The organism is Devosia sp. FJ2-5-3 (assembly GCF_029201545.1).
Taxonomy (GTDB): domain Bacteria; phylum Pseudomonadota; class Alphaproteobacteria; order Rhizobiales; family Devosiaceae; genus Devosia.
Genome location: NZ_CP104007.1, coordinates 3,547,528 through 3,662,870, shown reverse-complemented (window position 1 = coordinate 3,662,870; position 115,343 = coordinate 3,547,528). Strand labels below are relative to the sequence as shown.

The following is a 115,343-nucleotide window of genomic DNA, read 5'->3' as shown; positions in this document are numbered from 1 at the left end:
GCGCGGCAATGATGGCTGGTTGCGGGTCTGCCCGCCCCTGGTCGAGCTGAGCGCGGCTGAGGCCGAGACCGTCTGGGCCCGAATGGCCGAACTGGAGGCCCAGGAAAATGTCTGAAGCCATTCTCTCCATGGCGCGCCCGATCACCCTCGTGCAGCCGCAGCGGCTCGAAATCGGTGGCGGCGCCATTGGCCGGCTCGGCGAATGGGCCGGCGCCTATGAGCGGATCTTCGTTCTCGCCATGGTCCCGACCATGGGCTTTGTCGAGCGCATCGGCCTCAAGGGCGTGGTCGAAACCTTCATCGACATCCCCCCCGAGCCGGATCTGCCGGCGGTCGAGGCCGCGCTGGCCGCCGCGCGCGCCTTCAAGCCGGATCTGGTGATCGGGCTCGGTGGCGGCTCGGTGATGGATGTCGCCAAGCTCGTGGCCGCGCTGTGGGACAGCGACCAGTCCATTCTCGATGTGGTCGGCGTCGACAAGATCCTTGGCCGCCGCAGCGCCCTGGCGCAGGTGCCCACCACCTCGGGCACCGGCTCGGAAGCGGGCACGCGCGCCCTCGTCGCCAATCCTGAAACCCTCGCCAAGATGGCGATCGAAAGCCGGCACATGCTGGCCGACATCGCCGTGCTCGATCCCGAACTGACCTATAGCGTGCCCGCTGCGGTCACCGCCGCGACCGGCATCGATGCGCTCGCCCATTGCGTCGAGGCCTTCACCAATCTCAAGGCCCATCCCCTGATCGATGGCTATGCCCGCATGGGCATCGACCTCGTCGGGCGCTATCTCGCGCGCGCCGTCGAAAACGGACAGGACATCGAGGCCCGCACCGGCATGATGCTGGCCTCCTACTACGGCGGCATCTGCCTCGGGCCCGTCAATACGGCTGGCGGGCATGCGCTGGCCTATCCGCTGGGCACGCGGCTCAAGCTGCCGCACGGTCTGGCCAATGCCATCATCTTTCCGCATGTCCTGGCTTTCAATGCCCCGGTCGTGCCAGAAAAGACCCGCGCGATCTGCGATTTCCTCCAGTTTCGCGGCAGCGACGCCGACGCGCTGCGCTCCGAAAGCCTCGCATTCTGTCGTCGCCTCGGGGTGGAGACCAGCCTTGCCGCCCATGGTGCGCCCGCCGACGAATTGCCGATCTGGGCCAGCGAAGCCCATGCCATCCGCCGGCTGATGGACAACAATCCCCGCCCGATGTCGGTCGAGGATGTCCTTGCGATCTATCGGGCAGCCATGGCCTGAGCTCTTCCCACGCGCCAGCCTCAGTCGAGCCGGCCCCTGGCGCCCAGATTGGTGCTCAGCAGCAGGCCGACATAGGCGGCGATGGCGGCCTTGATCAAATCGCCCGGCACGAAGATCAGATTGCCGATGACCGCGTCGAACAGCGAGAGGCCGGCGGCGAAGGCGAGCCAGGCAATGCCGAAGGCATGGTCGATGACGACGCCGATTGCCGCCGCGAGGAAGAACCCGGCAAAGAGCTTGCCGCCGCCCGCCATTGCCTTGGCGGCCTTGCTCGACAGCCAGCCCGTGACGAATGCCGCCGGCAGAAAGCCCACCAGATAGCCCGCCGTTGGGCTCATGAACACCGCAAGCCCGCCCCGTCCGCCGGACAGCACGGGCAGGCCGATGGCTACCAGCACCAGCAGCAGCAGCACCGAAAAGGCGCCGCCGCGTGCCCCCAGAACCACGCCGGCGAGCATCACCCCAAGGTTCTGCGCCTGGATGGGGACCGGGAAAAAGCCCACCATGATCGGCGGGATGAGCCCGAGCACGACGATGATTGCCGTGAACAGGGCGATCAGGACCAGGGACCGTGTAGACATTGGTTTTGAACCTTTAATTGGGCTTTTCGGGTCTGCCGCGAATAGTGCGGGCGTCGATGGCGTTGGCGATCTCGTCGGCGCTGAGCATGGTGCCGATGATGGTCGGGACGATGATGGTCGCGGGCCGCAGCTTCAGCCCCCGCGCGCGATGCGCCTCGACCACGCTGCGATAGCGCGCCTGCACCTCGGGCACGAAGCGGATGACCAGCCCGATGGCGAGGCCGATATCCCGTGCATTGGCGATGCCCAGCTTTTCCAGCGGCGTCACGAGGCGGGTGATGATGTCGATAAATTGCCCGATTGTTGTCGTGGCGGTGATGATCGCAGCGAAAAGGCTCAGCGTCCCCAGCCTGAGTATGGTGATGAGCGCCGCCTCCGGCCCGCGGATAAAACCGGCCCATGCTCCCACCACGGCAATGGTCAACAGCAGCGGCCACGCCTTGAGCCACTGCAACAGCGCCGGGCGGCACCACACCAGCGTCACCACACCGATCGCAATGGCCCACAAGGCGAGGGCGGTGGCGGAATTGAGCACGAACAACGTCACGCTCAGCCCAAACAGGGCGAACAGCTTTGCTTCGGTTGGAATCCGATGAATGGGGCCGGTGCCCTCTGCGGCCGGAATGATCACGCCACAAGCTTGCGATAATGCGCGATGGTTTCCGCGGCGGGCCCGTCCTGCACCAGCACGCCCTCGTGAAAGAGCAGCACACGCGAAAAATCCGCAATCAGCCCCAGATCATGGGTCACGACGATGACATTTTCATCGAGCGTGCCGATCGTCCGCTCCACGAGATTGCGGTTGCGCAAATCGAGCTGGTTGGTCGGCTCGTCCATGATCACGATATCGGGCCGGGTTGCGAGCACGGCCGCAAGCGCTGCCAATTGCACCTCCCCGCCCGAAAGCTCATGCGCTCGCCGGTCCAGCAGATGAGCGATGCCGACCCGCTCCAATGCTTTCATCACCGCATGATCGACTTCCGCCTTGGCAAGGCCCCGCACCTGCAGGCCCAAGGCGATGTCTTCCCGGACGAGGGGCAGCACGATCTGGTTGGCGGGGTTCTGGAAGATGAAGCCGACAGCGGCGCGGGCCCGCGCGCCATCCTTTGCGGTGTCATGGCCATTGGTCACGACCCGGCCGGCGCTTGGCAGCAAGAGCCCGTTGATCAGCCGCGCAAAGCTGCTCTTACCCGAGCCGTTGAGCCCGATGACGCCGATCCGCCGCTCGGTCAGCCGCAGGGACAGGGGTTTGAGGGCCACGTGCTGCCCGAAACTGGCCTGGGCCCGGTCAAAGAGAATGTCCAAAATCGCCTTCCAGCTATTGCGCGCCCGATGTGCTTTGCCCGCGCGCAAACGTCAAGGCTTGGCCGGCCCTTCGTAAAATCCCCGCTCGGCATGCTCTGCTATTGCGCATTTGTTCATCACGCACCGAAATAGTCGGGGGCCCGGGTGAACCATGCCGGCCCGTCTGGAGTTCAGCCCTGATCCCCAATGGAGCGTCCGCCATGAGAACAGCCGATCTGCCGGTCAAGATATTCGCCACGCTGACCTATCTCGTCATGGTCGTCACCAATTATCTGGCAAATGCGCTGCCGCTGAACGGCCGCCAGACGGGGGAAATATCCGACGCCTACGAAAACCTCTTCGCCCCCGCGGGAATAACCTTTTCCATCTGGGGGCTGATCTATTTGCTCCTCGCCATCCACCTCCTTTATCAATGGGGGCTCTTCCACAAGGACGGCGTCGCCAACGGAAAGCTGCTGCGCAAGGTGGCGGTCCTGTTTTCGGTCTCGTCTCTGGCGAACACCGCCTGGGTCTTCGCCTGGCATTATGACCAGATCCTGCTCTCGACCCTGCTCATCGCCACCATCCTGGTTCTGCTCGCAACCATCGTCGTAACCTTGCGCGATTCCCAGCTGACGAGCCGCGAGCAATGGCTCGTGCGCGTGCCCTTCAGCGTCTATTTCGGGTGGATCACCGTCGCCACGGTCGCCAATATCACCGTCTGGCTGGTCAGCATCGGCTGGGATGGCTTCGGCATTCCCATCCAGATCTGGGCGGTCATCATCATCGCCGTCGCCGCGCTTATCGGCACGCTGGTGATGCTGGCCAATCGCGACTTTGCCTATGGTGTCGTGCTCCTCTGGGCCTTCACCGGCATTCTGATCAAGCACACCGCGGCCGATGGCTTTGCTGGCCGCTACCCGGAGGTCATCGGCACGGTGATCGCGTGCCTTGTGGCGTTCCTGGTTGCCGAGTTCGTCCTCTGGCGCAGGCGCGGTGAGGCGGCCTGGATCACCAGGCCAGCCGGGGAGTGAGGCGCCGCCCGCGCATTGCGGTCAAGACTCAGCTACATCAGGCTGGAGTGCATCCGGACTGAACGAGAGCAATGGCGGAGACCGACCTCTATCTTCCCCTTAAGGCCTTCATGGAGGGCGCGGGCTATGCCGTCAAAGGCGAGATCAATGATTGTGATCTCGTCGGTGTGAAGGATGGCGATCCACCAATTGTCATCGTCTGCGAGATGAAGCTCTCCTTCAATCTCGAACTGGTCATGCAAGGGGTCAAGCGCGCGGCATTCTCAGACGAAGTCTGGCTGGCCGCTCGCGCCGCGAAAACGGGCAGGGGCCGCGAGCATGATGCGCGTTTCCGCAATCTCTGTCGCCGTCTTGGCTTTGGCTTGCTTACCGTGTCCGCCACCGGCCAGGTGGAAATGATCCTTGCGCCCTTTGCCCCAACGCCGCGAAAGGATGGCAAGCGCCGCTCGCGCCTCCTCGACGAACACAAGCGCCGAAAAGGCGATCCCCAGATTGGCGGCGGACGCGGCAAGCCGATCATGACCGCCTACCGCCAGGATTGCATCCTCTGCGCCACGGCCCTGCTGGCGGGCCCGCAAAGCCCCAAGCAACTCAAATCAATCGTCGAGCGTGCTCCCACGATCTTGCGCAGCAATGTCTATGGCTGGTTCCTCCGCGAAAGCCGCGGCATCTATGCCCTCACCGACCTCGGCCGCGCCGCGGTTTCGGCGCCGGACCGCCCCGAGCCGCTCGAGGCCGAAGCGATCTCCGCCGGGGACTGAAACGGCTACCGGCAGGGCGCGAGGTCAGGAAACTTTTCGCGGACGGCAAAAGACTCATTGACGCTTCCCCCGCCGAGGGAGTATCTGCGGCCTCAGGACACCTCTCCCTAACGAGAGGCGCATAGACCTGGGAGGGTCGCTGAATATGGCTGATACGCCTTTTGCCGCGCCGACGGTTAAACCGGCAAACCCCAATTTTTCGTCGGGCCCATGTGCCAAGCGTCCAGGCTGGACGGTTGAAGCGCTCGCTAATGCCCTCACCGGTCGCTCGCACCGCGCCAAGCCCGCCAAGGCCCGCATCCAGCAGGCCATCGACCTGACCCGCGAACTCCTCGAAGTTCCCGCCGATTACCGCATCGGCATCGTCCCCGCTTCCGATACCGGCGCTGTGGAGATGTTCCTCTGGAGCGCTCTGGGCGCTCGGGGCGTCGACATGCTGGCCTGGGAATCCTTCGGTGCCGGCTGGGTCACCGACGTTCAGAAGCAATTGAAGCTCGACGACGTCCGCGTCATCCAAGCCGCCTATGGCGATCTGCCCGATCTCGCCCAGGTCGATTTCAACCGCGACGTGGTCTTCACCTGGAACGGCACCACTTCGGGCGTCCGCGTTCCCAATGCCGACTGGATTCCGGCCGACCGCGCAGGTCTGACCATCTGCGACGCCACCTCGGCTGCCTTCGCCCAGAAGCTCGATTTTGCAAAACTCGACGTTGTCACCTTCTCCTGGCAGAAGGCTCTCGGCGGTGAAGCTGCCCACGGCATTCTCATTCTCTCGCCGCGCGCTGTCGAACGCCTCGAGACCTTCAAGCCCGACCGTCCACTGCCCAAGATTTTCCGCATGACCAAGGGCGGCAAGCTCATCGAAGGCATCTTCAAGGCCGAGACGATCAACACCGTCTCGATGCTCTGCATCGAAGACGCCATTGACGCCATGAACTGGGGCAAGGAAGTCGGCGGTCTCGCGGCCATGCAGGCTCGCGCCGACGCCAATTTCAAGGTTCTGGCCGACTGGGTCGCCAAGACCGACTGGGTCGATTTCCTCGCCAAGGATCCGGCAACCCGCTCGAACACCTCGGTCTGCCTTTCCATCGTCGACCCCGCCATCACCGCGCTCGACGCCGATGGCCAGGCCGCCTTTGCCAAGGCCATCGTGGCCCGTCTCGACAAGCTCGGCGTCGGCTATGATTTCGGCTCCTATAAGGATGCCCCCGCGGGCCTGCGCATCTGGGCCGGCTCGACCATCGAGGCCTCTGACCTCGCCGCGCTGACCCCATGGCTCGACTGGGCCTTCGCCGAAGAAAAGGCCGCCCTCAAGCTTGCTGCCTGAGGCCTGAAATACCCCCACCCATCCTCCCCCTGATAGGGGGAGGGGCTGATCGAGCAAGTGGCCAGATGTTGCCACCAACTCGGAGCCATCCCTCCCCCTTCTTAGGGGGAGGTCAGGTGGGGGTCTTCCCCTCCTACAGGGGGAGGCCAGGTGGGGGTCTTTCTGACCACCGAATTCTCATCTCGGCGCCGTCAACGCTAACGTTCTGCTAACCAATTCCCTTCTGCGGTCACGCCTGGCGTGACACCCAAAAAGGCTTTCACCCATGCCAAAAGTTCTCGTTTCGGACAAACTGAGCCCAACTGCCGTCCAGATATTCAAGGATAACGGCGTCGAGGTCGACTATCTTCCCGATCTGGGCAAAGACAAAGAGAAGCTTCTCGAAGTCATTGGTCAGTATGATGGTCTCGCCATTCGCTCGGCGACAAAGGTCACCGAGAAGATCATTGCAGCTGCGACTAATCTGAAGGTCGTCGGGCGCGCCGGTATTGGTGTCGACAATGTCGATATTCCGGCTGCGACCAAGAAGGGCATCATTGTGATGAATACACCCTTCGGTAACTCGATCACGACTGCCGAGCATGCCATTGCCATGATGATGGCCCTGGCGCGCCAGCTCCCCGAAGCAGACGCCTCCACTCGCGCCAGCAAGTGGGAGAAGAACCGCTTCATGGGCGTCGAGGTTACCAATAAAACGCTTGGTTTGATCGGTGCCGGCAATATTGGCTCGATTGTCGCGGATCGCGCTATTGGTCTGCGTATGAAAGTTATTGCATTCGACCCGTTCCTCACTCCAGAACGTGCCCAGACGCTTGGCATCGAGAAGGTCGAGCTCGACGATCTTCTTGCGCGCGCCGACTTTATTACTCTCCACACTCCGCTGATCGACGCCACCCGCAACATCCTCAACGCCGAAACCCTCGCCAAGACCAAAAAAGGCGTCCGGATCATCAACTGCGCCCGCGGTGGCCTGATCGACGAAGACGCGCTTTATCAAGCACTTAAGTCCGGTCATGTGGCCGGCGCCGCCCTCGACGTCTTCCTCGTCGAGCCGGCCGAGAACAACCCGCTGTTCGAACTCCCCAACGTCATCTGCACCCCCCACCTCGGCGCTTCGACCACCGAAGCCCAGGAGAATGTGGCGCTCCAGGTCGCCGAGCAGATCTCGGCCTATCTGATGACCGGCGAGATCACTAACGCGTTGAACTTCCCGTCGATTTCGGCCGAAGAAGCGCCGATCATCACCCCCTGGGTCAAGCTTGCCGAAGCCATCGGCTCCTTTGCCGGCCAGCTGACCGAGACCTCGATCTCGGGCATCAAGATCGAGTTCGAAGGCACCCCGGCAGGCCTCAATATCCGCCCCATGGTCGCCGCCGCCATCAATGGCGTCCTCAAGCCCTCGATGGGCGAGGTGAACATGGTCTCCGCCCCCCAGATCGCCAAGGATCGTGGCATTGTGGTGGAGACCACCACCCGCGACCAGCAGGGCGCCTATGAGGGCTATATCCGCCTGACCGTGACCACCGAGCGGCAGACCCGGGCGCTGGCCGGGACGCTCTTCGTCAATGGCAAGCCGCGGATCATCCAGGTCAAGGACATCAACATGGAAGCCGAGCTCACGCCGTCCATGCTCTATGTCACCAATGCCGACAAGCCCGGTCATATCGGTCGCCTCGGCACGCTGCTCGGCACGCTGGGCATCAACATCGCCAACTTCAACCTGGGCCGTGCCGAGGTCGGTGGCGATGCTATCGCGCTCGTTTCCATCGATGGCACCCTGACCGAAGAACAGCTCGGCCAGATCGCCGCCCTCGATGGCGTCAAACAGGCCAAGGCCCTGAAGTTTTAAGACAAAAGCAAAAAAAGGGCGGGTTTATCCCGCCCTCTTCATTCCCCCGCGCGGCTCTGCATCCGTGGCGTGGCGCGAATAGACGCGGGCGCTGTAACTCGCCAATTGCGCGACATAGATGATGATGGCGCAGCCAATGGGCGTGCCGATTTCGTTGGCAACGAGGCCCAGCAATTGCGCGGTGGTCGGGGCCTTGCCGACCAATTCCATCGAGCGATAGGTCAGCCACACCAGCACCACACCAAAGCTCAGGCCAATGGCCAGCCCGGTGGCGATATAGCGCCTTGGCCGCAACACCCTTCGCTCGGTCAACCGTGCCAGCAGATAGGCCAGCAATCCATATTCGATGGCGCGCACCACCCCGGCTGTCGCGAGCGGAACGGTTGCAGGCTGTTCGATTGCCTCGATGATCGCAAGCACGGCGCGTTGCGCGGCCTTGGCCGCGGCCAGCGCCACCGGCGCGAAAAGCAGCCCGACCAGACCGGCGAGCGCCTTTCTGCCCTTGCCGACCGCAACGCCGATCGTAACACCGGTGCAGACCAGCCAGGACCAAGTGACGGTCTGCACAATATCGGCGAGAAGTGTCGCGCCGGGGAAAACGCCGCCTCCCAAAATACGGGCGATGATGACCACCGCCTGCATGATGAAACCCAGACAAACCCCCAGCAGGGCGACAAGCGCCAATTGCTGGATCAGCGATTGAGCGCGCTGCGCACGAGGGTGCGGTGTCACCGCGACTGTGTCATTGCCCTCCGGCATTGGCGTGCCTCAGCGGGAACGAAGGGAACCCCTTCGCAGCCTTGCTTGCACATCAGTTTGACTTTTGTGAGGAGGTTTTACGCCTTCCGCCGCGCCGCCCATTCGGCCAGCACGATCCCGGCAACGATGATTGTGGCCGCCAGGAAGTGATAGCCTTCGAGGCTCTCGCCCAGGATGATCACCGAGCCGAGCGTGCCAAAGACGGGAATGAGATTGTGGCTCGGCGCCGCGCGATTGGCCCCGACAAGTTCGACCCCTCGCGCATAGGCGACCTGGCTGAACATGGATGGAAAGACTGCAACATAGGCGATGACGGCCCACACAGTCGCCGAGGCGCTACCCAGACTGGCAATCTCGGTGACCCCATCGCGGAACGAAAAGAGCATCGCCAGAGCGGTGATGGCTGCGCCGGAGAACGACACGGCCATAAAACTCATAATGTTCATTTTCGGCCTGAACCGCAGCGCCAGCGTATAGCCGGTATAGGCGAAACACGCGAGGATCACGAACATGTCGCCGGAATTGAAGTCCAGCGTCAAGATGCGCGCGGCATCGCCATGGGTGGCCGTAAGCAGCACGCCGAAAATGGCGAGCAGCACCCCGACGATCTGCAGCCAGCGTGCCCGCACGCGGAAGACGATGAAATTGCAGCCCAGAATCAGCATGGGCAGCGAGGCTTGCACGATGGCCGAGTTTACCCCGCTCGTACCCTGCAGCCCCACATAGAGCAAGCCGTTGAAAAGGGCATAACCGATCGCGCCATAGGCCATGAGGATCGGCCAGTGCCTCCTCACCACCGCCCAGTCGCCCTGCAGATGCTTCCATGCGAACGGGAAAATGAACAGCGTGGCCAGAACGCAGCGGCTGGCGAGCAGCAGGAACGGATCGATTTCCCCAACGACGAGTTTTGCCGCCACCACGTTTCCACCCCAGAAAAGCGGGGCCAGGAAGAGCAATAAATAGGGCTGGTCGAGCAAAGGCGCGGAAATGACGCGTTTTTCGTCTAGATGCGGCTTTGTCATCGGGGCGCCAGTGATGTAAGGACAATCGGACTTAGCAGTTATTCGGCCACAATCAAACCCGACAAAGGTGGCCGGGGGAACAGCCGTCCAAATTCATAGGAAGGGTAGGGCGCCAAGCCAAACCCGACTTTTTCGCGTTCTCTTGGGAAAGACTTGATTATGGCGAATGTGGTTGTCGTCGGCTCGCAATGGGGCGACGAGGGCAAAGGCAAGATTGTTGACTGGCTCAGCGAGCGTGCCGATGTGGTTGTGCGTTTTCACGGAGGCCACAATGCAGGGCATACGTTGGTCATTGATGGGGTAAGCTACAAGCTGGCCCTGCTGCCTTCAGGTCTGGTCCAGGGCAAGCTCTCTGTCATCGGCAATGGCGTCGTGGTCGATCCGCATCATTTTGTTGCGGAAATGGCCAAGTTGCGCGGGCAGGGCGTCACCATCACGCCCGAGATTTTGCGCATCGCCGACAATGCGCCACTCATTCTCTCTCTTCACCGCGAGCTCGACGCCATTCGCGAGGATGCCAATTCCGGCCTCAAGATCGGCACCACCCGCCGCGGTATCGGTCCTGCCTATGAAGACAAGGTTGGTCGTCGCGCCATTCGTCTGATCGATTTGAGCGAACCCGAAACGCTCATGCCCAAGATCGAGCGCCTCTTGACCCACCACAATGCCCTGCGTCGCGGCATGGGGCTGGTCGAGATATCGGCCGACGCGATCTACGAGGAACTCACCTCCATTTCCGGCGAAATCCTGCCCTTCATGGACCAGGTCTGGCGCGTGCTCGAAGACAAGCGCCGCGAAGGCGCCCGCATCCTGTTCGAAGGGGCGCAGGGCGCTCTGCTCGACAATGACCATGGCACCTATCCCTTCGTCACCTCGTCGAACACGGTTGCCGGCCAGGCAGCTGCCGGCTCGGGCCTCGGCCCCACGGCTATCGGCTATGTGCTGGGCATCACTAAGGCCTATACGACCCGCGTGGGCGAAGGCCCGTTCCCCTGCGAACTCGATGACGAGATCGGCCAACACCTCGCCACCGTCGGCAAGGAAGTCGGCGTCAATACCGGTCGTCCGCGTCGTTGCGGCTGGTTCGATGCCGTGCTGGTCCGCCAGACCGTCAAGACCAGCGGCATCACCGGCATTGCGCTGACCAAGCTCGACGTCCTCGATGGCCTCAAAGAGATCAAGGTCTGCGTCGGCTACGAGCTGGATGGATCACGCATCGATTATTTGCCTGCCTCAATGGGGGCACAAGCCCGCGTTAAGCCGATCTACGAAACGCTGGAAGGGTGGTCGGAAACCACTGCCGGCGCGCGCAGCTGGGCGGAACTGCCGGCTCAGGCGGTCAAATATGTTCGCTATATCGAGGAACTGATCGGAGCCCCGGTTGCGCTGCTCTCCACCAGTCCGGAACGGGCAGACACCATCCTTGTGGTTGACCCATTCCAAGACTGATAAATTTTGATACAACACCTTGCTGCAATTGTGAGTACCAACTAGCCAATGGCGGATTATAAGGAGCTGTTGCGCCGCGCTATTTCGGCGCTGCCGGAAAACAATGGGGCCGCGCGGCGCGCGGTCTACGAGAAGGCGCGTTCGGCTCTTGTCGGGCAGTTGCGGGCCATCCAGCCCCCTTTGCCGGCCCGCGAAATCACGCAACATCGACTGCAGCTCGAAGATTGTATCCGTCAGGTCGAGCAGGAGGCCAGCGAGGCCGTCATTTCTCTTGGTCGCGAAGCCATGCTCGCGGCCAAGCCCATTGCTCCAGCGCCCCATGTCGCCCAGGCACCGGCCGCGCCCGTGCCTGCGGCCGCCGAACCCAAGCCGGTAGAACCGACACCGGTTGCGCCGCCCCCGGTTGCGGCACCGCCCGTTGAAAAGCCGCGCCCAGCGCCCGCGCCGGAGCCCACTGCCAAAGTGGCCAAGCCCGAACCGAGCGTGGCTCCCGCGCCCAAGGAGGCGCCTCCGGCCGATCCGCCGGACAACGATATCCTCTCCATCGAAGCCATTATCGACGAGGCCGCCAGCTTCGCCGGCGCCAAGGTGGAAGCAGTCGAGCCTGTGGCTGAACCGGCAGTCGAGCCCGCCCTCCGCGAGGCAGCCGACGACCGGCCGCGACAAGAGCCGACCGAAGCTGAAAAGCCGGAGGCCCCGAAAGCCGCTCCGGTCGTCTTCCCGTCCTCTCAGCCCATCCCTCTCAAACCCGTTGGTCCCGTGTCGTCCCGCGACGGTGGGTTCAAGGGCCCGGCCAGCTCCGTCAGTGTGTCACCCGGACTGGCGCGGGTTGAGCCTGTCATCTCGGGCCGTTCGTCGCTTGCCCGGCAGGCGATTGTCGAGCCGGTCCTTGCCGATGAAGCACCGGTCGAGACCGCCCTCTCGGCGGTGCGCGAAGTCGAAGTGGAAGCCGATGAGGCCCGCGAGGCCGAGGGCGCCATCGAGCGCGCCATCGAGACGCTCGATCGGGAAGCCCGTGGCGAAGCGAGCGCAGGCACCGAAACCAAAGACCTCGAACTCGATCCGCCCGGCGACGATACGCTGGCGGTTGACGATAGCGGCTTTGCCCCCGCCGAGGCCGAAACCGAGCGCCGGTCCTCCGCTGGCCTGACCATTTTCCTCGTCGTTTTTGCCTTCCTCCTGGCCGGGGTCGGCGGCGCCGGCTTCTGGGCATGGCGCGAGGGTTATGTCGATCTAGACCAGATGTTCGGCACGGCCCAGACCAGTGTCACCCAGACGGCTGAAATCCCCACTGCAACGCCGACGCCAACCCTCGATGGTCCCCAGCCCGCACCCGAGGCGGGGCCCAATAGCGAGGCCGGTACCGGGCCGGGCAACACGGCGACCAATACGCCCGGCGAACCCACCAGCGCGCTCGAAGGCCTCGAGGCCGATGATCGCCTCGAGCCCACGCCCGAGCCTGTCATCCCGAGTGGCACGGAAACCGCGCTGCCCTCGCTCAATGGCGCAGAAAAAACCGAGGAACGCCTCTCGGGCAATGACACGACCATCGCTGCCACCGACGCGGCCGCTTCGGTCGATCCGGCCGTGCTCGCCGGCAGCCAGTCCTTGCTGCTGGAAGCCTCGGCGGATGGCCGCACCGGCGCGGTGCCGTTCTCGGGAACGGTTGATTGGGAAGAGGGCGTGGATGAAGTGGGCCTGCCCACGCTTGTCGCCGAAGCCAGCATCCCGGCGCGCAATCTCAGCGTCGACGTCACCATTCGCAAGAATGCCGACCCCAGCCTTCCCGCCTCGCACCTGATGGAAGTCTCGTTCAACATCCCCGATACGTTCATCGGCGGTTCGATTTCGAGCCTGCCGGGGGTGCTCCTCAAGGATGAAGAACTGGTCCCGGGTACGCCGCTTGTCGGCGCATCGGCCCGCATTGTCGGCAATTCGTTCCTTTTTGCGCTCAGCGCCTCGCCCGAAGATGCCGCCAACAATGTTGGCCTCCTGGAAAGCCGTCGCTGGCTCGACCTCGCCGTCATCTACGGCACCGGCCGCAACGCCATCCTGACCCTTGAAAAGGATGAGGAGGCCCAGGCCCTGTTCGAAGACGTCTTTGCGCGCTGGGCCGAATAAGCTCTCCGCCGCCCCCTGATCTCATCACGGGGCGGCCGATATCCGATCAGGGTTTTGCGGGCGTTTCTTCGAGGCGCAGTGATCCATCCACGAGCCGATAGTGCCGCGCCGCCAGCGCCGCCACATCGTCGGCATGATGGCTGACGAGGATCGTGTGCCAGCCCTGCGCACGCGTCAGCGCGCCGACGAGGTCCCTGATCGTCAGGCGCGTCTCGTCATCGAGAGCGGAAAAGGGTTCGTCCAGCAACAGGATCGGTCGATCCCGCAGCAGCGTCCGGGCCAGCGCCACGCGCTGCTTCTGCCCCCCGGACAGCGTCGATGCCGATTGGTCGACCAGGGCGGAAAGACCCACATCTTTCAGCGCCGTTTCGACCAGTGCGCGCCTGCTGGCCGCCGCAATCTCACGCGGCAGTCCAAGCTCCACATTCTGCCGGGCGCTCAAGTGGTCGAAGAGATTGTCCGATTGCAGCAGCAGCGACACCGGGCGGTTCTCCGGAGGCAGTGGCGAAAGGTTCGCCTCATCCAGAACGAGCCTGCCGCCCTGCGGCTGCAAAAATCCTGCGATCAGGTCGAGCAGCGTCGACTTGCCCGATCCGCTTGTTCCCGAGATCGCGGTTACCTCACCCGGAAGCGCCTCGAAGCTGAACTGATAGGGCAGGGCTTGTCCGGGATAAGCGAATGACAAATTATCAGCGCGCAGCATGGGCTAGTCTCTCAAACAGGCGTGGTAGGCCGACAAAGGCGATGATCGTGGCGACCAGCAAGAGGGCCGCGATAGCCGCAGCATCATTGCTGCGATAGGCGCCCAGCGCCCGGAACATCATCAGCGGGAGCGTCTGGAAATCCTGCGTCCCAAAGAGGGCAATGACACCGAGATCGCCGAGCGAAAAGCAGAAGGCCAGCGCCAGCATTAGCCCGATATCCTTGCCCAGCAGGGGGAACTCGACGCGCCAGAACTGCTGGGAGCCCGAAAGGCCCAGCGAGCGGATGAGTTTGCCGCGCGTGCGCGCCACCGCGTCGAGCGGCGGGCCCAGCGTGGCGACCGCAAAGGGCAGGGCGAGGAGCGCATTGGCAATAATGACGACGATCGGCGCCGCCTGTCCCGGCGCGAATCCCAATAGGCGTACGAGAAGGAAAAACCCGAGCGACAGCACCACTGCCGGCACGGCGAGATAGGCGAAAGTCGGCGCACCCAGCACCGTTCGCCCTAACCGGCCGGCCAAGGCGGCCCGTCCGAGGGACAGGGCAAGGGCAAGGATCAGCGTCAAGAGCGCCGAGCTCGCCCCGATGCCGAGGCTGGTCAGTGCGGCCCACCAGAAGGCGGCTTGCCCGAGCACACGCAGAAGACCCGTGCCCAGACCATCGATCAGGACGGACACCAGCGGGAGCGCAAACCCGATAGAGGCGATGACGAGGACCAGCCATTGCAGACCACGTGCCCCCGGCCCATCCTGCCAGCGCGGCTGCGCGGATCGCCCGAGCGCCGTCGGCACCGGCGGCATGGCCGACGCCAGAAGGATAACCAGCGAACAGACCGCGATCTGCGTCGCCGCCAGTCGGACGGCTCCGACGAGGTCGAAATCCTGTCGAACGGCCGAATAGATCGCCACTTCCAGCGTCTGGTTGGCGGGCCCGCCGCCGAGCAGCAGCACAATGGGAAAACTGGTGAAGGCGAGGAGGAAAATGATCGCGCCGAGCCCAGGCAGGCTGCCGCGCATGGCGGGCCAGTCGATGAGCTGGATGCGTTTCCATGCCGAAAGCCCCAGCGATTGGCCCACCTTCAGCCGGGACGAGGGAACAGCGTCCAGCCGTGCAAGCAGGATGCGCGCGGCGAAGGCGCCATCGAGAATGACATGGGCCAGCAAGATCCCGGACAGGCCAAAGGCCGGATTGCCGAGCGAAAAGCCGAACAGCGCCCGGCTCGCCTCATTGATCCAGCCGTTTCGGCCCCATATCGAGAGCAGCCCGAACGCGACCACCATGCCCGGCGTCACGATCGCGGCGGCAAAGAGCCCGACGATCAGGTCCCGACCGGGAAAGCGCAGCCGGTTCAGCGCCCAGGCCAGCGCCATGCCTACGCCCAGCGACAGCCCGGTGGTCAGCCCGGCCTGGATCGTTGTCATCCGCACGAGATGGGCGATATCGACCCGTGAATTGCCGGCGCCATCGCCGGCTGCCGCGAGGATTGCCCACAGCACGGCCAGGATGAGCCCGGCGATCGCCATGGCGAGCGTCCATGCTGCTGCAATGCGCAGCGGGCGTTGGGGGAGCGTCGACATTCTTGGTCCCTTTGCCTTCCAGTCATCAGAGCGCTGCCTGGCTCCACCCCCACCCAACCTCCCCCTGAAAAAGGGGGAGGAGTGCTTCGGTGGCTCACAGATCATGCAAAAAACTCGATAAGTCCCTCCCCCTACTTGAGGGGGAGGCTAGGAGGGGGTGTTGTTGGTTGGAACCCCTACTGCACCGCAGCCAGCATTTCGTCGATCCAGGCTGCGCTATTGGCGAGGATGTCCTCATCGCTCAGCGTCAGGGTTTTCTCCGGCTGGGGCAGGGTGGCGAATGCGGGGTCGAGGTCGCCGTCCAGATCCACCACCGGGAACATCCAATTGGTCGTCGGAATGATCTTCTGCCCTTCGGCCGAAGCGAACCAGGCGAGGAATTTCTGCGCCAGTTCCTGCTGATCGGACGATCTCAGAATGCCGGCCACCTCGATCTGGGCATAGTGCCCTTCCTCGAAGAGGGCCGCATGAATGCTGTCGTCACCCTCGTCGATCCGGTGATAGGCCGGGGATGTCGTGTAGGAGAGCGCCATGTCGGCTTCGCCATCGAGGAACAGCGAATAGGAATCGCTCCAGTCGCGCGTCACGGTCAGGATATGCGGCTTGAGACCGGCCCAGATTTCGGCGGCGCGGTCGCCATAGGCGGCCTTGATCCAGAGCACGAGCCCGAGCCCCGGTGTTGCCGAGCGCGGATCCTGCACCACGATCTTGAAGTCTTCGGGCAGCGCGATCAGCTCCTCGAACGAGCGGGGCGGATTGGCGACTGTGTCCGCATCATAGACGAAGGCAAAGTGCGAATAGTCGAACGGCACGAATTGCGCGTCGGTCCACTCACCCGGCAGGTCGAGGCCCGAAAGGTCCAGCCCATGGTCGGCAAAAAGCCCCGTCGCCCGCGCTTCACCGGCAATGGCGGTGTCGAGCCCGACGATCAGATCGGCCTCGGTCGTATCGCCCTCGAGTTGCACGCGCCGCAGCGTGCCGATCGAGCTGTCGGCCGCGATCCAGTTGACCTTACAGCCGCCGCAGACGGCCTCAAAGCCCTCAGAGAGCTTGGCCCCGGGGCCCCATTCCGAGGCAAAACCGTCATAGGTGTAAATGGTAAGCGTGGGCACATCCTGGGCGAGGATGGGCGCGGCAGACAATCCAAAAAGGACCGCAAGCGCCATGGAGGTGGATTTGATCATGCGATCATCCCTTCAAAGGTTGCGGTCATGTGAGAAGGGTTGTGTCAATGGTGAGGACGCGAAACGGCGCCCTTGCCATCTCGAACTTCCTCCGCCAGCATGACCTGGTTCAGGTTCAATGGGTAACTCTCAGCTCCGGCAGCAACCGGAACACCCCAGCGAGACGATGCGGACCTTAGTGAGAGATCATTGACAGTGCAAGACCCTAGCCCGGGCGCAGCGGCCGACGTGCCACTCGCCTTCGATCGCCCCCTCGCCATTGTTGGCGGCGGCGCCGTGGATCCCGCCCTTTTGCGCGAACTTGCGGCGCGACATGTCGCCCTCGTCGGTGCCGATGGCGGCGCCGATATCATCGGCGATGCCGGCCTCGTCCCCGAGGCGATCATCGGCGATCTTGATTCGGTGCGCGATCGCGCCGGCTGGGAAGCGCGCACCCGCGTGCTCCACATTCCCGAGCAGATCACCACCGATTTCCAGAAGGCGCTCTATTCCACCAGCGCTCCCATCACCCTGGCGCTGGGCATGACGGGCAAGCGCCTCGACCATACGCTAGCGGCCCTGAGCGCCGTCCTGCAATATGCGCCGATGCGTCGGCTGATGCTGATCGACGAAGTGGATGTGGCCCTGGCGGCCACCGGGCCAGTCCGGTTCTCGGCGGCGGAACGGGAGCGTGTTTCCATACACCCGCTGGTGCCGATCCGCTTCCGGTCCTCAAGCGGACTTTTTTATCCGATGGACGATCTTCTGCTCGAGCCGGGTGGCCTGCTCGGCACCTCCAATGAAGGAACCGGCGGTATGGTCGAGATCGTCCCCGCCGATGCCACGCCCTGGCTCTTGATCCTAGGGCGCGAGCGCCTCTGGGATCTTATGGCGGTGTAATTTCTCGCCGCCGCATAAAAAAGCCCCCGCGCCATTCTGGACACGGGGGCCTCGATCTCATTTGCCGCCTGGAACGCGACCTAACAAGGACTAGGTGTGCGCAGCCTCGCGCACAGCCTCTTGCACCTTTTCGAAGGCGCGGACCTCGATCTGCCGGATACGCTCGCGGCTAACGTCATATTGCTGCGCCAGCTCTTCGAGTGTCGACGGGTTCTCCTGCAGTCGCCGTGCCTGGAAAATGGCGCGCTCGCGCTCATTGAGCACATCCATGGCCTGGGTAAGAAGGCCCATGCGCTCGTCGAATTCCTGGCTCTCGCCCAGAGTGGTTTCGGCGTCAGGCGTGTCGTCTACCAGCCAATCCTGCCATTCCGACGATCCCTCGTCCGCCCGCATGGGCGAGTTGAGCGAAGCGTCTCCGGAAAGGCGCGCATTCATCTGCACCACATCCTGCTCGGTAACCTTGAGCGTGGTGGCGATCTGCTTGACCTGGTCCGGGTGCAGGCTCCCCTCTTCGAGGGCGGCGATCTGCCCCTTCACCTTGCGCAGGTTGAAGAACAGACGCTTTTGCGCCGCGGTAGTCCCGATTTTCACGAGGCTCCACGAGCGCAGCACATATTCCTGGATGGCGGCACGGATCCACCACATCGCATAGGTCGCGAGACGGAAACCCTTTTCCGGCTCGAAGCGCTTGACCGCATGCATGAGGCCGACATTGCCTTCCGAGATCACCTCGGAAATCGGCAGGCCATAGCCGCGATAGCCCATGGCGATCTTGGCCACGAGACGCAGATGGCTGGTAATGAGTTTTTGGGCGGCGCCTGGATCTTCATGTTCCTTGTAGCGCTTTGCCAGCATGTACTCTTCGTCCGCTTCCAGCATGGGAAACTTCCGGATTTCCTGCAGATAACGCGACAAGCCGCCTTCGGCGGAGAGAACGGGCAGATTTGTTTGGGCCATGGACGCACCCCCTTTCAGCATCCCCCGCATTGCACGGGCGGAACTCCGAACCTGTCCAATCTGGCACAGTGTTCGAATGTACCGCCATATATAGGGGTCACTTTGTCGAATTTAAGAGGCTAAGCTCTATCCAACGTTACAAATTGGAGAGAGTTCCCTTCGCCATAATGTTCCGACGTTCAGTTACATAAACATTACGCAGCCCGACCCTGTTTGGTTCGTTCACCCTTGGGTGAGTCCGGTGCTAGAGCGTTTCCAGGAAAAGTGGACACCACTTTTCCGGTTCGGAAACGCGACAGGGACATAGAGTGATTTCATCGCGTCAACGACGCGGTGCAATGCTCTAGTGCCGGGCAATGGCGCGGTTATAGGGCTCGAGCGCGTCTTCAAGCGCTGCCAGATCGTCCGGGAGTTCGGCTTCGAACATCATCTCTTCGCCGGTGGTCGGGTGCTCAAATCCCAGTTCCGCCGCATGAAGGGCCTGCCTGCCAAGGCCCCGAACGATCCCCGCCAGATCTTCGGGCAGTTTGTTGATCTTGGTTGCGTAGCCCGAAGCATAGACCGGGTCGGCGACGAGGGGATGGCCGATATAGACCATGTGCACGCGGATCTGGTGCGTACGACCGGTTTCGAGCTGGCACTGGATGCGGGTTATGTCCCAGCCCACATCACCAAAGCGCGCTTCCACCGCATAGTGCGTGATCGCCTCGCGGCCATCCTTGCGCACCGCCTGTTTGAGGCGATTGGCCGGGTCGCGGCCCAGCGGCACTTCCACCGTGCCGACGCCGCTATTGGTCATGCCCCAGGCAAAGGCGGTATAGGCGCGATGCAGCGGGCCGGTCCGCCCGTGGTCGGCGAACTGTGCGGACAGATGCTTGTGGGCAGCCTCGGTCTTGGCGGCCACCATCACGCCGGAGGTGTCGCGGTCCAGACGGTGCACGATGCCCGGGCGCTTGACCCCGCCAATGCCCTTCAGGCTATCCCCGCAGTGAAAGATCAGCGCATTGACCAGCGTGCCGTCAGGCGAGCCCGGCGCGGGATGAACAACCATGCCCACCGGCTTGTTGATGACGATAAGGTCATCGTCCTCATAGAGGATATCGAGCGGAATATCCTGGGCCTGCGGCTCGGGATCTTCAGGGGGTGGGGCAAGAAGGACGATTGTCTCGCCCGTCTTCAGACGATAATTGGGTTCGCTGACGGTCTTGCCGTCGATGGAAACGGCGCCGCCGAGGATGAGATCCTTGATCCGGCTACGGCTGAGCACATCGTGCTCCTTGGCGAGGACGGCATCGAGCCGGCCCCCGGCATTGATTTCATCGACGACTACCTCGACCGGCTCGCCCTCGAATTCGAAATCGGTGTCTTCTGCCATGAGTGATCCTGAAAAGTCCGGCAACAACGTCAACCCGGGAGATGCAAAAATCTCGCCCGAGGCCGCTGCCGCTTTTGGAAAGGCGCGCCGATCCTTCGGATTTTCGATCGGCATCATGTTGCTCGGCTTTATGGCCGTTGGCTTCGCGCTTGTCTATCGGCTCAACCGCGATAGTCCGCCCCCGCCACAAACTGCCGCGGTTCTGGTTCCCGATGGGGCCGAAGTGGTTTCCGCGCTATCGAGCGATGGCACTATCCAGGTGACCTATAGCGTGGGTGGCAGCGTCAGCCTGGTCATCTTCGATGCGGGCACGGGCGAACTGGTTCGGACCATCGAGATTGGCCGCCGCTAGAGCGTTTCCAGGAAAAGTGGACACCGCTTTTCCGATTCGGGAGCGCGATAAACAAGGACTTAGAGCGTTTCCAGCGCGTCAACGACGCGGTGAATTGCTCTAGAGCCGGCCCTCAGCGGCCCTGGATTTCGCGAACTGCGGCCAGCCGGTCGGCGAGGGTGCCGCCGCGGGGCTGTGCCGGCTGGTGCTCGATCACATCCTCGCTTTCGCCGTCATCGGCGAAGCGCTGCACGCGGGCAAAAAGGCTTTCCTCTTCGCGCGGGGTGGATGCGGTCTGCGGCTCAGGGGCGTAGACCAGCCGGCTGACGCTTGTGGCGATATCATTCAGCCGGGACCGCAGGGCGCTGCGATCGAGCCGGTCGCTGTCCCAGTCGGACAGAATGGCCGATTGCACGTCCATGACGCTGACGCGCAGCTTTTCCACCTCGTCCTCGAGGCCTAGCCGGTCGGCCAGCAATTGTTCGCCGGTCTCTCCATTGCCGTCCCTGGCCGGGCCTGCCGTCTCCGCGAGGAGGGCATTGAGCTGGTCTTCAGCGCTGGCCATCCGCGCTTCGGCGTCCTCGAGCTGTTCGGGTTCTGTCGGAAAGTTCGGTTCGCCGGTTCTGCCGGCGCGCAATTGCTCGATCTCGGCCTGGCGCGTCTCGGCCTCCCGCTCGCGCATCCGCAGGCGTTGGGCGAGGTCGGTGGTCTCTTTTTCCAGTTCGACGATCCGGGCGCGCAGGTCGACTTCGCGTTTTTCGAACTCCTGGACGATGCCGAGGTGCTTTTCCCGCTCGATCTGCAAGGCGCCGAGGTCGGTGCTTTTCTGGCTGGCTTCGCTCACCTGCTCGGCGAGGCGCTGGCGCAGGGCTTCGACATTCATCTCCAGCCGACGCGTGGTCAGGGCGAATTCGGCGCGGAGCTGGTCCTTGTCGGCGCGGAATTCGGCGAGGGTGATCGGTGTTGCCGCCTCGATCCGGCGCTTGGTCAGCCGCACCGCCCGCTTCCAGACCGCCGGCATGATGATGAGCGAAACCAGGCCTGCCGCAAGCACGCCCAGGGCAAAATACATCAGGTTCTCGATCAGCATCACGCAATACTCCAACCGCAGCCGCAGGGTTCGCCCGCAAGGCTAGATCCTGTTTTCGGCGACGCTGGGCCCGTCTGGCGGGTCCCGCCAGTCCCGGACCCTAACCCACTTTATGGGGGCCCGTCACGACAAAGCCGGAGCGATTGCCCGGCCGTGCAGGACTTCAGGGCAATGAGCCCGATCAGAAGGGGTTCCATGTAGGCTCGTTGGTGAAGTTCAGATACCCCACATTGATGCCCAGCCGCGCGCCGACGCCGGAGCGGATCGGCACGACGACCACATTGCCGCGCTTGACCACGGTCATCCCCAGTCCGCCCATGACATAGGCGGAGCCATCGACGCCCGGATAGCGTCCCAGAATTTCCTGGATGGTGTTGAGGTTGTAGACCAGCATCATCACCTTCGAGCCGTCGCCGCCGACGTCGAAGCCGATGCTCGGACCCTGCCAGAAGAGGGAGTATTGGCCGGCATTGCGGGTGTAGAGGGTGCCCTCGCCATATTTGGCGCCGATGATCAGCGCCCCGCCGGCCTCTTCGCCCAAGACATATCCGTTGGGCAGGCCAAACTGGCTGACGGCGCGCTCGACCAGCGAGGCAAGCCCCTGTGCGGCAGAGCCAAAAAACTCGCGGCCGCTTTCGACCAGTTCCTCGCCCGAATAGGTATCGCTGAGCGATCCTTGCGCCAGCGCCGGGGCAGCCGGCAGGGCAAAGGCGATTATCAGGGTAGCTATCCGAGCCAGACGCTTCAGCATTGATTTCTCCCAACGGCGACGATCGCGGCGGTTACGAAGACCTTAAGGTCTTTGCGGCAAATTCACCCCATGCTGACCTGCCGATCCTGAGCGCGATAATGAAGCATATCTCTAAACAAATCTTAACCATGCTGGCCCTCTTGCTGCCGCTATTGGGCCTCTTTGCCGCCATGGTTCAGACGGCGCATGCCCAGTCCGTGGTGAGCTATATCGTCGCTGACCCACTCACCGGCGTGGCGCTCGGGGGCATGGACACCGTGTCCTATTTTACCGATCCGGCCCCTCTTAAGGGGCTGCCGGAATTCGAAACCGAGTGGATGGGCGCGCCCTGGCATTTTGCCAATGAAGCCAATCTCGAGATCTTCAAGCGCTCTCCGGAAACCTATGCGCCCCAATATGGTGGGCATGGCGCGATGAGCATGGCGCGTGGTTTCGTCTCGGATTCGGATCCGTCGATCTACGCCGTCTTCAAGCAGCGGCTCTTCCTGTTCTATTCCGCTTCGAACCGCGAAGCCTTCCTGCTTTCGCCCGACGCGGCAGCCCGTCAGGGGCAGGCCAATTGGCCGGCATTGTCCAAAACGCTTTCGACCCGGTAGTGCGGCGAGGCCTCGCCCACTATTGTTCCACTGATTGATTCTCGCCCCACGGGCGCTACGGAGACCCCACCATGGCCGATATTATTGAGCTCAAGGCAACCGATCTCGCGGCGATGTTGTGCTCCAGAGTCTGCCACGACCTGATCAACCCCATTGGCGCGATCGGCAACGGGCTGGAGGTTCTGGCCGACCCCAACCAGGGTGACATGGCCGACGGGGCCCGCGACCTCATCGCCAGCGCTGCCAAGCAGAGCCGGGCCAAGCTCGAGTTCGCCCGACTTGCCTATGGCGCATCCTCAACCTCGGGCACGGATATCGACACGCGCGAATGCGAGCGCGTGGCGCGCATCCAGTTCGACATCGAAAAGGCCGAGCTCGACTGGCAGGTGCCGCTGATTCTCCTGCCCAAGCACAAGGCCAAGCTGTTCATGAACATGCTGCTCATCGCGGCCGGCTCGGTTCCGCGTGGTGGCTTGGTCACCGCAAAGATCTCCGGCGCGGCCGGCGAGGAGCGGTTTGAGTTCACCTCGAGGAGCGACCCGGAAAAGCGCCAGAAGACGCTGGTTCCCGCCGGCACGGCCGGTCTGCTCTCAGGCATGCCGGACGAAGGTTCGGTGGACGCCCGGGGCATTCAGCCCTTCTACACCGGCCTTCTCGCCCGCATGACCGATATGGAGATCAATATCGGCATCGAAAACGCCGAGTTCTTCTTCACCGCCATCCCCAAGTCCAAGGACGCCGCGGTGGAAACGCCTGCCACCGAGGCGATTGCGCCTGAAGCCCCCGCTGCGGTCACCACCAGCCCGAGTGAATGATTGGCATTGCGCTAACCATTCCCCAATTGTTTGTGGCCTATGATCCGGGCGGATAATTCTGCCCGGAGAGCCCCTGATGCGCAGCTGCCTGATCGTTGACGATTCCAGCGTCGTGCGCAAAGTGGCCCGTCGCATCCTCGAAGACCTCGACTATATCGTCGACGAGGCCGAGGACGGGCAGGAGGCTTTCGAGAAATGCCGGCAGGAAATGCCGGACGCGATCCTGCTCGACTGGAACATGCCCATCATGAGCGGTCTGGAGTTCTTAAAACTCCTGCGCGCCTTTGTCGGGGGCGAGAAGCCCCGCGTTGTCTACTGCACGGTCGAGAACGATATCGGCGCCATCGCCATGGCGCTCAAGGCCGGCGCCGACGACTACGTGATGAAGCCCTTCGACCGGCATCTGCTCGAATCCAAGTTCGAACTGGTCGAGGCGGCCTGAGTCTCTTTCTCAGCCCGTTTCCTGCCCGATCTTCTCTTCGGCACGGCCCTTCAGATAGGCTCTCTCCCGCTCGTTGCGGGTCAGTTCCGCTGCCCGCAGAAAATCGAGATTGGCCTCGGTGTGCCGGCCCAGCTTGCGCAGCAGGTCCCCCCTTACGCCATAGAACAGATGATAATTGTCCAGCATGCCGCTGGCCGCGATCAGCTCAATGATTCGCATCCCTTCGGCGGGCCCTTCCGCCATTGAAACGGCGACGGCCCGGTTGAGCTCGACGACAGGGGAGGGCATCACCCCCGCCAGCACCCGGTAGAGCGCGGCAATGCGTGCCCAATCCGTCTCCTCGGCCTTGCGGGCCCGCGCGTGGCAGGCCGCAATTGCTGCCTGCAGCGCATAGGGGCCTGTCGCGCCGCCCAGTTCATTGACTTTTTCGAGCCCCGCCAGCCCCCGCCGGATCATCAGCTGGTCCCACGATGCCCGGTTCTGGTCGAGCAGCAGCACCGGCTCGCCCTTGGCATTGGTGCGCGCGGCAACCCGTGAATGCTGGATTTCCATCAGCGCCAACAGGCCGTGCACTTCCGGTTCGTCCGGCATCAGCCCCGCCAGGATACGCCCCAGCCGCATGGCCTCCTCGCACATTTGCGGCCGCATCCAGTCTTCGCCTGCGGTCGCCGAATAGCCTTCGTTGAAAATGAGATAGAGGACGCCCAGAACGGCCGAAAGCCGCTCGGTGCGCTCGGCCCCCCGCGGCACCTCGAAGGGCAGTCCCGCCTCGGCAATGGTGCGCTTGGCCCGCACGATACGCTGCCCGATCGTCGGTTCGTTGGCGAGAAATGCGCGCGCGATCTCTTCGGTGGTCAGGCCGCCGATCAGCCTCAGCGTCAGGGCCACCCGGCTTTCGGCCGGCAGGATAGGATGACAGGAGGTGAAGATCAGGCGCAGCAGGTCGTCGCCCACATCGTCATCGATCTGATTGTGAAGAGCCGTCTCGCTATCGGGCACGCCCTCCTCCAGGGTGCGTCCCATTTCCTCCAGCTTGCCCGCCGCCATCTTGCGGTGGCGGAAATAGTCTATGGCCTTGCGCTTGCCCGCCTGCATCAGCCAGGCGCCGGGATTGGTGGGCACGCCCCGCTCCGGCCAGGTGCGCAGCGCCGCCATCAGCGCCTCCTGGGCCAGTTCCTCGGCCAGAGAAATGTCGCGAACGAGCCGCGTCAGCCCGGCAATCAGGCGTGCCTGTTCGACACGCCAGACCGCGCTTATGGCGCGGTCGGTTTCGCTGCGGTCGTTCATCTCGCCCCTCCTGCCGATGCGCGGAACAGGGTTCGAAGACCATAATGCCGATCCCTCGACGTCAAGAGGCTATTGTTCAAACATGCCCTTGGGCGTTTCGCCGTTGAGGAATGGTTCGATCAACAGGTGCAGCAGCGCCACCTGGTCGATGACGGCCGTATGCGACGTCGCCGGCAGGATGGCGAGGCGCGAAGTGGCAAGCGGCTTGCCCATGTCACCGGCGACACCGCCGCCCACAAGACGGAACATGCTGACGATATGCTCGAGGGTCACCATGTCGGAATCGCCGGCAATGATCAGCATGGGCGTCTTGAGCTTGGCGACATCGTCCTCCCACGCCAGGGGCTCATGCTCGAGCGCGATCATCCGCTCGACAAAGGGACGAAACCCGTCCGGATTGGGCGCATATTGCTTCCAGGCGTCCTCCATCGGCGGGCCGACGAACATTTCGGGCGTCATGGTCGGGATCATCTCGAGAAATTCGGGCTGCGAGCCGGACATGTCATAGGATACCGATGCCAGGACCAGCTGGTCCACTTTCTCGGGATGCCTGATGGCCAGTTGCAGGGCCGCCGCCGCGCCCATCGAATAGCCGAACACATCGGCCTTCTCGAGCGCGACCGCATCCATGAAGGCGGCGACGTCATCGGCCAGGTTCGGATAGGTCACCGGCCGCTCGATATCGTTGGTGCGGCCATGGCCCTGGAACTCTATCGCATAGACCTGATGGGTCTCGGCCAGCTTGGGGATGATCTCGCCCATGGTCGGGATGTTCATATAGGCGCCGTGCAGGACGACCAGCGGATCGCCCGTCCCGGACACTTCGTAATACATGTTCATCCCGTTCACCTCGGCATAGTCGCCTTTGGGCTCGGGCTGGGCCTGCGCCTGGGTGCTGAGCAGCAGGGCGGTGGCGATAGCCATAAGATTGCGGATCATGTCGATCTCCCTCTTGTCCGGAAAATCCGGATGCTTTGCCCTTTTGACGAGCGGGCAGGGCGGGGTTCGACAGGAGGCGGCGGGTTTTCCTGCCGACACCGAGACCCGAAAAAGCAAAAACCCCGCGCTGTTGGCGCGGGGTTTTCAAATTGGGGATCGTCGAAAGCTGATCAGGCGACGTTTTCGCTGTAGCCTTCGTCCGCGTCGGGCTCGCGCAGCACATAGCCGCGGCCCCAGACGGTCTCGATGTAGTTCTTGCCGCCGGTCGCAACGGAAAGCTTCTTGCGCAGCTTGCAGATGAACACGTCGATGATCTTGAGTTCAGGCTCGTCCATGCCACCATAAAGATGGTTGAGGAACATTTCCTTGGTGAGCGTCGTACCCTTGCGGAGCGAAAGCAGCTCCAACATCTGGTATTCCTTGCCCGTCAGGTGCACCCGTGCGCCCTGCACTTCGACAGTCTTGGTGTCGAGATTGACCATCAGATCGCCCGTCGAGATCACCGACTGGGCATGGCCCTTCGAGCGACGGACGATGGCGTGGATGCGGGCCACGAGTTCGTCCTTGTGGAACGGCTTGGTCATGTAGTCGTCGGCACCGAAGCCGAGACCGCGAACCTTGTCCTCGATACCTGCCAGGCCGGACAGGATCAGGATCGGTGTCTGGACCTTTGCCACGCGCAGCGTGCGCAGCACCTCGTACCCGCTCATGTCGGGAAGATTGAGATCCAGCAAAATGATGTCGTAGTCATACAGTTTGCCGAGGTCGACGCCTTCCTCACCGAGATCGGTGGTATAGACGTTAAAACTTTCGGACTTGAGCATCAGTTCGATGCTCTGCGCAGTTGCGCTATCGTCCTCAATAAGGAGTACCCGCATTATATTCCCCTTGTCATTCGTTCCTGCTGGAACCCGCGCTACGGAGGACAAGCACGCCCATCGCGCTCCAACCCTACTGGATATGACTGAAGCCTAAGCCCAAATAGTTAACAAAGTTTAATTCGGTTCGGCAATACGCAAAGACGGGTAAGGTGAATTAAGTCTAAAACGTTGAAAATTCAATGAAAATTAGCTGAAAATTTCTTAATCCAACACATTAAGAAGGTGTTGCAAACGACTCCCGGGACTCAAGCAATCCGGCGGTTTGCCACCAAATCAGGCCCTGTGGACACATTTGCCGCTCGAAGCCCAACCGCTCAGCTGATAGCGAAAAATGGTAAAGGTTCGGTTATCTTTTCGATTCGAAGGCCCGGCGATTCGAGCTGCCTCGGAAACCATACGCGTTAACCCCTAGGATTGCTGCCGCCCATGAAGGCGCTGATTTCGGCCATTGATGCCATAGACGACGTCGAAGTTTTCGGCCGCGTCAAATCCGTTCAGGGACTGCTCATTGAAGTGGTCGGCCCGGTTCGCGAATTGCGTGTGGGCGGGCGCGTGATGATCGAGGGGAGCGAAGGGGGGACCCTGGCCGCCGAAATCATCGGCTTTCGCGATGGTCACGCCCTCTGCCTGCCCTTCGGCGAGTTGAGCGGTGTGCGGCTGGGCTGCAAGGCCGTCTTCAAGCGCCATGACGGCTCGGTCAATCCCGCCATGAGCTGGCTGGGGCGTACCATCAATGCCAATGGCGAACCCATTGATGGCCTGGGCCCGCTCGCGCGTGGCGCACGTGCCTATCCCCTGCGCCAGTCGCCTCTGGCCGCCCACGACCGCGTGCGCGTCGGCGATCCGCTTGATCTGGGTGTTCGCACGCTAAACACCTTCACCACGCTCTGCGAAGGCCAGCGCATGGGCATCTTCGCCGGCTCGGGCGTGGGCAAGTCCGTGCTCATGTCGATGCTCGCGCGCAATACCAATGTCGACGTCTCGGTCATTGGCCTCATCGGCGAGCGCGGCCGCGAGGTGCATGAGTTCATCCAGGAATATCTGGGCGAGGAGGGCCTCAAGCGCGCCGTTGTGGTGGTTGCCACTTCCGACGAAGCCGCGCTGATGCGTCGGCAGGCGGCCTATATCTCGCTGTCCCTTTCGGAGTTTTTCCGCGACGAGGGCAAGCGCGTCCTCTGCATGATGGACAGTCTTACCCGCTTTGCCATGGCGCAGCGCGAAATCGGCCTTTCCATCGGCGAACCGCCCACGGCCAAGGGCTATCCGCCCACCGTTTTCACCGAATTGCCCCGTCTTCTCGAGCGGGCAGGGCCTGGAACGCCTTCTACCGGTTCTATTACCGGACTTTTTACCGTTTTGGTGGAAGGTGATGATCACAATGAGCCCATTGCGGACGCCGTGCGCGGTATTCTTGATGGGCACATCGTGATGGAGCGCGGTATTGCCGAGCGGGGGCGCTACCCGGCGGTGAACGTGCTCCGGTCCATCTCGCGTACCATGCCAGGGTGTGTACCGCCCGATTTTCGGCCGGTATTGGCGCGTGCGCGAGAGCTCATGTCCATCTATTCGGACATGGAGGAACTGATCCGGCTGGGGGCTTACCGCAAAGGGTCAGATCCGAAGGTGGACCGTGCCATCGCCATAAATCCCACGCTTGAGGCTTTTTTGAGCCAACAGCGTGAGGAAACGACGACGATTTCGGAGGGCTATGAGCGCCTTCGCGAAATCATCGCCGAGGCCGATGCGCAGGTCTGACGACGGATCCGGAACAGCCGGTCCGGAACTGACTTGATGTGTAAGGAGTACAGGTCTTGAAATCGCGCAGCGAGAGTCTCATCAGGCTCAAGAAGTTCACGGTGGACGAGAAGCGCCGCCAGGTCATGCAGATCGAAATGATGGTCGCTGACTTTGAGCGCATGGCTGCCGAACTCGACCAGCAGATCGAGATCGAACACAATAAGACCGGCATTTCCGATGTCGCGCACTTTGCGTATTCGACATTCGCCAAGGCCGCTCTGCAGCGCCGGGACAATCTCCTCGCCTCCGCCAATGATATGCGGGGCAAGCTGGAAACGGCGCAGGACGAACTGGCCGAGGCGCTCGAGGATCTCAAAAAGGTCGAATTGCTCGACCAGCGCGAACATCAGCGCGAACGCGAAGAGCAGAACAAGATCGAACAGGCCGGATACGACGAAGTTGCGCGCCTGCGCCATCGGCGTTGAGCCTGCCTCGAAAGAATACAAAAAAAGCCGACCCGAGGGTCGGCTTTCTCTTTTGGGTTCTGACGAACCGCCAGATTACATTGCGGTGTCGTTGACGCGCATTGCAGGGTCGGTCGCATAGGTTTCTTCGTTATACTCGGGAGCGGCTTCGAGCTGCTCGCGGGTAAAGTCGGTATAGACAACGATGTCGCCGTTTTCATTCGAGGCGAAGTCGATGTTGTCGAGGCCAACGGCCACGCGCTTCTGGCCCATACCGAGGAAGCCACCGAAGTCGATCAGCATGGCTTCGATCTGGCCGGACTGATCGAAGAGAATGTCGCCGACTTCAGCGATATCTTCGTCGTTCGGACCGATCACGGTTGCACCGGTCAGATTGTCTGCGGTCAGCGCATCACGTTCGATCGTGGCATAGCCTTCACGCGGCATCGCTGCGCCAGGGGCCATTGCATTGTTGTCGGTCGTCACGGCAGGAGCGACCGGTGCCATGGCGTCACCTGCAGGGGCAGGGGTCACAGCAGCGCCGGGAGCCGGGGCCATTGCGTCGCCGGTTGCAGCACCGTCAACCGGCTCATCCTCGGCCCAGACGAAGTCAGGGGCGTTGGTCAGCGCATCGGCGGTTGTGGGGAGGACCCAGCGCTCGGTGTTGTCTGCTGCGAGCGTGAACTCGAGCGAGCCGAAATCGACAGCGACGGACTTTTCTCCGATACCGAGGAAGCCACCGACGCCGATCACCACAGCGGTGATCTCGCCTTCAGCCGAGAACACGATATCGCTGATCGTGCCGATTTCTTCAGCGTCATCACCGGTGCTCGAATAGACCGGCTGACCGATAAGGCGCGAGCCGAGATTGTCGGTGTCAGCGGCGACATAACCTGCCGACATGTCCCATGGTTCGTTGATGTCGGTAGTCTGGGCAGCGCCGGTATCGACGTCGGTGCCGGTTACAGCAGGAGCTTCGACGGCCTGGCCAGCTGCCGGAGCAGGAGTTGTCGTGGCCTGGGCGAAGGCGGACGTCCCCATGAGCACTGCGATAGCGGTAGTGGTCAAAAGCGTGCGGATCATAGTAGGCTCCAAAGGTTCATCGTTGACATGAACAGGGCCGTGCGGTGCTCAAACTTGCCGGTTAAAAGCGCCGTGCGGCCCGTTATGGTTTCACAACGTCGCGACACCAATAGATGTTCCGAAGCAATTTTCCGGCGATTGTGGGAACCATTGAAAAGGCCGGCTTCCGCGCTTGGCGGTGCCGGCCTTGTCCGCCTCCCTGGCGGTTAGTCGCGTCCCTGCGATAGGCAAGAATTCGCGTTCTTGCCTGCACACCACACACTGATGCCGCCCGGCAAGGGACGCGCTCTTCGAGCGACAAGACCACCATAGCGCACCTTTGATGGTAGTTGAGTCGAACTCGGGTTAATGCGTTAAGCCATCGTTAATCGACGAGAACCGCGCTGTCCTTGTCATAGTCGCGCATGGCCCGGTGCGGCATGCCGCCATCCATGAATTCCGGGCCGAAGGCGACAAACCCCAGCTTTTCGTAAAGACCCAGCTTGTCCGATTGTGCGGTGAGATAGAACCGGTCCCGGCCCTGCGCCCGGCAATGCTCCTGCGCCGCGGCAATCATCTTGCGGGCAATACCCTTGCCACGCCATTGCCCGTCGACGGCCACCCGGCCGATCTTGACGTGCTCGTCCATGGCGATCAGGCGCAGCGTGCCGACCACCTCGCCCTCGGCCACCGCCACGAAATGGGTGGCGGTGAGGTCGTAGCTGTCGTTCTCTTCTTCCTCGGGGACCTTTTGCTCCCAGACAAAGACGGCACGGCGCAGCCGGAAGGCGGCGTTGCAGAGGGTGGAAAATACGGGCGCGCGAAGAATGGTGATCTGGTCCATATCTGCTCTTAGCGCGCCGCCGCGTCTGGCTCAATCACCTCCCGGCGGCTGTGCTAGACGCTGCCCACCGTGCGCAGTCGAACGCGCGGATGTACCTCGTTCTGGCTCATCACTACCGTCTGCGGACGGAAGCGCTCGATGATTGAGCGCACATGCGGGCGGATCGAGGGCGAGGTGATCAACACCGGTAGCTCGCCCTGCTGGGCGGCCTTTTCGAACGCGGCGCCGATCGAGGCAATGAATTGCTGCAGCCGGCTCGGGGCCATGGCCAGGTGCCGGTTCTCGCCTTCGCCCACCATGGCCTCGGCGAAATCGCGTTCCCATTGCGGCGAGAGGGTGAGCAGCGGCAGATTGCCGTCCGGCCCCAGATTGGTGGCGCAGATCTGGCGGGCGAGGCGGCTGCGCACATGCTCGGTAATGCCCTGGATCGAGCGGCCCGGGCCGGCAACTTCGGCAATACCTTCCAGGATGGTGGAGAGGTCGCGGATCGAGATGCGCTCGGCCAGCAGGGCCTGCAGCACGCGCTGCACACCCGAGACGGTGATCTGGCTGGGCACGATGTCTTCGACGAGCTTCTGCTGTTCCTTAGGCAGGCCTGAGAGGAGGCTCTGCACATTGGCGTAGCTCAGGAGTTCGGCCACATTGGCCTTGAGCACTTCGGTCAGGTGGGTCGAAATCACGGTCGAAGGGTCGATGATCGAAAGGCCGCGCAATTCGGCCTCGTCGCGCAGCGCCGGATCGATCCAGGTTGCCGGCAGGCCGAAGGTCGGCTCGGTCGTCTGGTGGCCCGGCAGGTCGATCTGGTTGCCATAGGGATCCATGACCATCAGCAGGTTCGCGTGGATCTGGCCGTTACCCGCTTCCACTTCCTTGATGCGCACCTTGTAGTCATTGGGCTCGAGCTGCATGTTGTCGAGGATGCGCACCGGCGGCATGACGAAGCCCAGCTCCAGCGCCAGCTGGCGACGCAGCGCCTTGATCTGCTCGGTGAGGCGATCTGTACCGGTTTCGTCTTCCTTGACGAGACCCAGCAGGCCATAGCCCAGTTCGAGCTTGAGGTCGTCGATCTTGAGGCTGTCGGAAATCGGCGGCTCGGCGGCGCGGCCCTGTGCATTGGCCGGGCCCGGTGCGCCGGGCGCTCCGGCCGGCGCTGCGTCGGCGATGGCCTTGGCTTTTTCCACCAGGGTGCGAGCGGTCTTGGACTTGCCGGCGCGGAATGCGGCATAACCCACGCCACCCGACAGCGCCAGGAACGGAATGATGGGCATGCCCGGCAGGAAAGCGAGGGCCGCCATGACGGCCGAGGCCATGCCCAGGGCGCGCGGATAGCCGGCGAACTGGGTGGAGAGGGCCTTGTCGGCCGCGCCGGTAACACCGGACTTGGACACCAGGATACCGGCAGCAGTCGAGACGATCAGCGCCGGGATCTGGCTGACGAGACCGTCGCCGATGGTCAGCAGCGTATAGACATTGCCCGCTTCCTGAAACGACAGCCCCTCCTGCATCATGCCGATCAGCATGCCTGCGGAGACGTTGATGAAGGTAATGATCAGGCCGGCAATGGCGTCGCCACGCACGAATTTGGACGCACCGTCCATATTACCGAAGAAGGCGCTTTCGCCCTCGAGTTCGGCGCGGCGCTTCTTGGCGGTGTCTTCGTCGATCAGGCCGGCCGACAAATCGGCGTCAATGGCCATCTGCTTGCCCGGCATGGCGTCGAGGCTGAAGCGCGCCGCAACTTCGGCGATACGGCCCGAGCCCTTGGTGATGACGATGAAGTTCACGATCACGAGGATGATGAAGATCACGATACCGATGACGAAATTGCCGCGCGTCACGAAATTGCCGAAGGCCTCGATGACGTGGCCGGCCGCAGCCGTGCCATTGTGGCCTTCCGAAAGGATAAGCCGTGTCGTCGCAAGGTTGAGACCGAGGCGCAACATGGTGGCGATCAGCAGCACCGTGGGAAAGGACGAGAACTCCAGCGGCTTCTGGATGAACAGCGACGTCATCAGGATCATCACCGAGAAGACGATCGAGATGGCGAGCAGCAAGTCCACCAGCAGGGGGGGCAGCGGAACGATGAGGATGACGATCAGGCCCATCACGCCGGTCGCGAGCGCAATGTCGCCCGAGCGCAGCATGTCCATGATGCTTTTCACCGAAGGAAGTGAAAAGCCCGGGCGCGAGGCAGTGGGTAGATCGGTCATGATAAGGGTCCGGTGGGCCTGGTCTTGAAGTCAAAGCCCCCCTTCTTTCGGAAGGGAGGCTTGCAGGGTCGTTCAGGCGACGTTGCGCCGCTCGCCGGGGTCGGGAACGGTCATCCCCTCGTCGGAATACTGGTTGAGCTTGTTCCGCAGCGTACGGATCGAGATGCCCAATATATTTGCCGCGTGGGTGCGATTGCCCCAGGTATGGTCCAGCGTGTCGAGGATCAGCTCGCGCTCCACCTCGGCCACGGTGCGGCCAACCAGCGCCCGCGACATCGCTTCCGCCGTCTGGGCGAGTTGCTGGGCCGGCGAATTGTTCCGGGCGGCCTCGGCAAGACCCATGCCATCGGGCAGGACGATGGCGTCGGTGCCGATCATCGAGCCGGTCGCCAGCAGCACCGCGCGGTGCAGCGTGTTTTCGAGCTCGCGCACATTGCCCGGCCAGGGGGCCCGCAACAGCGCCTGGCGCGCCTCATCGGACAATTCGCGATGCGGCAGGCCATTGGCCTTGGAATATTTGCCGACGAAGTGATCGGCGAGCGCGACAATGTCACCCGGCCGCTCCCGCAGGGCAGGGAGCTTGAGGTTCACCACGTTGAGGCGGAACATCAGATCCTCGCGGAAGCTGCCCTCGCGCACAGCGTCGTTGAGATTGCGGTTGGAGGTCGCAAGGATCCGGATATCGACCGGAACGGGCTTGGTGCCGCCTACGCGATCGATCACGCGCTCCTGGATGGCGCGCAGCAGCTTGGCCTGCAGGCGCACATCCATTTCCGAAATTTCGTCGAGCAGCAGCGTGCCGCCCGAGGCTTCCTCGAACTTGCCGACGCGCCGGGCGATGGCGCCGGTAAAGGCGCCCTTTTCGTGCCCGAACAGCTCCGATTCCAGCAATGCCTCTGGGATGGCAGCGCAATTGACCGAGATGAACGGCTTGCTGCCGCGCTTTGAACGGGCGTGGACGAAGCGGGCGATGACTTCCTTGCCGGTGCCGCTCTCACCCGTGATCAGGATGGACGCATCCGATCCGGCGATCTGTTCGGCCATCTTGACGACGCGGCTCATCGCCGGGTCGCGATAGAGGAAATCCTCGGTCTCGCGCGACACAGCCTGGATCACCGCGGCGATCAGCGTGGCATCGGGGGGCAGGGGGATATATTCCTTGGCCCCGGCGCGGATGGCGTTGACGGCCGCAGCGGCATTGGTCTCGACGCCGCAGGCGACGACGGGGATGGCGATGCGTTCGGCTTCCAGCGCCGCGATGAGACCGGAAATGTCCATCATCACATCGACGAGAAGCAGATCGGCACCGCGCCCGGTGCGCAGGGACGCCATGGCGATATCGATACTGGGCGCATGAGCGACGCGGGCGCCGCCATCCATGGCCATTTTGGTGGCCTGGCTGAGCTGGCCTTCCAGTGCTCCGACGATGAGGAGGCGCATTGTCAGGCTCCTTATTGTGCCTTGATGATCTCGGTCATGGTGACGCCGAGCCGGTTTTCCACCAGCACGATTTCACCGCGGGCGACGAGACGGTCGTTGACGAAGATTTCCACTGCTTCACCGACCTGACGGTCGAGCTCGATTACGGTGCCGGTGTCGATCTTGAGCAGCGATGCCACCGGCATCTTGGTGCGGCCCAGTACCACCGAGACGCGGACCGGCACGTCGAAGACGGCCTCGAGATCGGCGGCGGTTCGCTCGACAAACACCGGCTGGCGGTCTTCGCGCTCGGGCGCAGCCATCTCGCCAATACCCAGCTCTTCGTTCATTGCCATCTCGCTCTCGGCATCGGTCGGGTTCATTGGTCGCCCTTCTCAATTGTGTTGGGGCCACCCAGGGCGGCCAGATAGTCGCTGATCTGCTTGTCGATTTCGGTCGCCAGCGCATCGCTGTCGCGCACGAGGCCGCCATCCACCCATTCCAGGCGCCCGTCACCGAGCCGGATATCGGGATCGCCCATCACCACCAGCCGTCCGGCAAACCCCGAAGAGGTGATCTGTTCGGCCGCGATGTCGCGCAGGCTGTCGGCGAGGTCGGGGTGGCAGCGGATGACCAGGTGCGGCACGCCGCTGATGCTGGGCATGCACTCGGCGATCAACGCCCGCAATTCGGCCGTCGGCTGGGCCTCGATCAGATGGGTCGCCAGCTTCCGGCCGACGCTGGCGGCGAGCGAGATTGCTTCCCGCCGGTGCATGGCGATGGCCTCGTCGAGAGACGTCGTCATGCGGGCCGTATGTGCGGCCAGCGTGCCGGCAGCTGCGGCAATGGTCTGGGATGCCATCGAGGCAGCGTTGCGTTCGCCGGCCTTCAGCCCTTCACTGTGGCCCTCTTCGCGGGCCTGCGCCACGAGCTGGGCCACCACTTCCTCGGGCACGCCGATCGGCTCGGGCACGAAGATGGGCTCGGGCTCGGCAGCAGCCTGCGCGGACTGGCGCGGGCGCTCCGCCAGGTCGAGGTCGAATGTGAAGCGGGCAAGGGCGGCCATGGCGTCAGGCCACCATCTGGTCGTCGGACTTGGACTTTACGATGAGGATTTCGCCCTTGGCGGCCAGATCCTTGGCAGTGGCCACCATGCGGCTCTGCGCTTCGTCGACGTCCTTCAGGCGCACCGGGCCCATGCCGGCCATGTCGTCCTGCAGCATCTTGGCGGCGCGGGCGGACATGTTCTTGTAGAAATATTCCTTGATCTGGTCGCTGGCCCCCTTGAGGCACAGCGCCAGTTCCCGCTTGTCCGAGCGCGACAGCAAGGTCTGGATGGCCGACATATCGAGCCGGGCCAGGTCCTCGAAGGTGAACATGAGCGATTTGATGCGCTCGGCGTCTTCCCGGCTCTGCACTTCCAGATTGGTGAGGAAACGCGCTTCGGTCTGGCGGTCGAATGAGTTGAAGATCTCCGCCATCTGCTCGTGGCTGTCCTGGCGCTTGGAATGGTTGAGCGTCGAGATGAACTCGGTGCGCAGCGTCATTTCGATCTTTTCGAGAATGTCCTTCTGCACGGGGTCGAGACCCAGCATGCGCTGGACGACGTCCATGGCCAGTTCCTCGGGCAGCGATGCCAGCACTTCCGACGCGTGGTCGGGCGAGATCTTGGAGAGGATCACCGCCACGGTCTGGGGATATTCGTTCTTGAGATAGGCGGCGAGCACGTCGGCCTGCACGTTGGAGAGCTTTTCCCACATGTTGCGGCCGGCGGGGCCGCGGATCTCTTCCATGATGGCGTCGACGCGATCCTGCGACAGGAAGCTGAGCAGCAGGCGCTCGGTCGAGTCCGTATTGCCCGACAGCGCGCCGTTCGAGGCGATGGAGGAAACGAATTCGCTCATCAGCTCATCGAGCATGCGCGGGGTGATCGGGCCGAGCTTGACCATGGCGCGCGACAGCGCCTTGATCTCGTGCTCGTCCATCTCGCTGAAGATGGGCCGGCCGTGATCGGGGCCGAGCGCCAGCATCAGAGCCGCGGCCTTTTCGTCGCCCTGAAGGGTGCGTTGTTCGGCATTGCCACCGATTTTGAGCTGGGGTGCCGCGCCGCCGGCGTCGGGGGCAGATTGAGATACCAGTGCCATGATCGATTACGCCGCGCTGTTGAGCCAGTTGCGCACGACGAGCGCAGCCTGCTTTGGATTTTCGTCGATGAGTTCGCCGACGGATTTGAGGGCCTGCATCTGCTGCTCGCCCACGGCCTTGGCGTCGGACACCCAGTCGATGGTCGAGGGGGCGCCGCCATGCTCGATCTGCTCGGCGACCGGGATCACCTGGCCATCGGCGTCGAGCGTGCCGTTCTGGCCCAGCTCTACGGCTGCCGGCAGGGCCAGCGGCTCGGGTTCCGGGCTCATCACCTTGCGCAGCAGGGGACGCAGCACGAAGAACAGGAGGGCCAGGGCGATGAGGAGGGTCACGGCCATTTCGGCGCCGTTCATCAGATCGTCGCGCGTGAAATCCAGCAGGCCGCCATTGGAATCGGTGCCCGGCGTCGCCAGCTCTGGGCGCTCGGCGAACTGCATGTTGACCACTTCGACGCTGTCGCCGCGGTCGACCGAATAGCCCACCGCCGAACGCACCAGGGTCAGGATCTGCGCCAGTTCGTCCGCGCTGCGGGGGGTATAGGTGACATTGCCGGCGCCGTCGTCGGTATAGGCGCCGTCGACGACCACCGCCACCGACAGGCGCTTGAGCGAGCCGGCCTCGGTAACCGCGGTTTCGGTCTTCTTGGAAATCTCGTAATTGACGACTTCCTCGGTGGAATTGCCGCGTTCGCCCTGTCCTTCGCCAGCCGCGTCGGAGGCGCCGGGCAGTTCATTGGCGACCGAAACCTGGCCCGAAGCGGTGCCCGATTGATTGGCGGCTTCCCGCACCTGGGTCGAGCGGACGACCTGACCCTCTGGATCGAAGGTTTCGGCTGTCACGGTCGAACGGTTGAAGTCCAGCTCGGCGCTGACTTCGACGCGGGCCCGGCCGGCGCCGACCACATTGGCCAGCATGTCTTCGACGCGGGTGCGAATGCGGTTCTCAAAGCCCAGCGTGCGCTCTTCGGCCTGGCCGGAGAGGGCGCCAAGCGCATTGTCCTCGGCGCCGGAGGCCAGGAGATTGCCGGCATCGTCGACGATGGACACGCGCTGCGGATTGAGGCCTTGGATCGCCGTGGCCACCATATGCTGGATGGCGCGGATTTCACCGGTTGAGAGGGAGCCGCGGACCGACAGGACGATGGAGGCGGAGGGGTCCTTGCGCTCACGGCGGAAGAGTTCGCGCTCGGGCAGCACAAGGTGCACACGAGCGCTCTTGATGCGGGCCAGCGAGGAGATGGTGCGGGCCAGTTCGCCTTCGAGGGCACGAACATTGTTGATGTTCTGGACGAAGCTGGTCGCGCCCAGCGTCGACTGCTGGTCGAAAATTTCATAGCCGACCTGGCCACGACTGGGCAGGCCTTCGCCGGCCAGATTCATGCGCAGCGTGGTGATCTGGTCGCGGGGCACGAGAATTGTGTCGCCCTCGCCCCGCAATTCGAACGGGATGTTGAGCGTCTGCAATTCTGTGACGATTGCCGAAGAGTCCTCAAGGCTCAGCCCGCTATAGAGCGGCGCCAGGTTCGGCGTCTGGGCGCGCAGCACCAGGAAGCCGAAAAAGCCCAGGATCAACACAGCGACCGTGCCCATGGCTGCCAATCGCGGCAGGCCGATGCGATTAATTAGATTGGTAAGACTTTCCACGCTGCCACTCAAGTTCGGACCAGCGCGACCGTCGGAGCCCCCGTCGACCGCTGGGCAAAAATTACCCACCAGATGGTAAACAATGTCTTAACCTCTGGTGCCAAAGCGGGATATCCGGCAATTTTTGCCGAGTTGTTCATTGGGAGAATTCGCCATGATCCAGGTTCTGGGCCGGCTGACATCGATAAACGTGAGAAAACTGGTCTGGGCACTCGACGAGCTGGGCGAACCCTATGAGCGACAGGATTGGGGCCTGCCGCTGCGCGATCCCAATGTCCCGGAGTTCCTGGCGCTCAATCCCAACGCCCAGGTGCCGGTGTTGATCGATGCCGATGGCACGACGATCTGGGAGAGCAACGCCATCCTCGTCTACCTGGCCCAGACGCGGGGCGCTCTCCTGCCAGCCTCTCGGGGGGAACTGGCCCTGGCTCTGCAATGGCTGGGCTGGCAGGCGTCCGAGCTCAATCCCGCATGGGGCTATGCGATCCAGGCGCTGATGCGCAAGACGCCGGGCTACGACGATCCCGACAAGATTGCGGGATCGATCTCCCGCTGGTCGTCAAAGATGGGGATTCTGGAGGACGAACTGGCCCATGGCCGCCCCTACATTGCCGGATCGGAACTGACGATCGCCGACATCGCGCTGGGCCTGTCCATCCATCGCTGGTTCGGCACGCCATTCGACAAGCCCGACTTGCCGGCGACGAAGGCTTATTACGATCGCCTGCGCGAGCGTCCGGCGAGCCGGAATTCCCTCGGCGCCGAAACGCCCTGATCCCCAAGGAAACGCAAAACCCCCGCAGGACTTGCGTCCGCGGGGGCCTGCCAGAAATATGGCTACACTATCAGCCTTCGCGATAGTGCTGGATCCAGGTGGTCCGCAGACCAGCCAGTCCATGTTTGTCGATTGCCGCCTGCCAGTTCAGAAACTCATCGACGCTTAAAGCATAGCGTGCACAAGCTTCTTCCAGGCTCAGCAATCCACCACGCACGGCGGCCACGACTTCGGCCTTGCGGCGGATCACCCAGCGGCGCGTATTGGGAGGAGGCAGGTCCGCAATAGTGAGCGGGCTGCCGTCCGGTCCGATAACGTACTTTACGCGAGGACGCATTTGTACGGTCATTTTACTCTCTACTCAACCTGACCATATGGTGAGGAGAATAGGGTATTGGCCTTAAGAGACCCCTAAGGGGAAACTTACAACAGGTTAAGAATGCTATGAAATATCAGTCAATTGACCGGGATACGGCCCCGTTCTGGGGCTGGTCGCTGTTTTCGCCTGCGCCGGCCCGCAGCGCGGGCTGGGGAGAGCTGATGCCGCTAATGGCCTCTCGCCTCCCGAAAAAGAGGCCCGGACCGCACCACGAGGGGCGGCAGTCCGGGCCGGATGGTTTTTAAGCCGCGTCGGCTTCCTCGTCCTTGGCCGGCTTGGCAGCCTCGGTGCCACGGACTTCCGAGATGTCGCTCAGCGGCACCTTGCTGGCGCCCACGGTAACCATTGGCTCGCGACCCGAGAAGTCGACGGCGGTGACGGTCCCCACCGAGGAGGTGGACACCTTGACGGTCTTGCCCGACAGATTGGTACCCTCGATCTTGATCGTATACATCCCGTCCGGATGCGGCGTGCCATCCGAGCCGATACCGTCCCAGGCAAACGTGCCTTCGCCGATCCCCAGCGATCCGGTCTGGGTGTAGACCACGTCGCCCATGGCGTTCTTGATGGTGATGTTGGCGTTGGCCACATTGGCCTCGGCATTGTAGGCCCACAGGGCATGGCTGCCCTTGAGCTGGGTGGTCGATCCGGAGACCGTCACCTGCTTGCCGATATAGGACACCGCGTCCGAGCGCTGCGAGTTCTGCGTGCTCGAGAGCAGGCTCTCGAGGAACTCATTGGTCTTGAGCTGCTGCTCGACGCCGGTGAACTGCACCAGCTGGGCGGTGAACTGGTTTGTATCCAGCGGGTCGAGCGGGTTCTGGTTCTTCAGCTGCGTCGTCAGGATCTGCAGGAACGTGTCGAAATTCTGGGCAATCGTGGTGCGCGAACCTGAAAGGGCTCCACTGCCCGCGCCGGTCGTGCCGGAAACGCCATCAACCATGATTGTTCTTCCTTATGCGATGATATTGAGGCCGCTGGCTTGCAGCGCGCCGCGATAAAGGGTGACGGCGGGAGCCGCGTCGGTCTCGTCGGTAGCGGTTTCGCCGGACTCGGCGAGGCCACCGCCGCGGTCGTCGCGCTCGTTGTGGTCGCCGGCAAACGGGTTCTGCTTGAGCGAGAATTCGAGATTGGTCTTGTTGGCGTCGAGCCCGGCCTGCTGCAGCGCCCGTTCCAGCGCCCGCTGGTCGCGTTGCATCAGGTCAAGCGTTTCCGCCTTTTCGACCGTCAGCCGCGCATTGACCTGGCCATTGCTGTCGATGTCGAGCTTGACGTCGATCCGGCCCAGCTCGGGCGGATCGAGGCGGATCTGGAAGCGCGTATTGCCGCCATCCACCTGCCGCGCCATTTCAAAGGCGATCTGGGGCAGATTGATCTGCTGCTGGCTGGTCTGGTAGCCGGCCTGCACCACGCGCGGCGCTGCGGCCGAACTCTCGGTCGGCAATCTGGCCACATCGGTCTGGCCCTGCTGGACCAGGTTGAGCTCGACCCCGTCGGCGCCGTTTGCCGCCGGATTGGGGGCAGGGCGGCCCTCTTCGGTGCCGGCCGGCCGCTCTGGGCGAAGGGCAGCTTGGGGCCCTGCGGCCTTGATCGGATCTTTCTCGGAAACGGCGTCCTTGCCCTTGCCGTCGGCCGCGTCTGGGCTCGCTTCCGCCTTGCCGGTCAAGACCGGCTCGGACACTTTCAGCATCGGTTCGGCCAAGTCAGGCTCGCTCGGCAGCGGCTGGGCGAATGTCTTGGCCGCATCGACGAGGCGGGTCAGATTGGCCTGGATTTCGGGATCGAGATTTTCGATCTCCGTGCCGAGCGTCTTGGCAAGGAAATCCGTCAGCTTGGCGAGCAGGTCGCCATCGGTGCCGCCTTCCGCGCCCCCCGCAAGCCCGGCCGCTTCGGCCAGTTTCTGGATCTGCTGGATAAGGCTGGACATGTCGATACCCAGGGCATCGGCCAATTGCCCGAGCGCATCCTCGATATCCCCAAGGGGGCTGCCCTCGGCCGGCTTTTCGACCATCGATACCACGGCGGCAAGAGCTTCGAGCAGCGCCTCGGAGAGCGGGACTTCCGCTCCGGACGCATCCTCTTTCTCGACCTCGATTGGTGCTGCCGCGGCGACATCATCTGCTGCGGGCGTTTCGCCCGCCATTTCGGTCTGCCTGTCGCTGCGGGCCGCTTCGGGTGCGCCCTGGTCCGCGCCGGCCTTCGGTGCCGGCGCAGTCTCGGCCGCCTTGGGACCCGGGGTCTTGGGCTCGACCATCCTGGCAAAGAGGTCGTCGCGGGCGCTCGCCTTGTTTGCCGCGGGTGGAGCGGACTTTGCGGGGGCGGCACCGAATGCGGGGAGGAGTTTGAGATGTGATGCCAAAGCCGAGCGCCTCTCGCGATAGTCCAATTCCCCTGCTGCAATGCAAGCGCCTTGCCAATCTCAAGAAGTCCGAGATTTCATTGCAACATCAGAGACTTGCCGGAGTGGGCTTTTCTGCCCACCCTCGCAGCACAGGCAATTTGCGCGCCCCGACCGGCAAATCCTGCCGGGTCCGCCGTTGCAGCATCCCACCAAAACGCGTATGAGCACTCCCCATCAATCCGCTGGCCCTTGAACCCAACCGGATAGAGGACAAACATGATGAATTCGCTTGATATCGCCAAGCGTCCCGAGGACACGCGCGTTGTTGTCGCCATGTCCGGGGGCGTTGACTCTTCCGTCGTTGCCGGCCTGCTTGCCCGCCAGGGTTATGAGGTCGTGGGCATCACCCTCCAGCTTTACGATCATGGTGAGGCCACCCATCGCAAGGGTGCCTGCTGCGCTGGCCAGGACATCCATGATGCCCGCCGCGTCGCCGCCAAGCTGGGCATTCCCCACTACGTGCTCGACTATGAAGAGCGCTTCAAGGCCTCGGTCATCGAGCCCTTCGCCAATGCCTATCAGCAGGGCGAGACCCCGGTCCCCTGCATCGCCTGCAACCAGTCGGTAAAATTCGTCGACCTGATGACGGTTGCCCGCGACCTCGGCGCGGACGTCCTGGCCACGGGCCACTATGTCCAGTCGCGCCTCGGCGAAGATGGCCGCCGCCAGCTCTTCCGTCCGGTCGATAGCGAGAGGGACCAGACCTATTTCCTCTTCGCCACCACTCAGGACCAGCTCGATTTCCTGCGCTTCCCCCTGGGCGGCATGGGCAAGGCCGAAGTGCGCGAGCTCGCCCGCGACATGGGTCTCGAGATCGCCGAAAAGCACGACAGCCAGGACATCTGCTTCGTGCCGCAGGGCAAATATGCCGACATCATCCGCAAGATGCACCCCGAGGCCATGGCCACCGGCGAAATCGTCCATCTCGACGGGCGCGTCCTCGGCACCCATGAGGGCATCGTCAATTACACGATCGGCCAGCGCAAGGGTCTGGGCGTCGCCGCCGGCGAACCGCTCTATGTCGTCAAACTCGATCACCGCACCGGCCGCGTCATCGTCGGCCCGCGCGAGGCATTGAAGACCCACACTGTGCGCCTCCGCGACGTCAACTGGCTGGGCAGCCTTCCCATCGCCGAAGCCACCGCCGGCAACGGCGCCCCCGTGGAAGTCAAAGTCCGCTCCACCCGCGGCCCCCAGCCGGCGGTCATCCAGATGCAGGATGGCGAAGTCTACGTCACCCTCGTCTCGGGCGAATACGGCATCTCCCCCGGCCAGGCCTGCGTCTTCTACGCCGACGACAGCCAGACCTCCGAAGTCCTGGGCGGCGGTTTCATCGCCGAAGCCGTGCCCCAGGCCCTCGTCGCCTGAACCACGATCCAACTCCCTCCCCCTCGCGGGAGGGTTGGGGTGGGGGGAGTTAACCCCCGTGCCTCAATAACGCACCAGCTTCCCTCGGGCTCGACCCGAGGGCCACCCCGTGGGGGCGAAACCGCTAGCAAGCCACCGGCAGATTCCTCCCCCTATCAGGGGGAGGAACGCATCGAGTTTGCCGCAGCGCTTGCGAGCCACCGCCCGATCCCTCCCCCTATCAGGGGGAGGCTAGGAGGGGGTAAGGGCGCATCCCCGAATGGACAAGAGCGATAGGGTCCCCAAGGTCATCCCCGCGAAAGCGGGGACCTCTGTTAATAGCGCGCATGGACCCGCAACCCTACTGCGCCCCCTCCACCTGCTCGGCGGTCGGGGTCTTGGCCGCATTTGCCGCTTCCTTGAGCGCATTATACGTCCCCAGCCCGCCCGAAAACATCGAGATGCTGATCAGGAGCACGAGCGCGCCCATCGCCAGGATGAAAATCCGCGTGCGGTTCAATTTGAAGGGGCTCTCAGGCTTGTCGGTCATTTGGGGGGCCTTTCGCTCCGTCGACGTGCCCTCTTATAGGCCGCCGGCTGCGCGCACACAAAAATATCTCACCACCGGCCCAAAGGAGCTTCAATGCGCCGGCGTCTTAGCCTCTAGATAGCGCTTACGAGGCCTGATGTGCATGCTGCCATGATGGGACTGACTGCCGCACCACCACGCGATCCCGCCACGGCGCTCGCCGAGGCGCTGGTGCGCCGTGCGCAAAACGGCGACCCCGATGCCTTTTCCGAACTGGTGGGCACCCACTACGACCTGATTTATCGCACCGCCTGGCGCTGGTGCGGCAATCGCGATGATGCCGAAGACATCGCCCAGGACGTCTGCATCAAGCTCGGCGGCGCCATTGCCGGCTTCGATGGCCGCAGCGCTTTTTCCTCCTGGGTTTATCGCATCACGCTCAATGCCGTTCGCGATTGGCAACGCGCCGGACAGCGCCGCGGCAGACATGCCCGAAGCTACGCCGAGATTTCGCCCACCGAAGCCGAACCCGACCAGGAGGCCGCCGCAACCAGCACCCAGCTCTGGGCTGCGGTGCGTACCCTTCCCGAAAAACAGCGCGACGCCGTGCTCCTCGTCTATGCCGAGGAACTGAGCCACGCCGAAGCCGCCGACATCATGGGCATCAAGGAGGCCACAATCTCCTTCCACGTTCATGAAGCCCGCAAGACATTGAGGGGGCTGCTATGAGCCACCACGACCACGATCCCTTCGACGCCCTGAAATCAACCACGCCGCCCCCGGCCCGTCCGGATGCCCGCACTGCTGCGCTTGCCGCCGCCCGCGCCGCCTATGACGAGGCCCAGTCCAAAAAAACCTCGGCCACGCCCCAAGGATTTTTCCCGGGCCGCCGTCTCATGTCCGTCATCACATCCTTCAAGGGATTTTCGATCATGGACGCCCGCATTCCCCTCGGCACCGCCGCAATCGCCCTGCTCCTGCTGCCGCTCGGCCTGCAATATTACAATTCCACCGCGCTGACCCCATTGGGTGGCGCGGCGCAAGATCCCGCGCCCGCATTGATCTCCGAAACCGCCGAGCCAGCCGCCCCTGTGCTCGTCGAAACCCAGCCCGCCCCGCCCCAGCCGGCGCAGGAGGCCGAAGAAATGATGGCCGATGCCGTCATGCCCGCGCCACAGGAACAGCTGGCCGAAGCCCCCATGCTGCGCGCGCCTTCGCCGGTCTCCCCGTCCATCGCGGTGCAAACGGCAGCGGTCCCCAGCCCGGCCGCTGACCAGATGCTGATGCGCAATTCCGTCGACAATTTCGGCTATGCCCCTTCGGTCGAACCCAGCGGCGACAGCTTCACCAGCTTTGATGAGCAGCGCCTGAAGGCCGTTGCCGATGAGCCGGTCTCGACCTTCTCCATCGATGTCGATACGGCCAGCTATTCCTATGCACGGCGGCTCCTCGAAGACGGCTATCTGCCCGAACCCGACGCCATCCGCATTGAGGAACTGCTCAATTATTTCCCTTATGACTACGCGCCGGCGCCCAGCGCCGATGTGCCGTTCCAGCCGACGCTAAAAGTCTTCCCAACCCCGTGGAACGACAAGACCCAGCTGCTCCAGATCGGCATCAAGGGTTTTGAGCCACCCGCCGGCGCCGACACGAGGTCGAACCTCGTCTTCCTCATCGACACCTCCGGCTCGATGGATGCACCCGACAAGCTCCCGCTTTTAAAGCGCGCCTTTGCGCTTCTGCTCGAAAAACTCTCGGCCAATGACACGGTCTCGATCGTCGCCTATGCCGGCTCGGCCGGTATCGTGCTCGAGCCGACCTCCGCCGACAACAAGGCCAAAATCCTCGCCGCCCTCGACGGCCTCTCCGCTGGTGGCAGCACAGCCGGGGCCGAAGGCATCGAACTGGCCTATCGCCTCGCCGAAGAGGCAAAGGTGGACGGCACCAACCGCGTCATCCTCGCCACTGATGGCGATTTCAATGTCGGCATCGACCACCCCGAAGCCCTTGAAGACTTCATCGCCGCCAAGCGCCAGACCGGCACCAGCCTCTCCATCCTCGGCTTTGGCCGCGGCAATCTCGATGATGCGACCATGCAGGCCCTGGCCCAGAACGGTAATGGCAATGCCAGCTACATCTCGAGCTTCGCTGAAGCCAAGAAAGTGCTGGTCGAGGAAATCGGCGGCACGCTCCACACCATCGCCCAGGACGTCAAAATCCAGGTTGAGTTCAACCCCGCAATGATCGCCGAATACCGCCTCATCGGCTACGAAACCCGCGCCCTCAACCGCGAGGATTTCAACAATGACGCGGTGGATGCGGGCGATATCGGCGCTGGTCACACCGTCACTGCGTTCTACGAAATCACCCCCGTCGGCTCGGGCGGCGAACAGATCGATCCCCTCCGCTATGGCGAAAACGCCGCCACAAGCGGGGCAGGGGAGGAACTCGCCTTCCTCAAGATGCGCTACAAGCTCCCCGGCGAAACGGTCAGCCAGCTCATCGAACAGCCCGTCACCGCCGATGTGGTCTATGATGACATCGCCGCCGCTGGCCCCGACGCCCAATTCGCCGCCGCAATCGCCGCCTTCGGCCAAAAGTTGAAATCCAGCGCCTACGGCTCCGCCATGTCTTGGGCCGAAATCGAGGCCCTCGCCCGCGCCGGCCGCGGAGACGACGAAGGCGGCTACCGCGCCGAATTCCTCCGCCTCGTCTCGACGGCAGCCCTGCTCAAACCCGACACGACCACCACGCGCTGAGTTTTACGCCCGCTTACCCCACCCAACCTCCCCCTAAGAAGGGGGAGGAGCTTCTCGGGGCTCACCACCACCAGCGCCCCAAACTCGATCGGCCTCCCTCCCCCTCGTGGGGAGGGATTGAGGGTGGGGGCCTTCGTCCCTCCCCCTATCAGGGGGAGACCAGGTGGGGGTAAACTCTCCCCAACCACAAAACCCCTCGCCTCCTGCGTGCCCTCGCCCCTCGAGAGAGGGCCAGGGTGAGGGGTCCATCACCGGCCCCCGCCTTCCCCCCATCCATCCGCCATGCCACTCTCTCCCTACATTGGAGACAACAAAATTGCGCGGCTTAGATTTCAGCTCCTGGCAGGGCGTCCTCACCTCCTTAATCGGCATCGCGCTGTTCGCGCTCATCGGCATCGGCATTCGCCTCGTCATGATGACCACCATCCAGCAGCGCCAGCAGCGGATGAACCGCCAGATCAATGAGCGCCTCAAGACTCTGATCGCCGCCTATAAAGTCCTCGGCGGCTCCTTCACCGGCCGCCTTTCCGTCGATCCCAGGCATCTGCGCGATATCCGCGCCGCCGAGAAGGCGGCTGCCGAGGCCGGCGGCGAGGCTGTTCCGCCCCGCTCCATGAGCGACGAAACATTCGAGCGTGTCCGCCAGGTGCGCGACGCGGTGGAGGCGGCCCTCTCCGATATCATCCTGCTCGGCACCGACGAACATGTGCGCCTTGCTGAAAAGGCCGCCCGGGAACTCGTCGCCGGAAACCAGGTCCACACCCACGAGCTCGTTGTCTCCCTGCGCAATTTCATCCGCCAGGCCCTCGATCTCACGCCCATCCCCGCCGATCTCGACATTCCCATGCAGGGCCCCACCCGTCCCTCCAGCGCCGGCGGCCGCGGCGGTCGCAGTGGCCAGGGCGGTCCGGGCCGCGAAGGTGGCGGCGGCGGGCAGGGCGGCGGCGGTGGTGCCGGTGGCGGCGGCATGGGGATGGGCATGGGAATGGGAGTGGGCGGCCGCGCCGCCGACGACACCATCTCCCCACCCCCCGGCGTCTAGGCCGCAACCCCTGGACATTTGATCCCCACCCGCGCCCCAAGCGCGATCTGCCTCCGTCCCCCTTGTGGGGAGGGAATGAGGGTGGGGGCCTTCGTTTCAATCACCGAGCCAATCTCAAACGCGAAAAATCTCTCCACCTATCAAGGGGGGGAGGCCCGGTGGGGGTATCCCTCCGAACCCACCGAACTCTCGCCTCCTGCGTCCCCTCGCCCCTTCGGGGAGAGGGTCAGGCTTCTCGGCCCCCCTAAAGACGCGATCGGCTTTCCTCCCGCCGCAAAAGTGTGCGGGCGAAACGCAGATCAGATCACCTGCCCACTCGACACCTCGATGCGCTGGCCGGTGATCCAGCCATTGTCGTCCGACAGGAAGCTCGCCAGCATGCGGCCAATATCGTCCGGCTTGCCCACCCGGCCCAAGGCGATCATGTCTGCAAATTGCTTGTTGAGCTCGGGCATGTCGCGCACCGCGCCACCCAGAAAGTCCGTCTCGATGGCACCGGGAGCGATCGTGTTGACAGTGATGCGCCGCGGCCCCAGCTCCTTGGCGAGACTGAGCGAAAGAGCCTCCACCGCGCCCTTGGCCGCGATATAGGCCGACATGCCGGGGAAGGTGATACGGGTAAGCCCCGAAGAATAATTGATGATCCGCCCGCCATCGGCCAGCAGCGGCAGCAGCTTCTGGGTGAGGAAGAACACGCCCTTCACATGCACATTGAACATGGCGTCGAACTGCTCTTCGGTGATGTCCGAAAACGGCACCAGATCGCCGTGCCCGGCATTGTTGAGCAGGAAGTCGAAGCTCTCCCGCTGCCAGACTCGGTTCAGCGCCTCGCCAACCGCGGCGACAAAGCCGTCGAACTGGTTCGTCTTGGCCACGTCGAGCTGGAGCGCAACGGACTTCCCGCCCAGCGCCTCGATTTCGGCCACGACAGCTTCGGCCTCGGCGCGGCTGTTGCGATAGGTGAGGATGACGTCGATCCCCTTGCGGGCGATGTTGATGGCCGCATTGCGGCCAAGGCCCCGACCGGCCCCGGTGATGATGGCAATCTTGCTCATTTGGTCTCTCCATGTTGCGGGAGCGCGTGGCTCCTTGCCTGATCGAACGGGGCGTTGGGTGTGTCCCGCTCGCTTCGACTGGAAAGTGCCGGATTTGAGGTTGTTACATTTGCCGGATCGACCAGAAATCTTGCCTATTTCTCCAATATGGCTTGTGTCTGCAGCTTTGCCCGCCTAGCTTCCCGGCATGGAAAACGCGCTCACCCAGGCAATCTCCCGCTATGCGGATGCCCAGGCAGACACTGCCGGAATCGCCTCCACCAATATTGCCGGGCTGACGCTCATCCGCGCCACCACGCCCAGTGCGCTGCAATTTGCCATTTCCCAACCCATGGTCGTTCTGGTGGTCCAGGGCGCAAAGCGCGTCTCGATGGATGGCGTGCCCTATGATTTTTCCGCTGGCGAAAGCCTCTTCATCACCGCCGATGTCCCCACCATCAGCCAGATTACGCAGGCGAGCATCGCATCACCCTATTATTCGCTCGTGCTTGACCTGGATCCCGCGCTTATCGCCGAGCTGAGTGGCGAAATGGACGCCCAGCAGCCTGGCAGCCTCGCGCCCGTTCGGGTCGATGAAACCAGCGCCGAAGTCGCCAATGCCGCTCTGCGCCTCGTCGATCTGCTCGGCCGGCCCATGGCCTTGCCCATTCTCGGGCGCCAATTGGTGCGTGAAATCCATTTCTGGCTTCTCGCCGGCCGCCATGGCGCCGCCATCCGCCGGCTGGGCTGGCCCGACAGCCATGTCGAGCGCATCGGACGGGCCGTCGCAAAACTCCGCGCCGACTATGTTCAGCCCCTTGCCGTGGAAGATCTGGCTCATCTTGCGGGCATGAGCCTTTCCTCTTTTCATCACCATTTCAGGGCTGTCACCTCGCTCTCGCCGCTCCAGTTCCAGCAGCAGCTGCGCCTCATCGAGGCGCGACGCCTCATGCTGGCCGAGGCCATGTCCGCCAGCCAGGCCGCCTATGCGGTGGGCTATGAGAGTGTCACCCATTTCACCCGCGAATATACGCGCCTCTTCGGCCGGCCTCCGGCCCAAGACATTCGTCAGGCCCGCCAGTCGCCGCTCGTTGCTGCCTAAACAAAAAGAGCCCTCCCCGAAGGGAGGGCTCTGTCTTGGTCATCTCGCTTAGACCAGCGGCTTCAGTCCCGCTTCGATCCGGGCTCGCTGTGGCTCGAGGAAGGGCGGCAGCGCCAGCGTTTCGCCCAAACTGTCCATCGGTTCGTCCGCGGCAAATCCGGGCACGTCGGTGGCAATCTCGAACAGGATTCCGTTTGGCTCGCGGAAATAGAGCGAGGTGAAGTAGAACCGCTCGACTTCCCCGGAGGACCGCACGCCGAAGCTGTTCACCCGCTCGATCCATTGGCGGAGGCTTTCCTGGTCGGGCGTCCGGAACGCGACGTGGTGCACGCCCCCTGCGCCGGGCCGCACGCGCGGCAGGCTCGGATCGACCGAAACATGCAGCTCGGCTGCCGGTCCACCCGGACCCATTTCATAGACGAACACTTCGCCATTGCGCTCGCGGGCCGGATAATTGCGCACCTGGCGCATGTTCATCACCTTGGTCAGCATCACATCGGTCGGTTCGAGTTTCGGCACCGACAGGGTGATCGGTCCCAGCCCGATGATCTGCTTGTCCGCCGGCACGGGCGACTTGGCCCAGGGGATTACCTTGTTCGTCCCGTCGACCACGAGGCGGAAGCGCTGGCCCTCGAAATCCTCGAAATCGAGCGACACATGCCCGAACCGCTCCTTGATGCCGCTGGTCGAAACCTTATTGGCTTCCAGATGCTCCTTCCACCACTTCAGCGTTTCTTCGCTGTCCACGCGCAATCCGGTGCGGCCAACGCTGTGATTGCCGCGGGTTTCGCCCAGCGTGTTAAAGTCGAAAAAGGTCAGGTCAGCACCCGGCGAGGCCACGCCATCGCCATAGAAGAGGTGATAGGCGGTGGTGTCGTCCTGGTTCACCGTCTTCTTGATCAGGCGCATGCCCAGCGTCTGGGTGTAAAACTGCAGATTGCGCGGTGCGTCTGCGGTAACGGCCGTCAGATGGTGGATGCCGCCAAGTTCGAGGGTCATCTTCGTCTCCCAATTGCTGCGGCGTCTGGCGCCGTGTTGAGAGGAAATGTAGTCCCACCCGACCTTGTTGCCTAGAAATCCAATCGCGACGCACTGGTGTCGATAATCGAACGATGACGCGGCAAGTCTCGCGTCCTGCGGCAGTCGCTGCCGGTTACGCCCTCAGGATCTTCTCCATCGCCTTGCCCTTGGCGACCTCATCGACGAGCTTGTCCATATAGCGGATGTTCTGCATCGTCGGGTCCTCGATTTCTTCCACCCGCACCCCGCAGATCACCCCCTTGATCAGGCCGCGCGCCGGATTGAGCCCCGGCGCTTCGGCAAAGAATTCGCCGAGATTCTGTCCATCGGCCATGGCGGCTTTGAGGCTTTGGTCGTCATGCCCGGTCAGCCAGCAGATCACCCGGTCCACATCCTTGGGCGATCGCCCCTTGCGCTCCACCTTCTCCACATAGAGCTTGTGAATGCTGGCCATCGAATAGCCGAACACGCGGTCGTAATTGGCGGTTTTCATCGGGCACTCCTCGCATACGGGCTCTATCCCGATCATAGCGCCGAACGACAATGATGGGAAAGCAGGCCTGCATCGGGCTGTCGAAACGAATGCTGCCCATTCGTCGGTCCGTTGAAAGCAACTGCCGCAGAGGAATGCCCCATGTCCAGCGACGTCGATCTTCACACGCTGCTCCAGCGCCTGGTGGCCGGGCCGCTCCAGCCGGGAGCCGTGGTCGGTGTGCTGCGGGATGGCGCGGTAAGGCTGTTTTCCGCCGGTCACATGGAGAGCGAAGGTCTGCGGCCAATTTCAACCGACGCGCTTTTCAGAATATCGTCCATGGGCAAGCCGCTCATTGCCCTGGCATTGCTGCAATTGATCGAGGATGAGCGTGTTGGGTTGGACGAGCCGGTGGCAAAATGGCTGCCGGAGCTCGCTCATCCCACTGTGCTCAAGCGGGTCGATGCGCCGCTTGACGAGACCATGCCCGCCTCGGCACCGATCACCGTCGAACACCTGCTCAGTTCCCGCCTTGGCACCGGGATATTGGCCATGCCGCCGGGCGCGACACCCATCCAGCGCGAGATAGCCAGACTGGACCTCTCCGGCTTTGGTCCCGACGATCCGGCAAATCCCATGACGCCGGACGAGTGGCTCGGTCACATCGGCGCCTTGCCGCTCCTGGCGCAACCGGGAGCCAGTTGGTTCTACAACATTGCGACCCTGGTCCAGGGCATTCTGGTGTCCCGCATTGCCGGCAAACCCCTGTCGGCGCAGATCGCCGAGCGCATAACGATCCCCCTCGGCATGGTCGACACAGGGTTCGTCGTGCCGCCCCAAGACCGCGATCGCCTGACCGCAGCCTATCGGGCCGACATGTCCCCGACCGACCAGCCCAGGTCCAGCGCGTGGTTGAACCGGCAGCAGTTCGAAGTGAGCATGGTTTCGACCGCGTCGGACTATCTCGCCTTCGCCAAGATGCTGGGCAATGATGGCCTGGGTCCCAAGGGCCGGCTCATCGGGCAGCAATATCTGCGCTGGATGCTCTCCGACCATCTGACCCAAAGCCAGCGCGAGGCCTCAGCACCATTTCTCGATGGGCGAGGCTGGGGCTATGGGCTTTCGGTCGATGCGAACCGCCAGGTGAACGCCGATCTGGCTGGGGAAGTCGGCTGGGCCGGCGGACTGGGCACGTCCTGGACCAGCCAACTCGGGTCGAATTCGGCGATAGTCATTCTCGGCTGCAGGGCCATCGATCACCCCGATGTCTATTCCGCCCATGTCGAGCTGACTCGTTTGGCTTTGGGCTAGCGCCACCCCGCGCTCATAACTTTCCAGAGAAGGAAAGTTTCTTGCCAAGCGCACGCTGCGGCGATATTGGTTTCCGTAGTTGGAAACTTATGGGATTGCCATGACCCTCACGCTCCACCTCCACCCCCTGGCTTCGTTCTGTCACAAGGTGCTCATCGCCCTCTATGAGAACGACATTGCGTTCGAGGCCAGTCTTGTTGATTTTTCCAACCCTGGGTCGGCAGCGGCGCATATCGAGCGCTGGCCGGTCGGCAAGATTCCTGTCCTCCACGACAGTCGCGACAACAGGATCGTGGCCGAGACCAGCATCATCATCGAGTATCTGCAGCAGCACTATCCCGGCTCACTACCCCTCATCCCGAACGATTCCACCCTTCAGCTGGACACAAGGCTATGGGACCGCTTCTTCGATCTCTATGTCAGCGTGCCGATGCAAAAGATCGTGGGAGACCGCATCCGGCCCGAGGGAACCGCAGACCCGCATGGCGTTGCAGAAGCGCATGCCACCCTGGATGTCGCCTATGACATGGTCGAAGGCCAGCTCCACAACAGGCCGTGGATCACCGGCAAAACCTTTTCCATGGCTGATTGCTCGGCGCTGCCGGCCCTCTTCTTCGCCACCATCGTGCATCCCCCGGGGGATGATCGCCCACAGCTCGGCGCCTATCTCGAGCGTCTTCTGGCCCGCCCATCGGTCCAGCGCGTCTTGCGGGAGGCCCAGCCCTATTTCAAGTTCTTCCCCTATCGCGATGCCATGCCGACGCGCTACCTGGACCCCTCCGCATGACGGCCACCAATACTCTCGACCGCCTGTTCCAGATCATGGCCGATCCCTATCGTCGCAGCTTCGTCGAAAGGCTCTGCAAAGGGCCGGCCTCGGTAAAGGAGCTGGCCGCTCCTGCCGACGTGCAATTGCCTGCGGTGCTCAAGCACCTCAAAATTCTGGAAGAGGGCGGCGTGGTCGTCAGCGAAAAGACGGGCCGCATCAGAACCTACCGCATGCGCCGCGATGCCTTTGCAGATATCTCCGGCTGGATTGATAGCCGGCAAATGGAGATGCATGCTGCCTTCGACCGATTGGCCGATCTCATGGCCGAAATTCCGGAAGAAAAGGACCACTGATGGGCGTTTTTGTTGATCACAGGTCCTTTGTCATCGAGCGGGAATTGCCGGGCAGCCCTGCCCACGCTTTCCGCTTCTGGTCGGATCACCAGCTCAAGCGTCGGTGGAATGCCTGTCACCCCGATTGGCACGTGATGGAGGATCGCTTCGATTTCCGCATCGACGGGCAGGAAAGCATGATCTGGCAAATGCCTGATGGCACCCGCCAGGCGATGCTGGCTCATTTCCTCGAAATCCATCCGCGTCAACGGATCGTCTATGCCTATACGATGCGAACCGATGATGTGCCCATCTCGTCCTCGCTGGTCACCGTCGAGTTCGCGGGCGCCGCGAGCAAGACGATCATGACCTTCACCGAGCAGGCCGTTTTTGCGAGCGCTGCCGATGGCGACGTCCGGGAGCAAGGAACAGGCCTCGGCTTCACCCGCTTGCAGCAAGCAATGGCGGAGCTGGCGGAAGAGCCCGCGAGCGCCTGACCATTTTGGGCCAGGACTAGGCAGCATCAGCCCCCGCGCTCTGTCCGTCTGTCGATCTGTCCACATTGCGTCATATTCCTTCGGCACCCTCGTGGGATCGAGGGAGGATTGTGATGCGGCTCTCACTGAACACCTTGGCACTGTCGGCCATGTTGGCTGGCTCATGCCTCACCCCTGCAATGGCGCAGGCAAGGAATGAAACCGTCCACTTCGCCCGTGGCACTTCAGGCACCACCATAACAGGCAGCATTACGGGTGATCAAAGCGTCCGCTACAGCATCGGCGCTTCGGCGGGCCAGACAATGGACGTCCAGCTCGATACGGATAATGCGAGCAGCTACTTCAACATCACCGCGCCCGGCGCCAGCGAAGCGCTGTACAATGGCTCGATTTCCGGAAACGGGACCTCGTTTGTCGTCCCATCCAGCGGCAATTACGTTGTCGATGTCTACCTGATGCGCAATGCCGCTCGCCGCGGTGAAACTGCCAACTACGAGCTCACGCTTTACATCGAAAGTGGCCAGCAGGCACCCTCTGCACCGCAGCCGGCAAATCCTCCACAGAATGGCACCCCGGCTCAGCTGGACTTGAGCCAGATGCCTCGCTTTTGCGCTGGTGAAGCGTCAGCCGAGTTTGGAGTTCGGCCCCAGGAGATCACCGTCAATGCGGCATTCCAGAGCGATGATCGCTATGTGACGCAAGGCTATTTTGACCGCGATGGCGATACCACCTTCTTCAACTGCTGGTTTGCCCTTGATGGCAGCTTCGATTCATTGAAATAGTTCATGGCGGACTGACGGCCTCCACTGCAGGATGACGTTCATCCAGGTACCGTGGGGGCGTAAATGACCGACAGTGCGACGATTGTGGGCGCGGGCAGCGAACGGTTCAAGTTGAGGCTGTCCGCCATTCTCTGGTTCCTGCTTTTCCTCGGCTTTTTACTTGGGCTCCCCGTCCTCATCGAAGCGTCACCATGGATCCTGCTGGGCGTCGTGGTGCTGGCGCTCCTGCTGGCATTTCCCATCGCTTGGCTGGTCCGGCGCTGCTTCTCGGGTCAACGGCGGCAGCACTGGCGGACAAGCTATTTCAAAGCCGCGGTCGCAACCCTCTTTACCCTTTCGGCCTTGTTGGCGGCCCCGCTCTATTATCTTGCGCTGCAAACGGCGCTTCGGCCTTTGACTGTGCCCCAGGCAACCCTCTCCAACGGGACCAAGACCGTCATTTTCCAGGGTATGATGCATGTCGGGTCGGAGGGGTTCTACAAGTCCGTCATATATGATCTCGAGAAGGCGTTGAGCGACGGCAACGTGATCTATTATGAAGGTGTCGTCAGCGACCCGAAGGGCGATGCCTGGTTCTCCCAAACTCTGGCAGGTGGCGGTGATCTGAGCGCCAATTACGAGATGCTTGGCGATGCCTGTGGCCTGCAGTTCCAGATGAACTACTTCCAGTTTCTACGGGAAGATATGGCCGCCCGGCCGGACCGCCATGTCAACGCGGACGTCTCGACCGCCGACATGATGCAGGAGTACCAGCGTCTCGAGGCATCCGACCCCGGTTTCGCCCAGGCCGTTCACGCAGACCAGGCGAAATCGAAAGCGGACGACGCCACCGACGGGGGGATTGGCCAGATCGTCAACCTGCTTCGCGGCGCGACCCCGGAGCAGAGGAGTCTGGTCGGGACGGCATGCCGTGGTTGGCTTACCATGACGCTTGCGCGGCGCACCGGGCCCAGCGCACTCGATCCGGTCATCCTCGATTTCCGCAACCGCAAGCTTGCCGAACGGATCTTGGCTGACAGCCACCAGAACATCTACATGACCTATGGTGCCGGCCACCTGCCTGGGCTGCTGGCCGATCTGCAGGCTGCCGACCCTGCCTGGGAGATCAGATCGCTGAAATGGATGCGGACTATCGACACGCCCGAGGACCTGTCGGGCGCCATCGAGTAGGGATTTGGCTTGGGGAGACGGACATGACCGATCACGCAGCTTTTCTGGGCGAGGCGATTGCATTGTCGCAGGCGGCCATGGACCATGGCAACGAGCCGTTCGGCGCCGTGCTGGTCAAGGATGGCAAAGTGGTCCTGCGGGCGGAAAACAGCGTCTTTACCGGCCACGACATGACCAATCATGCCGAGATGAACCTCGTCAAACTGGCCGCGCAGCACTTTGGTGCCGACGCTCTCGCCGCGTGCACGCTCTATTCCAGCACCGAACCCTGCGCCATGTGCGCCGGCGCCATCTATTGGTCGGGCATCGGCCGGCTGGTCTATGCCTGCTCCGAAACGCGCCTGGGGGAGATCGCCGGCATCGGCCTCGATGTGCCCTCGCGCGCAATCCTCCAGACCGGCGCCCGTAAGGTCGATGTCATCGGTCCCACCGAACTCGAGGAAGATGCCGCCAAAATCCATCAGGATTTCTGGCCAAGCCATCTGGGCAAGGCCTGACGCCACCTAAGCCGTCTTGCGGGGAGAGTTTTTTCCGAATGGCGCCACCATGCGCCACGCGCCCCGCTTTGACGGCCCGATCACAATCCCTCCACCGCGCCACTTCCCAATTCCCTCGCCGCGCCAGACCCGGTATTCATCCAGAACAAAGGATGAACAAAAAAGATGGCCGCTCTTACCCTAAATCGCAAGCTGGCGGTTCTCGCCGATGCTGCCAAATATGATGCGTCCTGCGCCTCCAGCGGCAGCGAGAAGCGCAATTCGGCCGGCACGAAGGGGATCGGCTCGACGGAGGGCAGCGGCATCTGTCATTCCTATGCGCCGGACGGGCGCTGCATCAGCCTCTTGAAACTGCTGCTGACCAATTTCTGCATCTACGATTGCGCCTATTGCATCAATCGCTCTTCCTCCAACGTGGCGCGGGCGCGGTTTTCGGTCGAGGAGGTGGTCCAGCTCACCCTCGATTTCTACAAGCGCAATTATATAGAAGGCCTGTTTCTCTCCTCCGGCATTATCCGCTCGCCCGACTATACGATGGAGCAGATGGTGCGCGTGGCCCGGTCGCTCCGCGAAGACCATCTCTTCGCCGGCTATATCCATCTCAAGGTCATTCCCAACGCAGCGCCCGAACTTCTGGCCGAGGCCGGCCTCTGGGCCGATCGCCTCTCCACCAATATCGAGCTGCCCACCGATAGCGCGCTCGAAAGTCTCGCTCCCGAAAAGCGTCCCGCCGAAATCCGCACGGCCATGGCGCGGGTCCGTGGAAAACTCGATGAGGCCAAGCCCGAAAAGAACAGCCGCGTCAGGCCGAAGAAGTTTGCGCCCGCCGGCCAATCCACCCAGATGATCATCGGCGCCGACAAGGCCAACGACGACGCCATCCTCACCCGCGCTGCCGGGCTCTATTCCGGCTATCGTCTGAAGCGCGTCTATTACTCCGCCTTTTCCCCTATTCCCGACGCCTCCGCGCGCCTGCCGCTGGCGCCGCCCCCGCTCATGCGCGAGCACCGTCTCTACCAGGCCGATTGGCTCATCCGCTTTTATGGTTTTGACGTGCCCGAGATCGTCGCCGGCGGGGAAGGGGGCAACCTCGATCTGGCGGTGGATCCAAAACTGGCCTGGGCCCTCAAGGAGCGCGCGCGCTTCCCGGTCGACGTCAATCGTGCAGACCGTGAAATGCTGCTCCGCGTGCCGGGCCTCGGCGTGCGCAGCGTCGACCGCATCATCTCGAGCCGCCGTCTCACCCGGCTTCGCCTCGCCGACATTGCCCGCATTGCCGGCTCCATCGACAAGGTGCGCCCCTTCATCACCGCCTTCGATTGGACACCCGGGGGCCAGATCGATGACGCAAAGCTGCGCCAGCGCCTCGTGCCCCCGCCGCAGCAATTAAGCCTCTTCTGATGCTCGCGGTGCGTCTTCAAAGCCGCAATGATTTTGCCGAGTGGCGCGACAAGGCGCGCCGCCTGCTCGCGGCCGGTGTCGCCCCCACCGATGTCGTCTGGCGCAGCGCTGATGAAGCCAATGGGCTCTTCGAGGCCGGCGACGACATGCTTCCCATTGTCGAGGGCGCCATCGGCTCGGTTCCCCGCGAGTTTATCACCCTCGCCAAGACCGTGATCCAGCACTCTGATCCCGAGCGTTTTGCCCGGCTCTACACCATGCTCTGGCGTCTGCAGCAGGATTCGCGGATTCTCATGAACGCGGCGGATAATGCTAACAGTCTGCTAACGAATATGGCCTCTGCGGTGCATCGTGATGCGCACAAGATGAAGGCCTTCGTCCGCTTCCGCACCGTCCCCCTGGCCGGTGAAGAGCGCTATGTCGCCTGGTTCGAGCCCGATCATTACGTGCTGGAAGCGACCGCCCCCTTCTTTGCCCGGCGCTTTGCCGGCATGAATTGGGCCATCGTCACGCCCTATGCTAGTGCCTTCTGGGATCTGGAGAATTTGTCCTTCGGCCCCGGTGGCGCAAAGAAAGATGTCCCCGCCCATGACGCGGTGGAGGATGATTGGACCACCTATTACGCCGCCATCTTCAATCCCGCCCGGTTGAAAATTTCGATGATGAAATCCGAGATGCCGGTCAAATATTGGCGCAACCTCCCCGAGGCCGCCGGCATTGCCCCCCTGATCCGCAATGCAAGGCAGATGGAACAGGACATGATCGCCCGCGCCGCCACCCAGCCGCCGGCGCGCCACCTCCGCCAAAAGGCGAAGGAAATCAGCGCGGTAGATGAAGTTATCCAGTCTCTCCCCGCCGCCAGGGAGGCCATCGAAGGCTGCCGCCGCTGCCCCTTGTTCGAGCACGCCACCCAGCCCGTCTTCGGCGAGGGCCCCGAACGGGCGGAAGTGATGTTCGTCGGCGAACAACCCGGCGACCAGGAGGATCTGGCGGGTCGCCCCTTTGTCGGCCCGGCCGGAAAAATCTTCGACGAGGCGATCGAGGAAGTCGGCATCGACCGGAAAAAACTCTATGTTACCAACGCGGTAAAGCATTTCAAATTCGTGCCGCGCGGCAAGCGCCGCATCCATCAGAAACCCGACACCGGCGAGATTTCCGCCTGCCGGTATTGGCTCGACATGGAGCGGAGCCTCGTAAAGCCCCGCATCGTTGTTGCCCTCGGCGCCACTGCCGCCCAAAGCCTTCTGGGAAAAGCAGTTTCGATCTCCAGGATGCGTGGCGAACCCATTGCGCTCCAGGATGGTTCGACCCTTATCGTCACCAACCATCCCTCCTATCTCCTGCGCATTCCGGACCCCGAGGCCAATTCCCAGGAACGGGCTAAGTTCTTGGCAGATCTACAACTTGTGGGAAAGCTGATGGCAGAGATTGAAATTTGACCCCACCCCGCTTGACAGCTTTGGCTCACGCTCCTAATTAAAGCACGCATCGGCTCAGGGCCGACGCCACTTGCGGCGGAGTAGCTCAGTTGGTTAGAGCAGCGGAATCATAATCCGTGTGTCCCCAGTTCAAATCTGGGCTTCGCTACCAATCAAAACCCCCGGGAAGCCGGGGGTTTTTTGTTTTCTGGGTTTGCTGGGTCGTCGCTGTCTGCCCGCGCAGGCTGCGCCCTCAGGCGCAGGTTTGCTCTTGTGGGTCGCAGAGGAATTCGCTGTCGAGACCATAGCGCTCGGCGATTTGTGCCATCGTGCCGTCCGACCAGATGGCTCCGAGCGTTGCCTCGACCTTGCGCTGCAGCGTGACGTCACCCTTCCAGAAACCCAGACCGAGGCGAAACCGGTCCAGCGGCGCGTCGAGCAGGGTGACGGTGAGGTCGTTGTCATCGGCCAGATAGGCGGCCAGAAGCCCTTCGGACACACCCGCCTCGATGGCGCCCCTCTCGAGGTCCTGTCGCAATGCGTTGGCGGAGTTGACGATTTTCGGACTCAATCCGAGTTGGCGCAGATATTGGCCGAGGCCAATCCGATCGAGTCCGGTAAGGCCGGCATAAAAGCCCACGGGCCCCTTGAGCGCGGTAATGTCGAGGTCCGAGGCGGTGATCAGCGCCCAACCCGTCTGGAGATGGGGGCGGGTCGTGTCGAGGAAAGACTGGGTCGTCGCGCTGAGCACAATGCCGCCTGCCAGCATCTGGCACTGGGCACGGTTGATGCGCCAATTGCGGGGATTGAAGTCCCGGCCCATGGCGGCATTGGTGACGATATTCAGCCGCCAGCCGAGGCGATCGGCAATCTCGCGCACCAGTTCGACCTCGAAGCCCGGAGCTTCGGCATTGCCGGTCACCAGTGGCGGGTAATTGGCGGGCATGCAGACACTGAGCCGACCGGTGCTGTTGACCTCGGCGCTCGACGTATCGGGCGGCAGGAAACCAAGGCCGATCAGCAGGGCAAAGCATGTCGCCAGCGGGACGAAGTCGAAGATCCAGTGGCGTTTGCGTTCGGTTGGGCGAGAGGCGGCGTTGCGGGCCATCAGATCTTCCTGAATTCCCACATGGCCAGCGCAAAGAGGCTCGCGGCCATGCCCGCCACCACGGCAAAGCCCATCGCGGGATCAAACTGGTTGAACCGGATCAGAATGCCCCGCATCGCATCGACCGCGTAGGTCATGGGATTGTGCTCGACGATCACGACCAGCCACTCCGGGTAGGTCACGAGCGTCTGGGCGCGAGTCAGCGCCGGATCAAGCGGAAACACCGAGCTGGCGGTAAAATAGAGCGGCAGGATCACGGCGTTGGAAAAGACGCCAAAGCCTTCAAAGCCGCGCACATAATTGGCGATGATGATGCCGAACGCCGTGAGCCCGAAAGACAGGAGAAACATGAGGCCCAAGGCCTTGATTATAGTTTCCAGCGTCAACCCGATGCCCACGAAATGGGCTACGGCCAGCACCATGCAGCCGTGGATGACGGCGGTTGTTGCCCCGCCCAGCACCTTGCCCAGGAGGACGAGGTTCCTGGAGATCGGGGCCACCATGACTTCACGCATGAAGCCAAACTCGCGGTCCCAGATGAGCGAAACCGCCGACTGGACGGAGGTATAAAGGATGTTGAGCACGACGACGGCGGGGAAGATGAACTGGATATAGGTGTAGGGCACGACGAACCGCACTTCGCCATAGACCTCGCCCCGGAAATAGGGGTTGAGCCCGATCCCGAGGATGAGCACCCAAAGCAGTGGTCGGCTGACGCCGCCAATGAGTTGCCCCTTGTCGCGCAGGGCCCGTTTCACCTCTCGCAGCCAGATCGCGTAGACGCCGCCCAACTGCCCCAGAACGCTACCCATCTGGCTTTTCCTATTCACTGAGATTGCGGCCGTAAAATTCCGATGCCGGGTCGCTGAGGACCAGGTCGCGGATACGGTTCCACAGGTAATTGCGCATTTCGATAAAGCGGCCGTCCGAACGCATCTGCGCAGAATTGCGAGGGCGTGGCAGGTCGACTTCAAGCGTTTCAAGAATTTTTCCGGCACCCATGACCACGACGCGATCGGCCAGCACCAGGGCTTCGTCGACACTGTGCGTCACGAACATCACGGTGGGCGTGCGCTGCCGCCAGATGGACAGTAGTTCGCCCTGCATCAGTTCGCGCGTCTGCGCGTCAAGGCTGGCGAAGGGTTCGTCCATGAGCAGCACGCGCGGCTCGCTGGCGAGAGCCCGGGCGAGAGCGACGCGCTGCTTCATGCCGCCCGAAAGCTGCGATGGCCAGGATTTTGCCGAGCGGGAAAGGCCAACCAGGTCGAGATAGTGCAGCGCGCGTTCGGCCCGCTCCGCCTTCGACAGGGGCAGGCTTTCGAGCGCAAAGGCAACATTGTCCTGGACACTGGCCCAGGGAATGAGGCGGAACGCCTGGAAGACAAATCCCATATCGGGGCCGGGACGGGGTGTCTTTCCACCGATGAGGACCGAGCCCTTATCGGGCTCGATCAAGCCATTGGCGAGGCGCAAAAGCGTGGTCTTCCCACAACCGGAAGGTCCGATCAGGGCCACGAACTCGTGCTCGGCAATGTCGAGGGACACCCCGCCCACCGCCGTGCTGACTGAGCCGTCGGGGCGGGCAAAGCGCTTTTCGACCTTGTCGAAGCTGAGCAGGGGCTTTTGCCCTTGCATGTCCGTTGGGCCCCGGGGGGTTCCGGGGGAAGAGCTGTCACTCATCGATCAGCAGGGTCCATGCCATCTTCGGTGCCGATTTCGGCCAGCACGGCATCGACGGGGGCGAAGTTCACCCACTGGTCGAGCGGGAGCTTCTCCATCCCTTCGAAATCCGGGGTGTCGTAGAGCCAGTCGGCGGTGAAGTTCAGCTCGGATGCGCTCATGCCGCCGTTGACGCTCCAGCTGCCCACGAAAGCCTTCGAGAGCAGTTCAAGCGTGTCGAGCTCGACATCGGGGCGGGCCTTGGCCATGGCGTCGACCCATTTCTGCGGATCGGCCGCAAATTCGCGCGACAGCTTGGTCAGAGCACGGATAACGGCCTCGACGTCCTCGGGGCGGTTTGCAAGGACGTCACCGGACACGGCATTGACCTTGTTAACCACCGGCGCGCCTTCATAATAGGCGTCCTGGTCGACGAGGACATGCAGGCCTTCGGTGTCGGGCAGTTCGCTCCAGACGCCGATGGAAATGGTTGTCGCGTCGATCTGGCCGGCCAGCAGGGCCTGGCCACGGACGTCCGGCTGGCCGATGGCGATCACTTCGGAATCATCGAGCGAGAGGCCAAGGCTCGAAAGCACCTTGCTCGAGAGCGAGTGGTCAAGGCTTCCGACGCGGCCGACGCCAAAGCTGCGGCCCTTGAGATCTGCCGGTGTTGCGATGTCTTCCTTGGAGGCGATGAGGAAGGGCAGGGACTTGTTGGGCGAGGTCACGGCGCGGAAGTCGGTGGCGCCATTGTGGATGACCTGCAGCAGCGCGTCGACGCCGATATTGGCCATTTCGCCTTCGCCGGACTGCAGCGCCGCGATGGCCGACGGGGTCTGCTGCACGCGGACCAGCTCGACATTGACGCCCTCGGCCTCGAAATAGCCGAGCTCGACGGCCAGATCCATGACCGAATTGGGCACCAGCGGGGCCTCGAGATGGGTCACGATAAGCCGGAACGGCGCGTCGGACTGGGCCAGGCTCGCACCGGTCATCAGGGTCATTACGGCAATACCGCCGCCGAGCGACGCCAAAAGCGATTTCAACATGACAATCTTCTCCTAATTAGCGCCGCCATCTCGCGAGGCGCAATTCGACGAATCTCAGGGTCTCGGTAACAACGACGCCGATAGCCGCGAGGGAAAGAACGATGACGAAATATTCCGCCATTCTGAATGTGTTGCCGTAGATGGCCAGAAGGCCTCCGAGGCCGCCGACGGCGGTGTAGAGTTCGGCCACAACTGTATTGATGAGCCCAATCGTGGCGCCCAGCCGAAGCCCTGTGATCACATAAGGCACGGCCCCCGGGAGGACGATGCGCGTGAAAATGCGAAACCGGCCGGCGCCGACGGAACGGCCCATTTCGATCAGCTCGGGATCGGCCTGTCGGACACCGGCGTAGGTGTTGAGCAGGACAGGCATGACCGCGCCGAGGAAGACGATGAACACCTTCGCCTGCAGTCCGAGCCCCAGCAGCACGATGATGAGCGGGATGAAGGCAACACGCGGCGTAGCCGAGAGCGCGTAAACGAAAATTTCGATCGTCCGGCCAAAGAGGCCAAAGGCGCCCATTATCACGCCGAGTGGTATGGCGACGGCGATGGCGAGGCCAAAGCCGGAGAGATAGATGGTCAGCGACTCCATCAGCCCCTTCTGCAAGCGCCCCTCTTCCAGCAATTTGCCGGCAGCGGCCAGCGTGGCCATCGGCGACGGGATGAGGTTTCGTGCCACATTGATGGATGCAATCCACCAGAGCAGGATCAACAGGGCCAGAAAGCCCAGACGTGTCAGGGCGATGAGCCAAATGGGCTCGGTGCCATCCCGCGCTGTCATCGAGAAGCCGGCCATGTCAGCCGCGTCCCCGCTTTTTCGCCGGGGTGGCGCGGGCCTCGCGCAAGTCTCGGCCCGTCAGGGTCAGGAAAACGCTTTCAAGGCTTGGTTGGTCGACGGTAACCTGCCGGAGCTGGTTGCCGAATTCCTCCAAAATGGCGTCGACGGTGATTTCGCTCGAGCGGATCACCAATTGCCCGTCGGCGGCCTGAACCGTGCCGGTGAACCGCTCCATGAGGGCCGCGTGGGCTTGTGGCGTTCGCGGGCCGACGCGCAGGAGCGGCTCGGCATGGGCCTGCTTGAGCGCGTCCGGCGTACCATGCGCCAGAATCTTTCCATGGTCGATGATGCAGATAGTGTCGCAGGCGTCCACTTCCTCGATGTAGTGGGTCGTCACGACGATCGTCAGGTCCTCGCTCTTGCGCAATGTATCCAGATAGGACCAGATTTTCGCGCGGGACTGGGCGTCGAGGCCGACTGTCGGCTCATCGAGGAACAGAATGCGGGGACTGTGCATGAGCCCGCGGGCAATCTCGAGCCGGCGCCGCATGCCGGCCGAAAGCGTCTTGACCAAAGCGTCCCGCCAGTCCGAGAGCTCGACCAGCGCCAGCATCTCGTCGATGCGGCGGCGGCGGTCGGCGCGGCTCATCTGATAGACAAGACCATGGAAATCGAGGTTCTCTTCGACGGACAGGCGCGTGTCGAGGGTTGCTTCCTGGAATACGACGCCGAGATGGTGGCGCACCTTCAGCGGGTGCTTGGCCACATCGATGCCAGCCACTTCGGCACGGCCACTGTCCGGCTTCTGGATGGTACAGAGAATGTCGATGAGCGTCGTCTTGCCGGCGCCATTGGGGCCGAGCAGGGCGAACATCTGTCCCTGCGGCACCGACAGTGAAACTTCGTCGAGCGCCAGCACGCGGCCGAAACGCTTGGATACGCCTTCGACCAGAATGGCCGGCGAGTTGGCGGAGTCGCTCATGACAGAACTCCTTTGGCGCGCAGCGTGTGGGTGAACAGCTGGCCAAGGTCATCTTGGGTGGAAACGGTCAGCAAATGCCAGTGTCTGGCAGTGAACAGTCCGTGTAGCCGGTCCTGTCGCTCGGCGAACACGGCACGGTACTGGTCGAGCAATTGTGCATCTATCGACAGTTCAATCTCCTGGCCGGTTTCGGCATCCTCAAGGGTCACGATACCCTGATCCATGCCCGAAGGGTCAATCTCGTGCGGGCTGAGAACCTGTATGGCGATGACTTCCTGGTCCAGCGCGCGCAGCATGTTGAGCACAGGCTCGAAATCATCATCCCACCAGTCGCTGACGGCGATGACGAGGCCTCGGGACGGCAGATGCTGGGGCAGGGCGCGCAGCGTGTCGATGAAGTTGCCCTCATTGCGGGCCTCGCGCTTGTCTACCCAGTCAAACATGTAGTCGGCCCGGGCCGCGCCGTGCCAGCGTGGCGACAAGAGGGTCTTGTCGGCTTCCGTCACGGCCAGCTGCACACGATCGCCGCTGGCGAGCGCAATGAAGCCGAACAATTGCGCGATCTGCTTGGCGCGCTCGAATTTCCCACTGGGGTCCGACAGCATCGAGGCCGAGAGATCGAGCGCGATGGTCACCGGCAATTGCTGGCTGCGCGCATATTCGCGCACCACGAATTCGCCGGTTCGGGCGTAGAGATAGGGGTCGAGATTGCGGGTGTCGTCGCCGGCCTGATAGGGGCGGAAGTCCAAAAACTCCATGCCCGCGCCCTTCTGCCGTGACAGCCTTTCCCCCATGCCGACGGAAGGCTGCGCGGAAGCCGGCAGCATCCTCGATCGGGACAGGCGTTCAAGCAGCGGGGCGGGCGGTCGCATGTCAGAGCTTTCCGACGGTCTGGTCGAAGACCCGCAGCAGCAGCGCATCGATGTCGATGTTTGCGGCCCGACCTTCGAAATTGAGCTGCACGCGATGGCGCATGACCGGCAGCAGCACGGCGCGAAGATCGGCCACGGAAACATGGTTGCGTCCGGACAGCAGGGCGTGGGCCTTGCCTGCCACGGTGAGCGCCTGCGCGCCGCGCGGGCTGACACCGAAGCGGACATATTTGGCCACGTCCCTGTCGCCAGACGCGCCCTTCGGCTGCGTCGCGATACAGAAGCGCGCAATGGCCTGCTGCAGGGTCAGCGCCGTGGGCACCGTGCGGGTGTGCAATTGCAGCGTCAGCAATTCCTCCGGCGTGATTGCCTGCTCGACCTTGGCGTGGTCGGCGCCGGTGGTGGCCGTCAGAATGCGCGTCAGCACATCCTCGCTTGGATAGGCCACGTCGATGCGGAACAGGAAGCGGTCGATCTGCGCCTCTGGAAGCGTATAGGTCCCTTCCATCTCGATCGGGTTTTGCGTTGCCAGCACAAAGAATGGCTTCGGCAGTTCCATCGTGGCGCCCGCGGCCGAAATCGTGCCCTCCTGCATCGCCTCGAGCAATGCGGACTGGGTGCGCGGGGTGGCGCGGTTGATCTCGTCGGCAAGCAGAAGCTGGGAGAAGATCGGGCCCTTGCGGAACTCGAGATGCGCGCGTCCATCCGCATTGGGCACCAGCACGGATGCCCCCGTGATGTCGGCCGGCATGAGGTCGGGCGTGAACTGTACGCGCGCAAAGCTCAGCCCTGCGACCGTGGCCAGGGTGCGGACGAGGAGTGTCTTGCCGACGCCCGGCGGACCTTCAAGCAGCACATGCCCGCCCGCCATCATGGCGATGAGCATCAGGTCGACGACACTCTCCTGGCCCACAACGGCGCTGCCAACAGCAGTTCGTGCCGCTTTCAGCGTTTCCCTCAGCCGCTCGAGGTCGGCAATTGCAGCGTCAAGCTGCGGCTGTGATGCTGTCATCGGATAGTTCCTTCTGGGCGCAGGCCATTGGGGGCGCGGACCGAAGCTGTCGCAGGTCGGCGAGATGAGAAGCCGCGATAGCGGAGTGTCAGTTCGAGGAGGAAGAGGGCAAAGGCGATAAGGCACCACACCGGCCAATTACGCTCCCAGGCAAAGTCGAGACGTCCGGCAAGATCCGAAGCGGCCGCAGCAGAGATTTCTCCACTTCCGGTCGCGGCGGCCAATGCAGCAGCGCCGCCAGCGCGCGAGAAGTCATAGATCGGGCTGTAGGAGTGATAGTGGACGGCACGCTGGGCCGCGTCGGTCGCATCGCCCCCCAGGGCGACTTCATACCGACCAGTGGCGCCCAGCATTGCGCGCCCCTCGTACTGACCGGGTTTGACTTCCGTCAAGGTCAGTGGGGTCGTGCTGCCATCCGGACGCGTCACCATGGCGACAAGGGTCTGATCACGGAGCGGTAGCCCGCCTTTATCCAGCGCGCTGACATCTATAGTCAGGTACTCCCCGTCGCTTGCGAGCGCGAGCGTTTCGCCGGGACGTGGGGTGATGGGCTGGAACTGGGTCAGAATGTCCTTCCACAGTGCCCCATATTGCGGCAGCCGTTGCCAGGCCTCGGACCAAATTCCCGTTGCGTCCGTCGCCAGCGCCAGCACCCGGCCATTGCCATAGCGCCAGGAAGCCAGGATCGGCATGTCCCGTTCCTTGCTGTCCCGAGCGGTGACGAAGAGCTGCGCGTCGTCCTTGGCCGTCGTCCCGACAAAGCCGAATAGCGGCGGCAGCTGGCGGGGTAAGGCGGAAAGAAAATTGGCGCCCTGCCGCGTCCAGACCGGTTGGGTCATGCCTTCCTCGACCGGCGAGCTCAACAGCATCGCCTCCTGGGAGAGGATCGAGGGCAGTGCTGCAAAGTCTGTAGAGATATGCGCAGCGCCCCCGCCCAGTTCGGCAATGGTGCGAGCCGCTGCAGAATCGGCGCCCTGTCCAATGGCGACGGCTGACACGGTCGCGCCAACGCCACGCAATTCTCCGACCACTGCAGTATAGTCCGCCGGCTGGCTCAAACCGTCGGTCATCACCACCACATGCTTTGCCTGCGCATCAACGCTGGCCAGCAATTCGACGGCCTCCTTGAGGCCGGGCAGAATATCGGTGCCGCCGCCCGGGTCGAACCCGCTCAACGCCGCCTGCACCGCGCCGGGAGAATCCGACAGGCGGGTCATTGGGAGGACCGTGCGGGCCTCTGCGTCGAAGACGATGATCCCGACCTTGCTCTGCGGGTTGAGCAGTTCCGTCGCCGACACAGTGGCCATTTTGGCGACGTCGAGGCGATTGGCCTGGCCGACGGCCTGCTGCATCGAGCCGGAGCGGTCGAGCACGAAAACCATGGCCACCTCGGGCGCGTCCTGCGGCACGCGGCTCGAGAGCGGCGACAAGGCCTCCAGCGGCGTGCCGAAATAGCCGCCGGGGCCATAGCTGTTGGGTCCGCCAAGGATGACCAGACCCATGCCGTGCTCGGCCACCATTTGTTCGACCAGCGCCTGCTGGGAGGTGGTCAGGGCAAGGGCCGGCGTGTTGAGCAAGACGATGCCGCCATAGCCCAGCCAGTCTTCGGCGTAGAAGGGCATCTTGCCCGATGTCAGTATGTTGGCTTCGATCCCCTGGTCCGCCAGGAGGCGGGCAAAGGCCTCGCCATGGGCGGGGTCCGCGGTGACGATGGCGATTGGGCGGGCTGGGGTCGCGTTGACATAACGGCCTGCCACATTGTTCTGCGGATAGGCATCGTCATGGATAACGCGCAGTTCCACGAGCGCGTCCTCGTTGTCGAGCCCCGGCAAAACCGTCTCGATCCGATTGCCCCCTGCGGCCAGCATCTGCTCCTGGCTCGCAATGATCTCGCCATCCACCACCAGCTCTATCTCAACGGTGCGGGCCGCAGCACTGTGAACCAGGGCCGTCAGCGTCATCGGCTCACCGGGCAGGATCACATGCGGAATGTCGAGCCGTTGGACGTAGATCTCGTCCGCACCAGGTGCCACGGAGGCCAGATGGTGCACGATCGCCTGTCCACTTGAGGCCTTGCGTTCCAGCTCGGCATCCCGCTGGGCGTCACCGGACAGAATGATATGCGCCTGCTGATCGGGTGGGATCATCGCTGCGGCCAGATCATACCCGCTTCCGAGATGGGCAATCCGGGCGGGTCCGCTGCTGGTGAAGCTCTGCTCCTCAACGCCGGTAACATTGGTCACCGGGCCGCTGGCGAGAACGGGGCCGACAAGGTCTGGAGACGCCCCGTCAACCGGTGAAATCACGACCAGCCCGTTGGCATTGTGCACCCACGGCAGGGGCAGATTGATCATCGCCGCGAAAAGCAATGCGAGCGTCGCCACCCGAAGCAGTGAAATCTGCGGCAACCGGCCTCTGCGCCGCGCGGTAATGACGGCCTCGGCTGCCAATATGATGAGCGCCAGGCCCACGAGCCAGGGCGCGAGGCCATAGGGCAGCTTTGGATAGGGCAGGGCCTCGTCTTCGGTGTGGGAAACCGGGGCCTCGACATGCGGTGCATTGACGGCAAGCAGCTTTGCCTGGTCGTCATCCCCGATCTGGAACAGGCCGGCTCGCAGCGGAACGAACGCCCCATCCGGTACGATTTCAGCCGGAGCACCGGAGTTGTCGAGGCTGATGATCGGCTGGCCAATGAGGCGGGCATCGAGTTGGCACGGACGCCCCGCCACGCAGTTCGGCGCCGTACTCAAACCGGGATGGGCCCCCATCCAGTCGATGAGATTGGAAACGAACACCGGAAAAGCGTAGAGATCGGGCCAGTTCGAGGCCGCCGGGTCAAAGCCCAGTCGCACTTTGCGCCCGTGCTCCGTGGTTGCGGCCGTGATCAGCGCCACGCCATTGGCCGCCAGAAGCACGACATCATCCGGCGTCGGGGCAAGGCCAGAGCCCACGCGGATGGTGAGGGAAGACCAGTCAATATCGCGCGACAGAGGATGGTCGCTGACCCAGAAATCGGGATCGACATCGTCCAGCGCGGCGCCATCGGCCTCGACGCTAAGCACATTGGTCCGCAATCCCGTGGTGTCACTTGTCCCGTCCACAAGGACGAGGCCGTACTTGCCGGCATCACCGGTCAGCGCGGGGTCGCGAGAAATCTCGATACCGTCGACCGCATTGAGCGCCCTGAGCAATTGCTGGTCGCGCTCGCCGACATAGACAACTTCAAGGGCCTGCGGCTTTGCATCGGCGATGAAGCGGAGTGGCGTCTGCGCGCCACCGGTCCCAATCGTAACAGTGACAATGCCCGGGCCAGGGAACTCCAGCGGGATGGAGATATTTGCCCGGCCCGACGTGCCCAGCTTGATGTCCCGCTTGGCCCAGTCGAGCGGCGTACGCTCGGCTGCAGTGGCATAGTGGACAAAGAGCGTCTCGGTACCGGTCCCATCGCCAATGGCCTCGCCCTCGAGCGTCCAGGCGTTCTTGTCCGCGTCGGTGAGGATGAGATTTGCGACGATCTTCGGGCCCCGTTCGGCCGCAGCCAGCGGCCGGTGGGCAAATGTGAGCTCCGGCCACGCCTGCGCCAGCGGCTCCACTTGGCCCGGCGCGCCGATCGTCAGGATTTCGGCGCGCTCCTGGTCAATGAGCGTCGTCTCGATCAGGCGAACTATTTCTGGCCAGTCGGTTGCCCCATCAGTGGGCCGCAAGCCGGCAAGCGCCTGGTGCAGCCGCTCATCCTGCCAGGACCAACGGGCGGCGACATAGTGTGGAAGAGGCCCGCCGGCGATAATTGTGAGGGTCTTGGGCGTCGGCCCGCCACGCCCGGTAAAATCCGCCGTCAGCGAGGCTAAAGCCTCGGTCAATTGGCGCGCCTGTGCGCTTGCGTCGCCCTCAGCCGCACTCGTGTCCACAACCACGACCAAATGATCGGCGACATCCTGCCGGCCCCAAAACGGCGCGGCGAGTGCGGCGGCAAGCAGGCCGACAGCGATCAATTGGAGCACAAGCGCGAGGGTGATCGGGGGGATCAGCCGTGCCTTGCGCTTGAAACCGGCATTGCCGCGCAGCTGCTGCCAGATGGCGAGGCTGGGTACCACCTGTCGATATTCGCGTCGGCTGTGCAGAAACCACACATATCCGGCCGCGAGGACCAGAAGCCCAAATAGCGGAGCCGCAAAACCCATCATTGTGCGGTCCGTTCAAAGTAGCGCGCGGCGACACTGCGTGCCGAAAGGGGAATGAACTCGCGGTCAACCGGCTCGGTCGACCCTGTTCCGGCCTGTCCGCCAATGCCGGTGGCGGCGCCGGCGACATTGGTGAGGTTTGCGTCCGGCACGATCTCGATACGAATGCGTGCGCCCTCTGCCTGCGGTTCTGCACTGAGCAGCATGTCTTCCGTGGGCTCGAAACCCAGCCGGGCAAATTCATTGTCAGCGCGGAAATCTTCCTCGCCGAGGCCTGCCGCGTGAGAGACGCCGCGTCCCGAATCCAGTGCGGCGCCGACAGGGGTGGCCCCCATTGCCGATATCTCTTCGTCAGTCATGGCTTGTGGGTTCTGCCCGAGAGTGAGGCCCTCGAGATTGCCCGAGGCCTCCGGATCGGCAGCGGTCAGTTCCGTCTCGCCGGAGCCTTCGCTGGCATCCAGCGCCATTCCGTTGTCCCCGCCACTGGATGTAAATCGCTCTTCGGGCGGCACATAATAGGGGTCGACTGCCAGCTCCAGAGGTGGTTGCGCGCCCGGCGCATCAGCCGGGTCCATCGCCGCGAGCGCTTCGTCCAGTTCGAGTAGCCGAGAACCCTCGGTCGAACCGAGCCAGCTGGGCGCCTTCTCGCCATAACTGGCAGAGGCCTGGTCGAGAAGATCGTTGATCTGGCGGGCCATCTCCTCGTCGAGGGGGCCATCCGCCGCTTCGACGATCTTGTCGGCAAGGGTCTGGGCAATCGCCTCAAGCAGGGCATCGTCACGCAGCTCGGCATCCGTGGCCAGCATTTCGGCGATGCTTTCGATCGTGGCCATCTCCGCGATCTCCTGCTGATCACTGGCGTCCGGCGCCGCCACGATCATGGGCGCAGGCAATCGTTGGACGGAGACGACGGCACCAGCCAGCAGGGCCAGCGCAACGAGACCAGCCCAGAAGCCCGTGGTGAAAACCGTCACGATCCCGGCATCGGGGAGGGCGCCCAGACGCGCCTCGATCATTTTGATGAACTTCGCGACCACCGGTCCGTCGACCGGCGCGGAAGCGCGCGCCAATTCGACCGCCGTGCCAAATCCCTCTTCCAGTCCGCCCGCCTTGTCCAGATGGAAGGCTTCGGCAAGCGGCGATGGGCGCAGGCTTTCGGTGATCAGCAGCCAGGCCGCGACGGTCACGCCGCCGACAATCAGCGTTGGGAGAGCCGGAGAGACGGCAAAAAACCCCATGCGCGCCGCCATGAGCACTATGAGATAGGTGGCACACGCCGCGACAGCGCCGGCCAGCGCGGCATGGATGACATTGCGAATACTGCGCCGTCTCGCAACGACGCTGAGCGGCGCCAGGATCGAGGCGTAGGTGACCTCCAGATTGGTCACATCGCACCGGTCAAAAACAGCGTCGCCAGGGCGTTGAACGGCGTTTGCGGCAGGCTCTTGTGAAACACGGCGACAAGTGCGGTAATTGCGATCGAGATCAGGAAGTGCCGTTTGACCAAAAAGGCATGCGCCTGGGGAGCGACGCCCTGCAGCGCATAGCCGGCCAGGAAGGGTGGGAGCGGGACGACATTGAATGCCAGTGTCCAGGCCGCGATCTGCGCGATCTCGCGAATGGTCCAGTCGACGAAGCCGGCGCTGCTGGCGGGCCAGTAGCTTGCCACATAGGGCAGGAGCAGCAGGGCGAGCTTGCTGGCCACCAGCGTCACCACCGCTGCCGCGAGTGCGGCAATGGCCGGGGCCCATCGCCCACCCCGGCATTCCGCCGGGTCGATGCGCAGTGGCTTGATCCAGCCTACGCGTCCGAAGACGCTGGATACGATGGCGAAGAGATCCACATGAAGGATGGGATTCGGCTTCAACCTGCCTTCATAACCAACACCCTTGTCGCCGAGCAGGCGCGCGGCGGCGGCGAACGAAACCCCGAGGATCGTCAACACGATGGTCGCTGCGATAAGGCGCGACAGGACCTGCGGAAAGGTTAGATCGAACACGCAAAATCCTTTGGCGCCCTGATGCTTTTGGCGGCTGGACTAGAGTGAGGCAGGGCGGCGGTCAGAAGGCCCATGCTCATTCCTCGGGGAGTTCGAACTCAGCCAGGAGGGCGGAAAACTCCTCGCTCGCGCGCAATTGGTTGATCGCAGTATCCAGCATTTCGCGCAGATAGGTCTGGTTGGACGGCAGCGCGATGGCAAAGGGCTGCGGCTCGACACCGAATGGCGGCGTCACGATCTGGATATCGGCAGCGCCCGGCTCGGTCTGCGCGGCGATGGCCACGGCAGGCTCCCAGACCACTGCGGCCAGCAGGTCGCCGGATGCGAGGGCGCGAATGAGGCTGACATTGGATGCATAGACCCGGCGCTTGAGCTTGTTGGCCGAGCTCCTTGCATAGGCGCGCACCTGCATGTCCGAAAGCGTGCCGACGCGGCTGCCGAACTGAGAACCTTCGGGCAATTGATCGAGTGCCGGCGGGGCGTCCTTGGCAAAGGCAAGCGCAAAGCGTGGCGTGTAATAGGGCGACGTCGTCGTCAGCCAGGAGTAGGTCAGGTCCATGAACGGCATGGGAAAGCCCAGTACCGCGTCGCAGTTCTCGCTGAGCTGGATGAACAGATCTTCTTCCCCGAGGGCAAGATCATAACCCCAGGGCGCAGGCGCGACGGCATATTTGAGTTCGTAGAACTCGGCCGGAACCAGCAGCATGTCGGCCAGGGTCTGGCCCAGGGCACGGTCGAATTGTGCCAGCGAACTGACGGGATTTATGCAAAAGCGGATATTTCCGCCCGCGTAGACCGCGGTGTTCACCATGTTGTCGGGAACGACACGACGGAATTGGGCAGAGGAGGGGAGGACAGATCCGAGAAGAGCCACTGACAGGATCAGGGCACCGGTTAGGCTGCGTACGAACATGTTTTTCCTCCAAAGAGGGAAGCGGCCCTTGGGCCACCTCCCGATCAAGCCTTTAACAGGCGCGTATCAGCAGATTATTTCTGCGGAAGGGCGAAAACGACCACTGCGTTGCCGCCTGTCACCACTTCGCGGGGCGTAAGCGCCACGAAGGGGGCAATGTCGAGCCAGGAACCAACCTGGACGGCAATGTACTGACGTCCGTCGACTTCGTAGGAAATCGGCACGCCACCGACCGAAGACGGAACGATCGCTTCGAACAGCACGTCGCCATTGTCCTGGTCAAAGGCACGGAAGCGACGGTTGGTGTCGCCACCGAACAGCAGGCCACCCTGGGTGGACAGCAGCGAGGTGGTGAAGTCTTCCTGGTCGAGGCTCCAGAGTTCTTCGCCGGTTTCAACGCTGATCGCGCTGATGGTGCCGATATTGGTGGCGCCCGGTGCCATGACCGGAGGCGACAGACGTATGTCGTTCGGCAGGGTCACGGACTGCATGCAGTTGTTGGACAACGGCGTGTAGATCGCGTTGGTCAGCGGGCTGTAGGTGCTGGTGAACCAGCGACGGCCGCCCGACGCAGACGGGCAGACCAGCATGGACTGACCGATTTCGGTCGGGATCATGTCCAGTGGGATGCTCGCACGGCCGGTTGCAGTGTCGATATCGGAGATGACGTTCTGGTAGACGGTTTCACGTGCCCAGAGGAATTCGCCGGTCGCAGCGTCCATCGAGTAGAAGATACCGGTCTTGCCGGGGATACCGGTCACGACGCGACGCTCTTCACCCGGGGTGACGTTTGGGTTGATCCAGCGGACTTCATCGGCGTTCGGTGCGATCGCGGTGTTGACGAGAACACGTTCGAACGGATGGTCGAGGTCCCAGTGGTCGCGCAGATGCTGCTGGTACCACTTGAGCTCACCGGTATCGGCGTCGATGGCCAGGGTCGAGGTCTGGTACAGGAATTCCTGCGCATCCAGATCTTCGACGCTGTCGAAGTTCGCGAAGTAGAACTTCGAGTACGGCGAGGTCACCGAAGTGCCGAAGTACACGAGGTTCAGCTCGGGATCGTAAGCGGGCGAAATCCAGCTGCCGACGTGGTGACGCAGGCTGTCGTCGACGCCGTTCCAGGTTTCGCTGCCGGCCATGTCGCCGTGCGGAAGCGTGTGGAAACGCCACATTTCTTCGCCGGTCTTCATGTCGTGAGCGGTGAGGAAACAGGTCTCGGGGCCACCGACGGGGGTGTCACCGCTCGGCTGCTGGGCGCAGGAGCGACCGGAGATGGCCTTGCCGTTGACGATGATCGGGCCAGGCGTGGACCATGCCCAGCTGTCCTGGTCGCGGAGCTGGGTTTCCCAGGCGAGCTGACCGGTCTTGGCGTCGAGGGCAACGAGATAGTTGTCCTTGGAGCTGAAGACGATCAGATTGTCCCAGATAGCCATGTTGCGGGTGGCAACGATCATCGGGACGTTGTCGGGAAGCTCGCGCTTGTATTCCCAGAGCAGGTCGCCATTGGTCGCGTCGAGGGCCTGGATGATGTCGCGCGGATGCGGCACGAACATGACGCCGTCATGAACCAGCGGCGTACCTTCCTGGTAGCCTTCGGTCATGCCGCGGGACCAGACGACCTGCAGGTCGCCAACATTTTCCTTGGTGATCTGGTCAAGCGGGCTGAAGCCCTGGTTGTCCAGCGTACGGCGGTAGCTGAGCCAGGAACCCGGATCGGGATTCTGGATCATTTCGTCGGTCACCGGAGACATGTTCTCCAGCAGGTCCGACTGAGCCAGCGCGGGCAGAGCTGTCAGGACAAGAGACGTCCCGATCAAAAGCGCAGATAGTGCTTTCACCTTCAACATTACCTCCTCGAAGATGTGAAATTCGGTAGTCGTGGTACGGGCGCGATTGTCCCAACGCTTCCGGCACCAACCCAAAAAAGGATGCGGCCCTTGGGTCGCATCCCTCACTTTCAAACCGGCCGATTACTTCTGTGGCAGGGCGTAGACGACGATGGCGTTGCCGCCCATCGGGATGTCACGCGGAGTGTTGTCGACATAGGGCGTCATATCGAGCCAAGAGCCGACAGGCACAGCCACGTACTGACGATCGCCGACTTCATAGGTGATCGGAACGCCACCAACGGCGGACGGAACGATCGTTTCGAACAGTACTTCGCCATTGGTCTGGTCATAGGCACGGAAGCGACGGTTGGTGTCGCCACCGAACAGCAGGCCACCCTGGGTCGCGAGCAGCGACGTGGTGAAGTCTTCCTGGTCGAGGCTCCAGAGTTCCTCGCCGGTCTCGACGCTGATGGCGTTCAGGCGGCCAACAACGCTGGTGCCCGGTGCGAGGACGTCCGGCGACAGACGGATGTCGTTCGGCAGGGTCACCGACTGCATGCAGAAGTTCGCCAGCGGCGAGTAGATCGCATTGGTCAGCGGGCTGTAGGCACTGGTGAACCAGCGCTTGCCACCGGCGTCAGACGGGCAGACCAGCAGCGACTGACCGATTTCGGTCGGGATCATGTCGAGCGGGTGCGTGGCGCGGCCAGTGGTCGTGTCGATATCGGAGATGACGTTCTGATAGGTCGTCTCACGAGCCCACAGGAACTCGCCGGTTGCAGCGTCCATCGAGTAGAAGATGCCGGTCTTGCCGGGGATACCGGTCACGACGCGACGCTCTTCGCCAGGAGTGACGGCCGGATTGATCCAACGCACTTCGTCAGCGTTCGGCGCAATCGCGGTGTCCACGAGAATACGCTCGAACGGATGGTCGAGGTCCCAATGGTCGCGGATGTGCTGCTGGTACCACTTGAGCTCGCCGGTGTCGGCGTCGAGGGCCAGGGTCGAGGTCTGGTACAGGAATTCCTGCTCTTCCAGCTCTTCGACGCTGTCGAAGTTGGCGAAGTAGAACTTCGAGTAGGGCGAGGTCACGGACGTGCCGAAGTAGACCAGGTTCAGTTCCGGATCGTACGAGGGCGAAATCCAGCTGCCGACGTGGTGACGCAGGCTGTCGTCGACGCCGTTCCAGCTTTCGCTGCCGGCCATGTCGCCATGGGGCAGGGTGTGGAAGCGCCACAGCTCTTCACCGGTCTTCATGTCGTGAGCGGTGAGGTAGCAGGTCTCGGGGCCACCGACGGGGGTGTCGCCGCTCGGCTGCTGGGCGCAGGAGCGACCCGAAATTGCCTTGCCGTTGACGATGATCGGGCCAGGCGTGGACCATGCCCAGGCGTTTTCGTCACGCAGCTGCGTTTCCCAGGCCAGCTGGCCGGTCTTGGCATTGAGGGCAACGAGATAGTTGTCCTTGGAGCTGAAGACGAGCAGGTCGCCCCAGATCGCGATGTTGCGCGTGGTGATGATCATCGGCGCGTTGGCCGGGACTTCGCGCTTGTATTCCCAGAGCAGGTCGCCGGTGGTGGCGTCGAGGGCCTGGATGATATCGCGCGGGTGGGGCAGGAACATCACGCCGTCATGGACGAGCGGAGCGGCTTCCTGGAAGCCTTCGGTCATGCCACGGGACCAGACGACCTGCAGGTCGCTCACATTGTCCTTGTTGATCTGGTCAAGCGGGCTGAAGCCCTGGTTGTCCAGCGTACGACGCCAGCTGAGCCAGGAACCGGGATCTGGGTTCTGGATCATTTCGTCGGTCACGGGAGACATGTTCTCCAGCAGGTCCGACTGTGCGGCGACTGGCAGCGAAGTCAGGGCGAGAGCCGTCCCCAGCAGCAGCGCTGATAGCGCATTCATCTTCATTTGTTACCTCCGTGAAGATTTTTAGTTATGAAATTACTTTGACTGGAGCGCCCCTCAAGACGCACGCCCCCCAACAGCCTGAAGGCGTGCACGAAATAGAGCGCGCAGGCCATCAGTCAGCGTCTCGAACAGAGAGCTGTGAAAATGCTCGATGCGGAAGAGAAGGGCCCGCCCGGCATGCCGGGCGGTCCAGTTGCGGCTAGGAAATCCTAGCGGAAAATGCCGATTTCTTCGGGAGTGACCGGACCCAGGGTATTGCCCCAGGAATTACGGATATAGGTGGCGACTGCTGCCGCTTCTTCATCCGTAAGGAAGTCGAACTTCGGCATGAATTCACCGCCGTGGTAAACCTGCGAGCCGATCAGCACGATGTGCTTGATGTTCTGGCTGCCAGCGAACTTGCGTTCAGCCATGCCATCCACACCGTGGCAAGCCGCACAATTGTCGGCGTACACGGTGCCACCCAGTTCCATTACGGCCGGGTCGATTTCAGCTGCGGCAGCGTCGGCCGGTTCCGCGGCCTGGAAGGCCATGGTTGGAGCGACGGACATGCCGGCAAGAGCGAGGCTGGCCACTACGGCCGCAGTTGCGAGTGCACGCTTCAAAACTTCCTCCGAAAAACAACGCTAAAACAAAAAAGTGAGGTGCAATGTCGCACCGTGTGCCAATTCGTCACGGAATGTCAAGTTGCGCATCAATGGTTTAGCTCCGGGAGGTGCTTCCGCGGGTGGAAATGCGCGTGCCATAATCGAACCACGATTGCCTAAAAAAAGCCCTGATATGACCAGCTTAGGTGTGCTTGGGAGAGGCTCCAAACTCGGTCCGCACGTAGAATGTATGATGCGATACATTCGACTAAAGTCGAGTGCAAAATGTCGCAGTCTATGGTGCGACAATCCTGCACAGATCGCCGCTTTGAGAAGCGGCATACCGTCGCGCAGTGATTCCATTCGGCACTGAAGTGCGACCTCGCGGGCGGCGGGTCTCGATGAGGCCGGCAGGGCGACGCGGCTGGTGCCCGATACCGGAAATTCGTTCCCCTGATCTGACAGAGGCGTTCGAACCGCCAGCGCGAAGCGCACCGAAAATCGGTGTGGAGCGCCGGGTTCCGGCGGTTGCAGATCTTTCTCGGGACGGGCAGGCCTAGCCGACGCTGGCGCGTTTCTCGGCGCTGGCCTTTTTCTTGGTGTCCAGCATGCGCATCAACGGGGCGTAGTGGTCAACCACGGCCCGGCGATATCCTTCGCGGTCGCCAGATTGGGCGGCTGCGAGCAAGTCCCCATGCGCCTTCGCGGTGATCTGGATATCGGCCGGCAGGGCCAGATCGAGTTTCGGCAGCACGGCCGAGTGAATGTCCCAAAACGCCGCGACGAGCTGGCCCGCCAGTTGATTGCCGACGGGCGCCAGCAATTCGGAGTGGAACTGCCGGTCTTCGGCGAGGAAGGGCTCTCCGCGCTCGGCATTGTCCATCATCTTGTCGACGAGCGCCTGCATTGTCGGATTGATCCGGCCCTGATGGGCGTCCACCACCCGGTCTGCGAGTGCCAGGTCAAAGGCGCAGCGCAAATCCACCACTTCCCGCAGCGCTTCGAGTTCGTCACCGGGTGACAGTACGCCGCGGAAAACCAGCGTTTCGACAAGCGGCGCCAGGCTCATATTGCCCACGATCGTGCCGAGGCCGTGGCGGACTTCGACGATGTCGAGTGTGGCCAGCGTCCGGATCGCCTCGCGCACGGAAGAGCGCGACACGCCCAGTTCCTGGCACAGCTCGATCTCGGTCGGGATGGCGTCGCCCGGCCTGAGGCCCGACCGCAGGATCAGGCGTTTGATGTCTTCAGCAGTCGTGCTGCGCAACATGCGGGACTGGCCAGTTGGGCTGTCAGTCGGTCCACTCATTGTCCTGCAATTCCCCCGTAGTTTGCCCGCATCCAACGATCATGCTTGTGGCCGCGAGACAAGACTTGCGTAACGGCACGTGAGAAGATAATAGACGTCTGACGTCTGATGTCACGGAGGAATTTCATGCGTATTGTCAATTTCGGCGTATCCCGCCGCGCACTCTTCATGGCTGCGGGGGCTTTTGCCTCCTTGTCCCTGTTGGGGATGAGTGCTGCGCAGGCCCAGCCTGCCACCGACAATATCGATCTCGATGCCACCATTCAGGCCGGCATCGCCTATGGCCTGTCCGGCACTTTCGACCCGCTTAGCGCCTCTGGTGCGGTGACCGTTTCGGTCAACTGGCACACGATGGAAGGCCTGGTCGATCTGGATCCGGTCACGCGCCAGCCCTACGCCGCCCTGGCCGCTGAAATGCCGACCAGTGCCGATGGCATCGAATATGTCATCAAGCTGCGCGACGGCGCGGTGTTCCATGATGGCACCCCGGTAACCGCCGAAGACGTGGTGTTCTCTGTCGAGCGCGTTCTTGACCCGGCATCCAACTCGCTGTTCCGCTCCTTCGTGTCGTTCATCGACAAGGTCGAAGCTGTCGACGAGACGACCGTCAAGTTCACCAATAAATTCCCGTTCTCGCTGTTCAACGAGCGCATCGGTTCGATCAAGATCGTGCCCAAGGCCCTCGTCGAAGCCGATCCGGAAGCCTTCGGCAAGCTGCCGACCGGCACCGGCCCCTACAAGCTCGTTTCCGCCGTTCCCGAAGCCGAGATCGTCTTCGAGCGCAACGAGGACTACACCGGCAATCGTCCGGCTCTCGCCAAGGAAATGGTCTGGAACCTGATCGCCGATCCGACCGCCCGTGTGAACGCGCTCTCCTCGGGCACCGTAATGGCTATCGAAGACGTTCCCTATGTGGACGTGGACGCGGTTGCGGCTATGGCCGAGCTTGAGAAGGCTCAGTCCTTCGGCCTGCTCTTTGCCATGTTCAACACCGAGACCGCGCCGTTCAACGACGTGCGCGTGCGCCAGGCATTCATGTATGCCATCGACATGGACAAGGTGATCGGCACCGGCATGCTCGATAATGCCACCGCCGCCAGCTCCTTCCTGCCCGAGACGCACCCGAACTACCATCGGGCGACCAATGTCTATGGCAACAACCCCGAAAAGGCGCGCGAACTGCTCGCTGAAGCCGGCGTGCCATCGCTCGACATCACGCTGATGAGCACCGACCACGGCTGGGTCAAGGACGTGGCGCCGATCATCAAGGAATCCCTCGATGCCGTCGGCTTCAACACCACGCTCGATATCGGCCAGTCCGGTGGGCAATATGTGAAGGTCGATGCCAACGAGATGCAGGTCATGATTGCCCCCGGCGATCCGTCCGTGTTCGGCAACGACCCCGACATCCTGATGCAGTGGTGGTATGGCGACAATATCTGGCCCACCACGCGCTACCGTTGGGCGGGCAGCGAAGGCTATGCCAAGCTGACCGAAATCCTCAACGACGCGCTGCGCCTTTCGGGTGATGAGCAGCAGGCCAAGTGGAACGAAGCCATGGACCTGATCTCGGTCGAGGTTCCGCTCTATCCGCTCCTGCACCGCCAGCTGCCGACCGCCTGGAACCCCGACGAGCTGGAAGGCTTTGCCCCGGTTCCCACGACCGGCCTCTCCTTCCTCGACGTCGGCGTCAAGAAGTAAGCGCCGCCGACTAATCCGCAGGTTCCGGGCCCAGGCCCGGAACCTGGCAGTCAACCTGCAACACCGTTCAAACAAGCGAGCCAGACGGCCATGCTAAACGTGCTCAACCTGATCGGGCGCCGTCTGGTGCAATTGCCGATCATGATCCTCGGGATCACTTTTCTCGTCTTTTTCGTCATGTCCTTTTCCAGCGTTGATCCCGCGATCACCGCGCTGGGCGAGGGCGCCTCACTGGAAGCGCGAGAGCAATATCGCGAAGTGCACGGCCTCAATGAGCCGTTGCTGACCCGCTATGTTTCCTTCGTCGGCGGCCTGGTCCAGCTCGATATGGGCACGTATTCCGCCCGCCAGCTGCCGGTTATCGACGAAGTCGCTCGCGCCTTCCCGATCACCCTGCAGCTGACCTTCCTCGGCCTTGTCATAGCGGTGACCTTTTCGCTGTTGCTCGGCGTCTTCGCAGCGATCTATCGTGACCGATGGCCGGATCAGGTCATCCGCATCTTCTCTATTGCCTCCCTGTCGACACCATCCTTCTGGCTCGCTGTGTTGCTGATCCAGCTGCTCGGGCACAAGGTCGGCATTTTCTCCCTGCTGCCGACCTCGGGCCGCTTGCCGGGCATGTTCGACAATTTCGGCGGCTGGTTCCTGCGCATGGTGCTACCGGCCGTGGCCTTGGCCGTGCCCGTTATCGGCCAGCTCTCCCGCGTGGTTCGCACTGCCGTGGTTGAAGAACTGGATCGGGATTACGTGCGCACCGCCCTCGGCGCCGGCATTCCGCGCCATGTCGTGGTCGGTCGCAACGTGCTGCGCAATGCGCTCATCACCCCCATCACCGTCCTCGGCCTGCGCATCGGCTACCTCATGGGCGGCGCGGTGATCATCGAGATCATCTTCAACATCAACGGGATGGGGATGCTGATCATGAATGGCGTCACCAATAACGAGCCCAATCTCGTCCAGGGCGTCACCCTCACGGTGGCGGTCGCCTTCATCGTCATCAACGCCATCGTCGATCTGCTCTACGTGCTGGTCAATCCGCGCATCCGGGATATTTGACGTGATCAGAACCGAAACCACCAAAAAACTCTCCATCCCGGGTCTCAGCCTTTCCGGCCTGCGGCAATTGTCGCTCACCTCGCGCATCGCCCTGGGCATATTGGCCGTCGTGTGCCTGGCGGCAGTGTTCGCGCCGCTGATTGCCCCGTTTGACCCGCTGGCGACAGGCCTCACCCGCGGTCCCGCCGCGCCCGATGCTGCAAACTGGTTCGGCACCGACCGGCAGGGACGCGACATCTTCTCGCGCCTCGCCTATGGCGCCCGCTATTCGCTCATTATCGGCCTCGCCGCCACTGGCGTGGCCCTCGTCGCGGCCTCCATCCTCGGCGCCATCGCGGCCACTTCGGGCAAATGGGTCTCCGAAGTGCTGATGCGCGTGCTGGACATGGTCATGTCCTTTCCCGGCATCGCGCTTGCCGTGGTGTTCGTCACCGTTTTCGGCCAGTCGCTGCCGGTCCTGGTGCTGACCATCGCCTTTCTCTATGTGCCCCAGCTCACCCGCGTCATCCGCGCCAATATCATTGGCCAATATGGCGAGGACTATGTTGCGGCCGTCAGGGTCATGGGCGCGTCCACCCCGCATATCCTGCTCAAGCATGTGGCCCGCAATTGCCTTGCCCCGGTGCTGGTGTTCGCCACCATTCTCGTGGCCGACGCCATTGTCTTTGAGGCCTCGCTCTCCTTTATCCAGGCCGGCGTGCCCGATCCCGAACCCTCCTGGGGCAATGTCATGGCATCCGGCCGTCAACTGGTCATGTCAGGCGCCTGGTGGTCGACGCTGTTTGCCGGTGCGCTGATTACCGTCACCGTTCTGGCGCTCAATGTCCTGGCCGAAGGCATGACCGACGCCATGGCCGCCCCGCGCGCCCGCGCTCAGGTCAATGCGGCCGAGGTCGAGGCCGCCATCGAAAAGCTCGAGGCGCCCAAGGCAGTCGACACCGCGCACGAAGCCAGCGCCGCAATTGCGCTCGAGCAGCGTCTTGCGGAACTGCGCCGGGTCGAACTTGCCCGCACCGACCGCCTCACCATGGACGAGACGGTCGCGCCCATCCTCGAAGTGCGCAATCTCTCCATTGGCTTCCCGCGCCACGGCACTGTCGACGTGGTGGACAATATCTCCTTCTCCGTTCGCCCCGGTGAGACCGTGGCCCTGGTCGGCGAAAGCGGCTGCGGCAAGTCCATCACCTCGCTGGCCATTATGGGCCTGCTCGATCCCAAGGCGCGCATTCGCGGCGAGATCCTCTTCGAGGGCAAGAACCTCCTCACCATGAGTGAGAAGGAGCGTAATGCCCTGCGCGGCAAGGGCATCGCCATGATCTACCAGGATGCGCTGTCCTCGCTCAACCCGGCCATGCTGATCCGCTCGCAAATGGCGCAGCTCACCTCGCGCGGCGGCACCCGTTCCGCCGAGGACCTGCTGACCATGGTGGGCCTCGACCCCTCTCGCACGCTCAACTCCTATCCGCACGAGCTATCGGGTGGTCAGCGCCAGCGCGTTCTCATCGCCATGGCCCTGACGCGTAATCCCAAGCTGGTCATCGCTGACGAGCCGACCACGGCCCTCGACGTGACCGTCCAGAAGCAGGTGGTCGACCTCCTCAATCGCCTGCGCGAGGAACTGGGTTTCGCCATGCTCTTCGTCTCGCACGATCTGGCACTGGTGGCTGAAATTTCGCACCGCATCTCGGTCATGTATGCCGGCCAGATGGTCGAACAGGGCAAGACCCGCGAGATCCTCACCCAGCCCGTGCACGAATATACCCGTGGCCTGCTCGGCGCTGTGCTCAGCATCGAGGCCAGCGCGAGCCGGCTGCATCAGGTGCGCGGCACCGTGCCTTCGCCGCGGGAATTCCCCAAGGGCGACCGCTTTGCCCCGCGCTCGTCTGATCCCGCGCGCAATGCGGGAGTGACGCGCGTCTTCCGCCAAATCCCCGGAACCGAGCATTTCTACGCCGCTCACCCCGACGATGACATCGTCCAGCCGATCGAGGTCCGCGCATGAACGCGAACACCAGGAAAAGCCCCGAGGCTCTGATCGAGTTGCGGGATGTCTGCGTCGACTTCCGCATCCGCTCCTCGCTGCTGAAACCCGTCGCCCTGCGCGCGCTGGACACTGTGTCCCTCGCCGTGCACCGTGGCCGCACGCTGGGCGTGGTCGGCGAATCCGGTTCGGGCAAGTCGACGGCCGCAAAAGTGCTGATCGGGCTCCTGGCTCCCAGCGAAGGTCAGATTTTCTTCGGCGGCGAAGAGGTCAAGAAGTTCGACGCTGCCACCCGCAAGCGGATCGGACGCGTCGTCTCCGTGGTCTTCCAGGATCCGGCTACCGCACTCAATGCCCGCATGCTGGTGCGCGATGCCCTGACCGATCCGCTCAATGTCCACGGCATTGGCGACGCTCAGAGCCGCCGCGCCCGCGTGTCCGAGCTGGTCAATCTCGTCGGCCTGCCGCAATCGGTACTCGACGCCATTCCGGCCCAATTGTCCGGCGGCCAGCGCCAGCGCGTCGCCATTGCCCGTGCGCTGACGCTCGAGCCGCAGGTCATCGTCGCCGACGAACCCACCTCCGCCCTCGACGTCTCCGTGCGCGCCCAGATCCTCAATCTTCTGCAGGATCTCAAGCGCGAACTCGACCTGGGCATGGTGTTCATTTCCCACGACATCCAGACCGTGCGGCACATATCTGACGATATCGCCGTCATGCATCGCGGCAAGGTCATCGAATTCGGTCCCGGCGCACAGGTGCTGGGCTCGCCCTCACAGGATTATACCCGAACCCTGCTGGCAGCGGCGCCGAGCCTGCTGCACGCGGGCGCGGCCTGAACCCTCTTCCCCCTCTCCCTCCTGCTACCGGAACTTCAATGTCCAAGCATATCTATCACGGCATCGTCCCGCCCGTTGTCACCCCGATCAATACCGATGGCACGGTGAATTTCGGTGATCTCACCAAGCTGGTCGAGCACCTCATCGCCTCGGGCGTGCATGGCCTCTTCGCCCTCGGCTCCACCGGCCAGGTCTGCTACCTCTCCGAGGAAGATCGCGTCGCCGTCGTCGAATGCATCGTCAAGGCCAACGCCGGCCGCGTGCCGGTGATCGCCGGCGCCATGGAAGTCTCTTCGCAGAGCGTCATCCGCACCGCCAGGAAGATGATCGAGGCCGGCGCCGACAGCATCGTCACCACGGCCCCGATGTATACGATCAACGATGAAGCCGAAGTGGCCGATCATTTCCGCGCAATTGCCGCCGGCATTTCGGTGCCGCTCTTTGCCTATGACATTCCGGTTCGCGTCCACAAGAAGCTCTCCCCGGGCCTGCTGGTCCAGCTGGGCAAGGAAGGCGTCATCGCCGGCGTCAAGGACTCCTCGGGCGACGACGTCAGCTTCCGCCGCCTCATCGCCATGAACGAAGCCGCCGGCAAGCCGCTGGTTCTGTTCACCGGCCACGAGATGATCGTCGACGCCATGGCGCTGATCGGCGCTGACGGTGCCGTTCCCGGTGCCGCCAACGTCGAGGCTGCCGCCTATGTCCGTCTCTGGGATGCTGCCAAGGCCGGTGACTACGTCACCGCCGTCAAGGAGCAGAAATTCATCAACGAGCTCTTCGAGATCGTCTTCCAGCCGACCGGCCGCTCCGGCGATGCCGCCGGCGTGGGGGCCTTCAAGACAGCCATGGTTGCCCGTGGCATCATCAGCTCGGCGACCATGACCGCTCCGCTCAAGACCCTTGATGCCGAGGCCACCGCCAAGGTCGAAAAGATCGTGCGCGATTTGGGCCTGGGCGCGTAAGCTCCCGACCGATTCCGGCAGAGACTGCGGTCGCTGCCGGCACTCTTTCCAGACAAAGGCGTTTTCAGCGTGGACATTCTCAGCCGCATCCGTGGAGGCCTCGTGGCCTCGTGCCAGCCCGTCGATGACGGTCCGATGGATCGCCCCGAGATCGTCGCGGCCATGGCCCAGGCCTGCGTCGCCGGCGGTGCAGTTGCCCTCCGTATCGAAGGCGTCGACAATCTCCGCGCCACGCGCCCGCATGTGAACGTCCCGATCATCGGCATCGTCAAATCCGACCTCGACGATACGCCGGTCCGCATCACTGTCCGCATCGCCGAGGCTCTGGCGCTGGCCGATGCCGGTGCCGACATCATCGCCTATGATGCGACCAACCGGCCGCGCCCGGACAGCCGCGAGGACATTCTGAAAGCCATTCTCGGCGCCGGCAAGATCGCCATGGCCGACAGCTCCACGCTGGAAGACGGCCGCATCGCCTTCGCCTCGGGCGCGCAAATCCTGGGCACCACCATGTCCGGCTACACCGCCGAAACCGAAGGGCTCAATGTTGGCCCCGATTTCGAGCTGATCCGCGGTTTTAAGGCCCTGGGCGGTTTCGTCATGGCCGAAGGCCGGCTCAACACCCCAGAGCTCGCTGCCGCCGCCATGGCCGCCGGCGCGGATGCCGTCACGGTCGGCAGCGCGCTGACCCGGCTCGAGCACGTCACCTCCTGGTTCGCCGATGCAATCCGGGGCACAAAATGAGCCTTGATGGCTTTTCCGTCGATCTCGGCGGCACCAAGACCGCCGTCGCCCAGATCGAGAACGGCGTCGTCACCCGCCGCCTGCAGCAGCCCACCGACGCAGGTGCTGCGCTGGCCGACCAGCTGACCGCCATCGAAACCCTGCTCGCCGAGGCCGGCTACAGACACGGCGAACCTCTCGGCGTCGCTGTCGCCGGTCGCGTCGATCGCGAAGGCAATTGGCACGCCGTCAACAAAACGACCCTGAGCGCCATAAGTGCTGCGCCGCTCGGCGCAGAACTCGCCGCTCGTTTCGGCGCGCGCACCAAGGCCGTCAATGACGCCGCCGCTGCCGCCTGGGCCGAGGCGCAATTGGGGGCAGGGCAGGGCACCTTCAATTTCGCCTATCTTACTGTGTCCACCGGCATTGGCGGCGGCCTCGTGCTCGGCGGCCGGCTGATTGAAAGCGCCAATGGCCTTGCCGGTCACGTCGGCTTCGTCTCCTCGCCGCTGGGCGAAACAATCTGCGGCTCCGGTCGTTTCGGCACGGTCGAAAGCGTTGCCGGTGGTCGGGGCATTGCCGCCGCTGCAAACCTTCCCGATGCCCGCGCCGTGTTCGAGAGCGGCGCCCATGACGCCATCATCGATCGCTCCGCCCGCGCCGTTGCGACGCTGATTGCCGATCTCACGACGATCCTTGGCCTCGACCGCGTCGCCATCGGCGGCAGCATCGGCCTCGCTCCTGGCTATCTCGCTCGCGTCGCGACCCACCTCAGTCAGGAGCCCGATCTTTTCCAGCCCGCGCTTGTCGCGGCAACCCTTGGCCATGATAGCGGGCTCATCGGTGCCCTTCTGATGGCGCAGCAGGCGGGGCGCGAGGCGCCCTTTCGATAAATCACTGATGCCAAGAGAAAAATAGCTCACCTCCCCCGAGTGCTCGGTTAACGGAACGTTAAGCACTCCGCCCCCTAGGGTTCACTTTTTGGGGATGGGGATAAGAATGGTGCTCAGGGCTGGGAGTGTGCTGTCGCTCACGCTGGCGATATTGGCCTCGAGCGTTTCCATGCCGGCCCTGGCCGCCTGCGTTTCCGGACCTGATGGGCAGGTTAATTGCAGCGGCGACCTGACGGGTGGCGTCACCCAGACCAACCAGCCGGTGCAAAACCCGGTGCCGTCGGTTAATGTTCAGGACATCACTTCCAATATCGCCGTCACCGACAAGATCGGCGTCAATTTCAATGCGCCGCCCCGCAACGGCGCAATTCCCAGGAGCTCCGGACAGTCCGGCGGCTATGCCCAGCCCTCGGGCAACATCGTCCTCAACGTCAGCACCGGCACCTTTGCCATCCTCACCAAGGGCGATGAAGCCTACGGTATCTATGCAGCCAGCATTGGCGGCTTTGGCGCCGATGGCTACAGTGATTCAGGGGTGTTCTCGGCCCGCGGCGGGCATGGCGGCGGCGCTGCAGCAGGCGGAAATGTGGCCGTAAATGCATCGGGCGTGATCACCACCCAGGGCGACGATTCCTATGGCATCTTCGCGCTGAGCGTGGGTGGCAGCGGTGGCAATGGCGGCCGCGCCAGCGGGGCGATCAGCAGCAAGGCCGGCGACGGCGGCCCAGCCGGCATGGGCGGCGCAATCAATATTGTCTCGGCGGCGCAGATCAGCACGCGCGGCGAGGATGCCGTCGGTATTCTCGCCCAGAGCGTCGGTGGCAATGGCGGCGCCGGCGGCAGTGCCAGTGGCCTCTGGTCGAAGTCCGGTGGTGGTGACCCCGCCGCCGATGGCAACACCGTCGAAATCTCGCAATCGGGCAGGATAGTTACGCAGGGCGTCGGGGCCGATGGCATTCTCGCCCAATCGATTGGCGGCTTCGGCGGCCGGGGCGGCAGCGCCAGCGGATTGGTCGCCTATGGAAGCAGCGGCTCCAGCGCCGGCAATGGCGGCACCGTAAAGGTCACCAACACCGGTACTATCGAAATCGAGAACGACGTCGCCCGCGGCCTGCTGGTGCAATCCATCGGTGGCGGTGGCGGCCATGCCGGCTCGGCCTCCGGTCTCGTTGCGCTTGGCGCCAGCGGTGTCCATGGCGGCAATGGGGGTAAGGTCGTCGTCAACAATTCCGGTTCGGGCCACATCACCACCTATGGCGAAAATGGCGACGGCATCTACGCCCAGTCCGTTGGCGGCGGCGGCGGCGATGGCAGTTCCACCGGTGCCTTGGTCGGCATTGGCGGCGCTGCGGGCGCTGGCGGCAACGGCGGCACGGTGACAGTCACCAACAGCCAGACCGTCACCACGCATGACAGGGATTCGACCGCGATCTACGCTCAGTCCATCGGTGGCGGGGGCGGCGATGGCGGCAATTCATCGGGGCTGGTCAGCATTGGCGGCTCGGGCGGCAATGGTGGCCATGGCGGCGTCGTCTCCGTCACGTCCGCCGGCAATCTGCTTGCCCAGGGGCAGAAATCCCACGGCATCTTTGCCCAGTCGATCGGCGGCGGAGGTGGCGATGGCGGGCGGACGGTCGCAACCAGCGTCGTTCTGCCGGTCAGTGTGGCCGTCGGCGGATCGGGTGGGTCGGGCGGCAACGGCTCCGCGGTCAGCGTCGTCACGACGGGCAGCGGCAAGTCCATCGCCACCGATGGCGAAGGCGCCAATGCCATCTTTGCCCAATCGATCGGCGGCGGGGGCGGCGTCGGTTCACTGGCCGTTTCGGCCGGCGCACTCCAGCCCGTGGGAATTTCCGTTGCGATTGGTGGCTCGGGCGGGGGCGGCGGCAATGCCGAAAAGGTCAGCGTCAACAACGCTCATGGCCTTTCGACCAAGGGCGCGAACGCGGCCGCCATTTATGCCCAGTCTGTGGGTGGCGGCGGCGGCAAGGGTGGCTTCAGCTTTGCCGGCTCCATGGGGCAATTGACCATCTCCACTGCGGTCGGTGGCACCGGCGGCACCGGCGGTTCCGCAGAGGACGTCACCGTCACCAATAGTGGCTCCATCGCCACGATCGGCGATCTCTCCCATGGCCTGCTGGCGCAGTCGATCGGCGGCGGCGGTGGCACGGGCGGCGGTGCGGTCGCGGCGAGCTACAGTATCTCCGTGGCCAATATCAGCGGCGCCGTCGCCGTTGCGGTGGGCGGCAAGGGTGGCGAGGGCAATGTCGGCGCCGCCGTCGAGGTGACAAATACGGGTACCATCAAGACCGGGCAGGCGGCGACCAGATCGGCCCCGCTCACCGGCAATGGCGCGCATGCCATCTTCGCCCAGTCCATTGGCGGCGGCGGTGGTTCCGGCGGTTTTGCCGGCGCCGGCAGCCTCAGCGTGGGCAGTAAGGGCTTTAATTTCTCGCTCGGCCTCGGCGGATCGGGTGGCACGGGGGGCGCTGCGAACTCGGTCGAAGTGGACAATGACGGCAGGCTCGTGACGCTCGGCAATGGTGCCCATGGCATTTATGCCCAATCCATTGGGGGTGGCGGCGGCGATGGCGGCATGGGCCTCAGCGCAAACCTGTCCGTGGCCACCGACATCCCCACCGCCCGCGTCGGCATTGCCCTGGGCGGTGCAGGGGGCAGCGGCGGCGTCAGCGATCAGGTCTGGGTCGACAATTCGGGCGACATCTCCACTTCCGGCGCCAATGCGCTCGGCATCAAGGCGCAGTCCATCGGCGGCGGTGGCGGCAGTGGCGGCCTCGCGGTAACCGGCAATATGACCCTTAACGGCTCCGGCGCCCAGGCATCGGTCTCCGTTGGCGGCAATGGCGGCGCGGGAAACACGGCCGGGCTCGTCAACCTCAAGAACGAGGGACAAGTAACCACGACAGGCGCCGATTCCGTGGCCATCCTCGCCCAGTCGATCGGCGGCGGCGGCGGCAATGGCGGCGCCGCGATCGTCGGCAGCGTCATGAACACCACCACCAGTTCGGCGCAGATCGGCGTCACAGTGGGCGGCAAGGGCGGCACCGGGGCCAAGGCCGGCACGGTGGACGTTTCCAACGCTGCCGGGGGCGTGCTCACCACATCGGGCTTTGGCGCGCATGGCATCCAGGCTCAGTCGATTGGCGGCGGCGGCGGCAAGGGCGGCCTGGCCCTGACCGCCATGCTGGGCGTCAGCGGCGAACAGACCTCCGTCAATGTCGGCGTCAGCGTCGGCGGCAATGGCGGCTCGGGCGGCGCGGCGGCTGCCGTCAAAATCACCAATGCCGAAGACATCGCCATCAGGGGCAACAGCGCCATCGGTATCTTCGCCCAGTCGATCGGCGGCGGCGGCGGTGATGGCGGCGGCTCGATTACCGGTCTGGCGACCATCACCAACATCGCTCAGGCCGATGCAAAGTCGATCAATGTCAACGCATCCGTGGGCGGTGTGGGCGGCAATGGCAACGTCGCCAGCACTGTCACCATCGCCAATTCGGGCGACATCACCACGGGGTTCAAGTCGAGCACGGAGCTGAGCGGCGGCAATTCGCATGCCATCTACGCCCAGTCGATCGGCGGGGGCGGCGGTATTGGTGGCCGCGCCAACGCCATCAATTTGATGTTCGGCCAAAAATGCACCGTGCCCAAGGTTTGCGAAGGCGTCCCCAACGCTAAGAACAATCTCTCGCTGACTGCGGCAGTTGGCGGCAATGGCGGCGACGCCGGGCACGGAGCGGCGGTCACGGTCAACAATAGCGGCGAACTCGTCACGCATGGCATTCATGCACTCGGCATCTATGCCCAATCCATCGGCGGCGGGGGCGGCGATGGCGGTAACGGCCACCTCGGCTGGGGCGAAATCCTGCCCGCGGCCGCTTCGATCCCCATGGGAATCGGCTTTTATGTCTTCGACCAGGCGCCGATCTACAAATCGCTCAACCTTGCGGTCGGGGGCACGGGCGGGGCCGATGGCGATGGCGCCGCGGTTGATGTCTCGACCTCGGCGGATATCACTACCCACGAACTCATTTCCAACGCCATCATCGCGCAATCGATTGGCGGCGGTGGCGGCACGGCCGGTCGCCGCGGTGCCGGCGGCGAGGCCGACCAGGGCCCCACTGGCAAGATCGGCATCGGCGGCGGCGGTGGCGACGGCGGCAATGGCGGTACGGTCACGCTCAAGATCACCGACGACGCCGTGCTCACTACCCATGGAGCAGGCGCCGACGCCATCATTGCCCAATCCATCGGTGGCGGCGGCGGCATCGCCGGCTCCATTGCCAAGGCCGGCAATGCCTGGGCGGGGCTCGGCATCCTGTCCTTCACCCAGAATGGTGGCGGCGGTGGCTCCGGCGACGAAGTCAACATAGCCCTCGATGGCTCCATCGTGACGACTGGCCTCAAGTCGAACGGCATTTTTGCGCAGTCCATCGGCGGCGGCGGCGGCGCGGCCGGCAATGGCTCGATATTCTATTCGGGCACTGCCGGAGACGAGGGCGAGGGCGGCCCGATCACCATTGTCGTTGATGGCTCCATCCGGACGTCGGGCAATTTCTCGACCGGCATTTTCGCCCAGAGCGACAGCGGCTCGGGGACAGGCGGCGAAGTCGATATCGAGATCGCCGGCGAGGTGAATGCCGGGGTTATCGCCAAGGGAGAGACGGGCGCACCTGCATCCACAATCGGCGTGCTGGCCAAGAGCACCGGCCCCAAGGCGGGCGGGGATATTTCGGTTTATCTGGCGGAAAATTCATCCATCCAGGCGGGCCGCACCCAGCTTGGAGCCAGCCTCGAAAATACCTCCATCGGACTGATGCTGGTGGGCGGCGCCAACAACACTATCGAGAACCACGGCACCCTATCCACCGCCGATGGCGTCAATGGCGGCTATGCCATCTACGTCGCGGCCGACCCCAAGCGCACGGCCAAGGCGCCCAGTCCCGGTGTTCCAGACGTCCGGCCGACACTTGCCTTGACCAATTCGGGCGTTATCACCGGCAATATCGCGCTCAATGAAACGCTGGGCCGGCTGGTCAACGACACCCACGGCCTTCTCGCCACCGGCCAGACCCTCTCCATGGCTAAGGGCAGCATCGTCAATAATGGCACAATCTCGCCCGGCGGCGCGGGGATTATCATGACGACGTCCGTCTCCGGCGGTTTCGAGCAGACGGCCACCGGCAAATATGCCGTCGACATCGACCTCGCCAGCCAGGGGAATATCAAGCTCTCCGATCGCCTCGACTTTGCCGGGGCGGCGAGGCTCGCCGGCGTCGTCGAGGTGCAGTTCCTCAACAGTGCCGGCACCATCGGCAATTATTCGTCCATCATTGCGACCAGCACCGGCAAGCTCGACAGCGCCAGCCTCACCGTCGTCGATCGGCCCGCGGTGGATTTTGTGCTCACCAATACCGGCTCGCAGCTCAATCTCGGCTACACCGTGGACTTCCGCGACGACAATTTGCTGACAAGCGACAATTCGGTGGGCGACTACCTCAACGCGCTCCTGTCCGCCCCGCTCGCGCCGGAACTGGAAGCGGTCATGCGGGGTCTCATGACCATTGATGGGGACGAGCCCTATGCGGAGGCGCTGTCCACCATCGAGCCCGCCGATTTCACGGCAATTACGCACACGACTATGGCTTCGGGACAGCACTTCACCAATGCCATGATGAGCTGCAAGCAGGCGGATGGGCCAAATCGGTTCGATGCCGAGGGCCAATGCGCCTGGGGCAGTCTCGACGCCAGCCGAACCCGGCAAGGTGCCCATGGGCATACCGAAGGCTTCACCCACAACAGCCTCGCGCTGATGGGAGGCCTTCAGGCCGAGCTTGCCAATCAAATCCAGGCCGGCCTCGGCTTCGGGGTAGAGCAGTTCTCGACCCAGCTGGGCGCCAGCGGCCAGATCAACGGTGTTCGCGTCCAGGCGGGGGCGGTGGTCAAGACGCAGCTGGACAACACCAGCTTCTCCGCTGCGATCAATGCCGGCGCCTCGCAAGGCGACGCCACGCGCCATCTCGTCGTCCCGGGCGCGCGTTACGAATTGTCGTCCGACCAGACCGTGACATTCGTCTCCGCAACGGGCCGCGTGGCCCACACCCTCGGGTTCGACGACATCTATCTGCGTCCGGCCCTCGACATTGGCCTCGGACATATCACCCGCCATGCCTATGTCGAAAACGGCGGCCCGCTTGCCCTTAATGTCAGCAACACGTCTTCCACCTATCTGACACTGACACCCTCCATCGAAATCGGTGGCGAGTTTGAAATCGGTGATGCCCTTCTGCGCCCCTTCGCGCGGCTGGGTCTCGTGGAAACGCTGGAACTGACGGACGTCGACCCGTCGGCCCATTTTGCGGGCCAGGGCGTTGGCAACGGCACCTTCTCCACGCCCGATCAGGTGGCAGGCACGCGCCTCGATCTCACCGCGGGCTCCAGCCTCATCTTTGAAAATGGCGCCGTGCTGCGGCTTTCGGGGGACCTGAAATTGGCGCCCCACTTCGAAAGCTACGGTATCAACGCCAAGCTGTCGGTGCCCTTCTAAGGGCACCGTTCAGCGCGCGCGTTCGATCGCCTCGGCAAACCCGACCATTGCGACCGGCACGCCGATCGCAGCGCGCGACATGTCCTCGAATGTGACGGTCAACTCCTGCGCATCGCGCAGGCGGTCGAGCAGCGATCCGTCCAGCCCCGTAAGGGCATAGCAGCCATTGCCGTCGCAGGTGACAAGCGGCATGTCGAGAACCTGGTCTTCCCCCACCGACAGGCGGACCCCGCTGGGAAGATAGAGCCCGTGGGGCAGTTGAACGGTCAATTCGGGCTCGGCGCTGCTCGAGGCGAAGCGCACAGTCAGTCCTGCGAGAAGCTGGCCGGTAGACGACAGCACGACGCGCTGCTCCGCTTCGCAGGCCGGTTCGACGGCCCGTCCGCTACTGGCGCAGCTGGTCGTCCAGGCAGCTGCACCCGCTGCCGCCTGTTCCTGCGCCTCAACCCCTCCCGCTGCAATCATGCTGACCAAAGCCAGGCAAACCATTGAACGTATCGATTTGATGCTCCCCAAAAATCGCTCGAAGACTTAGCGCGATACCGGCGCGTCGGAAAGGTGCCGATCCCTTCCGGGCACGGACGGTGCGGCAGTCCGTTTTCAACCAAGGCTTGGCTTTGTCGCACTTCCGCACTAGGCAGGCGGGGAATTGCGCGAGGACGACCACATGCTGCCCTGGATCAAGCTGGACGAGACCAAGGTGCCCGGAGGCGGTGAGCTCAAGCTCATGCAGCGCGGCACCGAGTTCTCGATCATGTCCGGCGTCATCGAATTGATGAACAGCCGTCTCAGCGGGTCGGAAGAGCAATTGGCCGTCATATCAGCCGAGCGTGTCGGCACGCGTCCCGGCGCAAGAATTCTGATCGGCGGCCTTGGCATGGGCTTCACCCTGCGCACCGCCCTTCAGCATTTTGGCGCCGATGCCGAGATCACCATCGCCGAGCTGGTCCCCGCCGTCGTCGACTGGGCGCGCGGACCCCTCAAACCCATCCATGGCGACAGCCTCGATGACCCTCGCGTAAAACTCTATGTGGGCGATGTCGCTGCGGCGATAGCTGCCGGCGCGCCGTTCGACGCGATCCTGCTCGATGTCGACAATGGCCCCGATGGCCTGTCGCGCCCGGAGAATGACCGGCTCTACAGCGCTCGCGGCATTGAGGCGGCCAAGACGGCGCTGACCAGGGGCGGTCATCTGGCGGTCTGGTCTGCCCATCCCGATGTCGGGTTCACGCGGCGCCTCAAGCAATCCAACATGATCGTGGAAGAACTGCAGGTGCGCGCCAATGGCAAGCGCGGCGGCGCCCGTCACCTCATCTGGGTCGCGACCAAAAAATGACTGACATCACCTTGGCGCAAGACACGGCGCGCAGCGAGTTTTTGCGCGGCCTCAGGGTCTCGATCCCGGTTCTCCTCGGCTTCATCCCCTTTGCCCTCGTGCTGGGCTCTCAGGCCGCCGAAAAAGGCATTTCCGCGCTCGAAATCGCTTTGATGACCGGGCTCAATTTCGCCGGCGGGTCCGAATTTACCGTCGTCGATCTCTGGACCTGGCCGCCGACCATTCCGCTGATCGTGGCGCTGACCCTGCTTGTGAACAGCCGCCACATCCTGATGGGCGCGGCCCTCGCCCCCACCATGCGCCATCTGCCCTTGCGAAAAGTGCTGCCGGCGCTGGCGCTGATGTGCGACGAAAGCTGGGCCCTCGGCCTCGACGATGCGCGCAAGCGCAATGGCGTCCTCAGCCTGCCCTTCTATATGGGCCTCTCGCTCGGGCTCTATCTCTCCTGGCCCTCAAGCGCTGCCATCGGCGCCGTGATCGGTCCGGTCCTGGGCGATATCACCCGCTTCGGCTTCGACATGGCATTTCCCGCCGTCTTCCTCGTCATGCTTTCCGGCATGTGGCAGGGCGTTGCGACCGCACGGCCGTGGCTCGTCAGCCTCGTCGTCGGCGCCGGCACTTTTCTTCTCGTCCCGGGCGCCTGGTATGTTCCCGCCGGCGCCCTTTCCGGCATCCTTGCCGCCTATATCTGGGCCAAGCCCGATGCCTGAGCCCATCACCATTCTCGCCATCGTGCTGATGGCATCGACCACCTATTTCACCCGCATCGCCGGCTATTTTTTCCTGCGCAACCGCACTTTGAGCCCGCGCCTGGTCACGGTCATGCAATCGGCTCCCGGCTGCGTGCTGATCTCGGTCATCGCCCCCGATTTCGTCACCGGCCGCCCCGCCGATCTCCTGGCGCTCGGCATCACCATCCTCGCGGCCACGCGGCTTCCCATCCTCCCCACCGTCATAATTGCCATCCTTTCGGCTGGTATCCTTCGCGCGCTGCTCCCTTAGCTTCGCCTATAGTCCAATAGTCGTAAGCCTTTAGCGCAATGTAGGGTCTCAGAGCCCGGACTCTGGCAGGAGGTCGGACGCCGTGGCGTGTCGCTGCTTCAGCGGCATCAAAAACAAAACAGGGCCAGCGCCCGAAGGAGAAATCTATGGTCGACGACAACAAGCCGAGCCAGCACGCAGCGGCGCTGCATTTCCACGAATATCCGCGCCCCGGAAAGCTCGAGATCGTCGCGACCAAGCCGCTCGCCAATACCCGCGACCTGTCGCTGGCCTATTCGCCCGGCGTTGCCATCCCCTGCGAGGAAATCGCCGCCGATCCGCAAGCCGCCTATAAATATACCGCCAAGGGCAATCTCGTTGCCGTCATCTCCAACGGCACTGCCGTCCTGGGCCTTGGTAATATCGGCGCACTGGCAAGTAAGCCCGTGATGGAAGGCAAGGCTGTCCTCTTCAAGAAGTTCGCCGGCATCGACTCGATCGATATCGAGGTCAATGAGGAAGATCCCAAGCGCTTCATCGAGATCGTCGCCCCGCTCGAGCCCAGCTTCGGCGGCATCAATCTCGAAGACATCAAGGCCCCGGAATGTTTCGAGATCGAGGAAGCGCTGCGCGAGCGCATGAACATCCCGGTCTTCCACGATGACCAGCACGGCACCGCCATCATCGTCGCCGCCGCTGTCCTCAACGCCATGGAACTGGTCGCCAAGGACATCGCCAAGGTCAAGATCGTGACTTCGGGGGCAGGGGCCGCGGCCATTGCCTGCATGAACATGCTGATCGCCGTCGGCGCCACCCGCGAGAACATCTGGATCGCCGACAGCAAGGGCCTCGTCACCAAGGCGCGCCACAACAATGTCGATCGCTGGCGCGGGGCCTTCGCCCAGGAGACCGACAAGACCGAACTGGCCGAAGTCATGGAAGGCGCTGACATCTATGTCGGACTCTCGAAGGCCGGGGCGCTCAAGCCCGAAATGATGAAGGACATGGCGCCCAATCCGCTGATCCTGGCGCTCTCCAACCCCATTCCCGAAATCATGCCCGAACTGGCGCGTGCAACTCGCCCCGACGCCATGATCTGCACCGGCCGCTCCGACTATCCCAACCAGGTCAACAACGTCCTCTGCTTCCCTTTCCTCTTCCGCGGTGCGCTCGATTGCGGCGCCACCGTCATCAATGAGGACATGAAGGCCGCCGCCGCCCGCGCCATCGCCAAGCTGGCGCATGAACCCGGCCTTGAAGCCTCGGCCCATGGCGTGCCCGCCATTTTCGGGCCCGAATATCTCATTCCCAATCCCTTCGATCAGCGCCTTATCCTGCGCATCGCCCCGGCCGTCGCCAAGGCGGCCATGGAGACCGGTGTCGCCCAGCGCCCGATCGAAGATTTCGCCGCCTATCACGACCAGCTCAATCGCTTCGTCTTCCGCTCCGGCCTCGTCATGAAGCCGATGATCGAGCGTGCGCAGGACCAGAGCAAGCGCGTCGCCTTCGCCGATGGTGAGGATGAGCGCGTTCTGCGCGCCGCCCAGGTCCTGCTCGAAGATCGCATCGCCCGTCCGATCCTCATCGGTCGTCCCAGTGTCATCGAAAGCCGCCTTGAGCGCTTCGGCCTTACCATCCGCCCGGGCAAGGATTTCGAGATCATCAATCCCGAGGACGATCCGCGCTATCGTGACTATGTCGCCGATTTCCATGCCCTGGTCGGCCGACAGGGCGTGACCCCCGACACCGCCCGCACCATTGTGCGCACCAATACCACCGTCATCGGTGCCCTGGCAGTGCGCCGCGGCGAGGCCGATGCGCTGATCTGTGGTCTCGAAGGCCGCTACATCAAGCACGCCCGCGATATCCAGTCGGTCATCGGTCTGGCGCCCACGGCCGGCCAGCTCTCGGCGCTTTCCATGCTGGTGCTTGGGCGCGGCGTGTTCTTCCTGGCCGACACCTATGTCAATATCGACCCCACGGCCGAGCAGATTGTCGCCATCACCCTGCAGGCCCGCGACCATCTCCAGCGCTTCAACATCGAGGCCAAAGCGGCCCTCTTGAGCTACTCCAATTTTGGATCGCGCGATGGCGCCACCAGCCACAAGATGCGCGAGGTCTATGCCCGCCTCAAGGAGGTCGCCCCTGACCTCGTGGTCGATGGCGAAATGCAGGGAGATCTCGCCATCAATGAGGGTCTGCGCGATCGCTATATTCCGGACTCAGTCCTGCGGGGCGAGGCCAATCTGCTCATCTTCCCGAACCTCGAAGCGGCGAACCTCTCGATGACGCTGATCAAGGAGCTGAACAATGGCCTCGCCATCGGTCCGCTGCTGATGGGCACGCGCCAGCCGGCCCATATCCTGGCGCCCAGCGCCACCAGCCGCGGCGTCGTCAACATGGCCGCCATCGCTGCCGCCGAAGCCGTCAACTAATCCTTCGGGGCAGGGCGCTTGCGTCCTGCCTTTTGAGCGGCAAAAGCGAACGGTCTCCGCCGCTCGCCGGAACTCTGGTCCATGGCGCCCGTTATCCGCGTCATGGACCCCATCGAAAGACTTGCCACCGACCGACAAAGCGCCAAGGGTTTGTGGACCCTCGCGCGCGGCCGCTCCCCCCTCATCGGCACCGCAATTCATGACGGCCACCACGTCTGGCCCGATCTTCTCGCCCGCATGGCCATCGATGAATCCGGCCGCCTGCGCGAAGAGGACCCGTTCACCGCCCGCTTCATCGCCGACATGGACAACCGCATTGTCGTCCATCGCTCGCGTTTCGAGCTCGATCTCAACCGTGCCCTCGACGAGGCTATTTACCTCAGGCCCGAACAGGCCTGGGGGCTCCAGGTCTACGAGACGCCCCCGGACGCCGCGCAGCTCGACCGCCTCTCGCGCCAGCACGCCAGCTATTATGCGATGCTGAAAAGCGCGCTGGCCGATATCGAAGCCGAACATGGCAGCTTCGTCCTCCTCGACATGCACAGCTACAACCATCGCCGCGGCGGTTACGACGCGCCCCCGACCGATCCGGACAAAGCCCCCGATATCAATATCGGCACATTCTCCATGGATCGCGCCCGCTGGGCCCATATTCTCGATCCCTTCATGGAATGCCTCCGCGATCAGCCCTTCCTCGGCCGTCGCCTCGACGTTCGCGAAAACATCGCCTTCGCCGGCAAGGGCGAACAGACCCGCTTCGTGCATGAACATTTCCCCCAAACGGGCTGCGCCATCGCCGTCGAGTTCAAGAAGATTTTCATGGACGAATTGACCGGCGCGCCGGATGCCGAAGCCATCGCCGATTTGCAGGCTGCCATTCGCGCCGCCCTGCCATTGCTCGAAGAGCGTCTAGGAGCCCGTCCATGAGCCGGACCGGCTCCCGCGCCGCCATGATCGAAGCCGTCACCCAGGCGCTGGCCGGCGACACGCCGATCCGGCTCGATCTCGACGGCACGGGACGTCTCTATCTCGATCGCCCCATGCCCTATCTCGCCATCCATGTCGGGCGTCGCAACGAGTTGGCGGCCCGCCAGGCCACTGCGGCCAATACGGCCTATCTCATCGCCCGCACCAGGACCGACGCGATCGCAATCGCGTCCGTGGTCGGCGAAGCCATGAAGCAGCGCTTCGGCGCTTTCCTCATCCTCGATATCGGCGAGCTCGAGCGGGACGACCTCGCCGAGGACGCGCCCTATCTCGCCCCCTTCGAAGTGTCGGTCTCGACCCCCGACGACGCGCTCGGGCAAAATCTCGCCTCCACCATGTCCAGCGCCATCGAGAAAATGGGCGCCCGCTACCGCGCTCCCCAGATCCGCAGGCTCGCCCTCAACGACGATCCCCATGCCGGACTGGCGAAAAAACTGCCCCAGTTTCCGGTCGCCACCATCCGCTTCGCCCCGATCTACCGCGCCCCCGTCACCGGCGAGCTCTACCCGCATCTACACGAGCTTCTCGTTGCCAATATTTTTGACGCCGGCCTTCAGGGGGTCGCCGCCTTCGCCCGCGCCGCAACCAGCCTCAAGCCACCCACGCACCGCGCGCTTGGTCGGCGGGTCTATATCGATGCCGTATCCCGCGCCGACCGCGCCATCGACGACATCGCCACTCGTTTCGATTTCCTCCTCGCCGTCACGCCCATCAACGCCGAAGCGGCCTGGGCCGAGTTCAAGGCCGGCAAATTCAAGCGCGCACCTGCCTTTCTCTATCGCCCGCTGTCGGTCGACGTGGAGGAGAGCAAGCGCGCGCTGTTTTCCGTCGCCCTCGACCATTTCGAGGACCCGGTGCTGGGCACCCTTTATCGTGAAAAGCAGCAGGAGCTCGACCTGCAGCTTTCGCTTCTCGCCGCGCGAGAAACCCCGCGCTTCATCGAGCTGGGCCGGGCACTCTATGGTTCGGTCGAGCCGCGCCTTCTCAAGGCCGCCCGTTCTATCCTCGAAGACACGAAACCCGGCGCCAAAAAGTCCCCGGCCGAAACCGCCGATTATCGTCTCGTCGAAAAGCGGGCCCGCGCCATGATCGCCCGCTATTCCGAGCAGTCGAGCGCCTTTGCAACGCCGGTTGAGGTGCGCGACGATTTGCCGAGCGGGCTCATGGTCTCCAATGGCCGCCTCCTCATTTCCCGCAGCACCGCAATGGACCGCGCCCGCGTCGAACCGCTCCTCAGCCACGAGGTGGGCGTTCACATGCTCACCTATTTCAATGGCTCGGGTCATGGCCTTCGGCTCTTCCGCACTGGCCTCGCCGGTTACGAGGGCACCCAGGAGGGCCTCGCGGTTCTTGCCGAATATCTCGCCGGCGGCATGACTATTCCCCGCCTCCGCCTCATCGCCGCCCGCGTCCTCGCCTGCGCCGAAATGCTCGATGGCGCGAGCTTTGCCGACAATTTCGCCCTCCTCACCAAGAGTCACGGCTTTTCCGAGAGCGGCGCGTTCAACCTGCTGCTGCGCGTCTATCGCGGCGGCGGTCTCGCCAAGGACGCGATCTATCTCCGCGGCCTCCTCGAAATCCTCGCCCATCTGGGCAATGGCGGCTCGCTCGATCCCTTCTGGCTCGGCAAGATCGCCGCCAGCCATTTTGGCATCATCCAGGAGCTGGCCGCGCGCGGTCTCCTCGGTGCGCCGCGCCTCGTTCCCCAATTTCTGACCATGCCCGGTGCCGCCGATCGCCTTGATCGGCTGAAGAGCGGCGCCGCTCCCATAGATCTCATAGCGTCCTAGGAGACCTCATGCGCATTGCATTTTTCGTCAATTCCATCGCCGGCGAATCGGCCAAATACACCACCACCGGCCTCGCCCTCGCCGCCCTGATGCGCGGCCATGACATCTGCTACGTGACCCCCGGCGACTTCGTGCTCCGCCCCGATGATACGCTCTCCGTGCGCGCCACGGTGCTGCCGGCCGCCAATTACAAAAAGCCTGAAACCCTCCACAAGGATCTCCACTCGCGCGAGACGACTGTGGAAACCTATGACATCACCGAAATCGATGTGCTGTTCCTGCGCAACGATCCCTCGCTCGATGGCAGCGACCGGCCCTGGGCGACCAATATCGGCACCATCTTTGGGCGCCTCGCCGCCGAGCGTGGCACGCTCGTGCTCAACGACCCCGACGGTCTCGCCAAGGCGCAGAACAAGCTCTATTTCCAGGATTATCCGGCCGTCGTGCGTCCCAAGACGCTGATTTCCAAGAGCATCGAGGAAATCCGCGCCTTTATCGACAGCGAGAAGAAGGGCGCCATCGTCAAGCCTCTGCAGGGCTCTGGCGGCAAGAACGTCTTCAAGGTCACCTCCGCCAAGGACCCCAACCTCAACCAGATCTTCGAGGCGGTGAGCGAGGAGGGCTATCTCATCGCCCAGAGCTTTATCCCCGAGGCCAGCGAGGGCGACGTCCGCTTCTTCCTGATGAACGGCCAGCCCATCATCCGCGACGGGCACTACGCCGCTTTTCGCCGCGTCCCGGCCCAGGGCGAGATCCGCTCCAACGTCCATGTCGGCGGCGGTCCGGCCAAGGTCGAGATCACGCCGAAAATGCTGGAGATCGCCGAGATCGTTCGCCCCAAGATTCTGGCCGACGGCATGTTCTTTGTCGGCCTCGATATCGTCGGCGACAAGATCCTCGAAATCAATGTGTTCAGCCCGGGCGGCCTCAACAATGCCTCGGAAATGTATGGCACCAATTTCCTCGACAGCGTCATCACCGCCATCGAGAACAAGATCACGACGCGCGACGCCTATGCAGATCGGCTCGACAATCGCCAGCTGGCCGTTCTCTAGGAGCCGCGATGATCATTGACGCGGTCCCGCCAGCCCAGCTGATCTACTCTTCCGACAGCGAACCCGGCTGGCGCCGCGTCAGGAGCGGCGAGAGCTTTTCCTATCTCGACGCCAATGGGAAAGCGCTGAAGGCCCGGGACCGCGAGCGCATTGAGGCGCTGGTCATCCCCCCGGCCTGGACCGATGTCTGGATCTGTCCCGACCCCAATGGCCATCTCCAGGCCACCGGGCGCGACGAGCGCGGGCGCAAGCAGTATCTCTACGATCCGCGCTGGACCGAGCAGCGCAGCCAGACCAAGTTCGGCTCCCTGATTTCCTTCGCCAAGGCACTGCCCAGCATCAGGGAGCAGGTCGAGGCCGATCTCAGGCGCCGTCGCACCGATCTGCCCCATGTCGCCGCCTCGGTGGTATGGCTCCTCGACAATTCCCTCATCCGCATCGGCAATTCCCGCTACGCGAAAGAGAACAAGAGCTTTGGGCTCACCACATTGCGCAATCGCCATGTCGAGATCGCCGGGCCGGCGGTGCGCTTCCGCTTCAAGGGCAAATCGGGAAAGCAGTGGAAGCTGGAGCTGACCGACCGGCGCATCGCCCGCATCGTGTCGAACCTGCAAGACCTGCCGGGCCAGCACCTTTTCCAATATGAGGACGAGGACGGCGTGCACCCGATCACCTCGCGCGAGGTAAATGCCTATATCTCCGAGCGCGCCGGCGGTCCCTTCAGCTCGAAACACTTCCGGACCTGGTCAGCCACGGTCGGCGCCTATGACCTGCTCTCCCAGCTCGAGCGCGCCGAAACCAAGACCGGTCGCGCCCGCCAGATCAACGAAGTGCTCGACACCATCTGCCAGCGCCTGGGCAACACCCGCGCCGTCTGTCGTTCGGGCTATGTCCACCCCCGTGTCATCGCCGATTGGGAGGAGGGTCTTCTGACCCGCCCCAAACGCGTCCGCCCAAAACCCCATCTCGATCGCGACGAACTTGAAACCCTGGCCTATCTTCGCTCGCTGGATACCAATTAAGCCACCGGCCCGCTTCCCTCGGGCTCGACCCGAGGGCCACCAACAGCGAATGCACAATTCGCGCTGTCGCGGGCAGAGTCTGACTCAAATCCCCTATCCCTTCAGCTTCTGCTTCACCGCAAAATACCCCTTCCACGGGTCGTCCGCCTTCACCCGCTTGATCCCCTCCGCAATCGTAAAGACATTCGCCCCCTCCAGCTCATCCAGCTCGTCCCAGCTCACCGGCATGGCCACCGGCGCGCCCGGACGCGACCGCACCGAGAACGGTGAAATCGCCGTCGATCCCCGCTCATTGCGCAGATAGTCGATGAACATCCTCCCCTTGCGCTTGGCCTTGGAGAGATTGGCGGTGAACCGGTCCGGCTCATCTTCGGCTAGCGACTGCGCAAAGCTCCGGCAAAACTCCTTCACCGTGTCCCATGTCGCGCTCGGCACCAGCGGCACCACCACATGCACACCCTTGCCCCCCGATACCAGCGCAAAACTCTTGAGCTTCATCTTGGCAAGGCGGTCGCGAATATCCTTTGCCGCTGCCACCACATGGGAAAAATCGAGCCCCTCGTCAGGATCGATGTCGAACACCAGCCGGTCCGGCCGCTCCACATCGTCGCGCTTCGATCCCCAGATATGCCATTCGAGCACATTCATCTGCGTGCCAGCGATCAGCCCTTCCAAACTATCGAGATAGAAATAGTCCGCTACCTCGCCGTCCTTCTCCGGCACCGGGGTGGATTTGAGCTCCTCGGGAAAGCCGCCCGTATCGTGCTTTTGGAAAAAGCAAACCTTCGAACGCCCCTGCGGACAGCGCACCAGGCTCAGCGGCCGATCCGCGATATAGGGCAGCATGCGCTCTGCAACCGCTGCGTAATAGGCCACGAGATCTCCCTTGGTCACCCCGCTCGTCGGGTCGATCACCCGGTCGGGGCTCGTCAGCCGCATATCCAGTTCGTCGGCAATCGCTGCACCATCCAATGTAGGCTCTTCCATGTGGACCTCCTCGGCCGCCTTGTCCTCGCGCAGGCCAATAAAGGATGGGTGCCGCAGCACTTCGTCCTCGGTCATTTCAGTATAGGCGATTTCGGCCACCATTTGCGGCTCGACCCATTTGGCGCCCCGCGCTTCCTTGGGCACGGCGGCAAAAGGGCTGTCCTTGCGGCTGAGAGCGCTGAGCCGCTCGTCGAGCTCACCCAGCAGCTTGTCGGAGAACCCCGTGCCCACCCGGCCGCGATAGAGCAGTTTCCCCTTCTCCCAGGTTCCCAGCAGCAGCGAGGCAAAGCCCCGCCTCTTGGTCGAGGGTGAAAATCCGCCAATGACGAATTCCTGGCGTTTCAGGCATTTGATCTTGAGCCAGTCCTTGGTGCGCTCGCCCCGATAGCTCGATTTGGCCCGCTTGGCGATCACCCCCTCATGCCCGCCCGCGCACAGGGCATCGAGTACCTTCTGGCCCTGCCCACGCACATGGGTGGAATATTGCACCGCACCGGTCCGCGTCGATTTGGCCAGCAGGTTCTCCAGCCGCTCCTTGCGCTCGATCAGCGGCAGTTTCGTCAGATCTTTCCCGTCTGCTTCCAGCAGATCGAAGGCGAAAAACTCGAGCCGCCCGCCATTGGAGAGCACATTCTTGAGCGTCGAAAAATCCGTTCGGCCCTTGCCGTCGAAGGCGCAAATCTCCCCATCGATCAGGGCCGACCCGATTTGAAGCTTTTGCAGCGGCGCCACAAGCGAACCGAATTTGTCGGTCCAGTCGAGCCCACTGCGGGTGAACAGTTTCACCTCGTCCCCCGCGACGGAGGCAAGGCATCGATAGCCGTCATACTTCATCTCGAAGAGCCAGTCCTCGCCCGACGGCACGGTGTCGACGAGGCTGGCCAGCTGCACCGGCCGAAAGGCAGGGGTGCCCTTTTTCGTCCTGGCCGGCTTGGTCTCGATCGTGCGGGTCTTCTGGTCGGCCTTTTCGGCCTCTTCCGTGTCGGAATGCCAGACGGCATCGGGCTCGACATCGCTGTCTTTGCTCGCCTCGGCGCCGCTGGCAATGCCCTTGAAGTCGCGCCCCGTGGCGACCGATCGGGTAAAGCGCGTGGTCAGCGTGTCCTTGTCGCGCGCATAGCTGTCACGATGCTTGATCAGCAGCCAGTTTTCCCGGTCCGGACCCGATTTGCGCTTGGTGTCCCGGCCCTTCATATGGACCAGGACCCATTCCCCTTTCATGCGCTCGCCGAAAAGGCGGATCTTGAGGTCGCCGCTTTCAATCCCCTCATGCGGATCGCCCAGCGGCTCCCAGGTGCCGCGGTCCCAGAGCATTACGGTGCCCCCGCCATATTCCCCCTCGGGAATTGTGCCCTCGAAGCCGCCATATTCGAGCGGGTGGTCCTCGACCCGCACCGCCAGCCGCTTGTCCCCGGGATTGTTGGATGGCCCCTTGGTCACCGCCCAGCTCTTGAGCACCCCATCGAGCTCCAGCCGGAAATCATAGTGCAGTCGCGTGGCGTCGTGTTTTTGCACCACAAAGCTGCCGCGCTCCGATTTTTCGCCCGCGGGCGCGTCGCCGGATGGCTCCTGCGTCTTGGCGAAATTGCGCTTGGCCTTGTAGTCCTTGAGCAAATCCTGCGGGGATGCGGTTTTCATGGCGCGCCTCACCTGGCAATGGTGCGACTCAACGCGATTGGGCTTTGGGTGTTCCCCTTTGCCCCGCGATGCTTTTTTGCGGATTTTGGCCGCGCCCACCCCGGCGCCAGCGGTCAAATCCCAATGGGCATGGGCATTTTTCCGGGTGATGTGCGCAATTTAACCGATTTTGGAGAGAACTCCATTTACCGAATTGGTGCAAAGCTTGGTCAGTCAATGGAGGTGGAAATGGGGGCGGACTACACCGAGAAACTGCTTCGCCTTCAGACCGAAACCCTCGAGGCTGTTGCGCGCGGTGAGCCGCTGGCCGAAATCGGCCGCATCATCTGCATGCGCGCCCAGCATTACGCACCCGAAGTCATCTGCTCCATTCTCCAGCTCGACGATAAGGGACGCCTCCATCCCCTTGCCACGCCCGGCCTGCCGGAGAGCTTTTCCCGCCAGATCGAGGGCCTTGCCATCGGGCCCGAAGTCGGCTCCTGCGGCACGGCGGCCTATCGCAACGAGCCGGTGATCGTGACCGACATCGCCACAGATCCGCTCTGGGCCAATTATCGCCAATTGGCGGAGCCCTGGGGCATTCGCGCCTGCTGGTCGAGCCCCATCCGCGATCGCGAGGGCAGGGTCCTCGGCACATTCGCCTTTTATTACCACGAGGCGCGCGGCCCCAGCGAGTTCGAGCAGCAGATCGTGGCAACGGCCGTCCATCTCTGCGCCCTGGCGCTCGAGCATGAACGGATCATCGAGCGGAACAGGCGCCTTGCCTATTTCGACGTTTTGACCGGCCTGCCCAATCGCGGGCGCTTCAATCAATTGCTTTCCGAAGCGATCACGGCGGATGCGCCCTTCGGATTGATCCTGCTCGATATCGACCACCTCAAGCGCGTCAATGACGGCATCGGCCACGCGGCCGGCGACAGTCTCATCCGCACGGTGGCCAATAGGCTGAGCCAGGTCGGTCCGGACATTATTCCGTGCCGGCTCGGCGGAGACGAGTTTGCCGTCCTCGTTCAGGATTGCGCCGACCATGCCCAGCTCGAAGAGATCGCCGGCCGTATCCAGGCCGCCGCGCGCGGCATGGTGACCCTCGATGGCCAGTCCTTCGAAGCCCATGTTACCCTGGGGGGTGCGGTCTTTCCGCGAGACGGCGCCAATGCGGAAACGCTCTGCCAGAACGCCGACTTTGCCCTCTACCACGCCAAACAGAGCTATCGCGGCGCCTATATGGGCTTCCGGCCTGACCTGCGGACCGAGATGATCCAGCGCATCGATCTGGTGCGCCAGCTCGACCAGGCCATGCTTGAGGGGCGGGTCGAAGCCCATTACCAGCCGCTGGTGCGGCTCGACACCACCGAAATCGTCGGCGTCGAAGCGCTGGCGCGCCTGCGCATGCCCGATGGGCGCATCGCCACTGCCCAGCAATTTCACTCCGCCCTGTCCGATCCGCGCATCGCCTACGAATTGACCGGATGCATGCTCGAACAGGTGGCGCGCGATGTGCGGCGCTGGCTTGATGCCGAGATCGAATTCCAGCATGCGGGGATCAACGTCACCACCGGCGATTTCCAGCGCGGGGACCTCGCCGAGCGCATCATCGCCATTTTCGGGCGACACAATGTTCCGCTGCGCCACGTCGTTCTCGAAGTCAATGAAGCGGTCTTCATGGGCGGCGCCGACAATCAGGTCCCGCGCGCCGTCGAGGCCCTGCGCGAGCAGGGGCTCCTCGTTGCGCTCGACGATTTCGGCACCGGCTTTGCCTCGCTGACCCATTTGCTGAGCTTTCCCGTCGATATCATCAAGATCGACCGCTCCTTCGTCTCGAGGATCGGTTCGGATCAGCCGAGCGAGATCGTGGTTTCCGCCATGATCGATATCGCCCGCAAGCTGGGCATGCGCGTCATTGCCGAGGGCGTGGAAACGGCCGAGCAGGCCGATATCCTGCGCGCGCTCGGCTGCGTGCTCGGACAGGGCTATCTCTATTCGCGTCCCGTCGCCGCCGTCGATGCCACCGATCTCCTGGCCCGCTTCGGGCAACGCCTCCGCCCGCCATCGCCGCGCCTTCCCAAGCGGCTTCTGGCCTAGCTCGTCAAGCCAGCTTGTATCCTTGACAGGACGATGACAGACTCCCGGGCCTAAGCTGAAGCCACGGACGCAACGACGTTCGCCTTGTTTCTGGGAGGATATCTTGAACAAGCTGCTTCTCGCCGCGCTGGTTTCCGGCGCCATTTCTATTCCCGCCTTTGCTGCCGACTACACCATCATGGCGCCTGCCGCCCCGGGCGGCGGCTGGGACCAGACCGCCCGCACCATGCAGGAAGCCCTGCAGGCCGAAGGCATTTCGGGCAATGTGCAGGTCACCAACGTCCCCGGCGCCGGCGGCACGATCGGCCTTGCCCAGTTCGTCAATCAGGAAAACGGCAATCCCAACGCCCTGATCGTCGGCGGCTATGTCATGGTCGGCGCCATCCTCACCAATGCCTCGCCGGTCACCCTGGCCGAGGTTACCCCGATTGCGCGCCTCACCGGTGAAGCCGTCGGCATCGTGGTTCCCGCCAATTCCGATATTCAGGACATGGCCGGCCTCGTCGCCAAGCTCAAGGAAAACACCGGCGCGGTGTCCTGGGCCGGCGGTTCGGCCGGTGGCGCCGACCACATCACGGCTGGCCTCATCGCCAAGGCCGTTGGCGTCGATCCCACCCAGGTCAACTACATCGCCTATTCGGGCGGTGGCGAAGCGCTTGCCGCCATTCTGGGCGGTCAGGTGACCGTCGGCGTGTCCGGCATCAGCGAGTTCGCTTCGCAGATCGAAGCGGGGGAACTGCGTCTCCTCGCCGTTTCCACTGACACCCGCGTGCCCGGCTTTGATGCCCCCACCCTCCAGGAAGCCGGCGTCGATACCGCCGTGCAGAACTGGCGCATGGTCGCCGCTGCCCCCGGCCTTTCCGACGAGCAGGTCGCGGCCATCAATGCCGACATCGAAGCCATGGTCAATTCGGACAGCTGGAAGGCCGCTCTCGAAAGCCGCGGCTGGGTCAATACCTATCTGGCCGGCGATGCTTTCGACACGCAGCTTGCAGCTGATATCGCGGCGACTGAAGCCATCCTGAAAGACATCGGCCTGGTGCAATGAGCGCCAGAGCTTCCGACAGCACGCGCCGCCCCGATGGGGCGGCGTTCGTCATCGCGGTGATCCTCGCCGCCATCGCCATCGTCATTTTCTGGCAGACCAGCCAGATGCGCGTGCCCCCCGTGCAGCAGCGTGTCGGCCCCACGGTCTTCCCCTATGTCGTCGCGACCGGGCTGGCGCTTCTGTCCATCGGCACCTTCGTGTCGGCCTTTCGCCATGGCTTTCCCGAGCGCAGCAAGGACGATTACGGTCCCATTTTCTGGATCGTCGGCGGGCTCGTCGCGCAGATCCTGCTTCTGTCGACGGCTGGCTTCGCCATCGCCACCGGCATCCTCTTCGCCTTCACCGCCAAGGGTTTTGGCCGTGGTCCGCTCTGGCAGACCATCCCGATCGGCATCGTCTTTGCCTTCGTGGTCTGGTTCATTTTCGCGCGCGGCCTGCAGCTCTCGCTGCCTATGGGGCCGTTTGAGCGCCTTGTGACGACGGGGAGTTTCTAAACCATGGAAACCTTCGAACTTCTGGCCCAGGGCCTCCTGGCCGCCATGCAATTGCAGAACCTGGTCTATGCCCTGATCGGCGTAACCCTCGGCACTGCTGTCGGCGTCCTGCCCGGCATTGGCCCGGCGCTCACCGTCGCCCTGCTCCTGCCGGTCACCTATCGGCTCGACCCGGCCGGTTCGCTCATCATGTTCGCCGGCATCTACTATGGCGGCATGTATGGTGGCTCCACTACCTCCATCCTCCTCAACACCCCGGGCGAAAGCGCCTCCATCGTTACCGCGCTCGAGGGGAACAAAATGGCCCGCAAGGGCAGGGGCGGTCCCGCCCTTGCCACCGCGGCCATCGGCTCCTTCGTCGCCGGCCTCATCGCCACGCTGGGGCTCGCCTTCATCGCCCCCACCGTGGTCAAATTCGCGCTCTCCTTCGGCCCGGCCGATTATTTCGCGCTGATGGTGCTGGCTTTCGTCACCGTCTCCGCCGCTTTCGGCGACAGCGCCCTGCGCGGGCTGACGGCGCTCTTCATCGGCCTGGGGCTCGGGCTCATCGGCATTGATCTGCAGACCGGCCAGACCCGCCTCGCCTTCGCCATCCCCGATCTCCTCGACGGCATCGAGGTGACAACCCTCGCCGTCGCCATGTTCGCCATCGGCGAAACCCTCAAGACCGCAGCCGATCGCGAACAGGTCGCCGCCCAGGTCATGGCGGTCAAGGGTTCGGTCTGGATGACCCTCGAGGACTGGAAACGCTCCTGGGCCTCCTGGCTGCGCGGCACCGTCATTGGTTTTCCCATCGGCGCCATGCCCGCAGGCGGTGCCGATGTCGCGAGCTTCCTCTCCTACAGCGCCGAGAAGAGCTTTTCCAAGCATCCCGAAGAGTTCGGCCATGGCGCCATCGAAGGCGTCGCAGGGCCGGAGGCGGCCAACAATGCCTCTGCCGCCGGAACGCTTGTGCCGCTCCTCACCCTTGGCCTGCCGACCACGGCAACGGCCGCCATCATGCTGGCCGGTTTCCAGCAATTCGGGCTCCAGCCCGGTCCGCTGCTTTTCACCAACAATGCCTCGCTGGTCTGGGCGCTGATCGCCAGCCTCCTCGTGGCCAATTTCATGCTGCTGGTGCTCAATTTGCCCCTGATCGGGCTCTGGGTGAAACTCCTCACCATCCCCAAACCCTGGCTCTATGGCGGCATCCTGGTGTTTGCCACGCTCGGCACTCTGGGGGCCAATGGCGCCATGTCCATGGGCATCGGCCCGATAAGAGTGTCGTTCGAACTGGTTCTGCTCCTGGCCTTCGGTCTCCTCGGCTATGGCCTCCGCCGCTTCGGCTATCCCATCGCCCCGGTGGTGGTGGGGCTGATCCTCGGGCCCATGGCCGAGCAACAATTGCGGCGTGCCCTCGCCATCAGCCAGGGCGATCCGGCGGTTCTGGTCAGCTCGCCCATCTCGATCGTTCTCTACATCGTCGCCATCATCGCAGTGGGCCTGCCGCTCATCATGCGCCTGCGCGGCCGCGGCGCCGTCCTCGGCCAATTGGCCACCGACGAGGACTGAGCATAAAAAATGCCCTGGACCGGCTTTCGGTCCAGGGCACACTTGTCACTGATAATCCGCCGATCAGATCAGCCAGATTCCGCCATCGATCGCCGGGGCGACAAGGGCGACGTTCTCGGCGCTTTCCGAAATGTTCGCCAGCACCGTTGCCCGGTCCATGGCGCCGCTGTCGAGCTGGCCGACCCAGAAGTCGAGCCCACCCTTTTCCGCCGCACGGCCGAGGATGTTCTTGTAGAGCTGGTCCACCAGACCCAGATTGGAAAGGCTGCCATAGGCCGATTGGAATTCGCTGGACCCGATGAAATTGGCCGCGACACCGAAAAGGCCCTGGCCGCTGTCCATCTTGTCGATCCAGTATTTCAGCCCGCCGGAATCCGGTGTCCGGTCGAACGCGGCCTGATAGAGGCGATAGGCCTGTCCGGCAATCCCCGCCGTGTCGAGCGCCACCACGCCATCGGAAAACTGCACCCGCTCGACATCATGGAGCGTGACGTGGTCGATCTTGTTGCTGACGGTGAAGGAGCCATCCGCCTGCTTCTTGATCTCATATTGGGCCTTGGTCTTGGAGCCCCAGGAATGGTCGATGATGACGGTATCCACCCCGCCGCCGCCATAGACCACATCGCGGCCGGTCCCGACTTCCATGAAGTCATTGAGATTTCCCATCCGGAAAACCGTGTCCTGGGCGAGAATGGCGTCGATCAGCGCCTCGACCATGCTGGAGGACTGGCTGATCTTGAGCACCTGCGCCGATGTCAGGCCAAGCCCATCGGCTTCGGCCATGACGATGCCGCCTTCCGAATAGGTGACACGATTGGCCGTTCCGGTCAGATCCTTGGTCACTGGATTGATCGAGAAATTCGTGCCGTAAACGTCAAACCGGCCGGTCGTGGTGATGAAGGTAACCTGCGTCGAGGTCAGCGTCGGCTGTCCGATTGGCGTGCCTCCACCCATCTCGTGCGGCGCCAGCATGTTCAGCTTGAAATTGTTGTAGGCCGTGATAGTCGATGTCAATTCAGTCCCCTCGTTTTCGCTCCTGCGAATAGACACACTCTGACTGAGGGGAAATAAAATAGTGTTCAGCCGGAATTCTGTTTTTGTCTGAGGAGTTTAGGGTTTCATTAGTAGAAACCCCCATCGCTACGGGCACAAAAAAACCCGGATGCCGGGGAGGGACCGGCATCCGGGCTGGGGTCGGCAGCTCGCGCTGCAGGGTCCCGTCGAGAGAACAGGACCGCGCGCGGGACTTAGAGCTTGCCGATCCGGCGGAAAGCGGCCGGCTCGATGCCCAGGGTCCGGAGGTCTCTTGCCTTGGGCGCCCGTCCAGCTTCAACGGCGGCCGCACTGGCAGCAGCGCTGCCAAACAGATCGACCATCGAACCAAGCGTCGCAAACAGCTTGCTGTTGCGCAGGGTACTCATTGCAAATTCCTCTCTTGGGACCCGGCACCAGCGCCAGATCGCTTCCATGAGGTGTAAATGGGCCCCGTCGTCCCAGGTTTGAAGGGCCGGTTCGGTCACCCCAGCCATGCGCCAGGGTAATGGATCGGGGGCCTCAGTTCAGATGCTTGCACATATAGAGCGTGCTGCCGCCCATGAACTCTTCGCTGCGCTCGAGCGCATAGCCAAAATTCTGGTAGAGCGCGACATTGGTCGTAAAGGCCGCATTGGTGAGGAGCCGCACGCGCTCCACCTTCTCGTGCCGGGCCAGATGCTCGGCCAGCATCAGAAAGCTCTTGCCATGCCCGCGACCCTGTTGCGTGGGGTGAACGGCGATATTTTCGATCCACACATGGTCGTCCCGGCGCGTCGTCTGCATGATGCCGGCCATCCTGCCTTCCACCATCAGCACGTCGAAACGGAAGGCATTGATGGCCTCGGCGTAGTCGACGCTCATGGGACGCGGTTCACGGCCGATAACCCCGACCCATTTGGAATAGGCGGCCCGGACAAGGGCATGAATATCGGCCACATCGGACGATGTGGCAGTGCGAAAGGCGACGCTATGGGGAGGCATTAAGACTTCCGAAAACAAAAAACCTGCCGACCGGACGGTGGCAGGTTTACCTCAGGTTCCAAGACAGGCTGATGAAGCTCAGCGTCGTCGTGCCAAAGGCAAGCAGCAGCCACCCCTTGAGGGTTGCAAACCACAACGTCGGAACTGGTGTTTCGGATGCGTCATCCGATAAATTTGCGCCTATCGAAGATTTTCGTCAAGCAGGCGCCAGAGGCGGTGCGCCCACCCGAGTCTCCCCTGTTAAGGGAGCGGCCTTTTCGAGGCGCTCTAAACGCCCCCCATCCCCAATCTGTCCCTCCCCCTGACAGGGGGAGGTTAGGAGGGGGTGATGTCTTGGCGCCTCTGGCAATGCTTGCGCACCAGTCCGTCAGCAAAAATCCTGGCCACCCAGATTGGGCAGGGTCAGCTCGCCTCAAGTACGCTTGCTTGTCCCCATCCCCAATCTGTCGCTCCCCCTGACAGGGGGAGGTTAGGAGGGGGTGATGTCTTGGCGCCACTGGAAATGCTTGCGCACCAGGCCGTCAGCCAAAATCCTATCCACCCAGATTGGGCAGGGTCAGATCGCCTGAAGTCAGCTTGCTGGCCGTCAACGCGGCATCGGCCTTTTCGCGCGGCAATTCGAGGCTCGTCCATACGCTCACCAGCGCATGGCGCAGCTCGAACACCATTTCGTCCGTGTGCAGCGGCGTCGGCGTGATGCGCAGGCGCTCGGTGCCCTTTGGCACGGTCGGGTAGTTGATCGGCTGGATATAGATATTGTGCTTGTCGAGCAGCATGTCGCTGGCGGCTTTCACCGCGCGCGCATCGCCCACGATCAGCGGCACGATATGGGTCGCGGTATCCATCACCGGCAGGCCGGCATCGGCCAGGATTGCCTTGGTCAGCTTGGCCTGGCGCTGGTGCAGCGTGCGTTCCAGCCCATTGCCCTTGAGGTGCTCGATCGAGGCGCGCGCCGCTGCGCAAAGGGCAGGGGGCAGGGCGGTGGTGAAGATGAATTCGGCTGCATAGGAGCGCACGGCGTCGATGATGGCGCGGTTGGCGGTGATATAGCCGCCCATCACGCCAAAGCCCTTGGCCAGCGTGCCTTCGATCACGTCGATCCGGTCCATCAGCCCATCGCGTTCGGCAATGCCGCCGCCGCGCGGTCCGTACATGCCCACGGCATGGACTTCATCGATATAGGTCATGGCGCCGAACTCATCGGCGAGGTC

Annotated in this window: 102 protein-coding genes, 1 tRNA gene and 1 riboswitch (2 of these 104 only partly in view); of the genes, 51 read left to right on the top strand and 52 right to left on the bottom strand. The window is 63.2% G+C overall.

Features of this window, described 5'->3' with window-relative positions; genetic code table 11:
* Together N0P34_RS17625 and N0P34_RS17620 are read left to right on the top strand one after the other, a co-directional pair.
* Positions 1–115: the final stretch of a dihydrodipicolinate synthase family protein gene (locus N0P34_RS17625; RefSeq protein ID WP_275604527.1), read on the top strand. 818 nt of this gene lie to the left of the window's left edge; only the last 115 of its 933 coding nucleotides appear in the window; its start codon lies off the left edge, out of view; it ends in the stop codon at positions 113–115.
* Positions 108–1,244: an iron-containing alcohol dehydrogenase gene (locus tag N0P34_RS17620; protein ID WP_275604526.1), complete on the top strand. Its 1,137-nt coding sequence runs from the start codon at positions 108–110 to the stop codon at positions 1,242–1,244. The genes N0P34_RS17625 and N0P34_RS17620 overlap by 8 nt, the downstream gene beginning before the upstream one ends.
* 20 nt (positions 1,245–1,264) lie before the next feature.
* Here the strand turns inward: N0P34_RS17620 and N0P34_RS17615 are convergent, their stop codons facing one another.
* Genes N0P34_RS17615 through N0P34_RS17605 form a run of 3 tightly spaced genes read right to left on the bottom strand, consistent with a single transcriptional unit; the run spans position 1,265 to position 3,130 of the window.
* Positions 1,265–1,825, bottom strand: coding sequence for a biotin transporter BioY (locus tag N0P34_RS17615; protein ID WP_275604525.1), 561 nt, complete (start codon positions 1,823–1,825; stop codon positions 1,265–1,267).
* A gap of 13 nt (positions 1,826–1,838) precedes the next feature.
* On the bottom strand, positions 1,839–2,456 hold the full coding sequence (locus N0P34_RS17610; protein ID WP_275604524.1) for an energy-coupling factor transporter transmembrane protein EcfT: 618 nt from the start codon (positions 2,454–2,456) through the stop codon (positions 1,839–1,841).
* Positions 2,453–3,130: an ABC transporter ATP-binding protein gene (locus N0P34_RS17605; RefSeq protein WP_275604523.1), complete on the bottom strand. Its 678-nt coding sequence runs from the start codon at positions 3,128–3,130 to the stop codon at positions 2,453–2,455. Before N0P34_RS17605 ends, N0P34_RS17610 begins: the two co-directional genes overlap by 4 nt.
* 200 nt (positions 3,131–3,330) lie before the next feature.
* Between N0P34_RS17605 and N0P34_RS17600 the strand changes: the two genes are divergently transcribed.
* The 4 genes from N0P34_RS17600 (at position 3,331) to serA (ending at position 8,080) form a co-directional block, all read left to right on the top strand.
* The gene (locus N0P34_RS17600) at positions 3,331–4,143 is read left to right on the top strand and encodes a hypothetical protein (RefSeq protein WP_275604522.1); all 813 of its coding nucleotides are present in this window, start codon (positions 3,331–3,333) and stop codon (positions 4,141–4,143) included.
* 71 nt (positions 4,144–4,214) lie between these two features.
* The gene (locus N0P34_RS17595; RefSeq protein WP_275604521.1) at positions 4,215–4,904 is read left to right on the top strand and encodes a DUF2161 family putative PD-(D/E)XK-type phosphodiesterase; all 690 of its coding nucleotides are present in this window, start codon (positions 4,215–4,217) and stop codon (positions 4,902–4,904) included.
* A 145-nt stretch (positions 4,905–5,049) separates the two neighbouring features.
* Entirely contained in the window at positions 5,050–6,231 is a 1,182-nt protein-coding gene (locus N0P34_RS17590; RefSeq protein ID WP_275604520.1) for a phosphoserine transaminase, read from the top strand.
* 265 nt (positions 6,232–6,496) lie between these two features.
* Positions 6,497–8,080, top strand: a complete 1,584-nt coding sequence (gene serA / locus N0P34_RS17585; RefSeq protein WP_275604519.1) for a phosphoglycerate dehydrogenase — start codon at positions 6,497–6,499, stop codon at positions 8,078–8,080.
* Positions 8,081–8,104: 24 nt separating this feature from the next.
* Here serA and N0P34_RS17580 read toward each other — a convergent pair whose 3' ends face one another.
* Together N0P34_RS17580 and N0P34_RS17575 are read right to left on the bottom strand one after the other, a co-directional pair.
* Positions 8,105–8,839 carry a hypothetical protein gene (locus tag N0P34_RS17580; RefSeq protein WP_275604518.1) on the bottom strand — a complete coding sequence of 245 codons (735 nt, stop codon included), beginning with the start codon at positions 8,837–8,839 and terminating at the stop codon, positions 8,105–8,107.
* A gap of 77 nt (positions 8,840–8,916) precedes the next feature.
* Positions 8,917–9,861 carry a DMT family transporter gene (locus N0P34_RS17575; protein WP_275604517.1) on the bottom strand — a complete coding sequence of 315 codons (945 nt, stop codon included), beginning with the start codon at positions 9,859–9,861 and terminating at the stop codon, positions 8,917–8,919.
* A gap of 159 nt (positions 9,862–10,020) precedes the next feature.
* Here N0P34_RS17575 and N0P34_RS17570 point away from each other — a divergent pair, with 159 nt between their 5' ends.
* Together N0P34_RS17570 and N0P34_RS17565 are read left to right on the top strand one after the other, a co-directional pair.
* Positions 10,021–11,310 (top strand): adenylosuccinate synthase, encoded by a 1,290-nt coding sequence (locus N0P34_RS17570; protein ID WP_275604516.1) that lies wholly within the window; start codon positions 10,021–10,023, stop codon positions 11,308–11,310.
* A 48-nt stretch (positions 11,311–11,358) separates the two neighbouring features.
* The gene (locus tag N0P34_RS17565; RefSeq protein WP_275604515.1) at positions 11,359–13,431 is read left to right on the top strand and encodes a hypothetical protein; all 2,073 of its coding nucleotides are present in this window, start codon (positions 11,359–11,361) and stop codon (positions 13,429–13,431) included.
* A gap of 46 nt (positions 13,432–13,477) precedes the next feature.
* Here N0P34_RS17565 and N0P34_RS17560 read toward each other — a convergent pair whose 3' ends face one another.
* The 3 genes from N0P34_RS17560 to thiB form a co-directional block, all read right to left on the bottom strand.
* Positions 13,478–14,134, bottom strand: a complete 657-nt coding sequence (locus tag N0P34_RS17560; RefSeq protein ID WP_275604514.1) for an ATP-binding cassette domain-containing protein — start codon at positions 14,132–14,134, stop codon at positions 13,478–13,480.
* The gene (locus N0P34_RS17555; protein WP_275604513.1) at positions 14,121–15,710 is read right to left on the bottom strand and encodes a hypothetical protein; all 1,590 of its coding nucleotides are present in this window, start codon (positions 15,708–15,710) and stop codon (positions 14,121–14,123) included. Before N0P34_RS17555 ends, N0P34_RS17560 begins: the two co-directional genes overlap by 14 nt.
* 176 nt (positions 15,711–15,886) lie before the next feature.
* Positions 15,887–16,894, bottom strand: coding sequence for a thiamine ABC transporter substrate binding subunit (gene thiB, locus N0P34_RS17550; RefSeq protein ID WP_275604512.1), 1,008 nt, complete (start codon positions 16,892–16,894; stop codon positions 15,887–15,889).
* A gap of 69 nt (positions 16,895–16,963) precedes the next feature.
* Positions 16,964–17,062: riboswitch (TPP riboswitch) on the bottom strand.
* Positions 17,063–17,089: 27 nt separating this feature from the next.
* Here thiB and N0P34_RS17545 point away from each other — a divergent pair.
* The gene (locus tag N0P34_RS17545) at positions 17,090–17,773 is read left to right on the top strand and encodes a thiamine diphosphokinase (RefSeq protein WP_275604511.1); all 684 of its coding nucleotides are present in this window, start codon (positions 17,090–17,092) and stop codon (positions 17,771–17,773) included.
* 90 nt (positions 17,774–17,863) lie between these two features.
* On the opposite strand, the gene rpoH is transcribed toward N0P34_RS17545, so the two are convergent.
* Positions 17,864–18,730: an RNA polymerase sigma factor RpoH gene (gene rpoH / locus N0P34_RS17540; protein WP_275604510.1), complete on the bottom strand. Its 867-nt coding sequence runs from the start codon at positions 18,728–18,730 to the stop codon at positions 17,864–17,866.
* A 343-nt stretch (positions 18,731–19,073) separates the two neighbouring features.
* The gene (locus N0P34_RS17535; protein WP_275604509.1) at positions 19,074–20,105 is read right to left on the bottom strand and encodes an RluA family pseudouridine synthase; all 1,032 of its coding nucleotides are present in this window, start codon (positions 20,103–20,105) and stop codon (positions 19,074–19,076) included.
* On the opposite strand from N0P34_RS17535, the gene N0P34_RS17530 reads away from it, so the two are divergent.
* Positions 20,104–20,457, top strand: a complete 354-nt coding sequence (locus tag N0P34_RS17530) for a DUF6476 family protein (protein WP_275604508.1) — start codon at positions 20,104–20,106, stop codon at positions 20,455–20,457. The two genes, N0P34_RS17535 and N0P34_RS17530, sit on opposite strands and share 2 nt — an antisense overlap.
* 112 nt (positions 20,458–20,569) lie before the next feature.
* Here the strand turns inward: N0P34_RS17530 and N0P34_RS17525 are convergent, their stop codons facing one another.
* Together N0P34_RS17525 and N0P34_RS17520 are read right to left on the bottom strand one after the other, a co-directional pair.
* A complete protein-coding gene (locus tag N0P34_RS17525) occupies positions 20,570–21,526 on the bottom strand; it encodes a hypothetical protein (protein ID WP_275604507.1) in 957 nt (318 codons plus the stop codon).
* 181 nt (positions 21,527–21,707) lie between these two features.
* Complete coding sequence (locus tag N0P34_RS17520; protein ID WP_275604506.1) at positions 21,708–22,277, bottom strand: DUF1134 domain-containing protein; 570 nt, start codon at positions 22,275–22,277, stop codon at positions 21,708–21,710.
* Between the two features lie 98 nt (positions 22,278–22,375).
* On the opposite strand from N0P34_RS17520, the gene N0P34_RS17515 reads away from it, so the two are divergent.
* The 3 genes from N0P34_RS17515 (at position 22,376) to N0P34_RS17505 (ending at position 24,130) form a co-directional block, all read left to right on the top strand.
* Positions 22,376–22,873: a YHS domain-containing (seleno)protein gene (locus N0P34_RS17515; RefSeq protein ID WP_275604505.1), complete on the top strand. Its 498-nt coding sequence runs from the start codon at positions 22,376–22,378 to the stop codon at positions 22,871–22,873.
* A gap of 71 nt (positions 22,874–22,944) precedes the next feature.
* Positions 22,945–23,688, top strand: a complete 744-nt coding sequence (locus N0P34_RS17510) for a histidine phosphotransferase family protein (RefSeq protein ID WP_275604504.1) — start codon at positions 22,945–22,947, stop codon at positions 23,686–23,688.
* 76 nt (positions 23,689–23,764) lie between these two features.
* On the top strand, positions 23,765–24,130 hold the full coding sequence (locus tag N0P34_RS17505; RefSeq protein ID WP_275604503.1) for a response regulator: 366 nt from the start codon (positions 23,765–23,767) through the stop codon (positions 24,128–24,130).
* 9 nt (positions 24,131–24,139) lie between these two features.
* Here N0P34_RS17505 and N0P34_RS17500 read toward each other — a convergent pair whose 3' ends face one another.
* From N0P34_RS17500 to N0P34_RS17490, 3 genes are all read right to left on the bottom strand, one after another.
* A complete protein-coding gene (locus tag N0P34_RS17500) occupies positions 24,140–25,417 on the bottom strand; it encodes an RNA polymerase sigma factor (protein WP_275604502.1) in 1,278 nt (425 codons plus the stop codon).
* Positions 25,418–25,486: 69 nt separating this feature from the next.
* Positions 25,487–26,356, bottom strand: a complete 870-nt coding sequence (locus tag N0P34_RS17495; protein WP_275604501.1) for an alpha/beta hydrolase — start codon at positions 26,354–26,356, stop codon at positions 25,487–25,489.
* A 170-nt stretch (positions 26,357–26,526) separates the two neighbouring features.
* Positions 26,527–27,234: a response regulator transcription factor gene (locus N0P34_RS17490; protein WP_275604500.1), complete on the bottom strand. Its 708-nt coding sequence runs from the start codon at positions 27,232–27,234 to the stop codon at positions 26,527–26,529.
* Between the two features lie 429 nt (positions 27,235–27,663).
* Between N0P34_RS17490 and fliI the strand changes: the two genes are divergently transcribed.
* Positions 27,664–28,992, top strand: a complete 1,329-nt coding sequence (gene fliI, locus N0P34_RS17485) for a flagellar protein export ATPase FliI (protein WP_275604499.1) — start codon at positions 27,664–27,666, stop codon at positions 28,990–28,992.
* A 56-nt stretch (positions 28,993–29,048) separates the two neighbouring features.
* Complete coding sequence (fliJ, locus tag N0P34_RS17480) at positions 29,049–29,459, top strand: flagellar export protein FliJ (RefSeq protein ID WP_275604498.1); 411 nt, start codon at positions 29,049–29,051, stop codon at positions 29,457–29,459.
* A 75-nt stretch (positions 29,460–29,534) separates the two neighbouring features.
* Here the strand turns inward: fliJ and N0P34_RS17475 are convergent, their stop codons facing one another.
* The 8 genes from N0P34_RS17475 to fliF form a co-directional block, all read right to left on the bottom strand.
* On the bottom strand, positions 29,535–30,521 hold the full coding sequence (locus N0P34_RS17475) for a PRC-barrel domain-containing protein (protein WP_275604497.1): 987 nt from the start codon (positions 30,519–30,521) through the stop codon (positions 29,535–29,537).
* A gap of 364 nt (positions 30,522–30,885) precedes the next feature.
* Entirely contained in the window at positions 30,886–31,344 is a 459-nt protein-coding gene (locus N0P34_RS17470) for a GNAT family N-acetyltransferase (protein WP_275604496.1), read from the bottom strand.
* 53 nt (positions 31,345–31,397) lie between these two features.
* Positions 31,398–33,554, bottom strand: a complete 2,157-nt coding sequence (flhA, locus tag N0P34_RS17465; RefSeq protein ID WP_275604495.1) for a flagellar biosynthesis protein FlhA — start codon at positions 33,552–33,554, stop codon at positions 31,398–31,400.
* A 72-nt stretch (positions 33,555–33,626) separates the two neighbouring features.
* Positions 33,627–34,994: a sigma-54 dependent transcriptional regulator gene (locus N0P34_RS17460; protein WP_275604494.1), complete on the bottom strand. Its 1,368-nt coding sequence runs from the start codon at positions 34,992–34,994 to the stop codon at positions 33,627–33,629.
* Between the two features lie 11 nt (positions 34,995–35,005).
* On the bottom strand, positions 35,006–35,296 hold the full coding sequence (gene fliN / locus N0P34_RS17455) for a flagellar motor switch protein FliN (protein ID WP_275607014.1): 291 nt from the start codon (positions 35,294–35,296) through the stop codon (positions 35,006–35,008).
* A 56-nt stretch (positions 35,297–35,352) separates the two neighbouring features.
* Complete coding sequence (locus N0P34_RS17450) at positions 35,353–36,039, bottom strand: FliH/SctL family protein (RefSeq protein WP_275604493.1); 687 nt, start codon at positions 36,037–36,039, stop codon at positions 35,353–35,355.
* A 4-nt stretch (positions 36,040–36,043) separates the two neighbouring features.
* Positions 36,044–37,117 (bottom strand): flagellar motor switch protein FliG, encoded by a 1,074-nt coding sequence (gene fliG, locus N0P34_RS17445; protein WP_275604492.1) that lies wholly within the window; start codon positions 37,115–37,117, stop codon positions 36,044–36,046.
* 6 nt (positions 37,118–37,123) lie between these two features.
* On the bottom strand, positions 37,124–38,761 hold the full coding sequence (fliF, locus tag N0P34_RS17440) for a flagellar basal-body MS-ring/collar protein FliF (RefSeq protein ID WP_275604491.1): 1,638 nt from the start codon (positions 38,759–38,761) through the stop codon (positions 37,124–37,126).
* 154 nt (positions 38,762–38,915) lie between these two features.
* Between fliF and N0P34_RS17435 the strand changes: the two genes are divergently transcribed.
* Positions 38,916–39,536, top strand: coding sequence for a glutathione S-transferase family protein (locus tag N0P34_RS17435; RefSeq protein ID WP_275604490.1), 621 nt, complete (start codon positions 38,916–38,918; stop codon positions 39,534–39,536).
* A gap of 70 nt (positions 39,537–39,606) precedes the next feature.
* Here N0P34_RS17435 and N0P34_RS17430 read toward each other — a convergent pair whose 3' ends face one another.
* The 3 genes from N0P34_RS17430 to N0P34_RS17420 form a co-directional block, all read right to left on the bottom strand.
* Positions 39,607–39,885 (bottom strand): DUF1153 domain-containing protein, encoded by a 279-nt coding sequence (locus tag N0P34_RS17430; RefSeq protein WP_275604489.1) that lies wholly within the window; start codon positions 39,883–39,885, stop codon positions 39,607–39,609.
* A gap of 271 nt (positions 39,886–40,156) precedes the next feature.
* Positions 40,157–40,858, bottom strand: coding sequence for a flagellar hook assembly protein FlgD (locus N0P34_RS17425; RefSeq protein WP_275604488.1), 702 nt, complete (start codon positions 40,856–40,858; stop codon positions 40,157–40,159).
* Between the two features lie 12 nt (positions 40,859–40,870).
* Positions 40,871–42,274 (bottom strand): flagellar hook-length control protein FliK, encoded by a 1,404-nt coding sequence (locus N0P34_RS17420; protein WP_275604487.1) that lies wholly within the window; start codon positions 42,272–42,274, stop codon positions 40,871–40,873.
* Positions 42,275–42,532: 258 nt separating this feature from the next.
* Here N0P34_RS17420 and mnmA point away from each other — a divergent pair, with 258 nt between their 5' ends.
* Positions 42,533–43,684, top strand: coding sequence for a tRNA 2-thiouridine(34) synthase MnmA (mnmA, locus tag N0P34_RS17415; RefSeq protein WP_275604486.1), 1,152 nt, complete (start codon positions 42,533–42,535; stop codon positions 43,682–43,684).
* Between the two features lie 340 nt (positions 43,685–44,024).
* On the opposite strand, the gene N0P34_RS17410 is transcribed toward mnmA, so the two are convergent.
* Complete coding sequence (locus N0P34_RS17410; protein ID WP_275604485.1) at positions 44,025–44,213, bottom strand: hypothetical protein; 189 nt, start codon at positions 44,211–44,213, stop codon at positions 44,025–44,027.
* 153 nt (positions 44,214–44,366) lie between these two features.
* Here N0P34_RS17410 and N0P34_RS17405 point away from each other — a divergent pair, with 153 nt between their 5' ends.
* The 3 genes from N0P34_RS17405 to N0P34_RS17395 all read left to right on the top strand — a co-directional run bounded on the left by N0P34_RS17405 (position 44,367) and on the right by N0P34_RS17395 (position 47,993).
* On the top strand, positions 44,367–44,921 hold the full coding sequence (locus N0P34_RS17405) for an RNA polymerase sigma factor (protein ID WP_275607013.1): 555 nt from the start codon (positions 44,367–44,369) through the stop codon (positions 44,919–44,921).
* On the top strand, positions 44,918–46,951 hold the full coding sequence (locus tag N0P34_RS17400) for a von Willebrand factor type A domain-containing protein (RefSeq protein WP_275604484.1): 2,034 nt from the start codon (positions 44,918–44,920) through the stop codon (positions 46,949–46,951). Before N0P34_RS17405 ends, N0P34_RS17400 begins: the two co-directional genes overlap by 4 nt.
* 316 nt (positions 46,952–47,267) lie before the next feature.
* Positions 47,268–47,993, top strand: coding sequence for a hypothetical protein (locus N0P34_RS17395; protein WP_275604483.1), 726 nt, complete (start codon positions 47,268–47,270; stop codon positions 47,991–47,993).
* A gap of 299 nt (positions 47,994–48,292) precedes the next feature.
* Here N0P34_RS17395 and N0P34_RS17390 read toward each other — a convergent pair whose 3' ends face one another.
* The gene (locus tag N0P34_RS17390; protein WP_275604482.1) at positions 48,293–49,048 is read right to left on the bottom strand and encodes an SDR family oxidoreductase; all 756 of its coding nucleotides are present in this window, start codon (positions 49,046–49,048) and stop codon (positions 48,293–48,295) included.
* Between the two features lie 187 nt (positions 49,049–49,235).
* Here N0P34_RS17390 and N0P34_RS17385 point away from each other — a divergent pair, with 187 nt between their 5' ends.
* A complete protein-coding gene (locus N0P34_RS17385) occupies positions 49,236–50,129 on the top strand; it encodes an AraC family transcriptional regulator (RefSeq protein ID WP_275604481.1) in 894 nt (297 codons plus the stop codon).
* Positions 50,130–50,177: 48 nt separating this feature from the next.
* Here the strand turns inward: N0P34_RS17385 and N0P34_RS17380 are convergent, their stop codons facing one another.
* On the bottom strand, positions 50,178–51,128 hold the full coding sequence (locus N0P34_RS17380; RefSeq protein WP_275604480.1) for a ring-cleaving dioxygenase: 951 nt from the start codon (positions 51,126–51,128) through the stop codon (positions 50,178–50,180).
* 154 nt (positions 51,129–51,282) lie between these two features.
* Positions 51,283–51,642, bottom strand: a complete 360-nt coding sequence (locus N0P34_RS17375; protein ID WP_275604479.1) for a DUF2200 domain-containing protein — start codon at positions 51,640–51,642, stop codon at positions 51,283–51,285.
* Between the two features lie 141 nt (positions 51,643–51,783).
* Here N0P34_RS17375 and N0P34_RS17370 point away from each other — a divergent pair, with 141 nt between their 5' ends.
* The 10 genes from N0P34_RS17370 (at position 51,784) to N0P34_RS17325 (ending at position 59,970) form a co-directional block, all read left to right on the top strand.
* Entirely contained in the window at positions 51,784–52,932 is a 1,149-nt protein-coding gene (locus N0P34_RS17370) for a serine hydrolase domain-containing protein (RefSeq protein ID WP_275604478.1), read from the top strand.
* Between the two features lie 100 nt (positions 52,933–53,032).
* Positions 53,033–53,719 carry a glutathione S-transferase family protein gene (locus tag N0P34_RS17365; protein WP_275604477.1) on the top strand — a complete coding sequence of 229 codons (687 nt, stop codon included), beginning with the start codon at positions 53,033–53,035 and terminating at the stop codon, positions 53,717–53,719.
* Positions 53,716–54,054 (top strand): metalloregulator ArsR/SmtB family transcription factor, encoded by a 339-nt coding sequence (locus tag N0P34_RS17360; RefSeq protein WP_275604476.1) that lies wholly within the window; start codon positions 53,716–53,718, stop codon positions 54,052–54,054. Before N0P34_RS17365 ends, N0P34_RS17360 begins: the two co-directional genes overlap by 4 nt.
* A complete protein-coding gene (locus N0P34_RS17355) occupies positions 54,054–54,530 on the top strand; it encodes an SRPBCC domain-containing protein (RefSeq protein WP_275604475.1) in 477 nt (158 codons plus the stop codon). Before N0P34_RS17360 ends, N0P34_RS17355 begins: the two co-directional genes overlap by 1 nt.
* 113 nt (positions 54,531–54,643) lie before the next feature.
* Positions 54,644–55,312, top strand: a complete 669-nt coding sequence (locus N0P34_RS17350; RefSeq protein ID WP_275604474.1) for a hypothetical protein — start codon at positions 54,644–54,646, stop codon at positions 55,310–55,312.
* A gap of 63 nt (positions 55,313–55,375) precedes the next feature.
* Positions 55,376–56,482, top strand: a complete 1,107-nt coding sequence (locus N0P34_RS17345) for a hypothetical protein (RefSeq protein WP_275604473.1) — start codon at positions 55,376–55,378, stop codon at positions 56,480–56,482.
* 23 nt (positions 56,483–56,505) lie between these two features.
* Entirely contained in the window at positions 56,506–56,979 is a 474-nt protein-coding gene (locus N0P34_RS17340; protein ID WP_275604472.1) for a nucleoside deaminase, read from the top strand.
* Between the two features lie 165 nt (positions 56,980–57,144).
* Positions 57,145–58,380, top strand: coding sequence for a putative DNA modification/repair radical SAM protein (locus N0P34_RS17335; protein WP_275604471.1), 1,236 nt, complete (start codon positions 57,145–57,147; stop codon positions 58,378–58,380).
* Positions 58,380–59,819 (top strand): UdgX family uracil-DNA binding protein, encoded by a 1,440-nt coding sequence (locus N0P34_RS17330; protein WP_275604470.1) that lies wholly within the window; start codon positions 58,380–58,382, stop codon positions 59,817–59,819. Before N0P34_RS17335 ends, N0P34_RS17330 begins: the two co-directional genes overlap by 1 nt.
* 74 nt (positions 59,820–59,893) lie before the next feature.
* Positions 59,894–59,970 (top strand) — tRNA-Met (locus N0P34_RS17325).
* Positions 59,971–60,051: 81 nt separating this feature from the next.
* Here the strand turns inward: N0P34_RS17325 and N0P34_RS17320 are convergent.
* The 16 genes from N0P34_RS17320 to N0P34_RS17245 form a co-directional block, all read right to left on the bottom strand.
* The gene (locus tag N0P34_RS17320) at positions 60,052–60,906 is read right to left on the bottom strand and encodes a transporter substrate-binding domain-containing protein (protein ID WP_275604469.1); all 855 of its coding nucleotides are present in this window, start codon (positions 60,904–60,906) and stop codon (positions 60,052–60,054) included.
* Positions 60,906–61,718, bottom strand: a complete 813-nt coding sequence (locus N0P34_RS17315) for an ABC transporter permease (protein WP_275604468.1) — start codon at positions 61,716–61,718, stop codon at positions 60,906–60,908. Before N0P34_RS17315 ends, N0P34_RS17320 begins: the two co-directional genes overlap by 1 nt.
* A gap of 10 nt (positions 61,719–61,728) precedes the next feature.
* Positions 61,729–62,541, bottom strand: coding sequence for an ABC transporter ATP-binding protein (locus N0P34_RS17310; protein ID WP_275604467.1), 813 nt, complete (start codon positions 62,539–62,541; stop codon positions 61,729–61,731).
* A gap of 41 nt (positions 62,542–62,582) precedes the next feature.
* A complete protein-coding gene (locus N0P34_RS17305) occupies positions 62,583–63,614 on the bottom strand; it encodes an ABC transporter substrate-binding protein (protein ID WP_275604466.1) in 1,032 nt (343 codons plus the stop codon).
* A gap of 16 nt (positions 63,615–63,630) precedes the next feature.
* Positions 63,631–64,413: an ABC transporter permease gene (locus tag N0P34_RS17300; RefSeq protein WP_275604465.1), complete on the bottom strand. Its 783-nt coding sequence runs from the start codon at positions 64,411–64,413 to the stop codon at positions 63,631–63,633.
* 1 nt (position 64,414) lies between these two features.
* Complete coding sequence (locus N0P34_RS17295; RefSeq protein WP_275604464.1) at positions 64,415–65,377, bottom strand: ABC transporter ATP-binding protein; 963 nt, start codon at positions 65,375–65,377, stop codon at positions 64,415–64,417.
* On the bottom strand, positions 65,374–66,135 hold the full coding sequence (locus N0P34_RS17290) for a DUF58 domain-containing protein (protein ID WP_275604463.1): 762 nt from the start codon (positions 66,133–66,135) through the stop codon (positions 65,374–65,376). Before N0P34_RS17290 ends, N0P34_RS17295 begins: the two co-directional genes overlap by 4 nt.
* Positions 66,136–66,250: 115 nt before the next feature.
* The gene (locus tag N0P34_RS17285; RefSeq protein ID WP_275604462.1) at positions 66,251–67,261 is read right to left on the bottom strand and encodes a MoxR family ATPase; all 1,011 of its coding nucleotides are present in this window, start codon (positions 67,259–67,261) and stop codon (positions 66,251–66,253) included.
* Positions 67,258–71,445, bottom strand: a complete 4,188-nt coding sequence (locus N0P34_RS17280) for a VWA domain-containing protein (RefSeq protein ID WP_275604461.1) — start codon at positions 71,443–71,445, stop codon at positions 67,258–67,260. The genes N0P34_RS17285 and N0P34_RS17280 overlap by 4 nt, the downstream gene beginning before the upstream one ends.
* Positions 71,442–72,830 (bottom strand): hypothetical protein, encoded by a 1,389-nt coding sequence (locus tag N0P34_RS17275; RefSeq protein ID WP_275604460.1) that lies wholly within the window; start codon positions 72,828–72,830, stop codon positions 71,442–71,444. Before N0P34_RS17275 ends, N0P34_RS17280 begins: the two co-directional genes overlap by 4 nt.
* Positions 72,827–73,441, bottom strand: coding sequence for a hypothetical protein (locus N0P34_RS17270; RefSeq protein WP_275604459.1), 615 nt, complete (start codon positions 73,439–73,441; stop codon positions 72,827–72,829). The genes N0P34_RS17275 and N0P34_RS17270 overlap by 4 nt, the downstream gene beginning before the upstream one ends.
* Before the next feature lie 76 nt (positions 73,442–73,517).
* Entirely contained in the window at positions 73,518–74,354 is an 837-nt protein-coding gene (locus tag N0P34_RS17265) for a transporter substrate-binding domain-containing protein (RefSeq protein WP_275604458.1), read from the bottom strand.
* Between the two features lie 74 nt (positions 74,355–74,428).
* Positions 74,429–76,192, bottom strand: a complete 1,764-nt coding sequence (locus tag N0P34_RS17260) for a PQQ-binding-like beta-propeller repeat protein (RefSeq protein WP_275604457.1) — start codon at positions 76,190–76,192, stop codon at positions 74,429–74,431.
* Between the two features lie 132 nt (positions 76,193–76,324).
* Positions 76,325–78,094 carry a PQQ-binding-like beta-propeller repeat protein gene (locus tag N0P34_RS17255; RefSeq protein WP_275604456.1) on the bottom strand — a complete coding sequence of 590 codons (1,770 nt, stop codon included), beginning with the start codon at positions 78,092–78,094 and terminating at the stop codon, positions 76,325–76,327.
* A 209-nt stretch (positions 78,095–78,303) separates the two neighbouring features.
* On the bottom strand, positions 78,304–78,699 hold the full coding sequence (locus N0P34_RS17250) for a cytochrome c (protein ID WP_275604455.1): 396 nt from the start codon (positions 78,697–78,699) through the stop codon (positions 78,304–78,306).
* A gap of 538 nt (positions 78,700–79,237) precedes the next feature.
* Positions 79,238–79,990, bottom strand: coding sequence for a GntR family transcriptional regulator (locus N0P34_RS17245; protein WP_275604454.1), 753 nt, complete (start codon positions 79,988–79,990; stop codon positions 79,238–79,240).
* Between the two features lie 126 nt (positions 79,991–80,116).
* Here N0P34_RS17245 and N0P34_RS17240 point away from each other — a divergent pair, with 126 nt between their 5' ends.
* The 8 genes from N0P34_RS17240 (at position 80,117) to N0P34_RS17205 (ending at position 94,710) form a co-directional block, all read left to right on the top strand.
* A complete protein-coding gene (locus tag N0P34_RS17240) occupies positions 80,117–81,691 on the top strand; it encodes an ABC transporter substrate-binding protein (RefSeq protein WP_275604453.1) in 1,575 nt (524 codons plus the stop codon).
* A 90-nt stretch (positions 81,692–81,781) separates the two neighbouring features.
* Complete coding sequence (locus N0P34_RS17235) at positions 81,782–82,747, top strand: ABC transporter permease (RefSeq protein ID WP_275604452.1); 966 nt, start codon at positions 81,782–81,784, stop codon at positions 82,745–82,747.
* Between the two features lies 1 nt (position 82,748).
* On the top strand, positions 82,749–84,749 hold the full coding sequence (locus tag N0P34_RS17230) for a dipeptide/oligopeptide/nickel ABC transporter permease/ATP-binding protein (protein WP_275604451.1): 2,001 nt from the start codon (positions 82,749–82,751) through the stop codon (positions 84,747–84,749).
* The gene (locus tag N0P34_RS17225) at positions 84,746–85,567 is read left to right on the top strand and encodes an ATP-binding cassette domain-containing protein (RefSeq protein ID WP_275604450.1); all 822 of its coding nucleotides are present in this window, start codon (positions 84,746–84,748) and stop codon (positions 85,565–85,567) included. Before N0P34_RS17230 ends, N0P34_RS17225 begins: the two co-directional genes overlap by 4 nt.
* 38 nt (positions 85,568–85,605) lie before the next feature.
* Positions 85,606–86,529, top strand: coding sequence for a dihydrodipicolinate synthase family protein (locus N0P34_RS17220; protein ID WP_275604449.1), 924 nt, complete (start codon positions 85,606–85,608; stop codon positions 86,527–86,529).
* 69 nt (positions 86,530–86,598) lie between these two features.
* Positions 86,599–87,273 carry a putative N-acetylmannosamine-6-phosphate 2-epimerase gene (locus tag N0P34_RS17215; RefSeq protein ID WP_275604448.1) on the top strand — a complete coding sequence of 225 codons (675 nt, stop codon included), beginning with the start codon at positions 86,599–86,601 and terminating at the stop codon, positions 87,271–87,273.
* Positions 87,270–88,145 (top strand): ROK family protein, encoded by an 876-nt coding sequence (locus tag N0P34_RS17210; protein WP_275604447.1) that lies wholly within the window; start codon positions 87,270–87,272, stop codon positions 88,143–88,145. Before N0P34_RS17215 ends, N0P34_RS17210 begins: the two co-directional genes overlap by 4 nt.
* Before the next feature lie 106 nt (positions 88,146–88,251).
* The gene (locus N0P34_RS17205; RefSeq protein ID WP_275604446.1) at positions 88,252–94,710 is read left to right on the top strand and encodes an autotransporter outer membrane beta-barrel domain-containing protein; all 6,459 of its coding nucleotides are present in this window, start codon (positions 88,252–88,254) and stop codon (positions 94,708–94,710) included.
* A gap of 9 nt (positions 94,711–94,719) precedes the next feature.
* On the opposite strand, the gene N0P34_RS17200 is transcribed toward N0P34_RS17205, so the two are convergent.
* Positions 94,720–95,175 carry an invasion associated locus B family protein gene (locus N0P34_RS17200; protein WP_275604445.1) on the bottom strand — a complete coding sequence of 152 codons (456 nt, stop codon included), beginning with the start codon at positions 95,173–95,175 and terminating at the stop codon, positions 94,720–94,722.
* Between the two features lie 202 nt (positions 95,176–95,377).
* Between N0P34_RS17200 and N0P34_RS17195 the strand changes: the two genes are divergently transcribed.
* From N0P34_RS17195 to N0P34_RS17160, 8 genes are all read left to right on the top strand, one after another.
* The gene (locus tag N0P34_RS17195) at positions 95,378–96,046 is read left to right on the top strand and encodes a hypothetical protein (protein ID WP_275604444.1); all 669 of its coding nucleotides are present in this window, start codon (positions 95,378–95,380) and stop codon (positions 96,044–96,046) included.
* Positions 96,043–96,756 (top strand): AzlC family ABC transporter permease, encoded by a 714-nt coding sequence (locus tag N0P34_RS17190; protein WP_275604443.1) that lies wholly within the window; start codon positions 96,043–96,045, stop codon positions 96,754–96,756. The genes N0P34_RS17195 and N0P34_RS17190 overlap by 4 nt, the downstream gene beginning before the upstream one ends.
* A complete protein-coding gene (locus tag N0P34_RS17185) occupies positions 96,749–97,048 on the top strand; it encodes an AzlD family protein (RefSeq protein ID WP_275604442.1) in 300 nt (99 codons plus the stop codon). The genes N0P34_RS17190 and N0P34_RS17185 overlap by 8 nt, the downstream gene beginning before the upstream one ends.
* 146 nt (positions 97,049–97,194) lie before the next feature.
* Positions 97,195–99,462 (top strand): NADP-dependent malic enzyme, encoded by a 2,268-nt coding sequence (locus N0P34_RS17180; RefSeq protein WP_275604441.1) that lies wholly within the window; start codon positions 97,195–97,197, stop codon positions 99,460–99,462.
* Between the two features lie 81 nt (positions 99,463–99,543).
* Entirely contained in the window at positions 99,544–100,389 is an 846-nt protein-coding gene (locus tag N0P34_RS17175) for an N-formylglutamate amidohydrolase (protein WP_345774440.1), read from the top strand.
* Positions 100,386–102,239 (top strand): flavohemoglobin expression-modulating QEGLA motif protein, encoded by a 1,854-nt coding sequence (locus tag N0P34_RS17170; RefSeq protein ID WP_275604440.1) that lies wholly within the window; start codon positions 100,386–100,388, stop codon positions 102,237–102,239. The genes N0P34_RS17175 and N0P34_RS17170 overlap by 4 nt, the downstream gene beginning before the upstream one ends.
* Positions 102,240–102,247: 8 nt before the next feature.
* Positions 102,248–103,294, top strand: a complete 1,047-nt coding sequence (locus tag N0P34_RS17165) for a glutathione synthetase (protein WP_275604439.1) — start codon at positions 102,248–102,250, stop codon at positions 103,292–103,294.
* Between the two features lie 8 nt (positions 103,295–103,302).
* A complete protein-coding gene (locus N0P34_RS17160) occupies positions 103,303–104,316 on the top strand; it encodes a DNA topoisomerase IB (protein WP_275604438.1) in 1,014 nt (337 codons plus the stop codon).
* 93 nt (positions 104,317–104,409) lie between these two features.
* Here N0P34_RS17160 and ligD read toward each other — a convergent pair whose 3' ends face one another.
* A complete protein-coding gene (ligD, locus tag N0P34_RS17155) occupies positions 104,410–106,941 on the bottom strand; it encodes a DNA ligase D (RefSeq protein WP_275604437.1) in 2,532 nt (843 codons plus the stop codon).
* A gap of 228 nt (positions 106,942–107,169) precedes the next feature.
* Here ligD and N0P34_RS17150 point away from each other — a divergent pair, with 228 nt between their 5' ends.
* The 4 genes from N0P34_RS17150 (at position 107,170) to N0P34_RS17135 (ending at position 112,116) form a co-directional block, all read left to right on the top strand.
* Positions 107,170–109,023, top strand: a complete 1,854-nt coding sequence (locus tag N0P34_RS17150; RefSeq protein ID WP_275604436.1) for an EAL domain-containing protein — start codon at positions 107,170–107,172, stop codon at positions 109,021–109,023.
* Positions 109,024–109,126: 103 nt separating this feature from the next.
* Positions 109,127–110,071 (top strand): tripartite tricarboxylate transporter substrate binding protein, encoded by a 945-nt coding sequence (locus N0P34_RS17145; RefSeq protein WP_275604435.1) that lies wholly within the window; start codon positions 109,127–109,129, stop codon positions 110,069–110,071.
* Positions 110,068–110,565 (top strand): tripartite tricarboxylate transporter TctB family protein, encoded by a 498-nt coding sequence (locus tag N0P34_RS17140; protein WP_275604434.1) that lies wholly within the window; start codon positions 110,068–110,070, stop codon positions 110,563–110,565. The genes N0P34_RS17145 and N0P34_RS17140 overlap by 4 nt, the downstream gene beginning before the upstream one ends.
* 3 nt (positions 110,566–110,568) lie before the next feature.
* A complete protein-coding gene (locus tag N0P34_RS17135) occupies positions 110,569–112,116 on the top strand; it encodes a tripartite tricarboxylate transporter permease (RefSeq protein WP_275604433.1) in 1,548 nt (515 codons plus the stop codon).
* Positions 112,117–112,179: 63 nt separating this feature from the next.
* Here N0P34_RS17135 and N0P34_RS17130 read toward each other — a convergent pair whose 3' ends face one another.
* The 4 genes from N0P34_RS17130 to hemA form a co-directional block, all read right to left on the bottom strand.
* The gene (locus N0P34_RS17130) at positions 112,180–113,130 is read right to left on the bottom strand and encodes a DUF4214 domain-containing protein (RefSeq protein ID WP_275604432.1); all 951 of its coding nucleotides are present in this window, start codon (positions 113,128–113,130) and stop codon (positions 112,180–112,182) included.
* 233 nt (positions 113,131–113,363) lie between these two features.
* Complete coding sequence (locus N0P34_RS17125) at positions 113,364–113,537, bottom strand: hypothetical protein (protein ID WP_275607061.1); 174 nt, start codon at positions 113,535–113,537, stop codon at positions 113,364–113,366.
* Positions 113,538–113,670: 133 nt separating this feature from the next.
* Positions 113,671–114,132, bottom strand: coding sequence for a GNAT family N-acetyltransferase (locus tag N0P34_RS17120; protein ID WP_275604431.1), 462 nt, complete (start codon positions 114,130–114,132; stop codon positions 113,671–113,673).
* Between the two features lie 533 nt (positions 114,133–114,665).
* Positions 114,666–115,343, bottom strand: partial view of a 5-aminolevulinate synthase gene (gene hemA, locus N0P34_RS17115; RefSeq protein ID WP_345774439.1) — the 3' portion only. The gene runs 603 nt beyond the window's last position; the window shows 678 of its 1,281 coding nt (coding positions 604–1,281); its start codon lies off the right edge, out of view; it ends in the stop codon at positions 114,666–114,668.

Bases quoted from the DNA above. Each gene is read 5' to 3' on its own strand.
- N0P34_RS17620 (WP_275604526.1), top strand. From the start codon at position 108: ATGTCTGAAGCCATTCTCTCCATGGCGCGCCCGATCACCCTCGTGCAG.
- N0P34_RS17330 (WP_275604470.1), top strand. From the start codon at position 58,380: ATGCTCGCGGTGCGTCTTCAAAGCCGCAATGATTTTGCCGAGTGGCGC.
- N0P34_RS17205 (WP_275604446.1), top strand. From the start codon at position 88,252: ATGGTGCTCAGGGCTGGGAGTGTGCTGTCGCTCACGCTGGCGATATTG.
- N0P34_RS17360 (WP_275604476.1), top strand. From the start codon at position 53,716: ATGACGGCCACCAATACTCTCGACCGCCTGTTCCAGATCATGGCCGAT.
- N0P34_RS17320 (WP_275604469.1), bottom strand. From the start codon at position 60,906: ATGGCCCGCAACGCCGCCTCTCGCCCAACCGAACGCAAACGCCACTGG.
- ligD (WP_275604437.1), bottom strand. From the start codon at position 106,941: ATGAAAACCGCATCCCCGCAGGATTTGCTCAAGGACTACAAGGCCAAG.
- N0P34_RS17475 (WP_275604497.1), bottom strand. From the start codon at position 30,521: ATGATCCGCACGCTTTTGACCACTACCGCTATCGCAGTGCTCATGGGG.
- N0P34_RS17520 (WP_275604506.1), bottom strand. From the start codon at position 22,277: ATGCTGAAGCGTCTGGCTCGGATAGCTACCCTGATAATCGCCTTTGCC.
- N0P34_RS17470 (WP_275604496.1), bottom strand. From the start codon at position 31,344: ATGGACCAGATCACCATTCTTCGCGCGCCCGTATTTTCCACCCTCTGC.
- N0P34_RS17525 (WP_275604507.1), bottom strand. From the start codon at position 21,526: ATGCTGATCGAGAACCTGATGTATTTTGCCCTGGGCGTGCTTGCGGCA.
- N0P34_RS17175 (WP_345774440.1), top strand. From the start codon at position 99,544: ATGGCGCCCGTTATCCGCGTCATGGACCCCATCGAAAGACTTGCCACC.
- N0P34_RS17315 (WP_275604468.1), bottom strand. From the start codon at position 61,718: ATGGGTAGCGTTCTGGGGCAGTTGGGCGGCGTCTACGCGATCTGGCTG.
- N0P34_RS17375 (WP_275604479.1), bottom strand. From the start codon at position 51,642: ATGAAAACCGCCAATTACGACCGCGTGTTCGGCTATTCGATGGCCAGC.
- N0P34_RS17125 (WP_275607061.1), bottom strand. From the start codon at position 113,537: ATGAGTACCCTGCGCAACAGCAAGCTGTTTGCGACGCTTGGTTCGATG.
- N0P34_RS17505 (WP_275604503.1), top strand. From the start codon at position 23,765: ATGCGCAGCTGCCTGATCGTTGACGATTCCAGCGTCGTGCGCAAAGTG.
- N0P34_RS17160 (WP_275604438.1), top strand. From the start codon at position 103,303: ATGATCATTGACGCGGTCCCGCCAGCCCAGCTGATCTACTCTTCCGAC.
- N0P34_RS17515 (WP_275604505.1), top strand. From the start codon at position 22,376: ATGAAGCATATCTCTAAACAAATCTTAACCATGCTGGCCCTCTTGCTG.
- fliG (WP_275604492.1), bottom strand. From the start codon at position 37,117: ATGGCACTGGTATCTCAATCTGCCCCCGACGCCGGCGGCGCGGCACCC.
- N0P34_RS17590 (WP_275604520.1), top strand. From the start codon at position 5,050: ATGGCTGATACGCCTTTTGCCGCGCCGACGGTTAAACCGGCAAACCCC.
- N0P34_RS17290 (WP_275604463.1), bottom strand. From the start codon at position 66,135: ATGGAGTTTTTGGACTTCCGCCCCTATCAGGCCGGCGACGACACCCGC.
- N0P34_RS17410 (WP_275604485.1), bottom strand. From the start codon at position 44,213: ATGACCGACAAGCCTGAGAGCCCCTTCAAATTGAACCGCACGCGGATT.
- N0P34_RS17380 (WP_275604480.1), bottom strand. From the start codon at position 51,128: ATGACCCTCGAACTTGGCGGCATCCACCATCTGACGGCCGTTACCGCA.
- N0P34_RS17450 (WP_275604493.1), bottom strand. From the start codon at position 36,039: ATGGCCGCCCTTGCCCGCTTCACATTCGACCTCGACCTGGCGGAGCGC.
- N0P34_RS17460 (WP_275604494.1), bottom strand. From the start codon at position 34,994: ATGCGCCTCCTCATCGTCGGAGCACTGGAAGGCCAGCTCAGCCAGGCC.
- mnmA (WP_275604486.1), top strand. From the start codon at position 42,533: ATGATGAATTCGCTTGATATCGCCAAGCGTCCCGAGGACACGCGCGTT.
- N0P34_RS17305 (WP_275604466.1), bottom strand. From the start codon at position 63,614: ATGTTGAAATCGCTTTTGGCGTCGCTCGGCGGCGGTATTGCCGTAATG.
- N0P34_RS17225 (WP_275604450.1), top strand. From the start codon at position 84,746: ATGAACGCGAACACCAGGAAAAGCCCCGAGGCTCTGATCGAGTTGCGG.
- flhA (WP_275604495.1), bottom strand. From the start codon at position 33,554: ATGACCGATCTACCCACTGCCTCGCGCCCGGGCTTTTCACTTCCTTCG.
- N0P34_RS17510 (WP_275604504.1), top strand. From the start codon at position 22,945: ATGGCCGATATTATTGAGCTCAAGGCAACCGATCTCGCGGCGATGTTG.
- N0P34_RS17430 (WP_275604489.1), bottom strand. From the start codon at position 39,885: ATGACCGTACAAATGCGTCCTCGCGTAAAGTACGTTATCGGACCGGAC.
- N0P34_RS17530 (WP_275604508.1), top strand. From the start codon at position 20,104: ATGAGTGATCCTGAAAAGTCCGGCAACAACGTCAACCCGGGAGATGCA.
- N0P34_RS17355 (WP_275604475.1), top strand. From the start codon at position 54,054: ATGGGCGTTTTTGTTGATCACAGGTCCTTTGTCATCGAGCGGGAATTG.
- N0P34_RS17595 (WP_275604521.1), top strand. From the start codon at position 4,215: ATGGCGGAGACCGACCTCTATCTTCCCCTTAAGGCCTTCATGGAGGGC.
- N0P34_RS17120 (WP_275604431.1), bottom strand. From the start codon at position 114,132: ATGCCTCCCCATAGCGTCGCCTTTCGCACTGCCACATCGTCCGATGTG.
- N0P34_RS17195 (WP_275604444.1), top strand. From the start codon at position 95,378: ATGCTGCCCTGGATCAAGCTGGACGAGACCAAGGTGCCCGGAGGCGGT.
- N0P34_RS17365 (WP_275604477.1), top strand. From the start codon at position 53,033: ATGACCCTCACGCTCCACCTCCACCCCCTGGCTTCGTTCTGTCACAAG.
- N0P34_RS17425 (WP_275604488.1), bottom strand. From the start codon at position 40,858: ATGGTTGATGGCGTTTCCGGCACGACCGGCGCGGGCAGTGGAGCCCTT.
- N0P34_RS17170 (WP_275604440.1), top strand. From the start codon at position 100,386: ATGAGCCGGACCGGCTCCCGCGCCGCCATGATCGAAGCCGTCACCCAG.
- N0P34_RS17180 (WP_275604441.1), top strand. From the start codon at position 97,195: ATGGTCGACGACAACAAGCCGAGCCAGCACGCAGCGGCGCTGCATTTC.
- fliI (WP_275604499.1), top strand. From the start codon at position 27,664: ATGAAGGCGCTGATTTCGGCCATTGATGCCATAGACGACGTCGAAGTT.
- N0P34_RS17535 (WP_275604509.1), bottom strand. From the start codon at position 20,105: ATGGCAGAAGACACCGATTTCGAATTCGAGGGCGAGCCGGTCGAGGTA.
- N0P34_RS17210 (WP_275604447.1), top strand. From the start codon at position 87,270: ATGAGCCTTGATGGCTTTTCCGTCGATCTCGGCGGCACCAAGACCGCC.
- N0P34_RS17345 (WP_275604473.1), top strand. From the start codon at position 55,376: ATGACCGACAGTGCGACGATTGTGGGCGCGGGCAGCGAACGGTTCAAG.
- N0P34_RS17400 (WP_275604484.1), top strand. From the start codon at position 44,918: ATGAGCCACCACGACCACGATCCCTTCGACGCCCTGAAATCAACCACG.
- N0P34_RS17615 (WP_275604525.1), bottom strand. From the start codon at position 1,825: ATGTCTACACGGTCCCTGGTCCTGATCGCCCTGTTCACGGCAATCATC.
- N0P34_RS17435 (WP_275604490.1), top strand. From the start codon at position 38,916: ATGATCCAGGTTCTGGGCCGGCTGACATCGATAAACGTGAGAAAACTG.
- rpoH (WP_275604510.1), bottom strand. From the start codon at position 18,730: ATGGCCCAAACAAATCTGCCCGTTCTCTCCGCCGAAGGCGGCTTGTCG.
- N0P34_RS17370 (WP_275604478.1), top strand. From the start codon at position 51,784: ATGTCCAGCGACGTCGATCTTCACACGCTGCTCCAGCGCCTGGTGGCC.
- N0P34_RS17255 (WP_275604456.1), bottom strand. From the start codon at position 78,094: ATGAAGATGAATGCGCTATCAGCGCTGCTGCTGGGGACGGCTCTCGCC.
- N0P34_RS17490 (WP_275604500.1), bottom strand. From the start codon at position 27,234: ATGCGGGTACTCCTTATTGAGGACGATAGCGCAACTGCGCAGAGCATC.
- N0P34_RS17570 (WP_275604516.1), top strand. From the start codon at position 10,021: ATGGCGAATGTGGTTGTCGTCGGCTCGCAATGGGGCGACGAGGGCAAA.
- N0P34_RS17300 (WP_275604465.1), bottom strand. From the start codon at position 64,413: ATGGCCGGCTTCTCGATGACAGCGCGGGATGGCACCGAGCCCATTTGG.
- N0P34_RS17560 (WP_275604514.1), bottom strand. From the start codon at position 14,134: ATGCTGCGCGCTGATAATTTGTCATTCGCTTATCCCGGACAAGCCCTG.
- serA (WP_275604519.1), top strand. From the start codon at position 6,497: ATGCCAAAAGTTCTCGTTTCGGACAAACTGAGCCCAACTGCCGTCCAG.
- N0P34_RS17140 (WP_275604434.1), top strand. From the start codon at position 110,068: ATGAGCGCCAGAGCTTCCGACAGCACGCGCCGCCCCGATGGGGCGGCG.
- fliN (WP_275607014.1), bottom strand. From the start codon at position 35,296: ATGGCTGCGCCCGAGCGCGAAGACCGCCAGCCGGTGTTTGTCGAGCGA.
- N0P34_RS17495 (WP_275604501.1), bottom strand. From the start codon at position 26,356: ATGATCCGCAATCTTATGGCTATCGCCACCGCCCTGCTGCTCAGCACC.
- N0P34_RS17240 (WP_275604453.1), top strand. From the start codon at position 80,117: ATGCGTATTGTCAATTTCGGCGTATCCCGCCGCGCACTCTTCATGGCT.
- N0P34_RS17335 (WP_275604471.1), top strand. From the start codon at position 57,145: ATGGCCGCTCTTACCCTAAATCGCAAGCTGGCGGTTCTCGCCGATGCT.
- N0P34_RS17575 (WP_275604517.1), bottom strand. From the start codon at position 9,861: ATGACAAAGCCGCATCTAGACGAAAAACGCGTCATTTCCGCGCCTTTG.
- N0P34_RS17235 (WP_275604452.1), top strand. From the start codon at position 81,782: ATGCTAAACGTGCTCAACCTGATCGGGCGCCGTCTGGTGCAATTGCCG.
- N0P34_RS17295 (WP_275604464.1), bottom strand. From the start codon at position 65,377: ATGAGCGACTCCGCCAACTCGCCGGCCATTCTGGTCGAAGGCGTATCC.
- N0P34_RS17405 (WP_275607013.1), top strand. From the start codon at position 44,367: ATGGGACTGACTGCCGCACCACCACGCGATCCCGCCACGGCGCTCGCC.
- N0P34_RS17390 (WP_275604482.1), bottom strand. From the start codon at position 49,048: ATGAGCAAGATTGCCATCATCACCGGGGCCGGTCGGGGCCTTGGCCGC.
- N0P34_RS17340 (WP_275604472.1), top strand. From the start codon at position 56,506: ATGACCGATCACGCAGCTTTTCTGGGCGAGGCGATTGCATTGTCGCAG.
- N0P34_RS17150 (WP_275604436.1), top strand. From the start codon at position 107,170: ATGGGGGCGGACTACACCGAGAAACTGCTTCGCCTTCAGACCGAAACC.
- thiB (WP_275604512.1), bottom strand. From the start codon at position 16,894: ATGATCAAATCCACCTCCATGGCGCTTGCGGTCCTTTTTGGATTGTCT.
- N0P34_RS17200 (WP_275604445.1), bottom strand. From the start codon at position 95,175: ATGATTGCAGCGGGAGGGGTTGAGGCGCAGGAACAGGCGGCAGCGGGT.
- N0P34_RS17190 (WP_275604443.1), top strand. From the start codon at position 96,043: ATGACTGACATCACCTTGGCGCAAGACACGGCGCGCAGCGAGTTTTTG.
- N0P34_RS17265 (WP_275604458.1), bottom strand. From the start codon at position 74,354: ATGTTCGTACGCAGCCTAACCGGTGCCCTGATCCTGTCAGTGGCTCTT.
- N0P34_RS17385 (WP_275604481.1), top strand. From the start codon at position 49,236: ATGGAAAACGCGCTCACCCAGGCAATCTCCCGCTATGCGGATGCCCAG.
- N0P34_RS17285 (WP_275604462.1), bottom strand. From the start codon at position 67,261: ATGACAGCATCACAGCCGCAGCTTGACGCTGCAATTGCCGACCTCGAG.
- N0P34_RS17245 (WP_275604454.1), bottom strand. From the start codon at position 79,990: ATGAGTGGACCGACTGACAGCCCAACTGGCCAGTCCCGCATGTTGCGC.
- N0P34_RS17220 (WP_275604449.1), top strand. From the start codon at position 85,606: ATGTCCAAGCATATCTATCACGGCATCGTCCCGCCCGTTGTCACCCCG.
- N0P34_RS17135 (WP_275604433.1), top strand. From the start codon at position 110,569: ATGGAAACCTTCGAACTTCTGGCCCAGGGCCTCCTGGCCGCCATGCAA.
- N0P34_RS17280 (WP_275604461.1), bottom strand. From the start codon at position 71,445: ATGATGGGTTTTGCGGCTCCGCTATTTGGGCTTCTGGTCCTCGCGGCC.
- N0P34_RS17310 (WP_275604467.1), bottom strand. From the start codon at position 62,541: ATGCAAGGGCAAAAGCCCCTGCTCAGCTTCGACAAGGTCGAAAAGCGC.
- N0P34_RS17600 (WP_275604522.1), top strand. From the start codon at position 3,331: ATGAGAACAGCCGATCTGCCGGTCAAGATATTCGCCACGCTGACCTAT.
- N0P34_RS17565 (WP_275604515.1), top strand. From the start codon at position 11,359: ATGGCGGATTATAAGGAGCTGTTGCGCCGCGCTATTTCGGCGCTGCCG.
- N0P34_RS17555 (WP_275604513.1), bottom strand. From the start codon at position 15,710: ATGTCGACGCTCCCCCAACGCCCGCTGCGCATTGCAGCAGCATGGACG.
- N0P34_RS17165 (WP_275604439.1), top strand. From the start codon at position 102,248: ATGCGCATTGCATTTTTCGTCAATTCCATCGCCGGCGAATCGGCCAAA.
- N0P34_RS17580 (WP_275604518.1), bottom strand. From the start codon at position 8,839: ATGCCGGAGGGCAATGACACAGTCGCGGTGACACCGCACCCTCGTGCG.
- N0P34_RS17500 (WP_275604502.1), bottom strand. From the start codon at position 25,417: ATGAACGACCGCAGCGAAACCGACCGCGCCATAAGCGCGGTCTGGCGT.
- N0P34_RS17350 (WP_275604474.1), top strand. From the start codon at position 54,644: ATGCGGCTCTCACTGAACACCTTGGCACTGTCGGCCATGTTGGCTGGC.
- N0P34_RS17185 (WP_275604442.1), top strand. From the start codon at position 96,749: ATGCCTGAGCCCATCACCATTCTCGCCATCGTGCTGATGGCATCGACC.